Annotated in this window: 107 protein-coding genes, 1 tRNA gene, 1 other RNA gene and 2 pseudogenes; 77 read left to right on the top strand and 34 right to left on the bottom strand. The window is 65.1% G+C overall.

Going from position 1 to position 114325, the window contains the following annotated elements; genetic code table 11:
• Positions 1-88: 88 nt before the first annotated feature.
• A complete protein-coding gene (locus BJ122_RS09450; RefSeq protein WP_245407674.1) occupies positions 89-643 on the bottom strand; it encodes a hypothetical protein in 555 nt (184 codons plus the stop codon).
• Between the two features lie 555 nt (positions 644-1198).
• On the opposite strand from BJ122_RS09450, the gene BJ122_RS09445 reads away from it, so the two are divergent.
• From BJ122_RS09445 to BJ122_RS09410, 8 genes are all read left to right on the top strand, one after another.
• Positions 1199-1585 carry an AtpZ/AtpI family protein gene (locus BJ122_RS09445; RefSeq protein WP_110780798.1) on the top strand — a complete coding sequence of 129 codons (387 nt, stop codon included), beginning with the start codon at positions 1199-1201 and terminating at the stop codon, positions 1583-1585.
• A gap of 68 nt (positions 1586-1653) precedes the next feature.
• Positions 1654-2397, top strand: coding sequence for a F0F1 ATP synthase subunit A (locus BJ122_RS09440; RefSeq protein ID WP_027279317.1), 744 nt, complete (start codon positions 1654-1656; stop codon positions 2395-2397).
• Positions 2398-2437: 40 nt separating this feature from the next.
• Positions 2438-2665: a F0F1 ATP synthase subunit C gene (locus tag BJ122_RS09435; protein ID WP_009796340.1), complete on the top strand. Its 228-nt coding sequence runs from the start codon at positions 2438-2440 to the stop codon at positions 2663-2665.
• Between the two features lie 53 nt (positions 2666-2718).
• Entirely contained in the window at positions 2719-3276 is a 558-nt protein-coding gene (locus BJ122_RS09430; protein WP_027279318.1) for a F0F1 ATP synthase subunit B family protein, read from the top strand.
• 8 nt (positions 3277-3284) lie between these two features.
• Entirely contained in the window at positions 3285-3776 is a 492-nt protein-coding gene (locus BJ122_RS09425; RefSeq protein WP_110780836.1) for a F0F1 ATP synthase subunit B family protein, read from the top strand.
• Between the two features lie 294 nt (positions 3777-4070).
• Positions 4071-4231: non-coding RNA, 6S RNA (gene ssrS, locus BJ122_RS09420), on the top strand.
• A 94-nt stretch (positions 4232-4325) separates the two neighbouring features.
• Entirely contained in the window at positions 4326-4913 is a 588-nt protein-coding gene (locus BJ122_RS09415; protein WP_110780797.1) for a 5-formyltetrahydrofolate cyclo-ligase, read from the top strand.
• A 1-nt stretch (position 4914) separates the two neighbouring features.
• Positions 4915-5739, top strand: coding sequence for a TIGR00282 family metallophosphoesterase (locus BJ122_RS09410; protein WP_110780796.1), 825 nt, complete (start codon positions 4915-4917; stop codon positions 5737-5739).
• Between the two features lie 306 nt (positions 5740-6045).
• Here BJ122_RS09410 and BJ122_RS09405 read toward each other — a convergent pair whose 3' ends face one another.
• Together BJ122_RS09405 and BJ122_RS09400 are read right to left on the bottom strand one after the other, a co-directional pair.
• Positions 6046-7872 (bottom strand): B12-binding domain-containing radical SAM protein, encoded by a 1827-nt coding sequence (locus tag BJ122_RS09405; protein ID WP_110780795.1) that lies wholly within the window; start codon positions 7870-7872, stop codon positions 6046-6048.
• A gap of 364 nt (positions 7873-8236) precedes the next feature.
• A complete protein-coding gene (locus BJ122_RS09400; RefSeq protein WP_110780794.1) occupies positions 8237-10006 on the bottom strand; it encodes a methyl-accepting chemotaxis protein in 1770 nt (589 codons plus the stop codon).
• Positions 10007-10195: 189 nt separating this feature from the next.
• On the opposite strand from BJ122_RS09400, the gene BJ122_RS09395 reads away from it, so the two are divergent.
• The 6 genes from BJ122_RS09395 (at position 10196) to ybgC (ending at position 14736) form a co-directional block, all read left to right on the top strand.
• Positions 10196-10939: a YebC/PmpR family DNA-binding transcriptional regulator gene (locus tag BJ122_RS09395; protein WP_103011592.1), complete on the top strand. Its 744-nt coding sequence runs from the start codon at positions 10196-10198 to the stop codon at positions 10937-10939.
• 60 nt (positions 10940-10999) lie between these two features.
• The gene (gene ruvC / locus BJ122_RS09390; protein ID WP_027279325.1) at positions 11000-11524 is read left to right on the top strand and encodes a crossover junction endodeoxyribonuclease RuvC; all 525 of its coding nucleotides are present in this window, start codon (positions 11000-11002) and stop codon (positions 11522-11524) included.
• A gap of 385 nt (positions 11525-11909) precedes the next feature.
• Complete coding sequence (gene ruvA, locus BJ122_RS09385; protein WP_110780793.1) at positions 11910-12533, top strand: Holliday junction branch migration protein RuvA; 624 nt, start codon at positions 11910-11912, stop codon at positions 12531-12533.
• The gene (locus BJ122_RS09380) at positions 12530-12955 is read left to right on the top strand and encodes a cytidine deaminase (RefSeq protein WP_110780792.1); all 426 of its coding nucleotides are present in this window, start codon (positions 12530-12532) and stop codon (positions 12953-12955) included. The genes ruvA and BJ122_RS09380 overlap by 4 nt, the downstream gene beginning before the upstream one ends.
• 241 nt (positions 12956-13196) lie before the next feature.
• Entirely contained in the window at positions 13197-14243 is a 1047-nt protein-coding gene (gene ruvB, locus BJ122_RS09375) for a Holliday junction branch migration DNA helicase RuvB (protein ID WP_110780791.1), read from the top strand.
• Positions 14244-14292: 49 nt separating this feature from the next.
• On the top strand, positions 14293-14736 hold the full coding sequence (gene ybgC / locus BJ122_RS09370; protein ID WP_103011588.1) for a tol-pal system-associated acyl-CoA thioesterase: 444 nt from the start codon (positions 14293-14295) through the stop codon (positions 14734-14736).
• 24 nt (positions 14737-14760) lie between these two features.
• Here the strand turns inward: ybgC and BJ122_RS09365 are convergent, their stop codons facing one another.
• The 11 genes from BJ122_RS09365 to coxB all read right to left on the bottom strand — a co-directional run bounded on the left by BJ122_RS09365 (position 14761) and on the right by coxB (position 25084).
• Positions 14761-15432 (bottom strand): hypothetical protein, encoded by a 672-nt coding sequence (locus BJ122_RS09365; RefSeq protein WP_181418915.1) that lies wholly within the window; start codon positions 15430-15432, stop codon positions 14761-14763.
• A gap of 110 nt (positions 15433-15542) precedes the next feature.
• On the bottom strand, positions 15543-16130 hold the full coding sequence (locus BJ122_RS09360) for a GNAT family N-acetyltransferase (RefSeq protein WP_027279331.1): 588 nt from the start codon (positions 16128-16130) through the stop codon (positions 15543-15545).
• Between the two features lie 47 nt (positions 16131-16177).
• Positions 16178-17467 carry a M16 family metallopeptidase gene (locus BJ122_RS09355; protein WP_110780790.1) on the bottom strand — a complete coding sequence of 430 codons (1290 nt, stop codon included), beginning with the start codon at positions 17465-17467 and terminating at the stop codon, positions 16178-16180.
• Positions 17464-18882 (bottom strand): threonine synthase, encoded by a 1419-nt coding sequence (gene thrC / locus BJ122_RS09350; RefSeq protein ID WP_110780835.1) that lies wholly within the window; start codon positions 18880-18882, stop codon positions 17464-17466. The genes BJ122_RS09355 and thrC overlap by 4 nt, the downstream gene beginning before the upstream one ends.
• 104 nt (positions 18883-18986) lie before the next feature.
• Complete coding sequence (locus BJ122_RS09345) at positions 18987-19772, bottom strand: SURF1 family protein (protein WP_430694769.1); 786 nt, start codon at positions 19770-19772, stop codon at positions 18987-18989.
• Between the two features lie 13 nt (positions 19773-19785).
• Complete coding sequence (locus BJ122_RS09340) at positions 19786-20640, bottom strand: cytochrome c oxidase subunit 3 (RefSeq protein ID WP_110780788.1); 855 nt, start codon at positions 20638-20640, stop codon at positions 19786-19788.
• 58 nt (positions 20641-20698) lie between these two features.
• Entirely contained in the window at positions 20699-21319 is a 621-nt protein-coding gene (locus BJ122_RS09335; RefSeq protein ID WP_110780787.1) for a cytochrome c oxidase assembly protein, read from the bottom strand.
• A gap of 21 nt (positions 21320-21340) precedes the next feature.
• Complete coding sequence (locus BJ122_RS09330; protein WP_103011584.1) at positions 21341-21514, bottom strand: CoxF protein; 174 nt, start codon at positions 21512-21514, stop codon at positions 21341-21343.
• Positions 21515-21533: 19 nt separating this feature from the next.
• Positions 21534-22472, bottom strand: a complete 939-nt coding sequence (locus BJ122_RS09325; RefSeq protein ID WP_110780786.1) for a heme o synthase — start codon at positions 22470-22472, stop codon at positions 21534-21536.
• Positions 22473-22541: 69 nt separating this feature from the next.
• A complete protein-coding gene (gene ctaD / locus BJ122_RS09320) occupies positions 22542-24164 on the bottom strand; it encodes a cytochrome c oxidase subunit I (RefSeq protein ID WP_110780785.1) in 1623 nt (540 codons plus the stop codon).
• A 59-nt stretch (positions 24165-24223) separates the two neighbouring features.
• Positions 24224-25084 (bottom strand): cytochrome c oxidase subunit II, encoded by an 861-nt coding sequence (gene coxB / locus BJ122_RS09315; protein WP_110780784.1) that lies wholly within the window; start codon positions 25082-25084, stop codon positions 24224-24226.
• Between the two features lie 479 nt (positions 25085-25563).
• Here coxB and BJ122_RS09310 point away from each other — a divergent pair, with 479 nt between their 5' ends.
• Positions 25564-26025 carry an invasion associated locus B family protein gene (locus BJ122_RS09310; protein WP_245407679.1) on the top strand — a complete coding sequence of 154 codons (462 nt, stop codon included), beginning with the start codon at positions 25564-25566 and terminating at the stop codon, positions 26023-26025.
• A 242-nt stretch (positions 26026-26267) separates the two neighbouring features.
• Positions 26268-27689 (top strand): metalloprotease TldD, encoded by a 1422-nt coding sequence (gene tldD / locus BJ122_RS09305; RefSeq protein WP_110780783.1) that lies wholly within the window; start codon positions 26268-26270, stop codon positions 27687-27689.
• 446 nt (positions 27690-28135) lie between these two features.
• On the opposite strand, the gene BJ122_RS09300 is transcribed toward tldD, so the two are convergent.
• Together BJ122_RS09300 and BJ122_RS09295 are read right to left on the bottom strand one after the other, a co-directional pair.
• Entirely contained in the window at positions 28136-28738 is a 603-nt protein-coding gene (locus BJ122_RS09300; RefSeq protein WP_027279343.1) for a UbiX family flavin prenyltransferase, read from the bottom strand.
• On the bottom strand, positions 28735-30255 hold the full coding sequence (locus tag BJ122_RS09295; protein WP_110780782.1) for a UbiD family decarboxylase: 1521 nt from the start codon (positions 30253-30255) through the stop codon (positions 28735-28737). The genes BJ122_RS09300 and BJ122_RS09295 overlap by 4 nt, the downstream gene beginning before the upstream one ends.
• 110 nt (positions 30256-30365) lie before the next feature.
• On the opposite strand from BJ122_RS09295, the gene ubiT reads away from it, so the two are divergent.
• From ubiT to BJ122_RS09280, 3 genes are read left to right on the top strand one after another with little or no spacing between them, the layout of a single operon-like run.
• Positions 30366-30908 carry a ubiquinone anaerobic biosynthesis accessory factor UbiT gene (gene ubiT / locus BJ122_RS09290; RefSeq protein WP_027279345.1) on the top strand — a complete coding sequence of 181 codons (543 nt, stop codon included), beginning with the start codon at positions 30366-30368 and terminating at the stop codon, positions 30906-30908.
• 3 nt (positions 30909-30911) lie between these two features.
• The gene (ubiU, locus tag BJ122_RS09285; protein WP_110780781.1) at positions 30912-31889 is read left to right on the top strand and encodes a ubiquinone anaerobic biosynthesis protein UbiU; all 978 of its coding nucleotides are present in this window, start codon (positions 30912-30914) and stop codon (positions 31887-31889) included.
• A gap of 52 nt (positions 31890-31941) precedes the next feature.
• Positions 31942-32862, top strand: coding sequence for a U32 family peptidase (locus tag BJ122_RS09280; RefSeq protein WP_110780780.1), 921 nt, complete (start codon positions 31942-31944; stop codon positions 32860-32862).
• A gap of 218 nt (positions 32863-33080) precedes the next feature.
• On the opposite strand, the gene BJ122_RS09275 is transcribed toward BJ122_RS09280, so the two are convergent.
• The 4 genes from BJ122_RS09275 to BJ122_RS09260 all read right to left on the bottom strand — a co-directional run bounded on the left by BJ122_RS09275 (position 33081) and on the right by BJ122_RS09260 (position 35725).
• A complete protein-coding gene (locus tag BJ122_RS09275; protein WP_110780779.1) occupies positions 33081-34283 on the bottom strand; it encodes a multidrug effflux MFS transporter in 1203 nt (400 codons plus the stop codon).
• 107 nt (positions 34284-34390) lie between these two features.
• Complete coding sequence (locus tag BJ122_RS09270; protein ID WP_027279349.1) at positions 34391-34792, bottom strand: VOC family protein; 402 nt, start codon at positions 34790-34792, stop codon at positions 34391-34393.
• Between the two features lie 235 nt (positions 34793-35027).
• Positions 35028-35411 carry a cell division protein ZapA gene (locus BJ122_RS09265; protein ID WP_027279351.1) on the bottom strand — a complete coding sequence of 128 codons (384 nt, stop codon included), beginning with the start codon at positions 35409-35411 and terminating at the stop codon, positions 35028-35030.
• Positions 35408-35725 (bottom strand): DUF4164 domain-containing protein, encoded by a 318-nt coding sequence (locus BJ122_RS09260; RefSeq protein WP_110780778.1) that lies wholly within the window; start codon positions 35723-35725, stop codon positions 35408-35410. The genes BJ122_RS09265 and BJ122_RS09260 overlap by 4 nt, the downstream gene beginning before the upstream one ends.
• A 197-nt stretch (positions 35726-35922) precedes the next feature.
• Between BJ122_RS09260 and BJ122_RS19445 the strand changes: the two genes are divergently transcribed.
• The 9 genes and pseudogenes from BJ122_RS19445 (at position 35923) to BJ122_RS09220 (ending at position 43231) form a co-directional block, all read left to right on the top strand.
• Positions 35923-36066 (top strand): hypothetical protein, encoded by a 144-nt coding sequence (locus tag BJ122_RS19445; protein WP_210205445.1) that lies wholly within the window; start codon positions 35923-35925, stop codon positions 36064-36066.
• A gap of 2 nt (positions 36067-36068) precedes the next feature.
• Positions 36069-36308: a hypothetical protein gene (locus BJ122_RS19000; RefSeq protein ID WP_146227174.1), complete on the top strand. Its 240-nt coding sequence runs from the start codon at positions 36069-36071 to the stop codon at positions 36306-36308.
• 3 nt (positions 36309-36311) lie between these two features.
• A pseudogene (locus tag BJ122_RS09250) lies at positions 36312-36659 on the top strand (transketolase-like TK C-terminal-containing protein); the annotation flags it as partial.
• Positions 36660-36789: 130 nt separating this feature from the next.
• Positions 36790-37797, top strand: coding sequence for a type I glyceraldehyde-3-phosphate dehydrogenase (gene gap, locus BJ122_RS09245; protein ID WP_110780776.1), 1008 nt, complete (start codon positions 36790-36792; stop codon positions 37795-37797).
• Positions 37798-37965: 168 nt separating this feature from the next.
• Entirely contained in the window at positions 37966-39159 is a 1194-nt protein-coding gene (locus tag BJ122_RS09240) for a phosphoglycerate kinase (protein WP_110780775.1), read from the top strand.
• Between the two features lie 272 nt (positions 39160-39431).
• A complete protein-coding gene (locus BJ122_RS09235; protein WP_110780774.1) occupies positions 39432-40457 on the top strand; it encodes a class I fructose-bisphosphate aldolase in 1026 nt (341 codons plus the stop codon).
• A gap of 6 nt (positions 40458-40463) precedes the next feature.
• Positions 40464-41156 (top strand): thiamine phosphate synthase, encoded by a 693-nt coding sequence (locus BJ122_RS09230; protein WP_110780773.1) that lies wholly within the window; start codon positions 40464-40466, stop codon positions 41154-41156.
• Complete coding sequence (locus tag BJ122_RS09225) at positions 41153-42349, top strand: tetratricopeptide repeat protein (RefSeq protein WP_110780772.1); 1197 nt, start codon at positions 41153-41155, stop codon at positions 42347-42349. Before BJ122_RS09230 ends, BJ122_RS09225 begins: the two co-directional genes overlap by 4 nt.
• 93 nt (positions 42350-42442) lie before the next feature.
• Complete coding sequence (locus BJ122_RS09220; protein ID WP_110780771.1) at positions 42443-43231, top strand: inositol monophosphatase family protein; 789 nt, start codon at positions 42443-42445, stop codon at positions 43229-43231.
• A gap of 357 nt (positions 43232-43588) precedes the next feature.
• Here BJ122_RS09220 and BJ122_RS09215 read toward each other — a convergent pair whose 3' ends face one another.
• Positions 43589-44377 carry an SDR family NAD(P)-dependent oxidoreductase gene (locus BJ122_RS09215; protein ID WP_110780770.1) on the bottom strand — a complete coding sequence of 263 codons (789 nt, stop codon included), beginning with the start codon at positions 44375-44377 and terminating at the stop codon, positions 43589-43591.
• Between the two features lie 231 nt (positions 44378-44608).
• Complete coding sequence (locus tag BJ122_RS19440) at positions 44609-44836, bottom strand: hypothetical protein (protein ID WP_103011566.1); 228 nt, start codon at positions 44834-44836, stop codon at positions 44609-44611.
• 232 nt (positions 44837-45068) lie between these two features.
• Between BJ122_RS19440 and BJ122_RS09205 the strand changes: the two genes are divergently transcribed.
• The 19 genes from BJ122_RS09205 to BJ122_RS09115 all read left to right on the top strand — a co-directional run bounded on the left by BJ122_RS09205 (position 45069) and on the right by BJ122_RS09115 (position 66873).
• On the top strand, positions 45069-45482 hold the full coding sequence (locus tag BJ122_RS09205; RefSeq protein WP_110780769.1) for a YciI family protein: 414 nt from the start codon (positions 45069-45071) through the stop codon (positions 45480-45482).
• 94 nt (positions 45483-45576) lie between these two features.
• Positions 45577-46278: a TetR/AcrR family transcriptional regulator gene (locus tag BJ122_RS09200; RefSeq protein WP_110780768.1), complete on the top strand. Its 702-nt coding sequence runs from the start codon at positions 45577-45579 to the stop codon at positions 46276-46278.
• 205 nt (positions 46279-46483) lie between these two features.
• A complete protein-coding gene (locus tag BJ122_RS09195) occupies positions 46484-46954 on the top strand; it encodes a DUF2852 domain-containing protein (protein ID WP_110780767.1) in 471 nt (156 codons plus the stop codon).
• Between the two features lie 383 nt (positions 46955-47337).
• A complete protein-coding gene (tolQ, locus tag BJ122_RS09190) occupies positions 47338-48051 on the top strand; it encodes a protein TolQ (protein WP_027279364.1) in 714 nt (237 codons plus the stop codon).
• Positions 48052-48084: 33 nt separating this feature from the next.
• Positions 48085-48534, top strand: a complete 450-nt coding sequence (gene tolR, locus BJ122_RS09185; RefSeq protein ID WP_027279365.1) for a protein TolR — start codon at positions 48085-48087, stop codon at positions 48532-48534.
• A 7-nt stretch (positions 48535-48541) separates the two neighbouring features.
• On the top strand, positions 48542-49486 hold the full coding sequence (locus BJ122_RS09180; protein ID WP_110780766.1) for a protein TolA: 945 nt from the start codon (positions 48542-48544) through the stop codon (positions 49484-49486).
• Positions 49487-49523: 37 nt separating this feature from the next.
• Complete coding sequence (gene tolB / locus BJ122_RS09175) at positions 49524-50867, top strand: Tol-Pal system beta propeller repeat protein TolB (protein WP_110780834.1); 1344 nt, start codon at positions 49524-49526, stop codon at positions 50865-50867.
• 152 nt (positions 50868-51019) lie between these two features.
• On the top strand, positions 51020-53356 hold the full coding sequence (locus BJ122_RS09170) for a putative bifunctional diguanylate cyclase/phosphodiesterase (protein WP_110780765.1): 2337 nt from the start codon (positions 51020-51022) through the stop codon (positions 53354-53356).
• Between the two features lie 112 nt (positions 53357-53468).
• Entirely contained in the window at positions 53469-54221 is a 753-nt protein-coding gene (locus tag BJ122_RS09165; RefSeq protein WP_430694768.1) for an N-acyl amino acid synthase FeeM domain-containing protein, read from the top strand.
• Positions 54222-54424: 203 nt separating this feature from the next.
• Positions 54425-54931, top strand: a complete 507-nt coding sequence (gene pal, locus BJ122_RS09160; protein WP_110780764.1) for a peptidoglycan-associated lipoprotein Pal — start codon at positions 54425-54427, stop codon at positions 54929-54931.
• 138 nt (positions 54932-55069) lie between these two features.
• Positions 55070-56095, top strand: a complete 1026-nt coding sequence (gene ybgF / locus BJ122_RS09155) for a tol-pal system protein YbgF (RefSeq protein ID WP_110780763.1) — start codon at positions 55070-55072, stop codon at positions 56093-56095.
• Positions 56096-56135: 40 nt separating this feature from the next.
• On the top strand, positions 56136-57197 hold the full coding sequence (gene tilS, locus BJ122_RS09150; protein ID WP_110780762.1) for a tRNA lysidine(34) synthetase TilS: 1062 nt from the start codon (positions 56136-56138) through the stop codon (positions 57195-57197).
• Positions 57198-57383: 186 nt separating this feature from the next.
• Positions 57384-59300: an ATP-dependent zinc metalloprotease FtsH gene (gene ftsH / locus BJ122_RS09145; RefSeq protein ID WP_110780761.1), complete on the top strand. Its 1917-nt coding sequence runs from the start codon at positions 57384-57386 to the stop codon at positions 59298-59300.
• A gap of 316 nt (positions 59301-59616) precedes the next feature.
• Positions 59617-60291 (top strand): TetR/AcrR family transcriptional regulator, encoded by a 675-nt coding sequence (locus tag BJ122_RS09140; protein WP_110780760.1) that lies wholly within the window; start codon positions 59617-59619, stop codon positions 60289-60291.
• A gap of 41 nt (positions 60292-60332) precedes the next feature.
• Positions 60333-61826: an FAD-linked oxidase C-terminal domain-containing protein gene (locus tag BJ122_RS09135; RefSeq protein WP_110780759.1), complete on the top strand. Its 1494-nt coding sequence runs from the start codon at positions 60333-60335 to the stop codon at positions 61824-61826.
• A 360-nt stretch (positions 61827-62186) separates the two neighbouring features.
• Positions 62187-63428 carry an FAD-binding protein gene (locus BJ122_RS09130; protein WP_110780758.1) on the top strand — a complete coding sequence of 414 codons (1242 nt, stop codon included), beginning with the start codon at positions 62187-62189 and terminating at the stop codon, positions 63426-63428.
• A complete protein-coding gene (gene glcF / locus BJ122_RS09125; protein WP_110780757.1) occupies positions 63425-64741 on the top strand; it encodes a glycolate oxidase subunit GlcF in 1317 nt (438 codons plus the stop codon). Before BJ122_RS09130 ends, glcF begins: the two co-directional genes overlap by 4 nt.
• Positions 64742-64818: 77 nt before the next feature.
• Complete coding sequence (locus BJ122_RS19250; protein ID WP_181418913.1) at positions 64819-65424, top strand: histone; 606 nt, start codon at positions 64819-64821, stop codon at positions 65422-65424.
• Positions 65425-65886: 462 nt separating this feature from the next.
• Positions 65887-66873: a TorF family putative porin gene (locus BJ122_RS09115; RefSeq protein ID WP_110780756.1), complete on the top strand. Its 987-nt coding sequence runs from the start codon at positions 65887-65889 to the stop codon at positions 66871-66873.
• Positions 66874-67054: 181 nt separating this feature from the next.
• Here BJ122_RS09115 and BJ122_RS09110 read toward each other — a convergent pair whose 3' ends face one another.
• On the bottom strand, positions 67055-68809 hold the full coding sequence (locus tag BJ122_RS09110) for an ABC transporter ATP-binding protein/permease (RefSeq protein WP_245407672.1): 1755 nt from the start codon (positions 68807-68809) through the stop codon (positions 67055-67057).
• A 236-nt stretch (positions 68810-69045) separates the two neighbouring features.
• On the opposite strand from BJ122_RS09110, the gene BJ122_RS09105 reads away from it, so the two are divergent.
• A complete protein-coding gene (locus BJ122_RS09105; protein WP_103011550.1) occupies positions 69046-69447 on the top strand; it encodes an META domain-containing protein in 402 nt (133 codons plus the stop codon).
• Here BJ122_RS09105 and BJ122_RS09100 read toward each other — a convergent pair.
• Positions 69421-70044 (bottom strand): TetR/AcrR family transcriptional regulator, encoded by a 624-nt coding sequence (locus tag BJ122_RS09100; RefSeq protein ID WP_103011549.1) that lies wholly within the window; start codon positions 70042-70044, stop codon positions 69421-69423. The genes BJ122_RS09105 and BJ122_RS09100 overlap by 27 nt on opposite strands.
• Positions 70045-70192: 148 nt before the next feature.
• Between BJ122_RS09100 and BJ122_RS09095 the strand changes: the two genes are divergently transcribed.
• From BJ122_RS09095 to BJ122_RS09065, 7 genes are all read left to right on the top strand, one after another.
• A complete protein-coding gene (locus BJ122_RS09095) occupies positions 70193-71260 on the top strand; it encodes an HlyD family secretion protein (protein WP_110780754.1) in 1068 nt (355 codons plus the stop codon).
• Positions 71257-74046, top strand: coding sequence for a ribosome-associated ATPase/putative transporter RbbA (rbbA, locus tag BJ122_RS09090; RefSeq protein ID WP_110780753.1), 2790 nt, complete (start codon positions 71257-71259; stop codon positions 74044-74046). Before BJ122_RS09095 ends, rbbA begins: the two co-directional genes overlap by 4 nt.
• Before the next feature lie 3 nt (positions 74047-74049).
• Positions 74050-75162: an ABC transporter permease gene (locus BJ122_RS09085; RefSeq protein ID WP_110780752.1), complete on the top strand. Its 1113-nt coding sequence runs from the start codon at positions 74050-74052 to the stop codon at positions 75160-75162.
• Between the two features lie 198 nt (positions 75163-75360).
• Positions 75361-75882, top strand: a complete 522-nt coding sequence (locus BJ122_RS09080; protein WP_110780832.1) for a PAS domain-containing protein — start codon at positions 75361-75363, stop codon at positions 75880-75882.
• Positions 75857-77179: a methyl-accepting chemotaxis protein gene (locus tag BJ122_RS09075; RefSeq protein WP_110780751.1), complete on the top strand. Its 1323-nt coding sequence runs from the start codon at positions 75857-75859 to the stop codon at positions 77177-77179. The genes BJ122_RS09080 and BJ122_RS09075 overlap by 26 nt, the downstream gene beginning before the upstream one ends.
• Before the next feature lie 200 nt (positions 77180-77379).
• On the top strand, positions 77380-77937 hold the full coding sequence (locus tag BJ122_RS09070) for a cytochrome b (RefSeq protein ID WP_110780750.1): 558 nt from the start codon (positions 77380-77382) through the stop codon (positions 77935-77937).
• 320 nt (positions 77938-78257) lie between these two features.
• Positions 78258-79154 (top strand): CHAD domain-containing protein, encoded by an 897-nt coding sequence (locus BJ122_RS09065; RefSeq protein WP_181418912.1) that lies wholly within the window; start codon positions 78258-78260, stop codon positions 79152-79154.
• A gap of 62 nt (positions 79155-79216) precedes the next feature.
• Here BJ122_RS09065 and BJ122_RS09060 read toward each other — a convergent pair whose 3' ends face one another.
• Positions 79217-79420 (bottom strand): YgaP family membrane protein, encoded by a 204-nt coding sequence (locus BJ122_RS09060; RefSeq protein WP_110780748.1) that lies wholly within the window; start codon positions 79418-79420, stop codon positions 79217-79219.
• 101 nt (positions 79421-79521) lie between these two features.
• Here BJ122_RS09060 and BJ122_RS09055 point away from each other — a divergent pair, with 101 nt between their 5' ends.
• From BJ122_RS09055 to epsC, 12 genes are all read left to right on the top strand, one after another.
• Positions 79522-79827 (top strand): ArsR/SmtB family transcription factor, encoded by a 306-nt coding sequence (locus BJ122_RS09055; RefSeq protein WP_181418911.1) that lies wholly within the window; start codon positions 79522-79524, stop codon positions 79825-79827.
• Positions 79828-79844: 17 nt separating this feature from the next.
• Positions 79845-80822 carry an efflux RND transporter periplasmic adaptor subunit gene (locus BJ122_RS09050; RefSeq protein WP_245407671.1) on the top strand — a complete coding sequence of 326 codons (978 nt, stop codon included), beginning with the start codon at positions 79845-79847 and terminating at the stop codon, positions 80820-80822.
• Positions 80819-84055, top strand: coding sequence for an efflux RND transporter permease subunit (locus tag BJ122_RS09045; RefSeq protein WP_110780747.1), 3237 nt, complete (start codon positions 80819-80821; stop codon positions 84053-84055). The genes BJ122_RS09050 and BJ122_RS09045 overlap by 4 nt, the downstream gene beginning before the upstream one ends.
• Before the next feature lie 739 nt (positions 84056-84794).
• Entirely contained in the window at positions 84795-84884 is a 90-nt protein-coding gene (gene kdpF / locus BJ122_RS09040) for a K(+)-transporting ATPase subunit F (protein ID WP_037268452.1), read from the top strand.
• Positions 84885-84893: 9 nt separating this feature from the next.
• Positions 84894-86597 carry a potassium-transporting ATPase subunit KdpA gene (gene kdpA / locus BJ122_RS09035; RefSeq protein ID WP_110780746.1) on the top strand — a complete coding sequence of 568 codons (1704 nt, stop codon included), beginning with the start codon at positions 84894-84896 and terminating at the stop codon, positions 86595-86597.
• 24 nt (positions 86598-86621) lie between these two features.
• Complete coding sequence (kdpB, locus tag BJ122_RS09030; RefSeq protein WP_110780745.1) at positions 86622-88688, top strand: potassium-transporting ATPase subunit KdpB; 2067 nt, start codon at positions 86622-86624, stop codon at positions 88686-88688.
• 12 nt (positions 88689-88700) lie between these two features.
• Entirely contained in the window at positions 88701-89303 is a 603-nt protein-coding gene (locus BJ122_RS09025; RefSeq protein ID WP_110780744.1) for a K(+)-transporting ATPase subunit C, read from the top strand.
• A 16-nt stretch (positions 89304-89319) separates the two neighbouring features.
• Positions 89320-92007 (top strand): sensor histidine kinase, encoded by a 2688-nt coding sequence (locus BJ122_RS09020; RefSeq protein WP_110780743.1) that lies wholly within the window; start codon positions 89320-89322, stop codon positions 92005-92007.
• Complete coding sequence (locus BJ122_RS09015; protein ID WP_110780742.1) at positions 92004-92705, top strand: winged helix-turn-helix domain-containing protein; 702 nt, start codon at positions 92004-92006, stop codon at positions 92703-92705. The genes BJ122_RS09020 and BJ122_RS09015 overlap by 4 nt, the downstream gene beginning before the upstream one ends.
• A gap of 530 nt (positions 92706-93235) precedes the next feature.
• Positions 93236-94180 (top strand): family 2A encapsulin nanocompartment shell protein, encoded by a 945-nt coding sequence (locus tag BJ122_RS09010; RefSeq protein ID WP_110780741.1) that lies wholly within the window; start codon positions 93236-93238, stop codon positions 94178-94180.
• A complete protein-coding gene (locus BJ122_RS09005) occupies positions 94167-96185 on the top strand; it encodes a family 2A encapsulin nanocompartment cargo protein cysteine desulfurase (RefSeq protein ID WP_110780740.1) in 2019 nt (672 codons plus the stop codon). Before BJ122_RS09010 ends, BJ122_RS09005 begins: the two co-directional genes overlap by 14 nt.
• Before the next feature lie 2 nt (positions 96186-96187).
• Entirely contained in the window at positions 96188-97138 is a 951-nt protein-coding gene (epsC, locus tag BJ122_RS09000; RefSeq protein ID WP_110780739.1) for a serine O-acetyltransferase EpsC, read from the top strand.
• A gap of 136 nt (positions 97139-97274) precedes the next feature.
• Here the strand turns inward: epsC and BJ122_RS08995 are convergent.
• Positions 97275-97351 (bottom strand) — tRNA-Arg (locus tag BJ122_RS08995).
• A 336-nt stretch (positions 97352-97687) separates the two neighbouring features.
• A complete protein-coding gene (locus BJ122_RS18995; protein WP_146227172.1) occupies positions 97688-97870 on the bottom strand; it encodes a hypothetical protein in 183 nt (60 codons plus the stop codon).
• 252 nt (positions 97871-98122) lie between these two features.
• Between BJ122_RS18995 and BJ122_RS08990 the strand changes: the two genes are divergently transcribed.
• The gene (locus BJ122_RS08990) at positions 98123-98368 is read left to right on the top strand and encodes a hypothetical protein (RefSeq protein WP_037268455.1); all 246 of its coding nucleotides are present in this window, start codon (positions 98123-98125) and stop codon (positions 98366-98368) included.
• Between the two features lie 34 nt (positions 98369-98402).
• Here the strand turns inward: BJ122_RS08990 and BJ122_RS08985 are convergent, their stop codons facing one another.
• Positions 98403-99752, bottom strand: a complete 1350-nt coding sequence (locus BJ122_RS08985; RefSeq protein WP_110780738.1) for a glycoside hydrolase 5 family protein — start codon at positions 99750-99752, stop codon at positions 98403-98405.
• A 239-nt stretch (positions 99753-99991) separates the two neighbouring features.
• On the opposite strand from BJ122_RS08985, the gene glk reads away from it, so the two are divergent.
• Positions 99992-100960, top strand: coding sequence for a glucokinase (glk, locus tag BJ122_RS08980; protein WP_110780737.1), 969 nt, complete (start codon positions 99992-99994; stop codon positions 100958-100960).
• 39 nt (positions 100961-100999) lie between these two features.
• Here the strand turns inward: glk and xseA are convergent, their stop codons facing one another.
• The gene (xseA, locus tag BJ122_RS08975; protein WP_110780736.1) at positions 101000-102622 is read right to left on the bottom strand and encodes an exodeoxyribonuclease VII large subunit; all 1623 of its coding nucleotides are present in this window, start codon (positions 102620-102622) and stop codon (positions 101000-101002) included.
• 114 nt (positions 102623-102736) lie between these two features.
• Complete coding sequence (locus BJ122_RS08970) at positions 102737-103207, bottom strand: SRPBCC family protein (RefSeq protein WP_027279404.1); 471 nt, start codon at positions 103205-103207, stop codon at positions 102737-102739.
• A 209-nt stretch (positions 103208-103416) separates the two neighbouring features.
• Between BJ122_RS08970 and purD the strand changes: the two genes are divergently transcribed.
• The gene (purD, locus tag BJ122_RS08965; protein ID WP_110780735.1) at positions 103417-104697 is read left to right on the top strand and encodes a phosphoribosylamine--glycine ligase; all 1281 of its coding nucleotides are present in this window, start codon (positions 103417-103419) and stop codon (positions 104695-104697) included.
• Positions 104698-105268: 571 nt separating this feature from the next.
• On the opposite strand, the gene BJ122_RS08960 is transcribed toward purD, so the two are convergent.
• The gene (locus BJ122_RS08960; RefSeq protein ID WP_110780734.1) at positions 105269-106780 is read right to left on the bottom strand and encodes an AMP-binding protein; all 1512 of its coding nucleotides are present in this window, start codon (positions 106778-106780) and stop codon (positions 105269-105271) included.
• 164 nt (positions 106781-106944) lie between these two features.
• Between BJ122_RS08960 and BJ122_RS08955 the strand changes: the two genes are divergently transcribed.
• The 5 genes from BJ122_RS08955 (at position 106945) to BJ122_RS08935 (ending at position 110820) form a co-directional block, all read left to right on the top strand.
• Entirely contained in the window at positions 106945-108090 is a 1146-nt protein-coding gene (locus tag BJ122_RS08955; RefSeq protein WP_110780733.1) for a hypothetical protein, read from the top strand.
• Between the two features lie 10 nt (positions 108091-108100).
• On the top strand, positions 108101-108697 hold the full coding sequence (locus BJ122_RS08950) for a YtxH domain-containing protein (RefSeq protein ID WP_110780732.1): 597 nt from the start codon (positions 108101-108103) through the stop codon (positions 108695-108697).
• Positions 108698-108699: 2 nt separating this feature from the next.
• Positions 108700-109101 (top strand): phage holin family protein, encoded by a 402-nt coding sequence (locus BJ122_RS08945; RefSeq protein WP_027279407.1) that lies wholly within the window; start codon positions 108700-108702, stop codon positions 109099-109101.
• Positions 109098-109796 carry a hypothetical protein gene (locus BJ122_RS08940; RefSeq protein WP_110780731.1) on the top strand — a complete coding sequence of 233 codons (699 nt, stop codon included), beginning with the start codon at positions 109098-109100 and terminating at the stop codon, positions 109794-109796. Before BJ122_RS08945 ends, BJ122_RS08940 begins: the two co-directional genes overlap by 4 nt.
• A 100-nt stretch (positions 109797-109896) precedes the next feature.
• Positions 109897-110820, top strand: a complete 924-nt coding sequence (locus BJ122_RS08935; protein WP_245407670.1) for a YihY/virulence factor BrkB family protein — start codon at positions 109897-109899, stop codon at positions 110818-110820.
• On the opposite strand, the gene BJ122_RS08930 is transcribed toward BJ122_RS08935, so the two are convergent.
• Positions 110798-111577 (bottom strand): SDR family NAD(P)-dependent oxidoreductase, encoded by a 780-nt coding sequence (locus BJ122_RS08930; RefSeq protein ID WP_110780730.1) that lies wholly within the window; start codon positions 111575-111577, stop codon positions 110798-110800. The genes BJ122_RS08935 and BJ122_RS08930 overlap by 23 nt on opposite strands.
• On the bottom strand, positions 111574-112215 hold the full coding sequence (gene pdxH, locus BJ122_RS08925) for a pyridoxamine 5'-phosphate oxidase (RefSeq protein WP_110780729.1): 642 nt from the start codon (positions 112213-112215) through the stop codon (positions 111574-111576). The genes BJ122_RS08930 and pdxH overlap by 4 nt, the downstream gene beginning before the upstream one ends.
• A gap of 15 nt (positions 112216-112230) precedes the next feature.
• On the opposite strand from pdxH, the gene BJ122_RS08920 reads away from it, so the two are divergent.
• Entirely contained in the window at positions 112231-112737 is a 507-nt protein-coding gene (locus tag BJ122_RS08920; RefSeq protein ID WP_245407669.1) for an RT0821/Lpp0805 family surface protein, read from the top strand.
• Positions 112738-112864: 127 nt separating this feature from the next.
• Complete coding sequence (locus BJ122_RS08915) at positions 112865-113818, top strand: DnaJ C-terminal domain-containing protein (RefSeq protein ID WP_110780728.1); 954 nt, start codon at positions 112865-112867, stop codon at positions 113816-113818.
• A gap of 331 nt (positions 113819-114149) precedes the next feature.
• On the opposite strand, the pseudogene BJ122_RS19590 reads toward BJ122_RS08915, so the two are convergent.
• Positions 114150-114325, bottom strand: a pseudogene (locus BJ122_RS19590) (IS481 family transposase); the annotation flags it as partial.

Below are 114325 nucleotides of genomic sequence, written 5' to 3'. Positions count from 1 at the left end.
TTGAAAGCGCTGCCGGATCAGAGACGTGGATGGCCGGGACGAGCCCGGCCATGACGCGCGGCGAGGTTGGTATCAATTGCTCTTGGCCTTAAATCTTGTCGCCGCTGGTGTCCTTTTGCAGCCGGCCGGCGATATCGACCAGCTTGCGCCAAGCCTGCTCGACATAGGCCATCCACTTATCGATCTCGCGGTCGCTCGGCAGCGGGATTTCCAGCTTGCGCTCGCCGTCGGTCGATTTGATCTCCGGCTTGCGCAGCGAATCGCCCTTGGGCAGCGCCTCGTCGGTCTTGCCGGTGGCCGGGCCGTCGCGGTTGGCGAGCTGCAATTTCAGCGCTTCATTGGCCTTGCGCAATTCGTCGGCCTCGCGCTGCAGTGCCTGGTGTTCCGCTTTCAGCCTGTCGAGGTCGCCGGTCAGGCGGCCGATCTCGGCATCGAGCGCGGCGCGCTCGTCAGGCATGGTCTGGCAGGTCCAGCCCTGGCCCTTGTCGGAACAGATCGACGCCGTGCCGCTGCGGCTGTCGAGTCGCAGGAACCCGTCGCCGCGCGACTCCAGCGTGTAGCGGCCGTTTTCGGTATCGGGGGCCGAATGGCCGAGCGAACTGGCGGTCAGCGCCAGCAGCACGGCGGCGGCCGCCAGTGTCATTTTTTCTGTGGGCAGCCGTCGAAACGCTGCGTTGTTCATCATCTTCATCCGATTCTGTGTGCGCTCAGCGCATAACTCCCAATCTAGGCGCTGATCGGGAGGAAGAAAGGCAGTAGGCGGCAACTCCGCCAATTCAATTCAAAATTGTCGTTTTTTGGTCGCGATGGCCGGCCTGGGGCGCTGCGCGAAGGTGCGGCGCGGCCTGTTCGTGCTGTGATCCGAGACACTTACGGCGAGAACGGGGCACGACCGCCCAGGTGTTTGCCCAAGCTCGGTATGGGGCTCCCGCCGGGCCTGGGGCAGGGGCCTGAGCAGCGGCGGGCGGCACCGGCCGCGAAGCTGCAAGGCGCGTGCAATCGCATCCTTGTGTTGCGGCGCGACGATCGGTCCGCGCCGGGTTTTGGATTTTCGCAATAGTACCAAGCAAATCAAGCGCATAGGCTCTGGCCCTGAAATCTTGACTTGGGTGGGCACCGTCAGTATGGTCCGCGCGGTTTTCAAGGGTGAACGGGGCGTTACTTCCATCGTCCTCCGCACATTTCGGGTCTCGTTATCATGACGGACGACACGGGCCGCGGCGGTGAGCGCAAGAACGGAAGTGCCGACAGTCCAACGCCCGAGGAAACTGCGCTTTCCGCAAGGCTCGGAAGTCTTGAGCAACGATTGTCCGCTCGTCGCGACACTCGTACCGCTCAAGCTGACCAACCCGGCAATGAAGGTGGAGACGGTGCGGCCAGGGCTTCGGCCATGGCGCGCGGTTTCCGGCTTTCATCGGAGCTGGTCGCGGGTGTTGCTGTTGGAGCGGTGATTGGCTGGGGGATCGACCAATTGCTGTCGACCTCGCCTTGGGGGCTCATCGTGTTCTTTATGCTCGGCTTTGCGGCCGGCGTGCTGAACGTGGTGCGGTCTGCTGGCGTCGTCCCGGACAAAAAGCCGCGCTGACAACGCGAATTCGAGACGATTGATGTCACAGCGCCGGCCTCGCCGGTGGACCGAGAGATACCGCGCGGATGATCGATCCGATTCACCAGTTTAATATCGAGAAGATCTTCACCATCGCCAATATCGGCGGTTATGAGATCGCGTTCACCAACTCCACCGCCTACATGCTGTTGTCGGTGGCGCTGATTTCGCTGCTGATGCTCGGCGCGGGTCGCAAGCTGGTGCCCGGCCGCTTTCAGTCGCTGGCTGAACTGTCCTACGAATTCGTAGCCAATACCGTCCGCTCCAGTGCTGGTGCGGAAGGCATGAAGTTCTTCCCGCTGGTGTTCTCGCTGTTCATGTTCATCTGCGTTTCGAACATGATCGGCATCATTCCTTACACCTTCACGGTTTCGAGCCACATCATCGTCACCGCTGCGCTTGCGCTGTTGGTGTTCTTCACGGTGCTGGTCTACGGCTTCTATAAGAACGGTCTGAAGTTCTTTAAGCTGTTCGTGCCCTCCGGCATTCCGGTCGTGATCCTGCCGCTCGTCGTGCTGATCGAGATCATCTCGTTCCTGTCGCGCCCGATCTCTCACAGCGTTCGTCTGTTTGCCAACATGCTGGCGGGTCACATCACGCTAAAAGTGTTCGCGAGCTTCGTCACCATGCTCGGCGCCATGGGCGTCGCTGGCTGGGCCGGCGCGGTGCTGCCGCTCAGCCTGACCGTGGCGCTGACGGCCCTGGAACTTCTGGTCGCGTTCCTGCAGGCCTACGTCTTCACTATCCTCACCTGCATCTACATCAACGATGCGATTCACCCGGGTCACTGAAGCCCGGTCTCTACCGCAAACCCCTAAAGGAGCTGGTTTCATGGATCCGATTGCCGCGAAGTACATTGGCGCTGGTATTGCCTGCATTGGCATGGGCGGCGCTGGCGCCGGCGTGGGCATCATCTTCGGTAACTACCTTGCCGCCGCGGTGCGCAATCCGTCGGCCGCCCAGGGCCAGTTCGGCAACCTGATTTTCGGCTTCGCCGTGACCGAAGCGCTCGGCATCTTCTCGCTGCTGATCGCGCTGCTGCTGCTGTTCGCCCTCTAAGCTATTAGCGGTGGAGGCCGTCAGGGCCTCTATCGTTCGGACAGGAGTATCCCGTGGCTCAAGGTCTTGGCGACGCAAAGGGCACCACTGCCCACACCGAAGCCGATGCGGCGCATGGACGCGCGTTTCCGCCGTTCCAGAAAGAGACGTTCGCGTCTCAGCTTGTGTCGCTGCTGATCGCCTTCGTGGCGCTGTATCTGATCGTGTCGAAGATTGCGCTGCCCAAGGTGGGCGGCACCATCGAAGCACGCCAGAAGCGTATCGAGGACGATTTCGCCGAGGCACAGAAGCTCAAGGGCCAGTCCGACGAGGCCCTGAAGGCTTACGAAACGGCCCTGGCGCAGGCTCGCGCCAAGGCTCAGGCGATCGGCGCCGAAACCCGTGAGCGTCTCAACGCCGCGGCCGACGCCGAACGCAAGGCTCTTGAAGAGCGGCTTGCGGTCAAGCTCGCGGAGGCGGAGAAAACCATCGCCGCCACCCGCGAATCTGCGATGAGCAACGTCCAAGGCATTGCCACCGACGCTGCCGCCGCGATCGTGCAGCAGCTGGCGGGCCTGTCGCCCGACAGCAAGGCGGTCGGTAACGCCGTCTCAGCTTCGTTGAAGGGGTGATGGCGATGATGCACCTGTTGTCCCAACCGGAAACCTGGGTCGCCGTCTCCTTCGTCATCTTGATGGCGCTGTTCGTCTATTTTGGCGTGCACCGCACGGTGCTCACGGCGCTCGACAATCGGCGCGACCGGATTCAGGCCGAACTCGATGAGGCGCGTCGCCTCAAAGAAGAAGCCGCGAAGCTGCTCGCCGACTACAAGGCGCGCGCTGGCAGCGCCGAACGCGAAGCCGAGGCGATCATCTCCAGTGCCAAGGAAGAGGCCGAACGGATCGCGGCCGAAGCCAAGGCCAAACTGGAAGACTTCGTCGCCCGTCGCACCAAGTCTGCCGAGGCCAAGATCGCAATGGCCGAAGCGCAGGCGATGGCCGATGTGCGTGCGGCTGCGGCCAATGCCGCCGTTGCCGCGGCCTCGACGATCCTGTCGCAGTCGGTGAAAGGCTCCGTCGCCGACGATCTGATCGGCAAGGGTATCGCCGAGGTTCGCTCCAAGCTGAACTGAGCAAGCCGCATCTGAACTGATTAAAGCCGGTGCTCACGCGCCGGCTTTTTTCGTTGTGGTGATACCAACGGCGATTGATACCAACCTATCCGCACGTCATGGCCGGGCTCGTCCCGGCCATCCACATCCCTGATCTTGCTACGATTTTAAGACGTGGATACCCGCGACAAGCGCGGGTATGACGGTCATTGATACGACCCGATGGTATGAGATAGCGTTTTCATTCCGGGAAAACGGCGCAGCATGCTACCCGCCGGGCTGGCGAACAGCGCGCGCGCCGACTACATTGGCTGGGCGAGGCTGCGGTGCGCGTCAGGGGTCATACATCCCCGGGGCCTTATCGATCCTTCAGGGAACTGTCCCTGGCCGGGTCCGTGGACCCGGTCATATGGTGCCCACCTACTTTCGTAGGGAACTCCGGGATCGAGCACCCCAACGGCAACTGTGGCTTCGCACTTTTTCTGGCCAGCGCAAGCAACGCTTCACGCAAAGCGCAGTTGCGGAAAACCCCGGCTTTCAGAGCGCGGCGACCGCAGATTATAACCGCGCATGTCGTTGCGCCCCCCGAGCCTGCCCAAACCCGTATTGCGCGCTGCCGCCTTGGCGCGCCGCGACGCGCTCAGCGCCGCGGAACGCAGCGCCGCGGCGCAGGCGGTGGCGGCGCGGCCGTTTCCAATTGACTTTGCTCCTGGCACCGTGATTGCGGGCTACGCGCCGGTGCGCAGCGAGTTCGATCCGCGGCCGTTGCTGCGCGCCCTCACGGAATGCGGCGCCCGCGCGGCGCTGCCGGTGATCGTCGGCCGCGACCAGCCGCTGGTGTTCCGCGCCTGGGACACCACCGCGCCGCTGGCGCGTGGGCCGCTCGGCATTCCCGAGCCTGGGCCTGACCAGCCGGAACTGGTGCCCGATATCGTGCTGGTGCCGCTCGCGGCCTTCGATCGGCTCGGCCACCGGATCGGTTATGGTGGCGGTTATTACGATCGTAGCCTTGCGCAACTGCGGGCGGGCGGAGATCGTCTGGCGATCGGCATCGCTTTCGCGGTGCAGGAAATCCCGGCGATTCCGGCGTTGGCGCACGACGTACCGCTCGATCTTGTGTTAACGGAAACCGAAACGATCGACCTCCGGAGAGTGTGAGTTGCGGATCCTGTTTATCGGCGATGTGGTCGGAAAATCCGGGCGGACGGCGGTGGCCGACCATCTGCCAGGCGCGATCCGCGACTGGAAGCTCGATTTGGTCGTGGTCAATGGCGAGAATGCCGCCGGCGGCTTTGGCATTACCGAGAACATCTATCACGAGCTGGTCGATGCCGGTGCCGATGCGGTCACGCTCGGCAACCACGCCTGGAATCAGAAAGAAGCGCTGGTGTTCATCGAGCGCGCGCCGCGGCTGATCCGGCCGCTGAATTTCCCGCGCTACACGCCGGGGCGCGGCGCGGCGATGATCGAGGCCAAGAACGGTGCCCGCGCGCTGGTGATCAACGTCATGGGCCGGGTGTTCATGGAGCCGCTCAACGATCCGTTCAGCGCGATCGAGCGTGAGTTGGAAGCCTGTCCGCTCGGCGAGGCGGCCGACGCCATCGTCATCGATTTCCACGGCGAGGCGTCGAGCGAAAAGCAGGGCATGGCGTTTTTCTGCGATGGCCGCGCCAGCATGGTGATCGGCACCCACACCCATGTGCCGACCGCTGATCATCAGATTCTGTCCGGCGGCACCGCCTATATGACCGATGCCGGCATGACCGGTGATTATGATTCGGTGATCGGCATGCAGAAGGACGAACCGCTGCGCCGTTTCACCACCGGGATTCCGTCCGGCCGGTTCGAGCCGGCCAATGGCGCTGCCACGCTGAGCGGCGTTGCGGTGGAGACCGATCCGGCGAGCGGCCTCGCGCGCAAGATCGCGCCGGTGCGGATCGGCGGCCGCCTGCAGCCGGCGCTGCCGGAGTTTTGGCTGAGCTAGCGGCGAGCGTCCGGGGCTGATCGAGGCAGGCGCGATTGCGTCGGATGATCTCATCGCACCGGCGTCGATGAGATTCCGTGCGTCATGGCCGGGCTCGTCCCGGCCATCTACGAGTTTAATCCTTCACAGGCTCAAAGACGTGGATGCCCGCGACAAGCGCGGGCATGACGCTTCTTTGATCTGCAATCTACGCGGGGGGAGGGAGTGCGCGAGTGCCGTGACCGCTTCGACGAAAGAGCGCGTTGCTTCTCGAAAAGAAAGCCGGGATCGCTCCCGGCCCTGATGTCTTGATGATCAGCGCGGCGGTTACGCCACCGATTTCACCGTGGTCAGTTCCTTGACCTTGCGCAGATGATCGACCGTGGCTTGCGCATCGGCGCTATGGTTGAACAGCTCCAGTTTCTCGACGTCGTGCTCATCGACCGGGGTGATGGCCGTATCGCGATAGGCGAGCCGGTTCGGGTCGTTGCGCACCTCGCGGCGCAGCGCGTCGATCCACATCCAGTGCCGGACGTTGCGATAAAGCTTGATCGCGACCTCGACCGCGAGCGCCGGATAGAATTGCCAGGCCGGCACGATCGGCAGTGACGAGCGCCGATCGGTACGGCGCTTGATGCGGATGATGCCGCCCTGCAGCGGATGCACCTTCTCGATCTTCACCATCGAAGAGAACAGGAAGATCATCGACGCCAGCCGCGAGATGCCGCCGCCGGTCGCCGCCGCGCGGCGCAAAATCCGCTCGACATGCTCGCGGGAGTAATACAGGTCCCACACCGAGCGATAGACCTGTTCCCACTCCGCGCGGCTCATCTTCGGATGGGTGGTGACGACGTGTTCGAGGTCGTAGCGGTTCAGGTCGGCATCCATCGGTTCGCCGAGCTTGACCTTGGTCTGGTGATCTTCCGAGCCCGGCAGCGGCGTCAGGCAGAAGAACTCCAGAATGTCGAGCGGCAGCTCCTCCTGAATGATCGCGATGTCGTCCGCGATGCTCTGCGGCGTGTCGTGCGGGAAGCCGAGAATGTAGCCGGCATAGGTCAGCACGCCGGCGTTCTTCCAGGCCAGCAGCATCTGCCGATATTCGGTGATCTTGTTCTGGCGCTTATTGGCGGCGGCGAGGCTTTGCGGATTGATACTCTCCAGCCCGAGGAACACGCGCACCACGCCGGCGGCCTTGGCTTTGTCGATGAAGCCATCGATCTTGTGGCACAGCGTATCAACCTGAATCACCAGCTTGATGTCGCGGCCTCCGCTCTGTGCGATCTCGGCGCGCAATTTGGCGAGCCGGTCCAAAATCGCTTCCCAGTCCTTGTTGCGGGCAAAATTGTCATCGGTCATGAAGAACCAGAACACGCCCTGTTTCAGGTTCTCGCGCACCAGCCGTTCCACGTCGTCGGCGCTGCGGCCGCGCGACTTGCGGCCCTGCACATTGATGATGGTGCAGAACGAGCATTGATAGGGACAGCCGCGCCCGGCGTCGAACGAGGTTTGCAGCTGATAGGTGCGCTTCAGGAATTGCTTGGGCAGCAGCGGCGAGGGCGCGCCTTCCAGCGACGGTAGATCGTGCAGATAATTATAGAGTGGCTTCAGCTCGCCGCGCGCGGCGTCGCGCAGCAGGTCATCGCAGCGTCCTTCCAATTCGCCGGCATAGAGCGTGATGCCGAGATCGAGCGCCTGCTGCATGTCCGCTTGAATGCCGGGCAGCATCGCCATGCAGCCCGAGACATGGAAGCCGCCGATCGCGACCGACACGCCAGCGGCGCGCAGCGGCCGCGCGATATCGATGGCGCGCGGGAACTGATTGGATTGCACGCCGACCAGGAACACCAGGCCGAAATTATTATGGGCCGCGAACCGTGCGATGATCTCGTCGGTCTTGATGCGGGTGTTGATTTCATCGGCCGCGGTGATGTCGATCGCAACCTCGGCGCCGATCGCGGCGCGCTGCCGGGAGTCGTCGACCAGGCTATACACCGTCGCCAGCGAGTTCGACGGAATGAATGACCGGACCCATTGGATCACATAGCCGTCGTCGTCATAATGCGACGGCTTGATCAGCGCGACCTGAAAGCGTTTGCTGGCTTGTCCCTTGGTCGTCGTTACCGAAGATGGCGACGATTTAATCGTTGCGGCCACCCGAGCCTCCTACAGAATTGATTAGTTTCCAAATGCCGCGCACTCATCATGGCGCGCTCTTTCGCGTTCTGTGTCGCGTTGGCGGTCGTAGGTTCGACCTGGGCCGCGGTGCGGCGTGAAATAGGCTTGATCAAAAAAGCGCGCCGGCCCGGCTGCGATCAGCAGCGAGGTCAGAACGGAGAGCCAAAGTAGTTCAATAAAGTTGCGAATGGATCGCGTGAGTACCCCAGGCGTCCGATCGCGGCGAATTGTTGTCTGTCCGACGGGCCGGGGCAAGTACCCATTGGTCACGGCCGCACAAAATCGTGCGGATTGTTGGAGGTAGTTAGATGGCCGGTTGGTAGCGCGCCGCGCGCGCTACCACCTACAGCTTGTACGCTGTGCGGAAGCCGCCCCAATGCCGGCCACGCACCGCGACCGGCACGTCGATCTCGCGCATCATCACGGTGACGCCCTTGCCCATGTCGCGCGCATAGCTCTGGATCAGATAGCAGCGGGTATTGCGGCCGGCCGCGAGCCCGGCGGCATCGTTGAAGATGCGGCGGTTGCGGCTATTGGCCATGTTCCACGCTTCGTCGCCGGGCCGCTGCGGCTGCGAATAGATGCGGTTGTGCACCGGCAGATAGCCGTTGCGATCGATCATCACGCAAAACACCATGCGCGGGTCTTTGGCCAAAAAAGCTTCCTGGAATGCCGGCAGCGTGCGGTCGGCCCAATCGAGCGCCTTGGTGCGAAACTGCTTGGGATTAGTGCCGGGGATCTCGACGTAGTTCTCGTCGAACAGATCATCGATGCTGATCGCGCCAGAGGTCACAGCCTGCTCGAACATCCGGTTGAGTTCTCTGCCGGCTTCCATGGCGCGGGTCACGAATTCGATGTTCTCGTCGTGCAGCGCCCACAATTTGTCTTCGATGCGCTCGCGGGTCTCGATGTCGAGGGCCGCGAACCGGGCCTTGGTGCCGGTGGCGCCGTGCTCATCGACGCGAATGGTACATTCGCCGACGCCCTCGAGCTGCGCCTTCATGGCGTCGCCGCGCGGCAAGGACGCCGCCTGCGGGCCGACGATCAATAGGCCGTCGATCGAGATTTCGTAGACCTGAGCGGTGACGCGCCCGCTCGGCCGCTCGATCTCGATGCCGAGATGGCAGGGCAGCCGCTCGCGATTGCGGTTCTCGCCGCGCTGGCCCTGGCCGAGCAACACCGCGGTGCGCGACTTCAGTTTTTCCGTCAACACCGTGACGTTCTGGCCGGCTGTGGCGACTTCCTCGCCATGGGCTTCGGCCTCATGGGTGGCGGTCGAGATTTCGGCGGTGCTGTTGCCGACCGACGCGATGAATTGTGAGGTGGTGGCGACGTTGTCCGCCATGTCGGCGGTGGTGCGGTTCTGTTCGGCGACCGCGCCATTGACGTTGTCGAACACCGGGCGGATCGCTTCGATCGACGCGGTGATGCGATGCACGGCATCGACGGAACTCGCGGCGTCGCGCTGCAATGCCTCGATCTTCTTGCGGATCTCCTCGGTCGCTTCCTGGGTCTGCACCGCCAGCGCTTTCACCTCGGTCGCCACCACCGCAAAGCCGCGGCCGGCAGCGCCGGCGCGCGCCGCTTCGATGGTGGAATTGAGGGCGAGCAGCGTGGTCTGCCGGGCAATCTGCGAGATCAGATTGACGACATTGCCGATCGCGGCGGAAGACTCGCGCAGGCGATCGACATTCTGGCTGGCGTCATTGGCGGCGGCGCTGGCCTGGTCGGCGAGGTCGCTGGCCTGCCGCACCTGGGCGGCGATGCCTTCGGCCGAATGGGTGAATTTGTCGGCGGTCTGCGAAAAGCTGGTCGCGGTGCTGTGCGCGGCGCTGGTCTGTCCGGTCAGCGCGTCGGAACGTTCGCGGATCGCGTGCAGCGTGGCGGCGGTCGATTGCGCGCCGTTGGCGACGGCATTGGCGGCGCGTTCCAGCTGCCGGATCAGGCCGCCGAGTTCGGTTTCCAGCAGTTCGAGGATCTCGTGCGAATTGTCGCGACCATTGTCGTGGGGGCTGTCGTGCGGCGCCAGCGGCGGGGCAGCGGCAGCAGGCAGCGGCTCGGGGAGCCTCGGAGAAGCCGGAATCGATTGCCTGCGAAAGAGACCCAACACCATGGCATTTCCGTCCCGCCCTGCGAAATTCCGGAAAGGCTGGCATCTCCAGGTGAATTCACGGTTAAGATTCCGCCACCCAACAGCCGCAGATTGCGTTGCCGGTCTTTATCTTTCGGTCATCCGGCTTTTGATTTTGCGGCTGTCACAGAATATAAGGCCGCGCCAGCCCGCCTTTTTTAAGAGAGATTCATGGCCGGACATTCGCAATTCAAGAACATCATGCACCGCAAGGGTCGGCAAGACGCTCAGCGGTCGAAAATTTTCAGCAAGCTGGCGCGCGAAATTACCGTGGCCGCCAAGCTCGGTACGCCTGATCCTGCGATGAACCCGCGGCTGCGCGCTGCGGTGCTCGCCGCCCGGGCGGAAAATATGCCTAAGGACAACATCGAGCGCGCCATCAAGAAGGCGATCGGTGGCGACAGCGAGAACTATGACGAAATCCGTTACGAGGGTTACGGCCCCGGCGGCGTCGCGGTGATCGTCGAAGCGCTGACCGACAATCGCAATCGCGCCGCGTCCGATATCCGCTCCTACTTCACCAAGTCCGGCGGCAATCTTGGCGAAACCGGCTCGGTGTCGTTCATGTTCGACCGGCTCGGCGTGATCGAATACGACGCCAGCGTCGCTTCCGCTGACGATATGCTCGACGCGGCGATCGAGGCGGGTGCTGACGACGTGCAGTCGAACGACGCTGGTCACGAGGTCTATGCCTCGCAGGACACGTTCCGCGAAGTCGCCAAGGCGCTGGAAGCCAAGTTCGGCGAAGCGCGCAAGGCGGCGCTGACCTGGAAGCCGCAAAACACCGTGTCGGTCGACGACGAAATCGGTGAGAAGCTGCTGAAGTTGATGGACCTGCTCAACGACCACGACGATGTGCAGAACGTCTATGCCAACTTCGAGGTTTCGGACGCGCTGTTGGCGAAGATGGGCTAACGCCGGGAAAAGCTCCGGCGTTTCTGTTTCGTTCACGTCTGTATGGCGTTATCTTGCGGCATGAGCCAGCCGCCGATTCGTCATTCTGTCCGCATTATCGGGATCGATCCGGGCCTCCGCCGTACCGGCTGGGGCGTGATCGACAGTGAGGGTAATCGGCTGTCATTCGTCGGCTGCGGCTCGGTCGAGCCGCCCGACACCCTGCCGCTGGCGGAGCGGCTGCTCGCGATCCATCACGGGCTCGCCAAGGTGCTCGCCGAATTCATCCCCGCGGAAGCCGCGGTGGAACAGACTTTTGTCAACAAAGACGGCGCGGCGACGCTCAAGCTCGGCCAAGCGCGCGGCGTCGCGATGCTGGCGCCGGCGATGGCCGGGCTGTCGGTCGCCGAATACGCGCCGAACCAGGTCAAGAAGACCGTGGTCGGCGCCGGCCATGCCGACAAGACGCAAATCAAGATGATGCTGAAAATCCTGCTGCCGAAGGCCAATCCGCGCTCGGCGGACGCCGCCGACGCACTCGCCATTGCCATCACCCACGCCCATCATCGCGGCGCCAGCGAGCGGCTCAAGGCGGTGGGCGCATGAGCGGCGCGAGCAGAGCTCTTGTCCCTCCCCCTTGTGGGGAGGGTGGCCGGCCGACAGGCCGGACGGGTGGGGGTGACAGAGGCGCCGTGCTCGCGGCCCCCCACCCCCGACCCCTCCCCGCGAGGGGGAGGGGAGCAGAACGGGCGCGGCCGATAGGCCGGACGGGTGGGGGTGACAGAGGCGCCGTGCTCGCGGCCCCCCACCCCCGACCCCTCCCCGCGAGGGGGAGGGGAGCAGAACGGGCGCGGCTGGCAGGCCGGACGGGTGGGGGTGACAGGGGCACCGTGCTCGCGACCCCCCACCCCCGACCGCTCCCAGCAAGGGGCAGGGGAGCAACGACGCCTCGCTGCGTAGCGACGACAATTCTGATCTCCGGAACGCGCGCATGATCGGCAAGCTGAAGGGCATCATCGATTCCTACGGCGAGGACTATGTGATCCTCGACGTGCAGGGCGTCGGCTATCAGGTGCACTGCGCCAGCCGCACCTTGCAGGCGCTGCCGTCGGCCGGCGGCGCTGCGACGTTGTCGATCGAGACCTATGTGCGCGAGGACCAGATCAAGCTGTTCGGGTTCCGCAGCGATCTCGAGCGCGAATGGTTCCGGCTGTTGCAGACCGTGCAAGGCGTCGGCGCCAAAGTGGCGCTGGCGGTGCTGTCGACACTGCCGCCCGCCGATCTCGCCAACGCGATTGCGCTGCGCGACAAGGCCGCGGTGGCGCGCACGCCCGGCGTCGGGCCGAAAGTGGCGGAGCGCATCGTTTCCGAGCTGAAGGACAAGGCGCCTGCGATGGCGATGGGCGGCATCGATCCGGCGGTGGCGCAGCTATCCGGCGCGATCGAGGAGCGCAGCGCGCCGCAGCCGGTCGCCGATGCGATCTCGGCGCTGCTCAATCTCGGTTATGGTCAGCCGCAGGCGGCCGCCGCGATCGCCGCCGCCGCGCGCCAGGCCGGCGAGGGCGCCGCCACCGCGCAACTGATCAAGCTCGGGCTAAAGGAGCTGTCGAAGTGAGTCTGACCGATGCCGATCGCGTATTGATCGACGAGGCGAGCGCCGCCATTGCGCGGCGCTATCGCAATGACTGGCAGGAGGTTGGCGCGGCGCTGTTGACCCGCACCGGCCGGCGCTATGTCGCGGTCAATCTCGACGCTTATCTCGGGCGGATGGCGGTGTGTGCCGAAGCGGTGGCGCTCGGCCAGGTGATCACTGAGCTGGGCGATGCCGGCATCGACACCATCGTTGCAGTCCGGCATCCGAAGCCGCATGAAACGGACCGCGAGATCCGGGTGGTGTCGCCATGCGGCGCCTGCCGCGAGCTGATCTGGGATTATGATCGTCAGGCCCGCGTGCTGGTGCCCGGCCCCGAGGGCGTGGTCGCGGTGACCATCAGCGAGCTGCTGCCCAACAAATACAGCCGGGAGCGGGTGTTGTGAGCGGATCGAGCGGATTGACGCCGCCCCAAGCCCCGCGAACTCCCTCCCCCTTGCGGGGAGGGTTGGGGTGGGGGTCCACAACGGGAGCCTTGCCTCGGAGCACCCCCACCCCCGCCCCCTCCCCGCAAGGGGGAGGGGAGAACAGCGCGCCTTGCTCCCTCACCCGCCTGCGCTTTGCGCGGGCACCCTCTCCCGGAAGGGGAGAGGGCAGAAGCCGCACCCCTCATGCTATCCTCGCGCCATGACTGAGCCGTCCCGCATCGTTTCGCCGGAGCGCCGCGTTGATGACGTCGGCGACACCGCGCTGCGGCCGCAATCGCTGTCCGATTTCGTCGGACAGCAGCAGGCGCGCGCCAATCTGCAAATCTTCATCGACGCCGCGCGCAAGCGCCAGGAGGCACTCGATCACGTGCTGTTCGTCGGCCCGCCCGGCCTTGGCAAAACCACGCTGGCGCAGATCGTGGCCCGCGAACTTGGCGTCGGTTTTCGCGCGACCTCGGGGCCGGTGATCGCCAAGGCCGGCGATCTCGCCGCGCTACTCACCAATCTCGAAGAACGCGACGTGCTGTTCATCGACGAGATTCATCGCCTCAGTCCTGCGGTCGAAGAGGTGCTGTATCCGGCGATGGAGGATTTTCAGCTCGATCTGATCATCGGCGAAGGGCCGGCGGCGCGTTCGGTGAAGATCGATCTGGCCAAATTCACGCTGGTCGGTGCCACCACACGCGCAGGGCTGCTGACCAACCCGCTGCGCGATCGGTTCGGCATTCCGGTGCGGCTGAACTTCTACACCATCGAGGAGCTGGAAGGCATCGTCAGCCGCGGTGCGCGCGTGCTCGGCGTCGGCATCACGCCCGATGGCGCCAATGAAATCGCACGGCGCGCGCGCGGTACGCCGCGCATCGCCGGCCGGCTGCTGCGCCGGGTGCGCGATTTTGCTTCTGCCGCCGATGCCGACGCGATCGACCGCAAGATCGCCGATCACGCGCTCAGCGCGCTCGAGGTCGACGCCGCCGGGCTCGATGCCATGGACCGGCGCTATCTGAGCGCGATCGCGCTCAATTATGGCGGCGGCCCGGTGGGGGTCGAGACCATGGCGGCGGCGCTGTCCGAGCCGCGCGACGCCATCGAGGACATCATCGAGCCGTTCCTGATCCAGTGCGGCTATCTGCAGCGCACCCCGCGCGGGCGGCTGCTGACCTCCCACGCTTTCCGCCATCTCGGCCTTGCCGAGCCCACGCGCGACACCGCGCAATTCGGTCTGTTCAGCGGCGATGAGGATGAGTGACCGCAGCCCGCCGCTGCCGATGTGACCAAGATCAGCAGGTAATGAGCCCATGAACTCTCTTGACGGCGCCATTCGCGACGGACTGCATCACATGCAGGTCCGGGTCTATTACGAGGACACCGATTTTTCGGGCATCGTCTATCACGCCAATTATCTGCGGTTCATGGAGCGCGGCCGCACCAATTATCTGCGGCTGCTCGGCGCCGAGCAGGGCGCGCTGTTTGCCGAAGCCGAAAGCGAAGCGCCGGGCTTTGCGTTCGTGGTGCGCGCGATGCAGCTTGATTTTCTCAAATCGGCGAAGATGGACGACGTGCTCGACATCATCACCCGGCCGATCGAGGTACGCGGCGCCTCGATCACCATGCATCAGGAAGTGCGGCGCGGCGATGAGCTGTTGATGGACGCCAAGGTCAAGGTGGCGTTCGTGGCCGGCGGCCGCGCCCGGCCGATTCCAAAATCGCTGCGAGTGGCGATGGCCGCGGACGTGGCCTGAGCCATCATCCGCGGTCATGTGTGGTTACTTCGAGCGGCCCTTGCGCGGCTCGGGCTTCAGCGCCAGCGGGTCGAAGCCGATATAGAACACGTAGTAATCATTGGCGTTGCCCGGCGGCACTGGATAGACCACGTCCTCGATCACCAGCGTAAACGGCTCATTGCCGTCGGGCGTCATCGCCACATTGGTGCGATAGGCCTGGGTGAACACCGTTTTCGGCTGCACGCCCTCATGCACCACCGCGACACGCAGCGGCACGTCGACGCTGGTCGGCGCGCCGGCCGGTCCGGCGATCACCCGGCCCTGAATGCCGATCTTGGCCTTGATCTGGCCGTCGCTGAGCGTGCAGCTACGCGCCATGCGCGAGATCGTGGCCTGGTAGCGCAGGTCGCTGCCGGCCGCCGGCTTATTCGGCAAGCCAACGGCGTAAGTCGAGGCGCCGGAGCGCACCGTCACTTCCGGGCAGGTCAGGTCGGTGTCCTGCGGCGGCGCCGCTGTGGCGCCGCCTTCCTGGCTTGGCGCGGGCGCCGGGTCGTCGCCGCCAAACAGGCTCTTGAATCGATCGGTGATGGATTGTGCGGAAGCCGGCGTCGCCAGCAGCATGGCCGCAAGGCTCAACGCGATCGCGGGGCGCAACCCAAAAACCCGCCGCCCGGGAGTTGCCTGGGCAACGACAGTCAGACGCTCATCAAGCATTCAAATCCTCGGTGTCCCATCCAAGTGTTTCGACCAAATGTTGGCTGGCGGGACTATAACAAAGCCAAAGCGGCCAACCAAAGGCGTCGGCCGCCAGCCAACAGCCGGAATCAGCCGCGGAAATCCTCGTTCAACAGCCCGAACAGCAGATGATCCTGCCAGACGCCGTTGATGCAGAGGTATTTGCGCGCCAGACCTTCGCGGCTGAAGCCGCATTTTTCCAGGACGCGGATCGACGCGGCATTGCTGGGGATGCAGGCCGCCTCGACCCGGTGCAGGCTGAGCTCGCCAAACAGCGTCGGCAGCAAGACGTGCAGCGCCGCCGTCATGACACCCTGCCGCGCATAGGGCTGGCCGACCCAATAGCCGATGGTGCCAGCCTGCACGATGCCGCGCCGGACATTGGCGACGGTGATGCCGCCAACCAGCAGGTCGTCGGCCTCGCGAAACACCAGGAACGGATAGGCGCGGTCGCTGGCGATGTCCTCGGCATAGCGCCGCAGCCGGCGCCGATAGCCGGTGCGGGTCAGATCGTCAGACGGCCAGATCGGTTCCCACGGGGTCAGGAACGCCCGGCTCTGGTCGCGTAGCTGCGCCCATTGCGGGAAATCGGCCATTTGCGGCGGTCGTAGCAGCAGTCCGTGGCCGCGCGGCGTCAATGTCGCCGGGCCGGTGGTCGGCATGCGAAACAACGCCACGATCGAACCTCCAGATGCCGAACGTCAGAACCTGAGCTGCGAGTGGATCAGTGGTAGCTGGTCTGGGACTTTGCGCGCGTCAATCCTTCCGCAAAAGCGGCCGCGGTGTCCAGACCCTGGCCGCTGCCGAGCGCCGCCACGGCGGGCCGGCTGCGCGCCAGCAAGGCCCGCGCCGCCTTGCTGGCCGATTCGACGCTGACCGCATCGATACGCGCGATCAGCTCCGGAACCGGGATCGGCCGGCCATAGACCAGCACGTGGCGCGCCAATTGCTCGACGCGCGAGCTGCAGCTCTCCAGCGCCATCAATAGCCCGGCCTTCATCTGGGCCTTGGCGCGTGCGATTTCGGCCTCGGTCAGGGTATCGACCGCCTCGCCGATCACATCGACGATCACCTCCATCATTTCCGGGGCGTCGGCGGGATCGGTGCCGGTGTACAGCCCGAAAAAGCCGGTATCGCTATAGGGCGCGTGGAAAGTGTAGATCGAGTAGCACAGCCCGCGCTTCTCGCGCACTTCCTGGAACAGCCGCGAGGACATGCCGCCGCCGATCGTGTTGGTGAACACCTGCAGGCTAAACAGCGACGGATCGAGCTGCGGCAACCCTTCCAGCGCCAGCGTCAGATGGGCTTGTTCGAGATCGCGATGCACCACCTTGACGCCGCCAGCGCCAAACAGCGCCGGCTGCGGCTTCGGCGCCGGGGCGCCGTTGAACGAGGCAAAGCGCTGGCTCACTTCCTCGACCACCTGCTGGTGGTTGACGGCGCCGGCCGCGGCTACCACCATGTCCGGCCCGCGATAATGGGTCGAGAGATAGCCGCGCAGCGTGTCGCGGGTAAAACCCTTCAGCGTCTGCGGCGTGCCGAGCAATGAGCGGCCCATCGGCTGCTCCGGGTAGCACAGCTCATTGAGATAATCGAACACCACATCGTCCGGCGTGTCCTGCGACGCGCCGATTTCCTGGACGATCACGCTCTTTTCGCGCTCCAGCTCCTCCGGCTCAAACGAAGGATGGGCGAGAATGTCGGACAGCACGTCGAGCGCCAGCGGCACGTCGGCCTTCAGCACGCGGGCATAGTAAGCGGTGGTCTCGGTCGAGGTCGCGGCGTTGAGATCGCCGCCGACCGCCTCGATCGTTTCGACGATCTCGCGCGAGCTGCGGGTCGCGGTGCCCTTGAACGCCATATGTTCGAGCAGATGCGAGATGCCGTGTTCGTCCGGCTTCTCGTCGCGGCCACCAACGCCGGCCCACACGCCGAGCGCCGCGGTTTCCAGATGGGGCATCTGGTCGGTGACGACGGTGAGGCCGGTGGGAAGCTTGGTGATTTCGACGCTCATTGCGCGGCCCCTTGTTTCACCACGCGGCTCACGGCGAGCACGTAGCTTTCAATTGCTGCCTGATCACAGGCCATGGTCTTGATCTGCTCGGGCTTGGTCATCAGGCCGTCGAGCCATGACGGCAAGCCGGGCCGGACGCCGCACGCGGCCTCAACGGCATCCGGGAATTTGGCGGCATGCGCGGTCGATAGCACCACATTGGGCACGGTCGGCTCGGCCAGTTCGTGATCAGACACCGCGAGCGCCACCGCGGTGTGCGGATCGACCAGCTCGCCGGCTTCGCGCCAGGCGGTGCGGATCGCCGCGGCGGTCTCTTCCTCATCGGCGCGGCCGGCATCGAATTCGCTGCGGATCGCGGCCAGCACGGCATCGGGCAGCACATAGCGGCCGGACTGCTTGAGCGAGGCCATCAGCCCGCGCACCAGCGAGGCGTCGCGGCCAGAGGCTTCGAACAACAGCCGCTCGAAATTCGATGAGATCTGAATGTCCATCGACGGCGAGGTGGTGGCGTGCACTTCGCGCACTTCATGGATGCCGGTGCTGAGCGTGCGCGCCAGGATGTCGTTGACATTGGAGGCGATGCGCAGCCGGCGCACCGGCAGCCCCATGCGCTTGGCGACATAGCCGGCGAAGATGTCGCCGAAATTGCCGGTCGGCACGGTGAAATCGACCTCGCGCTGCGGCGCGCCGAGCGCGACCGCCGAGGTGAAGTAGTACACCACCTGGGCGATGATGCGCGCCCAGTTGATCGAGTTGACGCCGGCCAGCGCCACCTCGTCGCGGAATGCGTGGTGATTGAACATGCCTTTGACGATCGCCTGGCAATCGTCAAACGTGCCCTGCAGCGCCAGCGCGTGCACATTGCTGGCCGCGGTGGTGGTCATCATGCGGCGCTGCACGTCGGAAATCCGGCCGTCCGGGAACAGCACCACGAGATCGACATTGCCGCGCCCGGCAAACGCTTCGACCGCGGCGCCGCCGGTGTCGCCCGAGGTGGCGACCACGATGGTGATGCGCTGCTGGCGCTTGGCGAGCACATGGTCCATCAGCCGCGCCAAGAGCTGCATCGCCACGTCCTTGAACGCCAGCGTCGGGCCGTGGAACAGTTCCAGCGTGAACTGGCTGGGGCTGACCTGGTTGAGCGGCACCACGGCCGGATGGCGGAAGCTGGCATAGGCCTCATTGGCCATGGCGCCGAGCTCGGCATCGGAGATCTCTCCGTGCACGAACGGACGGATCACCTCGACAGCCACCTCCCAATAGGGACGGCCGAAAAACGATGCGATGGTGTCGGCTGACAGCTGCGGCCAGGTCTCCGGCACATAGAGCCCGCCGTCGCGGGCAAGGCCGGTCAGCATGACATCGCAGAAACCGAGCTTGGGGGCCTCGCCCCTGGTCGAAATATAGTGCGGCAACACGTCCTCCAAAGGCGTGCGCTTTGCGGCAAGCCCTTGATATTAAGATAAAATTATCTTCCCGCGGGGGGATTTAGCGGCACCATAGCCGCTCCCTGAACGCTTCACAAGGAAACGGAGCGCCGCTTGATGCTGCGGCGATCACGGAGTTGCCCATAGAGCCAGGCCGCAAAGACCAGGCTCACCGCCGCCGCCAGCCCGAACCAGGTGATGGCGTATTGCAGGTGCTGATCGCGCAGCCGCACGGTCAGCGGTCCGGGCCGGGGGGCGTCGCTCGCCAGCTGCGGCGCTTCGAGGTCGATATAGAACGGCGCCGCGCTGTCCCAGCCGAGCGCCGCGGCGATCGCAGTGAGGTCGCGCGCAAACCATAGCCGCTTGGCGGGATCGGGGGCGGCGATCAACAGCGTGCTGCGCTCCGGGAAGCGCAGATAGCCGACCAACTGCACGGCACCGGCATCGCGCAGCCGCTGCACCGCGCGGTCCTGCACGGCGCGGTCGATCGCCGGGTTGGCGAGGAAGCCGGCATTGACCACCAGCTCGCTGCCGTCGCGCAGCCGCACCGGCAACAGCGCAAAGGTGCCGGGCGAGGTGACGTCGGCGCGGATCGCCGAGCCCGCGCTGTAAATCATGGCGTCGGGCGCGTCAGTGAAGCGAGCGGAGAAGGTGACGCGCCGGAATTCGTCGCGCGCCGGGCTGAGATCGGCCCAGTCAGAAGGTGGCGGCAGCGGCATTGGCGCGGCGGCGAGCCGTTCGGTCAACGCCGCGATCAGCGCCTGCTTGGCGACGCGGCGCTGCAATTGCCAGGCGCCGAGCGCCAGCAGCACCGCCACCATCACCAGCGCGATCAATGCCAGACCAGCGATGCCGCGCGCTGAGGCGGGCTGGTGCACGGTCACGGCCTGGTCAGGAGCCACCGGCGATCGCCGCGCCGCCATTGCCCCAGACATAGATCGACACGAACAGGAACAGCCAGACCACATCGACAAAGTGCCAGTACCAAGCGGCGAACTCGAAGCCGAGATGCTGTTTGGGCGTAAAATGCCCGGCCTGGGCGCGCACCAGGCACACTGCCAGAAACACCGTGCCGACCATCACGTGGAAGCCGTGAAACCCGGTCGCCATGAAGAAGGTGGCACCATAGACATTGCCGGCGAATGAAAACGCCGCGTGGCTGTATTCGTAGATCTGCACGCAGGTGAACACCAGGCCGAGCGCGATGGTGCTGATCAGCCCCCATTTCAGGCCGCTGCGGTCGCCATGCAGCAGCGCGTGATGCGCCCAGGTGACGGTGGTGCCCGAGGTCAGCAGGATCAGCGTATTGAGCAGCGGCAGGTGCCAGGGATCGAAAGTCTCGATGCCCTTGGGCGGCCAGACGCCGCCGAACAGCGCAGTGCGCGCGGCATGCACCGGATCGGCGGGAAACAGCGCGGCATTGAAGAACGCCCAGAACCAGGCGACGAAGAACATCACCTCGGAGGCGATGAACAGGATCATGCCGTAGCGGTGGCTGAGCTGCACCACGCGGGTATGGTCGCCCTGGTGCTCGGCTTCGTCGACCACGTCGCTCCACCACGCCGCCATGGTGTACAGCACGCCGACTGCGCCGGCGCCGAACACATAGCCGGCGCCCGGGAACATCTGGTGCATCCAGCCGATCGCGCCGATCGCCATCACGAAAGCCGAGAACGAGCCGACGATCGGCCACGGGCTCGGAGCGACCAGATGATAGTCGTGGTGCTTGCCGTGTACGCCAGCCATGACATCCTCCCTAAGCGGCGCCGTTTCGCCGCCGTGGCATTCTCTCAACGACGCGCCGCTACAGCGCGCCTTGATCCTTCTTGCTGTCGCCTGCGACCTGCGGACGGGTTTCGCCGCGCACCGGATAGAACGTGTAGGACAGCGTGATGGTGTTGAGCGTATCGGCGTCGCGGTCGCGGGCGATCGCCGGGTCGATATAGAACACCACCGGCATCGCGCGGCTCTCGCCCGGCCCCAGCGTCTGCTCGGTGAAGCAGAAGCAATTGATCTTCTGGAAATAGCTGCCGACCGTCAGCGGCGCGACATTGTAGGCCGCCAGCCCCGCGCTGTACTGATTGCTGCGGTTGGTGGCGTGATAATAGACCGTGGTCACCTGGCCGATCGCCAGTTCGATCTCATTGTGCTCGGGCCGCAGCGTCCAGGGCAGGCCGTTGACATTAGCATCGAACCGCACCGCGATGTGACGCGACAGCGGAGCCGTGCGCGGTGCTTCGCGCGCGACCTGGGTGGTGCCGTTATAGCCGGTGACGCGGCAGAACCAATTGTAGAACGGCACGGCCGCGAACGAGGCGCCGACCATCAGCGCCACCACCAGCCCGCACACTGCCGCGACCGCGCTGTCGCGGCCGAGCCGGCGCTGCGGGTGGGGCGGATCTGGGCTTGGCAATGGCGCGTGCATGGCTCGTGCTCCTTTGCGCGTCTAAATTGGCCGCACCAGCACCGCCGGGCCCTTCACCAGCGTCACCGCGAAGAACAGCAGCGCCAGCAGGGCCAGCACCAAGGCAATGGCGATCGAGCGCGCGCGCCGCGATTGCTGCTGCGCCGGCGTGAGCACGATGCCATCGGTGAGGCGTTCGGTCGGAGGTTCGGTCATGGCAGCTCTCCTGATGACGCTACAGCGCGATTGGCAGCCGCGCCGCCAGCTCGCCGAGCAGCAACGCGGCAAACAGCGCGAACAGATAGACAATCGAGAAGCGGAACAAACGGCGTGCGGCGCGCAGCGCAGCGGCGCCTGTTCTCTGGCGATAAACCTGTGCCGCCAGCGCTAGCATCACCGCGCCGAGCACCAGTGCCGAGAGGCCATAGGCGGCGCCGAAATAGCCGAGCGGCCACGGCGCCACCGCGACCGCGACCAGCACGACGCTGTACAGCAGGATTTGCAGCCGTGCCGCGTCAGAGCCTGCGACCACCGGCAGCATCGGCACGCCGGCGCTGGCGTAATCACCGCGTCGGAACAGTGCCAGCGCCCAGAAATGCGGCGGGGTCCAGAAAAAGATGATGGCGAATAGGATCAGCGGTTCGATCGCCAGCGAGCCGGTGACCGCGCTCCACGCCACCACCGGCGGCAAAGCGCCGGCGGTGCCGCCGATCACGATGTTCTGCGCGGTGCGCCGTTTCAGCCAGATCGTGTAGATCACCACGTAAAAAAAGATCGTGAATGCCAGCAGGCCGGCTGCGATCCAGTTCACCAGAATGCCGAGCGTGATCACCGAGAACAACGCCAGCGTGATGCCAAAGGTCAGCGCTTCGGGCCTGGTGATGCGGCCGCGCGGAATGGGGCGGCCCGCGGTGCGGGTCATCTTGGCGTCGAGATCGGCCTCGTACCACATGTTGAGCGCGCCGGCGGCGCCGGCACCGGCCGCGATGCATAACAGCGCGGTGATCGCCAGCACCGGATGAAAATCGCCGGGCGCCAGCACCAGGCCGACGAAGGCCGTGAACAGCACCAGCGACATCACCCGCGGCTTGGTCAGTGCGATGTAATCACGCGGCAGCGCTTCGGAAATGCGCGGCGGTGGCAGTTCGAGCACCCGGCTTTCGATCAGCGACACGTGACCCTCCCTGATATTTTTTGTGGCCGGCCTCGCGATCGCCTGCGGGCCGGCTCAGATCGCGCGCAATCAGCGCACGCGCGGCAGCACCTCGAACTGGTGGAACGGCGGCGGCGACGACAGCGTCCATTCCAGCGTGGTGGCGCCGGCGCCCCATGGATTGTCGCCGGCCTTTTTCTTTTGGATGAACGCCAGCGCCATGCCGGCCAAAAACACCAGCACCGCAAAACCGGAGATGTAGGAGCCGATCGACGACACCAGATTCCAGCCGGCAAAGGCGTCTGGATAATCGACATAGCGGCGCGGCATGCCCGACAGACCGAGGAAGTGCTGCGGGAAGAACACCAGATTGACGCCGATGAAGGTCAGCCAGAAATGGGTCTTGGCGATGCCCTCGTGATACATGTAGCCGGTGATCTTCGGGAACCAGTAGTACCAGCCGGCGAAGATCGCGAACACCGCGCCGAGCGACAGCACGTAGTGGAAATGCGCCACCACGTAATAGGTGTCGTGCAGCACGCGGTCGACGCCGGCATTGGCCAGCACCACGCCGGTGACGCCGCCGATCGTGAACAGGAAGATGAAGCCGACCGCCCACAGCATCGGTGCGCGAAACTCGATCGAGCCGCCCCACATGGTCGCGATCCAGGAGAACACTTTGACGCCGGTCGGCACCGCGATCACCATGGTGGCGGCCACGAAATAGGCCTGGGTCGCGCTCGACATGCCGACCGTGTACATGTGATGGGCCCACACCACGAAGCCGATCACCCCGATCGCCACCATCGCATAGGCCATGCCGAGATAGCCGAACACCGGCTTTTTGGAGAAGGTCGCGACGATCTGGCTGACCATGCCAAAGCCCGGCAGGATCAGGATGTACACTTCCGGGTGGCCGAAGAACCAGAACAGATGCTGGAACAGCACCGGATCGCCGCCGCCTTCCGGCGCGAAGAAGGTGGTACCGAAATTACGGTCGGTGAGCAGCATGGTGATCGCGCCGGCCAGCACCGGCAGCGACAGCAATAGCAGGAACACCGTGACCAGCATCGACCACACGAATAGCGGCATCTTGTGCAGCGTCATGCCGGGCGCGCGCATGTTGAAAATCGTGGTGATGAAATTGATGGCGCCGAGGATCGAGGACGCACCGGCTAGATGCAGCGACAGGATCGCGAAATCGACCGCGGGTCCGGGATGTCCTGAGGTCGAGAGCGGCGGATACATGGTCCAGCCGGCGCCGACCCCGGTCGATCCGGATTCGCCTTCGACAAAGGCCGAGATCAGCAGCAGCGCGAAGGCGAACGGCAGCAACCAGAACGAGATGTTGTTGAGCCGCGGAAACGCCATGTCGGGCGCGCCAATCATCAAGGGCACGAACCAATTGCCGAAGCCGCCGATCATCGCCGGCATCACCATGAAAAAGATCATGATCAGGCCGTGCGAGGTCACGAACACGTTGTAGCTGCTGCCCGAGGCGAAGATCTGCACGCCCGGATACATCAGCTCGATCCGGATCGCGATCGACATCGCGGCGCCGATGATCCCCGCGATGATCGCGAAGATCAGATACATGGTGCCGATGTCCTTGTGGTTGGTCGAATAGAGATAGCGCCGCCAGCCGGTCGGATGGGGATCGGAGGGGGTGTCGATCGGTTCGCTATGCGCGACCCTTGCAGCTTCCATCACCATGACCAGGTCCTGCTCTGCAATCGCTGCACTGTTCGGCCGCTGGGGCCGGCGCGCGCGGATCAGCGCGTGCTGGTTGCCGTCGAGGCCACCGTGCTGTTGCCCGGCGCCGCTGCGACCTGCTTCTTCCAGGCGGCGTATTCGTCCTCGGAGACCACGCGCACCACCACCGGCATGAATGCGTGGTCCTTGCCGCACAGCTCCGAGCACTGGCCGTAATAGCGGCCTTCCTTGGTGGCCTTGAACCAAGTCTCGTTGAGCCGTCCGGGAATGGCATCGACCTTGATGCCGAATGACGGCACCGCGAATGAGTGGATCACGTCATTGGAGGTGACCTGCACCCGCACCACCCGGTTCACCGGCACCACCACTTCGTTATCGACCGCCAGCAGCCGCGGCGGCGTCGGGGTGATTTTGGCGCGCTCCTCGTCGGTGAGCATGATCGAGGTGAAGTCGATGTTGTCGTCCGGATAGGAGAAGTTCCAGTTCCACTGATTGCCGGTGACCTTGATGGTGAGATCGGCCTTCGGCACGTCGAGCTGCTGGAACAACAGCCGGAACGACGGCACCGCGATCGCGACCAGGATCAGCACCGGGATCAGCGTCCAGGCCACTTCGACCAGGGTGTTGTGGGTGGTGCGCGAGGGCACTGGATGATTTTTGGCGTTGAAACGCATCACCACCACCACCAGCAACGCCAGCACGAACAGCGTGATGCCGGTGATCAGCCACAGCAGGAAATTGTGGAACCAAGTGACGTTGTCCATCACCGGCGTGGCGGATTCCTGCAGCTTGATTTCCCAGGGCGAGGGCTGGCCGAGCCCGGCTTCGGCAGCGCTGCTGCCGAGTGCGATCGCCGCGATCGCAACAGCGATGATCCGGCCAATCGATAGGCGCTTGTTCCGGCGCAGCGAGATCATCATGCCGCCGCCTCCCTTTTGTTGTTCAGCCCGTTTGCTACGGGTCTTGTTTCAAGTGGTCTTGGCAACGTATCGCGTCAGTTTTGATCGACTTTGCGTTGCAATCGCAATTTCAAATCATAATTCGGACCCAGTCGCAATGTGAGACGGCGGTCATTGGCTGATGGTCCGCCATGCAATCGGGCTTGGAACAAATTGGTCCTGGAACAAATGTCGCGGCGCGCGAATGGTTCCAACAGCGATCGATGCGCCGCGCTTGACAGAACTGGTGCTGGCGTTACGCCTCATGGCAACCGTTGTGCCGGCGCGCTGGCGCGGCGGGCCATCCGCCGGCTTGCCGTCACGGCGCCGTCGTTGCCGTAGCAGTCCATTGACCGGATCGCCGTCCCATGAGATCGAGCCTGATGGGCCTTTCGAATCATTCGCATACCGCCGCCCAGCCGCGGCGCCGCCACCTCGCCGCGTTCGCGGCCGTCCTTGCCATGTTTGTTGGGGCTGCGGGCGCTGCCCATGCCCAGGGCGCGGTGCGCTCGGTGCATGGCGATTGGCAGATCCGCTGCGACACGCCGCCCGGCGCGCAAGCCGAGCAATGCGCGCTGATCCAGAGCGTGGTGGCCGAGGATCGCTCCAACGCCGGCCTGACCGTCATCATCCTGAAAACCGCCGATCAGAAGAGCAAGCTGATGCGCGTGGTGGCGCCGCTCGGCGTGCTGCTGCCATCCGGGCTTGGGCTCAAACTCGACAACGCCGATGTCGGCCGCGCCGGCTTCGTGCGCTGCCTGCCCAATGGCTGCGTCGCCGAGGTGGTGATGGACGACAAGCTGCTCGGCCAGCTGCGCGGCGCCAAGACCGCGACCTTCATCATCTTCGAGACCCCCGAAGAAGGCATCGGCTTTCCGCTCAGCCTGAACGGGCTCGGCGAAGGCTACGACAAGCTGCCGTAGCACGCGCAAGTCGCGGTCCTGCTCGGCGGCAGGGCTCCTGACTGATCGCCCTTCCAATCGATGCCGACATCGCCAAGCTGTGCCCCAGCCCTTCACGGCAACACGCACGGCCGCGCATGATCGCGTCAATGCCCGGGGCAAACCCGGGCCCACGGTCGGCTGCGTGCGGGTTCCTGACACCCCCTCGCAGAACGTTGGCAGAGTGCCTATCTTGGGGGCCAAATCACAATGGAACAGCGCTCATGACCTCACCCTCCGCCTCCCTGCTCGACCGCGCCCAACTCGACCGCGATGCGGTGCGTTCTGAAATCGCGCGGGGGCTGTCCGGGGCCGATGATGGCGAGCTGTTTTTGGAATATCGCCAGACCGAGGCGCTGAATTTCGACAATGGCCGGCTCAAGCAGGCGACCTACGACACCGCGCAGGGTTTTGGGCTGCGCGCGGTCAAGGACGACGCGGTCGGCTATGCCCACGCCTCCGAATTGTCGCTGCCAGCCTTGAGCCGCGCCGCCGACACGGTGGCGGCGGTGCGCGGCGGCTATAGCGGCCATTTTGCCGCGGCGCCGGCGCGCAGCAATGTCCGGCTCTATGGCGAGGACAATCCGCTCGAGGCGCCGGGCTTTGAGGCCAAGGTCAAGCTGCTCGCCGAGATCGACGCCTATGTGCGCGCCAAGGACCCGCGGGTGCGGCAGGTGTCGGTGTCGCTCGGCGCCTCCTGGCAGGTGGTGGAGATCATGCGCCCCGATGGCGAGAGCTATCGCGACGTGCGCCCCTTGGTGCGGGTCAACGTCTCGGTGGTGGCCGGGCAGGGCGACCGGCAGGAAAGCGGCAGCAAGGGTTATGGCGGCCGCGAGGGCTATGCCCGCTTCATCGAGACCAAGGCTTGGCGTGAAGCCGCCGATGGCGCGATCCGCGAGGCGCTGATCAATCTGGAAGCGGTGCCGGCGCCGGCCGGCGAGATGGACGTGGTGCTCGGCCCGGGCTGGCCGGGCGTGATGCTGCATGAAGCGGTCGGCCATGGCCTTGAGGGCGATTTCAACCGCAAGCAGACCTCGGCCTTTGCCGGTCTGCTCGGCCAGCAGGTGGCGGCCAAGGGCGTCACCGTGGTCGATGACGGCGCCATCGCGGCGCGGCGCGGCTCGCTGTCGATCGATGACGAGGGCACGCCGACCAGCCGCACCGTGCTGATCGAGGACGGCATTCTGGTCGGCTATATGCAGGACCGGCAGAACGCCCGGCTGATGAATATGGCGCCGACCGGCAATGGCCGCCGCGAAAGCTACGCGCATCTGCCGATGCCGCGCATGACCAACACCTACATGCCGGCCGGCAATCGCGACCCGGCGGAAATCATCGCCGCGGTCAAGAACGGCATCTATGCCGCCAATTTCGGCGGCGGTCAGGTCGACATCACCTCCGGCAAATACGTGTTCCAGTGCACCGAGGCCTATCGGATCGAGAATGGCAAGATCGGCGCGCCGCTCAAGGGCGCGATGCTGATCGGCAACGGCCCGACCGATCTGCATCGCATCTCGATGGTCGGCAACGATCTGCAGCTCGATTCCGGGGTCGGCACCTGCGGCAAGAACGGCCAGGGCGTGCCGGTCGGCGTCGGCCAGCCGACGCTGCTGATGGAGCGCATCACCATCGGCGGCACGGGTTAGAGCTTTTTCGGTTCTGATGGAATCAGAACCGAAGCTCTAACCTGATGTTCTGACGCGTTTTCTTGACGCGAACCGGGCTCCACTTCGCTCGAAAACGCTATCGTTAGCTCAGCCATTCCAGCCATCGACGTCATGCCCGCGCTCGCCGCGGGCATTGTCGTCGTGGCAGCTGTGCGGAAGCCAAGACGTAGATGGCCGGGACGAAGCCCGGCCATGACGTGCTGAGAGGCTCGTTGCAATCGCCAGTGACATTTGTCGTCACCAGGTCAGTCCTATCAACGAGTCATTCCGGGGCGCACGCAGCGCCGCTGCGGGCGAACCCGGAAACTCGCTGCCACTGAAGAGAGATTCCGGGTCTGCGCCGCTGCGCGTCGCATCCCGGAATGACAAAGGGAGAGGCCGATGCGGCGCGCCGAGAAGCAGCCCCGTTGCTCGCGCCAATCAGCTCACGGCCGCGGGCAGGTCGGCGGCGTGTCGTCGCTCCATTCCGGCGGCGGCACGCTGAGATCGTCAGCGCCCAAAAGGCCGATCGCGCGCATCGCCATGTGCTCGATCATTTCCGATAGCGATTGCGGGCGCAGATAGAACGCCGGCGCCAGCGGCGCGACGATGCCGCCATATTCGGTGACCTGCGCCATCGAGCGGATATGGCCGAGATGCAGCGGGCTCTCGCGCAGCATCAACACCAGCTTGCGCCGCTCCTTGAGCTGCACGTCGGCGGCGCGGGTCAGCAGCGTGTCGAGATTGCCGCTGGCGATCGCCGACAGCGAGCGGATCGAGCACGGCGCGATGATCATGCCGAGCGCGCGGAACGAGCCCGAGGCGATGCAGGCGCCGACGTCGTCAATGTGATGATAGCGATGCGACAGCGCCGCGGCCCGCGCCAGCGCGCCGTCGCCGACCTCGTGGCGGATGGTGCGTTCGGCGGCGCGGGTGGCGACCAGATGAATCTCGCAGGCATCACGCGCCGCGAGCAGTTCGACAATACGGATACCGACCGCGGCCCCCGAGGCGCCGCTGATACCGACGATAACGCGGGGGGTATTCACGGTCTGGCCTTTCGTGCCGGCGCCGGCATGGTCAGGCCGAGCGATGACCACATCGCATCGACCCGCTTCACCACCGCCTCATCCATCTTCAGCACCTCGCCCCATTCGCGCGAGGTTTCAGTGCCGATCTTGTTGGTGGCGTCGATGCCGAGCTTGCCGCCCAGCCCCGATTTCGGCGAGGCGAAATCGAGATAATCGATCGGTGTATCGCTGATCGACACCATGTCGCGCGAGGTGTCGCAGCGGGTCGAGACCGCCCACATCACGTCGGCCCAGTCGCGGACATTGATGTCCTCGTCGACGATGATCAAAAGCTTGGTGTAGCTGAACTGCGGCAGCATCGACCACAGCCCCATCATCAAGCGGCGCGCCTGGCCGGGATAGCGCTTCTTGATCGCGGCGATCGCGATCCGGTACGAGCACGCCTCCGGCGGCAGCCACAGATCGACGATCTCCGGAAACTGCTTCTGCGCCACCGGCAAGAAGACCTCGTTGAGCGCTTCGCCGAGCCGCGAGGGTTCATCCGGCGGCCGCCCGGTATAGGTCGACAGATAGACCGGGTCCTTGCGCATTGTGATCGCGGTGACCTTCATCACCGGGAATTGCTCGACCGAGTTGTAATAGCCGGTGTGGTCGCCATAGGGCCCTTCGGCGGCGGTCTCGGTGGCCGACACCATGCCCTCGATCACGATCTCGGCGTCGGCCGGCACCTGCAACGGCACGCTGACGCATTGGGTCATCAGGGGCCGTTCGCCGCGCAACAGCCCGGAGAATTTGATTTCGGACAGGTCTTCCGGCAGCGGCAGCACCGCCGACAGAATCATCGCCGGATCGGCGCCGATCGCGATCGCGACCGGCATGTCGCGGCCCTGCTTCTGCCATTGATGGAAATGCTTGGCGCCGCCGCGATGCGCCAGCCAGCGCATGATCACGCGGTCGCGGCCCAGCACCTGGATGCGATAGACCCCGACATTGTCGGCGCCATCTTCCGGCGGCCGGGTGAACACCAAGGGCCAGGTGATCAGCGGCGCCGGCTCGCCCGACCACGGCACCTGCACCGGCAATTGCCCCAGATCGATGTCGTCGCCCTGCAGGACCACGCCATGCACCGGCGCGCCCTTGGCGGCCTTGGGCCGCATCGACAGCGCGGCGCGCGCCAGCGGCAATTTGCTGAGGGCGTCGGCGAATGATTGCGGCGGGGTGGGCGCGCGCAATTCGGCGAGCGTCTCGCCAAGGCTGCGCAATTGCTCGGGCGCGATGCCAAAGCCCCAGGCGATCCGCTCGACCGTGCCGAACAGATTGACCAGAATCGGCATCGCCGACAGCTGGCCATCAGCCTTGATCGGCTGCTCGAACAGCAGCGCAGGGCCGCGCTCGGCCAGCACCCGGCGGTGGATTTCTGTGATCTCATGCACCACGGAGACCGGACGGCGGATTCGCACGAGCTGGCCGCGGGATTCCAGGTACCCCATGAACGCGCGCAGGTCCGGAAACGGCGGTTTGACGCGGTTCAGCATTGTTTCTCCGTAACAGGGTATTTGGTCATCATGGGTATCCGTCACTGTCTTTGATCCCGCGCAAAGAACTCTACGCCCGGAATGGTATCGACGCCCCTAAAGGGTGGCCCATGTCGGTATCCAATTCTTCCGTCACTAGGATGCCAGTGCCGCTTGCGCTGGCTGCGCGTGTATTGCCGTTGTTGCCGTTGCAGGTGTTACTGAACATTTGCCTCGGCGAAATTCGTTCGCGGCATCCTCGCATTTTCGATCGTCTCGGTTCCAACACCGGCAAGCGGTACGGCCTTGAGCCGACCGATCTGCCGATCGCATTCGTGCTGGAGCCGCGGCGCATGAATCCCCGCATCACTGTGGTGCGCTCGTTGCCGTCGAATCTTGATGCCCGCATCGCCGGGCCGCTGTCGGCGCTGATCGGCATGACCGACGGCTCCTATGACGGCGACGCGCTGTTCTTCTCGCGCGATATCCATGTCGACGGCGACATGGAGGCGGTGGTCGCGTTGCGTAACGCGATCGACGACTCCCGTGTTGATTTCCTTTCAGAATCCGTGCTCTGGCTCGGACCGCTAGCAGCTCCGATTGAGCGGATCCTGCGCAGCATCGTCGGCTCCCCATCTGCCCGTGAGGAGATGGGTGTCGGACGTGGAGGATAATTCATGGAATTGATCTGTCCGGCGGGAACCCCGTCGGCTCTGCGCGACGCGGTCGCGGCCGGCGCCGATGCGGTTTATTGCGGCTTTGCCGATGAAACCAACGCCCGCAACTTCCCGGGGCTGAATTTCAGCCGCTCGGAAATGGCGGAATCGATCGCGCACGCCCATCAGGCGGGCGTTAAGGTGCTGGTTGCAATCAACACTTTTGCGCGCGCCGGATCGGTCGGTCTGTGGCATAGCGCGGTGGACGACGCCGTCGATGCCGGCGCCGATGCCGTGATCGTCGCCGACGTCGGCGTGATGGATTACGTGGCGCGCACCCATCCGCAGCAGCGTCTGCACATCTCGGTGCAGGCCGCCGCCGCCAATCCGGACGCGATTCGCTTTTATGTCGATCGCTTCAATGCCAAGCGCGTGGTGCTGCCGCGCGTGCTCAGCGTTCCTGAGATCGCTGCGATCGGCAAGGAAGTGAACTGCGAGACCGAAGTGTTCATTTTCGGCGGTCTGTGCGTGATGGAAGAAGGGCGCTGCTCGCTGTCGTCCTATGCCACCGGCAAGTCGCCGAACATGGACGGCGTGTGCTCGCCGGCGAGCCACATCCAGTATCGCGAAGAGAACGGCATGCTGGTGTCGCGGCTCGGCGAATTCACCATCAACAAGTTTGCCGCCGGTGAGGCCGCCGCCTATCCGACGCTGTGCAAGGGCCGCTACCAGACCTCGGAAGGCTGCGGCTATCTGTTCGAGGACCCGACCAGCCTCGACGCCACCACCATGCTGCCCGAGCTGAAGAATGCCGGCGTTTGCGCGCTGAAGATCGAAGGCCGGCAGCGTGGCCGCGCCTATATCGAGCGCGTGGTGCGCACCTTCCGCCAGGCGCTGCGCGCGCTCGACGCGGGCCAGCCGATCCCGACCGACGAATTGCGCGGTCTGAGCGAGGGCCAGTCGACCACGACGGGCGCCTACAAGAAAACCTGGCGTTGATGCCGGCGATCATCCGATCGGCATCTGATCGCAACAGACAACGGGGCGGCGTATGAAGCTCACTCTTGGACCAGTGCTGTACAACTGGAAGCCCGAGGAATGGCGCGATTTCTATTTCCGGATCGCCGATGAAGCGCCGATCGACAGCGTCGTGGTGGGCGAGGTGGTGTGCTCCAAGCGCGCCCCCTTCCTCGCCGACCACATGCCGGCGGTGATCGAGCGGCTCGCCGCTGCCGGCAAAGAGGTGGTGCTCGGCTCCCTGATGCTGATGTCGCTGGCGCGCGAGCGCAATGCGATGGCGGAACTGGCCGCCGACAACAGCTTCATGATGGAAGTGAACGATCTGTCGTGCCTCGGCATGATCGGCGACCGGCCGCATGCGATTGGTCCGTTCGTGAACATCTATAACGAAGCGACCGCGACCTATTTCGCCTCGCACGGCGCCAAGCGCATCTGCCTGCCGCCGGAGCTGCCGATGACCGCGATCCGCGCGATCGCCGGCGCGCTGCCGGATGTCACCATCGAGGTGTTCGGCTTCGGCCGTGCGCCGCTGGCGATCTCCGCGCGCTGCTATCACGCCCGGCTCAACAAGCTCAGCAAGGACAATTGCAAGTTCGTGTGCGAGCAGGACCCGGACGGGCTGGCGGTGATGACGCTCGACAACGAGCCGTTCCTGGCGATGAACGGCGTGCAGACGCTGTCCTATGCCTGCACCAGCGTGATCAACGAGATTGGCGAGCTCGCCAAGGCCGGCGTGCGTTCGCTGCGGTTGTCGCCGCAGCAATGCGACATGGTCGCGGTGGCCAAGCTGTATCGCGACGTGATCGACGGCAAGAAGACTCCGGCGGAAGCCTCCGCGGCGCTGACCGGCCTTTATTCGGTGCCGGTTGCCAACGGCTTCCTCTATGCCAAGCCGGGCTCGACCTTCGTCACCAACGTCGCCGAAGCGCAGCGCACCGCCCGCGCGATGTAACGCGCCAGGGCTATACCATCGGGTCATACCAATGACCGTCATGCCCGCGCTTGTCGCGGGCATCCACGTCTTGAAGACGCCGAAAGATCAAAGACGTCATGGCCGGGACGAGCCCGGCCATGACGTGCGGAGTAGTTAGTATCAATCGCCGTCGGTATTACACTCTCGTCTTTCTGCAAACATCAACGCGCCGCTCAGCCCCCGAGCGGCGCGTTTTGCTATTCGGCCGGCAGCGGCGCCGGCGCGCGGCGCGGCAGCGCGATCAAGGCAATGGTCGCAGCGCCGAGCGCGCACAGCGCGATCGCACTCACCATCGGCAACGCGCTGCCATCCACGAACTGGCTGAGCACGCCGATCACCGCGCCGCCGACCATCATCTGCACCGTGCCGCTCAGCGCCGACACGCTGCCGGCGATCGGGCCGTGCTCGTCGAGCAGCATCACCATGATCGGCGGCAGCGTCAGCCCGAGGCAGGCGAAGATCGCAAACAGCATCGCCATCAGCGCCATCAGGTCATCGAGCCCGGCCAAGGTCAGCGCCAGCAGTGTCAGTGCCAGGCTGGCGTAAAGCGCCATGCCGAGCCGCATGACGCGCGGGATGCCGAGCCGCGCGCCAAGCGGCGCCGAGCATTGCGAGCCGGCGATGAAGCCGATCGCATTGAGCGCGAACGCCAGGCTGTAGTGCAGCGGCGTCAGCCCAAAATGCTCGATGTACACGAATGAGGAATTGGCCAGGAACGCAAAGAAGCTGGCCATGCCGAGCCCGCCGACCAGCGACAGCGCCCAGAAGCGGCGCTCGCTCAGCACTTGCGCAAATGTGCCTTTGACGCGGCGCAGCCCGCCGCTGAGCCGCTGCGCGGGCGGCCTGGTTTCCGGCAGCAGCGTCGCCACCAGCACCATGGCGAGCAGCGCCGCCACCGTCATCGCCACGAACACCGCGCGCCAGCCGAGCGGCACGATCAACGCGCTGCCGAGAAGCGGCGCAAAGATCGGCGACACGCTGAACACTAGCATCACCAGCCCCATCAGCCGGGTCGCGGCGATGCCGGTGTGCAGGTCGCGCACCACCGCGCGCGGGATCACCGTCACCGCCGCGGCGCCGATGCCCTGCAGCAGCCGGCAGCCGATCAGCCAGCCGATATCGGGCGAAAGGCTGCAGCCGAGCGCGCCGAGCGCGAATAATGCGAGGCCGAAATAAAGCGGCGGCTTGCGGCCCCACGCATCGGAGGCCGGGCCATAGACGATCTGGCAGACGCCGAAGGCGAGGAAATAGGCGGTCAGCGACCACTGGGTCGCGGCTGCCGAGGCGTGCAGATCGCCGGCGATCGCGGGCAGCGCCGGCAGATACATGTCGATCGCGAACGGGCCGATCGCCGACAGCAGCCCGAGCACCACGGCGTTTTTGACAAAACTCGACGGCATCGCCCCGCCCTCCGCTGATCGACAACGCGGGAACCTGCGAAGGCTTCCTCGCTGCGGAACAGGCCGGGGAACAAGCGGGCAGGGCGGGCGTGATTAGAGCGGGGCCGTCACTCGCAATTGATCATCCACGGGATGCCGAACCGATCGACGCACATGCCAAAGCGGCGCGCCCAAAACGTCTTGTCGATCGGCATGGTGATCTCGCCGCCATCAGCGAGCGCGGCGAACACCCGATCGGCTTTCGCCGGGTCCTCGACCTGCAGCGACACCGCAAATCCAGCCGGCGGCTTGGCGGTGCCGGGCGGGGCATCGGCGGCCATCAGCACCTCGCCATCGATCGAGAGCTGCGCATGCATGACCTTGCTGGCCCATTCCGGCGGCACGTGGTCGGCGGCCGGGCTGCCCTGGTAGCGCGCCATCATGTCGACTTTGCCGCCCAGTGCGCGGACGTAATAGTTGAAGGCTTCCTCGCAATTGCCGTTGTAGAGCAGATAGGGATTGACCTGCATGTTCGATCCTTCGTTGTGCGCTGGCCGTAAGGTCATCGTGCGCTTCGCCAGTCTTTCGCATGCCGCAAAGCAGCGAAGCATTCGATCGCCGAGGCGGCGCGTTTCATCAATCGGAGTAGTGACCTGATGTTCCAGCGTTGACCGCGGCTTCTTGAGGAGCCTTCCTGCAAGATCACTGAATGTCCCGACGCAAGGCGTCCAATGGCCCCGCTCTCCGTTCTTGCCGCGACGTTGCTCAGCCGATCGCGATGCCGCCGCCGATGGTGCGGTTCAGCACCTGGGTGGTCTTTTCGATCCGTTCGGCAGCCGAATTGAGTGCGGCGACCACTGCGCTTTCCACCACCTTGGCGGCGGCGCCGCCTTCGATCAGCGCGGCGCGCTCATGTTGCAGTGCCTCGATCCGGTCGCGGGCGTCGAACAATTCGTCCGAGACGGTGAGCGCCGCCATCACCACCAGCCGGGCATCGCCGATCTCGCCGAACCGATCGCGCAGCCTTGCAATGCGCGCGGCAAGATCGTCGGCGAGCTGAATCAGCCGGGTTTCCTGCCCCTCTTCGCAGGCCATCCGGTACTGACGGCCGTTGATGGTGACATTGACGTGGCTGTTGGCTCCGCTCATGCGCGTTCGTCCTCCGGCTTCAGCACGGTGCGCAGACTGCCGATCGCGGCGTCCAGCTTGGCGGCGATTTCGCGATTGGCGCGCTCCAGATTGCGGGTGCGTACCAGCGAGGTGTCGAGTTCATCGGCCAGCCGCGAGCGATCGACGCCGAGCGCGTGAATCCGCGAGGCCAGCTCGTCCTCGTCGCGATCGGCTTCGCTACGCCGTTCCGCCGCGCCTTCCAGCGCGTCGAGCGCCGCCATCAGCCGCCGCGTCGCGGCCTCGATCTCGGAGGACATCGATAGAGCCAAGGAACCGGGACGACGGTCAGTCATTGGTGGCGCGGGCCTTCTCTCGCAGCCCGGCAGCTGCGCCGGGCAAGCCTTTGACTTGCAAACGTATGTGGCGCGGAAGGCAAGCGCAACGTCATGACTCAACTATACACGACAAAGCGGAGCCCGCGCCCGACCCGCGCCGATCAGCAGAAGCCGATGCGAGATGGAACAGCGGTGCCGAATACCTGTCCGCGACCATGGCCAATGCGATTCGCGCGCAGGCGGAGCGATGGCTCGGCGCGGAATTTTGCGGCGCGATCGTTGATCACTACTCCTGCGTGGCCTGCGCCGACGGCGACCTGATGAAAGGCGTCCAGTCCCGCGATGATCGCGCCCATTGACGATGAGGGTATTACCATCGCCAGCGCCGCTGGCGCTGACCGACTTTGGTGATCAGCTGGCGCGGTTCCGGGGCCATGGCTGGAATGGATTGGCGATCGCTGCCCGCCATCAGCAAGTGATCGCGGCGGCGATGGCTGAAACCAAGGCGGCGGCGCATGGTGAGCCGCTCGGCGCGGCGCCGATCGCCGACGCCTCCCATCGCTGCGCTCGCGACGGTTGCGAATTAATCGCAACAGCGTGACCCGCGCAGGTCACGCTGTTTGCCTCAGGCTCGGAGCTGATGATTGCGGTCGCCGCGCAGCGGCTGCGGGCGGAGCGCGACATTTCGACCCGGGTAGAGTCGGTGCCGTCGCTCGATCTGCTGCTGGCGCAGCCGGCCAGCGTCCGCGCGGCGATCATCGGCGCGGCGCCGGTGACAATCGCGGTGGAAGCCGCGGTGCGGTTCGGCTGGGATGCCGTGATCGGACCGGACGGCGGATTTGTCGGTATGCACAGTTTTGGTGCGAGCGCCCCGGCGCGCCACCTTTTCCGCCATTTTGGCCTCACTGCGGAGGCGGTAGCGGCCGCAGCGCGCGCCAAGCTCGCGGGCTGATCAGCCCGAGCGGTTCAGGAAAGTAACCCTCTCCACGATGACGCATTGCATCGTGCCGCCATTCAGGGCAAGACACTGCCCAATCTTACACCTTCCATTAACTTGACGTGAGCGCTTGAGGAGAAAGTGAATGGCAGTTCGGGTTGCGATCAACGGATTTGGCCGCATTGGCCGCAATGTGCTGCGTGCCATCTATGAGGCCGGCCGCAACGACATTGAGGTGGTGGCGATCAACGATCTCGGCCCGGTCGAGACCAACGCCCACCTGCTGCGCTTTGACTCGGTTCATGGGCGGTTTCCGGGTACCGTGACGGTCGACGGCGACTCGATCGACCTTGGCAAGGGCAAGATCAAGGTGACGGCCGTGCGCGACCCCTCGACGCTGCCCTGGAAGGAGCTCGGCGTCGACGTGGCATTGGAATGCACCGGCATTTTCACCGCCCGTGACAAGGCGGCGGCCCATCTGACCGCTGGTGCCAAGCGCGTGCTGGTTTCGGCGCCCGCGGACGGCGCCGATGCCACCATCGTCTATGGCGTCAACCACACCTCGCTGACCAAGGACCACCTGGTGGTCTCGAACGGTTCCTGCACCACCAACTGTCTGGCGCCGGTCGCCAAGGTGCTGAACGACACCGTCGGCATCGAAACCGGCTTCATGACCACCATTCACTCCTACACCGGCGACCAGCCGACCCTCGATACCCTGCACAAGGATCTGTATCGCGGTCGTGCCGCGGCGATGTCGATGATCCCGACCTCGACCGGCGCCGCCAAGGCGATCGGCCTGGTGCTGCCGGAACTGAAGGGCAAGCTCGACGGCGTCGCGATCCGCGTGCCGACCCCGAACGTCTCGGTGATCGACCTCAAGATCATCGCCAAGAAGGCCACCACCAAGGAAGAGATCAACGAGGCGATCAAGCGCGCCGCCGCCCAGGAGCTGAAGGGCATCCTCGGCGTCACTGACGCGCCGAATGTGTCGATCGACTTCAACCACGATCCGCACTCCTCGACCTTCCACCTCGACCAGACCAAGGTGCAGAACGGCACGCTGGTGCGGGTGATGTCCTGGTACGACAATGAATGGGGCTTCTCGAACCGCATGGCGGATACCGCCGTGGCGATCGGCAAGCTGATCTAACCTCTGGTGCCTCAAGGCCGGAGCAGCCCCGCGCTGCCCCGGCCGAGGGGTGATTGTTGTGAGGCGTCACGCCCGTCGTGGCGCCTTATCGTAATTCACAGTCCATCCCGTTCCGGCACGTCGTCCGGCCGATCCCCAAGCTTTCCCGCGCGTGAGTTGAGAGATCCGATGACCAAGACCTTTCGCACCCTTGATGACGCCGACCTGAAGGGCAAGCGCGTGCTGCTGCGCGTCGACCTCAACGTTCCCATGGACAAGGGCGTCGTCACCGACGACACCCGCCTCGAACGCATCATGCCGACCATCACCGAGATTTCGGACAAGGGCGGCAAGGTGATCCTGCTGGCTCATTTCGGCCGGCCGAAGGGACCCGATCCGAAGGACTCGCTGAAGCCGATCGCGGCGGCGCTGTCGGGCGTGATCAAGCGTCCGGTCGCTTTCGCCGAGGATTGCATCGGCGAGGTCGCGGCAGCGGCGATCGCGGCGATGAAGGACGGCGACGTGCTGTGCCTGGAAAATACCCGCTTCCACAAGGGCGAGGAAAAGAACGATCCGGCGTTTGTCGAGGAACTCGCCAAGCTCGGCGACCTGTGGGTCAATGACGCGTTCTCGGCGGCGCATCGCGCGCACGCTTCGACCGAAGGCGTCGGTCACAAGCTGCCGGCCTATGCCGGCCGCACCATGCAGGCGGAAATCGACGCGCTCAACAAGGCCCTCGAAGCGCCGAAGCGTCCGGTGATCGCGATCGTCGGCGGCGCCAAGGTCTCGACCAAGATCGACCTTTTGGAAAACCTCGTGACCAAGGTGCAGGCGCTGGTGATCGGTGGCGGCATGGCCAACACCTTCCTGCACGCGCAGGGCGTCGGCGTCGGCAAGTCGCTGTGCGAGAAGGACCTGGCCCCGACCGCGCGTCGCATTTTGGAGAAGGCGGAAGCCGCCAATTGCGCGATCATCCTGCCGGTCGACGCCACCGTGGCGTTCCACTTCGAAGCCAATGCCCCGGCCTTCGCCTATGGGCTCGATGCGATCCCGGCCGACGGCATGATTCTCGACGTCGGCCCGCGCTCGATCGAGCGTATCAATGCCGCGATCGACGATGCCGCGACGCTGGTCTGGAACGGCCCGGTCGGCGCGTTCGAGTTGACCCCGTTCGACAAGGGCACCGTGACCGCCGCCAAGCACGCTGCGGCACGCACCAAGGCCGGCAAGCTGATTTCGGTGGCGGGCGGCGGCGACACCGTCGCGGCGCTGAACCAGGCCGGCGTGGCCGAGCAGTTCACCTACATCTCGACCGCGGGCGGTGCGTTCCTGGAATGGATGGAAGGCAAGCCGCTGCCGGGCGTCGAGGTTCTCAAGATCTGATCCGCCGCCAATTCTGATCCGCCGCCAAGGCGGTTCGCACAAGAATCAAGAACGGCCGGCCGGCGGTGATGCCGCTTGGTGCGGCCGTTTTTCTGTTGTCTGGCGGGTCGCCAGCGGGCGCTGGTTGCCACGCGCTCGGCCTGCCGGCGTCACCCTCGTCCCGAAGTGATGGGCTGCCACCCGCCACAGCGCGTTGAACCGCGGTTGGCGGTGTGTTTGGTTTTGGCAGGACTGCCGCCATTCAACCACATAGCAGCCTTAGGGAGCCTCCGATGAAACTGGCCGAACTTCACGCGATCGCCCAGGCCATGGTGCAACCGGGCAAGGGCATTCTCGCCGCGGATGAATCCGCAGGAACCATCAAGAAGCGTTTTGACGCCATTGGCGTCGCTTCCACCGAGCAGTCGCGCCGCGACTATCGCGAGATGCTGTTCCGCAGCGAAGCTGCGATGCAGGGCTGCATCTCCGGCGTGATCCTGTACGACGAAACGATCTGGCAGGATGCCGCCGACGGCACGCCGCTGATCAAGCTGATCGAGCAGGCTGGCAGCATTCCCGGCATCAAGGTCGATGAGGGCACGCAGCCGCTGCCGTCCTGTCCGGGCGAGACCATCACCATCGGCCTCGACCGGCTCGCCGAGCGCTTGGCGCGCTATTACCAGCGCGGCGCGCGCTTTGCCAAATGGCGCGCGGTGATCGACATCGGCGATGGCATTCCGAGCTATGCCGCGATTCACACCAACGCCCATGCGCTGGCGCGCTATGCCGCGCTGTGCCAGGCGGCGCAGATCGTGCCGATCGTGGAACCGGAAGTCTTGATGGATGGCGGCCACGATATCGATCGCTGCTATGAGGTGACCGAATTCGTGCTCAAGGAAACCTTCCAGGAACTATATTATCAGAAAGTGGCGCTGGAAGGCATGATCCTGAAGCCGAACATGGCGGTTGCCGGCAAGAAGGCCGCCAAGCCGGCCGGGATCGCCGAAGTGGCGGAGAAGACCGTGAAATTGTTGAAGGCTTGCGTCCCGGCAGCGGTGCCGGGAATTGCGTTCCTGTCTGGTGGCCAGTCCGATCAGGACGCCACCGCCCATCTCGATGCGATGAACAAGATCGGTGGGCTGCCGTGGCATCTGACCTTCTCCTATGGCCGCGCGCTGCAGGCCGCGCCGCAGAAGGCGTGGGCCGGCCAGGCGGCCAATGTCGCCGCCGGTCAGGCCGCTTTTTCGCATCGCGCGCGCATGAATGCGCTGGCCAGCCGCGGCCAATGGGATGCGGCGCTCGAGAGCAAGGCTGCTTGACCGACCATGGCTGCCAAACCGCTTCCGCCGCCGCCCGCACCCCGGCTCTATCTCGCCACGCCGCAGATCGATGATCCGGCGCCGCTGGCGGCGGCTTTGCCCGCTGTACTCGCCGCTCAGGATGTCGCCGCGCTGCTGCTGCGGCTGGCGCCGTCTGATCCGCGCAGCCTGATCACCCGCGCCAAGGCGATCGCGCCCGCGGTGCAGAAGGCCGGCGTCGCGCTGCTGCTCGATGGCGAGCCCGAATTGGTGGCGCGCTCAGGGGCCGACGGCGCCCATCTTCACGGCATCGCCGCGCTCAAGGAGTTTGCCGACAAGCTGCAGCCGGACCGGATCGCCGGGGTCGGCGGTCTGCGCACCCGGCACGACGCCATGCTCGCCGGCGAAATCGGCGCCGATTACGTGCTGTTCGGCGAGCCGGAGCGCGAAGGTCAGCGCCCGGCCTCGGATGCGATCGCCGAGCGGCTGCAATGGTGGGTCGAGCTGTTCGAGCCGCCTTGCGTCGGCTACGCGCTGTCGTTTGAAGAGGCCGAGGAATTTGCCGCTGCTGGCGCCGATTTCGTGCTGGTCGGCGATCTGATCTGGAATGATGCCCGCGGTCCGGCCGCGGCGCTCGCGGATGCCGCCGCGGCGATCGCCCGCGGCTATCAGGCTGTGTTGGCCGCTCACGCCGCCGCCAGCGGAGCAGCCCCGCAATGACGGTGCGCGCCGCGCTGCGGGTTATGGCGTTTCTGGGGGCGGCGTTGCCGGCTCCCTATGCGGCCGCGCAGCTGTCGCTGTCGCCGCCGGCGCCGATCCCCGCTGCTCCCGACAACCGTCCGGCTCCGCCCGCGGCCCGTCCGGCGCCACCCGCGCCGCCGCCGCGCGCCACGCCGCCGCAGGCGCAGCCGAGGCCGGCCGCGCCGCAGCCGGCACCCAAGGCGGAAACCCGTCCGGCGCCGAAGCCTGCGGCCAAGCCCGCGGACAGCGCCGCCAAGCCCGATGCGTCCAAGAAGCCTGCGGCAGCACCCGCCGCCGCGCCGCCGGCCAATACCGCCGCGGCGCCGTCCGAGGATGGCAGTGCCGACTTGGTCTATGGCGCCTATCAGCGCGGCCACTACAAGACCGCGCTCGACCTCGCCACCAAGCGCGCCCAGGAGTACGGCGACCCCAAGGCGATGACCATGCTGGGCGAGCTCTATTCCAACGGGCTCGGCATCAAACGCGACTTCCCCAAGGCGGTGGAGTGGTACACCCGCGCCGCGGAAGCCGGCGACCGCGAGGCAATGTTCGCGCTCGGCATGATGCGGCTGGCCGGTCGCGGCGGTCTGCCCAGCCGCGCCGAGGGTGCCCGCTGGCTGGCGTCGTCCGCCAAGCTCGGCAATCCCAAGGCGGCCTATAACCTCGCTTTGCTGTATCTCGACGGCCAGACCTTTCCGCAGGACGTCAAGCGCGCCGCCGAGCTGTTGCGGCTCGCTGCCGACGCCGGCAATGCCGAGGCGCAATACGCGCTGGCGACCTTCTACAAGGAGGGCACCGGGGTCGAGAAAAACGTCGAGCAGGCGGTGCGGCTGCTGCAGGCCGCGGCGGTGTCCGGCAATGTCGATGCCGAGGTCGAATATGCGATCGCGCTGTTTAATGGCACCGGCACGCCTAAGAACGAAGTCGCCGCGGTGGCGCTGCTGCGCAAGGCGGCCCGGCAGAATAACGCCATCGCCCAGAACCGGCTGGCCCGGGTGCTGGTCACCGGGCAGGGCGCGCCGATCGACCGGATCGAGGGCCTGAAATGGCATGTGGTCGCCAAAACCGCCGGAAAAGGCGACCTGATGCTCGATGAAGCGCTGGCGCAATTGTCGCCGGAGGAGCGGGCCCAGGTCGACGAGGCGTCGCGCAAATGGCTCGGCACCAAATGAACCGCCCTTGACGCCGCTGCCCTGGCAGGGCAATCCCCACCCCTTCCTTTAATCCAGACACAGACCTGCCCCCCAGGTCATTTCGGACCGATCATGCTGCAATCCGCCCTCATTAACGTCATGGTCAAGGCCGCGCGCCGCGCCGGACGGAGCCTCGCGCGCGACCTCGGCGAGATCGAGCACCTGCAAGTGTCGTTGAAAGGTCCCGCCGATTTCGTCAGCAAGGCCGATAAGCGCGCCGAACAGATGCTGTTCGAGGATCTGACCAAGGCGCGGCCCGGCTATGGCTTCTACGGCGAGGAGTTCGGGCGGCGCGAGGGTACCGACAAGAGTCACACCTGGATCGTCGATCCGCTCGACGGCACCACCAATTTCCTGCACGGCATCCCGCAATTTGCGATCTCGATCGCCCTGCAGCGCGAAGACACCATCATTGCCGCGGTGATCTACAACCCCGCCAATGACGAGCTGTACACCGCCGAGCGCGGCAAGGGCGCGTTCATGAACGATCAGCGCTTGCGCGTCGCCGGCCGCCGTCAGCTCCATGACTGCGTGATCGCCTGCGGCCTGCCGCATATCGGCCGTGGCAATTTTACGCTGGCGCTCAAGGAAATGGCGGTGCTGCAGCCCAAGGTCGCCGGCTTCCGCCGTTTTGGCGCGGCTTCGCTCGATCTGGCGCAAGTGGCTTCTGGCCGGTTCGACGGTTATTGGGAGCGCAATCTGTCGGCCTGGGATATCGCGGCCGGCATCCTGATGGTGCGCGAAGCGGGCGGTACCGTGTCCGAGATCGACGGCGGCGACCTGCTCACCACCGGCAATGTGGTGTGCGGCAACGAATACGTGCACGACGAACTGACGCGGCTGCTGCGCCCGCTGAAGTAATCGCGGCGCGACGCCTGCGCACACGACGTTATCAACCTGTCATGCCCGCGCTTGCCGCGGGCATTTTCGTTTTGGAAGCAGTGCAGGGGTAGCCTCTTATCCCTCCCCCTTGTGGGGAGGGTGGACGGCCCGATGTCAATCGGGCCGGACGGGTGGGGGTATCCGGCAAACGGATAGAGTCAGCGAAGGTGTTGCGCGCTGACCATCGAGTTGAATTTATCGGTGCAGCGCGCAAGGCCCCCCACCCCGGCGCTTCGCGCCGACCCTCCCCACCGCTACGCGGGGGGAGGGAGGGGACGCTGCTCACGATCGTCTCTCCCGAGCTTTGTTTCCAGCAAGCCCGAAAGAACTTTTGGACTAAGTCGCGCGGGTCTTGCCGCGCAGGGTCGGCAGGCCGATGCCGGCGGCATCGAAGCCGCCATCGACCGCCAGCACCTGGCCGGTGATGTAGCTCGACTGATCCGAGCACAGGAAATAGATGGCGTCGGCGAGCTCGCGCTCCAGCCCGTAGCGGTTGAGCGGAATGGCGTCGTGATAATCGGCGCGGATCGCCGGCGAATGCACCTCTTTGGCCATCGCGGTGTCGACCGGGCCGGGCGCCACCGCATTGACGCGAATCCCGACCTCGCCCAGCTCCGCCGCGCATTGTTTGGTAAAATGCGCCAGCGCCGCTTTGCTGGAGCCATAGGCGGCGCGCAGCGTCGAGGCGCGCAGTGACGAGATCGAGGTGACGTTGACGATGGCGCCGCCGCCGTGCTGCTGCATCAAGGGCACCGCCGCGGTGGTGCAGATGAACGGGCCGGTGACGTTCACCGCCATGATGCGCGCCCATTCCTCGTCGCTGGTCTCCATCAGCGGCTTGAAGATCGCGATGCCGGCATTGTTGACCAGCGCGTCGAGCCGGCCGAAATGCGCCGCGGCGCGCGCGATGTCGGCGCGGACTTCCACGGCATCGGTGACGTCGCAATGCAGCGCCAGCGTCGCCTCGGGCCGGTCAAGCGTCGCCATCGCCTCTGCCAAGGTTTCGTTGTTGCAGTCGAGCAGCGCCACCCGCCAGCCCTCATTGAGGAAACGTTGTGCCGCCGCAAAACCGATGCCGCGTGCTGCGCCGGTGACCACGGCGACCTTGTTAGCGCTGCTGTTCATCTGCGTCCCCTTATTGACTCCGCATCGTCACTATAGCCTGTCCCGGCGCAGGCTCGCGCGGCTTTTGTGCGACGCAGCAGCGCAGCCAAAAGACGATGCGCGTTGTCATCGCGCTGCAATTTTCATGAATGCGAGATCGGCGTTCGGTCGATTCGGCGGCCCGGTTGCCGCGCCCGTCATCGGTGCCTTGCTATCAAGGCGCGCTGCTTGAGATTGCTGTGAGCGCCTTGGCTATCGGACGTAGAACGCCATTGCTGCCACGACCAGCATGGCTGCGAGCGCCAGCGCTTGCAGCATCATGTCGCCGACCATGCGCCTGGAGAGGTCTTTCATCGCAGCCCCCGTTTCGTCCGCAGCGGTGCTGTGGCGCGGATCGCGCCACAGCAGGATCGCTACAAGGCTCGCATCGCTACAAGCCACGTATCGCACAACAAGCACATGGAGGGCTGCGCGTGGCATTGGCTTCAAGAAGCCTGCCGACAGCAAATCTGCGCGATGAACTGCGTGAGCGCCTGCGTCCCCATGATGAGCACGCCGGTTTTATTCCCCAACGGCGGAACTCATCAGCGAAGCGTGGCCAGCCAATGCGGCGGGAGTTTGTCAGCAGTTGTCATCGCGCCGCGCTGCATCCGTTGCGGGCGTACTGCGTTAGTGCTGTGGCGCGGGGCACCATCAGGCAACGGAGAGCGCGATGCGTTTCATGGTGATTGTCAAAGCCAGTGCCGACAGCGAAGCGGGCGTGATGCCGACCACCGAGCTGTTGACTGCGATGGGGCGGTTCAATGAAGAGATGGTGCGGGCCGGCGTGATGGTCGCCGGCGAAGGATTGCAGCCGAGCAGCAAAGGCGCGCGCGTGCACTTTAGCGAGGCTGAGCCCAAAGTGACGCGCGGACCGTTTTCCGATCCGCAATCGCTGATCGCTGGTTTCTGGCTGATCGAGGTCGGCTCGCTTGATGAGGCGATTAGCTGGATGAAGCGCGCGCCATTTCCCAGCGGCGATGCCATCGAGATCCGCCAAGTGTTTTCCGCCGAGGATTTTGGCGAGGCACTGACCCCCGAACTGCGCGAACAGGAACAGCGGCTGCGCGCCGGCCTGTCGTCCTGATTGGGGCCAGCGGCGCCGAGAGCAGGCGGAGCGGGCGCGCGCCACTGCGCGCGGGCCGTGACCTTTGCGCGCAGCTCATGTAAAAGCCCTTCACATGAGCTGGCGCAAGGAACAGAGCCGCGCTGAGCGCGGCTACCATCACGGCAATTTGAAAGAGGCGTTGCTGCAGGCGGCACTCGGCTTGATCGCCGAGAAGGGGCCGGGCGGCTTCACCTTTGCCGATGCCGCGCGCATGGCCGGCGTCAGCCCGGCCGCGCCTTACCGGCATTTTCGCGATCGCGACGAATTGTTGTCGAGCATCGCGCAGCGCGGTTTTGAGCAGTTCGAGGCGGAGCTGGCTGCGGCCTGGGATGATGGCCGTCCTGACACCAACTCGGCGTTCCAGCGGGTCGGCAAGGCCTATCTGGCGTTCGCGCGCCGCGAACCGGCGTACTACTCGGCGATGTTCGAATCCGGCGTGCCGATCGATCGCAATCCGCTGCTGATGGCGGCGTCGGAACGCGCTTTCAATGTGATCCGCGCCGCAGCCGAGCGGCTGGTGGCACTGACCCCGCCCGGCGTGCCGCGGCCGCCGGCGCTGATGATGGCGCTGCACATCTGGTCGATGGCGCATGGCATCGCCTCGCTGTTCAGCCGCGGCGACGGCGCCCGCCGCAAATTGCCGATGGCGCCGGAAGAACTGCTGGAGGCTGGCGTGCTGATTTATCTGCGCGGCCTTGGCTTCCCGGCCGGGTCGTCCGAGCCGAAAGCGCCAGAGCCGAAGCCGGCCGGCCCATGGGGCGCGCCGCGCCCGTAACCGCCTTACGCGCGCTGTTTTCAAAACGCCAGATCATAAGCTCGCGCTGATCGGGTCTCAGTCCGTCGGAACCGACAAGCGCCAGCGCCCGTTCCCTTGATTGCCGCGAATTAATCTTGGCCGCGCTTGACAAATGGCAGGACAGGTTTAGCTATGTAAATGTTATTTACATTCACACGGCATGGTGCCGTTCAAGGAGAGGGAAATGGCTAACGCCGCAGATCTCAATCGATGGGGCGGTTCGGCTGGCGATGATCGCAATTGGTCGATGTCGCGGACGCCTTGGCATCCCGGCTGGATCGCGCTGACCGTGCTGGGCTTCATCATCTGGTGGCCGATCGGCCTTGCACTTCTCTTCTTCACGCTCGGGAGCAGAAAAATGGGTTGCTGGGATCAGGGCCGCTTCACCTCCAAGATGGACCGCATGCAATCGAAGATGGACCGGATGCGCAGCCGGATGGAGCAGAGCGGTTTCGGCTTCGGCCCGCCCTCCAGCGGCAACCGCGCGTTCGATGAATATCGCGAGCAGACGCTGCGCCGGCTCGAGGAGGAGCAGGTTGAGTTCAAGAACTTCCTGGAGCGGCTGCGCCACGCCAAGGACAAGGAAGAGTTCGACCTGTTCATGGCCCAGCACCGCACCAATCCGGCGTCCAATGACAGCAAGCCGCAGGGCTAAGCGCGCGGCCGCCTGACCACGCCATCTGACCACGCCAAACGCCACAATTTGGCTCCAAGCCGCCCGGTTGCCCTGCAGCCGGGCGGTGTCGTTTGTGCCTACTTTGTCGGCGCCTGCCCCCGCAACACCACATGGCGCCTGCGACTTTTCGAACCCTCGCCAGTTTGGTAACCCAACCTTAACCAAGATTAGCGTTTGGTTAGAAGCGTCGGGAAGCGCCGCCAGCCCTCGTTTTGACACGTTGGCAGGGGATGCACTCTACGGCTTCGGCCGGGCTCCCCATGCGACAGATCAGGCTTTGGCGCCGGTGCATTCGCCCCGCTGGCCCGCCGCCCGCGGAACCGCGGCCGCCGATGTGAACTTGCGTGAAAGGACAATCGATAATGAACCCGGCCGAGGTGACTCAGTCAGCAATGCCGCTGGTATCAGCCGACGTTTCACTCATTGCGCTGTTCTGGCAGGCCCACTGGGTCGTCAAAGCGGTGATGCTTGGACTGCTGGCGTGTTCGGTCTGGGTCTGGGCGATCGCGATCGACAAGATTCTGCTCTACTCGCGCACCAAGCGCGCCATGGATCGCTTCGAGCAGGCGTTCTGGTCGGGCGAATCGATCGATGAGCTGTATCGGGCGTTGGCCTCCAAGCCGACCCATTCGATGGCGGCCTGCTTTGTGGCGGCGATGCGCGAGTGGAAGCGTTCGTTTGAGAGCCAGGCGCGCTCGGTCGCCGGCCTGCAGATGCGCATCGAAAAAGTGATGAACGTCTCGATCGCGCGCGAGATCGACCGGCTGGAACGGCGGCTGCTCGTGCTGGCCACGGTCGGCTCGGCTGGCCCGTTCGTCGGCCTGTTCGGCACGGTCTGGGGCATCATGTCGAGCTTCCAGTCGATCGCCGCGTCGAAGAATACCTCGCTGGCGGTGGTGGCGCCGGGTATCGCCGAGGCGCTGTTTGCCACCGCGATCGGCCTTATCGCCGCCATTCCGGCCACTATTTTCTATAACAAGTTCACCTCCGAGGTGAATCGCCAGGCGCAGCGGCTCGAAGGATTTGCCGATGAGTTTTCAGCGATCCTGTCGCGCCAGATCGACGAACGTGGCTGAGGAACGGGTTTTGCGCGCGAGGGACTGTCGATCATGGCGATGAGCATGGCAGGTGGCGGTGGAGGCGGCGGCCGGCGTGGGCGCCGCCGCGCGCATGTGATGGCCGAAATCAACGTGACGCCGATGGTCGACGTCATGCTGGTGCTGCTGATCATCTTTATGGTGGCCGCGCCGATGCTGACGGTCGGGGTGCCGCTCGATCTGCCACAGACCCAGGCCAAGAGCCTCGATCAGGACAAAAATCCGCTGACTTTGTCTGTCAACGTCAAGGGTCAGGTGTTTTTGAACGACACCGAGATCGCGGTCGACGAACTGGTGCCGAAGCTGAAGGCGGTGACCGAAGCCCGGAGCGGGCTCGATGAGCGCATCTTCGTGCGCGGCGACAAGAAGGTCGACTACGGTACGGTGATGAAGGTGATGGGACGGTTGTCCGCGGCTGGCTTCCGCCGCGTCGCGCTGGTGACCGAGGGCGATCAGGGATAATCAGTCGGTGAAAGTCGACAAGACACTGATGGCGTCGATTGCCCTGCACGTGTTCGTGATCGGGTACGGCATCGTGTCTTTCTCGGCGCGCTCGCTGGAAGCGCCGCCGCCGGAATCGATGCCGATCGATATCATCTCGGCCGATCAGCTCTCAAAACTCACCGCTGGTACCAAATCGGGCGAAAAGGACAAGCCGAAGCCGCTGGTCGAGAAGGTCGCCGAAGCCAAGCCGGTGGAAGACACCGTCGGCAAGATTTCCGAAAAGCAGCCGGTTGAGACTTCCGTGGCTCCGACCCCGCCGCCGAAGCCGGTTGAAAAGCCGGTCGAGAAGAAGCCCGATCCGCCAAAGCCGGTCGCCGAAGAAAAGCCGAAGAACGAGCCGAAACAGGTCGAGAAGAAGCCGGACCCGCCCAAGGTCGATCCGATCGCCGAGGCTTTGAAGAAGGACGACAGCAAGAAGCCGACGCCGAAGCCGGAAGCCAAGGCCGCGCCGCCGCAGCCGCCCAAGCCGAAGCAGGAGCGGGTGTTCGACCAGTCCAAGATCGCGGCGCTGCTCGACAAGCGCGATCCGACCCGGCAGGCCGCGACCGGCTCGGAGCTCAACGCCCAAAATCGGCTTGGCAGTCCGCGCGGCACCGCCGCGACGCTGTCGCAGTCCGAGCTCGACGCGCTGCGCGCCCGCCTGACCCAGCTCTGGAATGTGCAGGCCGGCACCGAGCGCCCCGAGGAGCTGATCGTCGATATCCGCATCCGCCTGACCCCGGATCGCCGCTTGGCGGCGCCGCCGGAAATCGTGTCGCGCGGCTCCTCGCCGCGCTATCAGGCCGCTGCCGACGCTGCGATGCGCGCGGTGTTGCAGGGCCAGCCCTATGAGATGCTGCGGGCCGAGTCCTACGATCAGTGGAAAGACATGATCGTGACCTTCGACCCGCGCCAAATGTTCCGCAGCTAATTCCTTTGCCCTGTTGAATGAGCCCGCAATGACCGTGATGTCGTCCCGTTCCTCTGTGCTGCCGCTGAGCCGTCGCCAAGCCTTGATCGGCGGTGCGGGCGCCGCCGCGAGCCTGTTGCTGCCCACGGCGCTGGCCGCGCAGACCCGCCTGCAGATCACCGAAGGCACGGTGGCGCCGATGCCGATCGCGCTGCCGAACTTTGTCGCCGGCACGCCGTCCGATGGCGAGGTCGGCGCCGGCGTCGCGCAGGTGATCACCAACAATCTGAAGCGCAGCGGGCTATTCGCGCCGATCGATCAGGCCGCCTATATCGAGCGCATCAGCAATATCGACGTGTCGCCGCAATTTGCCAGCTGGAAGGCCATCAATGCTCAAGCGCTGGTCACCGGACGCATGACCAGGCAGTCCGACGGCCGCCTCAAGGCCGAATTCCGGCTGTGGGACGTCGCCTCCGGCCAGCAGCTCACCGGCCAGCAATATTTCACCTCGCCGGAATATTGGCGCCGGATTGCGCATATCATCTCCGATCAGATCTATGAGCGGCTGACGGGCGAAAAGGGCTATTTTGATAGCCGCGTGGTGTTCATCGACGAATCCGGCTCCAAGGAACGTCGCGTCAAGCGACTCGCCCTGATGGATCAGGACGGCGCCAATGTGCGCTATCTCAGCCGCGGCAATGACCTCGTGCTGACGCCGCGCTTTTCGCCGACCACCCAAGAGATCACCTATATGGAGTTCGGGCACGGCGATCCGCGAGTCTATCTGTACAACATCGAAACCGGGCAGCGCGAAATCGTCGGCAATTTCCCGGGCATGTCGTTTGCGCCGCGGTTTTCGCCGGATGGGCAGCGGATCATCATGAGCCTGCAGCAGGGCGGCAACTCCAATCTGTTTGTGATGGATCTGCGCTCGCGCTCGACCACTCGCCTGACCGATACGCCGGCGATCGACACCTCGCCGTCCTATTCGCCCGATGGCAGCCGGATCTGTTTTGAGTCCGATCGTGGCGGCAAGCCGCAGATCTATGTGATGTCGGCCAGCGGCGGCGGCGCGCAACGCATCTCGTTTGGCGAAGGCAACTACTCGACGCCGGTATGGTCGCCGCGCGGCGACTACATCGCCTTCACCAAGCAGGGCGGCGGTCAGTTCTCGATCGGCATCATGAAGCCCGATGGCTCCGGCGAACGGCTGCTGACCTCCGGCTATCACAACGAAGGCCCGACCTTCGCGCCGAACGGCCGCGTGCTGATGTTCTTCCGCGAGCCGGGCGGCAGCGCCGGCCCGTCGCTGTACACGGTCGACATCTCCGGCCGTAACGAACAGCGCGTCCCAACCCCGGGCTTTGCCTCCGATCCCGCCTGGTCGCCGCTGCTGTCGTGAGCGGTAAATAGCTGAAGCCACTTCAATGAGATCGCCCGATGAGGCGATCTCATTCTCGGAGTCGCGGTTCCCGCAAGACCGCGGTAACCATATTCCCTCAGAGTAATTTCACAGGCGCTCGGTATTACCTGTAAATAAGGACAGGGGTGCCGATGCAGACTGCCCATCCCGCAGATAGCATTGATCGATTGTCGCCCACGATTTACGCGGGCATGGTGGATTCGCTTTTTCTCAATCCACTGCCGATGGTGCTGGGTGCCCTGAGCCCGGCGATCGCCGCGGCGGTGATCGGTGCGGTCACCGATGATGTGGTGATTTGGCTGTGCGTGTTGCCGTTTCTGGCGCTGGGCGGCGTCCGCGCCTTTCAGATGTATCGCTACAAGCAGCGGCCGGGTCCGCTGACCGGCGACGAAGCCGTTCTATGGGAAAACAAGTATCGGTTGGCGGCGATCGGCTACAGCCTCGCTTTGGGTGCCTGGAGCGTGGTGGTGCTGCTGCGCACCGATGATGCCGCCGCCCATATGCTGTGCGTGACCACGGTGGTCGCCTACATGTCCGCCGGCGTCGCCCGCACCTTCGGCCGGCCGCGGATCTTCCAGTTGCAGATGCTGGTCGGCTGCGGCCCGCTGGTGATCACGTTGATCTATGTCGGCGGCACGTTCCATATCGCGGTGGCGCTGCTGAGCGCGGTGTTCTTCGCGGCCACCCGGCAGCTCACATCCAGCCTGCAGCGCATCTATTTCAACGCCTGGATCGCGCGCGAGCGTGAAGCGGCGCTCGCCAATCAGTTCGATACCGCGCTCAATAACATGCCGCATGGGCTGTGCATGTTCGGCGGTGAGGAGGTGCGGCTTGAGGTGATGAACAGCCGGTTTGCGCAAATGATGCGGCTGCCGTCTGACTTCATGCATCGCGGCGCCAGCGCGGCCGACATCATCAACGCCTGTGTGACCGCCGGCACGATCTCGGCGGCGAGCGGACGCTTGATCGTTTCGGAGATCGACAACGCGCTCGCTGGCGAGGTCATCACGGTCGATTCGGAAACCACCGACGCCCACGCTTATTCCTGGACCTTCCAGCCGATGAAGGGCGGCGGCACGGTGGTGCTGGTCGAAGACATCACCGAGCGGCGCAGCGCCGAAGCGCGCATCATTCGCCTCGCGCGCTATGACGAACTGACCGGCCTGCCGAACCGCGGCAATTTCCGCGACGAGATCGAGCGGCTGTTGACCATCGCCCAGGTGCGCGGCGACATGCGGCCGTCGGCGCTGCTGTTTGTCGATCTCGACCAGTTTAAACAGGTCAATGACACGCTCGGTCATCCGAGCGGCGATCGCCTGTTGTGCGAGGTCGCCGATCGCCTGCAGGCACTGCTGCGCCAGGAAGATCTGGTCGCCCGTTTCGGCGGCGACGAGTTCGTGGTGTTCCAGCAGCATATCGACACCCACGAGGATGCCGCCGTGCTGGCGCGGCGCATCGTCGATCGGCTCAGCGAGCGCTACGTCATCGAACATCATGTAGTTGAGATCGGCGCCAGCGTCGGCATCGCCGTCACTGCGCCCGGCATCAAAGCCGACGTGTTGCTGAAAAATGCCGACATGGCGCTGTTCCATGCCAAGGCCGATGGCCGCGGCACCTATTGCTTCTTCCGCGACGAGATGGCGCGCTCGGTGGAAGCGCGCCGGATTCTCGAGCTCGATCTGCGTCGCGCTTTGGCCAATGACGAGTTCGAGCTGTATTACCAGCCGCTGGTCAATCTCAAGACCGGCCGGATCACCACCTGCGAGGCACTGCTGCGCTGGAATCATCCGATGCGTGGCACGGTGTCGCCGATCGACATCATTCCGGTCGCTGAAGAGATGGGCCTGATCGTGGATCTCGGCCGCTGGATTCTACGCCGCGCCTGTATGGAATGCATGCGCTGGCCCGATGGCGTCAGCGTGGCGGTCAATTTCTCGTCGCAGCAATTCCATCAGCGCGATGTCATCGACGAGGTGCATTACGCGCTGCAAGCGTCGGGGCTGCCGGCCGAGCGGCTGGAGATCGAAATCACCGAATCCTCGCTGATGCGCAACACCCAGTGGACGCTGGACGCGCTGCAGCAGCTGCGGAGTGCCGGGGTGCGCATTGCGCTCGACGATTTCGGCACCGGCTATTCCAGCCTCAGCTATCTGCACAATTTCCCGCTGCAGAAGGTCAAGATCGATCGGTCGTTCCTGGTCGGCATCGAGACACACCGGCCGCTGACGCTGCTGCGCGGCGTCGCGCGGCTCAGTGCCGAACTTGGCATGTCGGTGGTGGTGGAAGGGGTCGAGACCAATGAGCAACTCGAGTTGATCGGCGCTGACGGCACGGTCACGGAAGCGCAGGGCTATCTGTTCAGCCGTCCGGTCCCTGCCAGCCGGATTCGTGAACTGCTGACGGCTTCACACGCCCGCCGCCAGGACGACGGCAAGAGCCGGCTGTTGCCGCTACGCTCGATCGCGTAGCGCGGCGCTCTGGCGCGCCACTGGCGTTAACCCTGAATCGACTCAATCTTTGCGCGAGTATTAACCAAGTGTTAATTTCGTCCCGCAGGGAAGTTGAGCGTGGGGTGGCCAGGTGGGCTCGCTTGAACGGATCGACCAGGAGCAGGCAGCCTTGGGGCGACACGGCAGCCTGCTGGCGCGTGTCGAATATCGGCTCGTCGAAAGCCCGGAAGACCGCGAGGCCATCTATCGGCTGCGTTATCGCGCTTATCTGAGAGAAGGTATGGTCGATCCAGACCCGGTGGGGCTGGTCTTTGATCGCTACGATCAGTTGCCGAATTCCTGGATCGTCGCGCTCTATTTCGATGGCGTGCTGACAAGTTCGCTGCGCATCACCGTTGCATCACGAGATGAACCCGATTGTCCGTCGATGGATGTGTTCGCCGATCTGCTGCGGCCGCTATTGGCCAAAGGCGTGGTGATCGTCGATCCGACGCGCTTTGTCGCCGATCCCGATGTGCTGCGGCTCCCTGAACTGCCTTATCTGACGCTGCGACTTGCCAATCTCGCTTGCGAACATTTTGGCGCGCAGCTCGGGCTGGCGTCGGTGCGCACCGAGCATCAGGCGTTCTATCGCCGGGTGTTCATGACCGCGATGGCGCCGCCGCGCCAATATCCCGGTTTGAAAAAGCCGATCGGTCTGATGGGCATCGATTTTCCGGCGCTGCGCGAGCGCATCTACACCCGCTATCCGTTCTTGCGCTCAAGCAAGGCCGAGCAGCGACAGGTGTTCACGCGCGCGGCGCAGCGCCATGCCCCGTTGTTGCAGCCGGTGCTGCCGGGCGAGCAACGCGCACCCACCGTCTCCAGGCTGTTGCGCGGCTGAGCCGCGTTATCCATGCCGCGGGGTGGTGCGATCCACCATCGCGCCACATTTACCCGGCATTAACCATCACGTCTGCTTTCCGCGACCTCCTGGCATTCGATCGATCCTGGCAACACTCTGTCAAGGTTGACGGAACGTTCGCTTAACCATCGGCCTGTAGACCGGAAGCCAGTCGGACGAAACGTGAGCGTGGAGGCTCCGGAATGAACCAGCAAATGCGAATCCGCCAGGGATTGAAGCTGGCCGCAGTGTTGGCTGTGGCGTTGTCCCTGGGGGCTTGCGCGAACAAAAACCCGCTCGGCGGCGGCAATGGCGCCGATGGCTCTCTGGCCGGTGCCGCTGTGCCGGGCAGCCAACAGGATTTCGTGGTCAATGTCGGCGACCGCGTGTTCTTTGAAAGCGATCAGACCGATCTGTCGCCGCAGGCGATGGCCACGCTCGATAAGCAGGCGCAGTGGTTGCAGATGTACAACCGCTATTCCTTTACCATCGAGGGCCACGCTGACGAGCGCGGCACCCGCGAATACAACATCGCGCTCGGCGCGCGCCGCGCCCAATCGGTGCGCAGCTATCTGGCGTCGCGCGGTATCGAGACCGCACGGATGCGCACCATTTCGTACGGCAAGGAACGCCCGGTCGCGGTCTGCAACGACATCTCGTGCTGGTCACAGAATCGTCGTGCCGTCACGGTGCTGAACGCCGGCTCCTGATCGCGACCAACGTGACATTGCGAAGCCGGCGCTGCAGTGGCGCCGGCTTTTTCATGCGTGGCGCCCGACACATTTTTGGCGTAGTCCAACCTGCAATCTCGGTCGCGCCGCGTATCCGCAGCTAACCAGCAGGCAGCCATGTCATTGAGAACACCTTTGAAGGCCGGTGGCGTCGCCCTTGCCGCAGCGCTCCTCGCCTGTGCGCCGGCTTTGGCGCAAGATCAGGACTACGAAGTCGACCCGGAAATCAGAATCCAGCAGCTGGAACAGAAGCTGCGGGTGCTGACCGGGCAGAATGAAGAATTGCAGTTCCGCAATCGCCGGCTGGAGGATCAGCTCAAGGCGTTACAGGCCGGCGGTGCCGCGCCGGGCCAGCCGGCCGCGGCGCAGGCCATGCCGCCCGCCGCACCGGCGGCGCCCGCGGGCTATCCGCCAGCAGCGCCGAGCGCGGCTGCGCCCTATGGCGGCGCGCCGCAAGCCGCGCCCGCCCGGCCGCAATACGGCCAGCAGCCAGCGCCGATCGCCCAAGATCGAGTGGCCGCGCCCGCGGTGGTGCAGCCGGCGGCACCGGCTCCCACCGGTCGCTCGCGCGGCGATGCGTTCGATCCCAATCAGAATCCGAATGCGCCCGGCGTGCCGCGCGCGCTTGGCGGCGGGCAGATGCCGATGCCGTCCGATGCCTCCGGCGCGCCGGTTGGACGCGCCGCGGCGCCAATCGACCTCAACGCACCGCGCGGCGGCGCGCCTGCGGCCTCGGCTTTGCCGACCGCACCGCCGACCCAGTCGCCCAAGGACGAGTTCGACCTCGGCATCGGCTATATGCAGCGCAAGGACTATGCGCTCGCGGAAGAGACGATGCGCTCCTTCACCCAAAAATACCCGAGCGACCGGATGACCGGCGACGCGCAATATTGGCTTGGCGAGAGCTATTATCAGCGCCAGCGCTATCGCGAGGCTGCCGAGGCGTTTTTGGGCGTCACCACCAAATATGAAAGCTCGGCCAAGGCGCCCGACGCGCTGCTGCGGCTCGGCCAGTCGCTGGCGGCGCTCAAGGAAAAGGAAGCGGCCTGCGCCGCGCTCGGCGAAGTGGCGCGCAAATATCCGCGCGCTTCAAGCAGCGTGAAACAGGCGGTCGATCGCGAACAGAAGCGGGTGAAGTGCTGATCTTCGCCGCTTGAGCTGAGGGCTGCCGGGGCCACCGATCATGCGGGATCACCAGCCACAGCCGGTCTCGTTGCAACAGGCGAGGCGGCTGTTTGCCCCCTGGCTCGACGCGCCGGCAATCGTGCTGGCGGTGTCGGGCGGTCCCGATTCGGTGGCGATGATGTGGCTGGCGGCGCGCTGGCGCCGCGCCCTGAAACGCGGGCCGGCGCTGCATGTCGTCACCGTCGATCACCGCTTGCGGCCCGCTTCGGCGCAGGAGGCCCGCGCGGTGAAGAAGCTCGCCGGTGAACTTGGGCTGCCTCATCGCACGCTGCGCTGGACCGATGACAAGCCGTCGAGCGGCGTGCCGGCCGCTGCGCGCGAGGCGCGCTATGCGCTGCTCGCCAAGGCGGCGCGGCGCGCCGGCGCCAGCCATGTCTTTACCGCCCATACCAGGGACGATCAGGCGGAAACGGTGTTGATGCGGCTGTCGCGCGGCAGCGGCATCACGGGATTGTGTGCAATGGCGCCGCAGACCGAGCGCGACGGCATCATGCTGGCGCGGCCGCTGCTCGAGATCGCCAAGGCCGATCTGATCGCGACCTTGGATAAGGCGGCGATCGATTTCGCGGTCGATCCCAGCAACAGCGATCCGCGCTTCACCCGGCCGCGGCTGCGGCGGCTGATGGTGGAACTGGCCGAGGAGGGTTGCGACGCACCCAATCTGGCGCGGCTGGCGCAGCGGCTGCGCCGCGCCGATCAGGCCTTGCAGCTGATGGCGGAGGGGGCCGAACGCTTCCTGGCGCTGACCGGCGCCGATCCGCGCGATCGCCGCGGCGGCTGGGATGCGCAGGGTTTTGCGGCATTACCGGCCGAAATCCAGCTCCGGCTGCTGCTGCGCTGGCTGGACCGGGTCGGGATCGAGGGCCCGGCGGAACTCGGCAAGGCCGAGGCGCTGCTGGCGGAACTGACCGAGGCGATCGCCGCCAGCGGCAAGCCGGGCGCGCCCCGGATGCGCCGAACCCTGGCCGGGGCGCTGGTGACGCTGGACCGGGGCCGGCTGCGGGTCGAACCGGCGCCGCCGCGCCGGCAGAGCGGCCGCGGCGGTTGCACCACCTCTTAACCACCCCGGCAGCCGCACCATGATTTGCGCTGCGAACACGGCGTGATGCGTTAAATAGTCTTGGACCGTTCCCTTGGCAGCGGCCAGCAGCACACCTAGATTGTCATTTGCGAACCCAAGGATATCCCTCGCAGGTCAGAGACCGGAGGGAGTGGCCACGATCCGCGCGGCCGAGAAGGAAGATCGATGAACGCCAATCTGCGCAATTTCGCCCTTTGGGTCATTATTGTCTTGCTGCTGCTGGCGCTGTTCACGCTCTTTCAGAATCCCGGGCAACGCGTAGCATCGCAGGAAATCTCGTTTTCACAGTTGCTGAGCGAGGTTGATCAGAACCACGTTCGCGATGTCGTGATCCAGGGCAACGAGATCCGGGGCACCTACACCAACGGCACCAGCTTCCAGACCTATGCGCCGAACGACCCGTCGCTGGTGTCGCGGCTCTATAATGGCAAGGTCTCGATCACGGCGAAGCCGCCGGGCGAGAACGTGCCGTGGATCGTGTCGCTGCTGGTGTCGTGGCTGCCGTTCATCGCGCTGATCGGCGTCTGGATTTTCCTGTCGCGGCAGATGCAGGGCGGCGCCGGCAAGGCGATGGGCTTTGGCAAGTCGCGCGCCAAGATGCTGACCGAAGCGCATGGCCGCGTCACCTTTGAGGACGTCGCGGGCGTCGACGAAGCCAAGCAGGACCTGCAGGAGATCGTGGAATTCCTGCGCGACCCGGGCAAGTTCCAGCGGCTCGGCGGCCGGATTCCGCGCGGCGTGCTGCTGGTCGGCCCGCCCGGCACCGGTAAGACGCTGATCGCCCGTGCGGTCGCCGGCGAAGCCAACGTGCCGTTCTTCACGATTTCGGGTTCGGACTTCGTCGAAATGTTCGTCGGCGTCGGCGCCAGCCGCGTGCGCGACATGTTTGAGCAGGCCAAGAAGAATGCGCCGTGCATCATCTTCATCGACGAAATCGACGCGGTCGGCCGTCATCGCGGCGCCGGCCTCGGCGGTGGCAATGACGAGCGCGAGCAGACCCTCAACCAGCTCCTGGTCGAGATGGACGGCTTCGAGGCCAATGAGGGCGTGATCCTGATCGCGGCCACCAACCGGCCCGACGTGCTCGACCCGGCGTTGCTGCGTCCCGGCCGGTTCGACCGCCAGGTGGTGGTGCCGAATCCGGACGTGGTCGGCCGCGAGCAGATCCTGAAGGTGCATGTCCGCAAGGTGCCGCTGGCGCCGGATATCAACCTGAAGACCATCGCGCGCGGCACCCCGGGCTTCTCGGGCGCCGACCTGATGAACCTGGTCAACGAAGCGGCGCTGATGGCGGCCCGGCGCAACAAGCGCATGGTCACCCAGACCGAGTTCGAAGACGCCAAGGACAAGGTGATGATGGGCGCCGAGCGCAAGTCGCTGGTGATGACCGAGGAAGAGAAGATGCTGACGGCCTATCACGAGGGTGGTCACGCCATCGTCGGCCTCAACGTCCCGGCTTCCGATCCGATCCACAAGGCCACCATCATTCCGCGCGGCCGTGCGCTCGGCATGGTGATGCAGCTGCCGGAACGCGACAAGCTGTCGATGTCGCTCGAGCAGATGACCTCGCGTCTCGCCATCATGATGGGCGGCCGCGTCGCCGAAGAACTGGTGTTCGGTCGGCAGAAGGTCACCTCGGGCGCCGCTTCCGACATCGAGCAGGCCACCCGGCTGGCCCGCATGATGGTCACCCGTTGGGGCCTGTCGGAGGAACTCGGCACGGTGTCCTACGGCGAGAACCAGGACGAGGTGTTCCTCGGCATGTCGGTGTCGCGCACCCAGAACGCGTCGGAAGCGACCGTTCAGAAGATCGATGCCGAGATCAAGCGTCTGGTCGAGGACGGGTACAACGAGGCGACCCGCATTCTCACCGAGAAGCGCGATCATCTCGAAGCCTTGGCCAAGGGTCTGCTCGAGTTCGAAACCCTGACCGGCGATGAGATTACCGACATCATCAACGGCAAGAAGCCGAATCGGGAATCGGTGCTTGAGCCGGCTGGGCCGCGCACCTCGGCGGTGCCGCCGGCAGGCAAGCCGCGGCCGCGCCCGGATACGGGCCTGGAACCGCAGCCGCAGGCCTAACGTCATCTCAAACCCCGCCGGTTTCGGCGGGGTTTTCTTTTGGGCCGTGCCGCGCGCAGTTGGTAGCAAGGCCGCGACGTCGCTGATCAACGTAGCGGCAGCAATGCCCTCCTGCTCAATTTCGCCGCAGTACGCAGCGGCGTCTCGGTTGTCACGCGGTTCTGCGGTAACGAGGACTTGTCAGCAGCCCTGAATAGGTGTTCAGCTCTTTCCCAGACATGAGTGAACGGCGAAGCGCAACTTCAGTCAGCTCACTCCAATCGAGAGAATAGCCGCCCGGATTGCCCAGGCAGGCCGATGGGATGAGGCAGCGCCAATGGTCTATCGGCGAACGCAACAGGTGGTGAAACGCCTCGCAGCGCGGCGCCAGGCGATTCTGGCCGCCGCCCGCGAAGCCGCCGCGGAAGGCGGCATGGCCGCCGTTCAGATCGCGCCGGTCGCCCAGCGTGCCCATGTCGCCGCCGGCACCGTCTATCGCTACTTCCCCTCCAAAGCCGATCTGATTGCCGAACTGATCGCGGAAGTGACCCGCGTCGAATTGCAGGCGATCCGCCGCGCCGCCGATGCCGCGCCCGGACCGTCCTCGGCGCTGGCCGCCGCGGTCACCACCGTCGCCGTCCATGTGCTGTCACACCGCAAACTGGCGTGGGGCATTTTGGCCGAGCCGGTCGATGTCGATGTCAGTGCCTCGCGGCTGGCGAGCCGCCGCGAAATCGCCGGGGAGCTCGAACTGCGGATCGCGGCCGCGGTGCGCGCCGGCCACCTGCCGGCGCAGGACACCGCGCTCGCCGCCACCGCTCTGCTCGGCGCGCTGCATGAGGCCTTGGTCGGGCCGCTCGCCACCGATGATCTCAACGATCCGGCGCGGATGCGCGATGCCGTGCAGACCGTGACGTTGCTGGCGCTGCGCGCGGTCGGGGTGATGGATGCGCGCGCCCGCGGTCTTGTGGTGCAGGCGGTGATGCCAGCGCGAACTTTGCTCGGAGCCTGAACGACGGTAGTCTCGGACCCGCAAGCTGCAGGAGACGTCCGATGACCATCCAGATGCCGGAGCCCGATGTCAGCGTGTTGGCGCGGCGCGATGAGATCATCGCGGCGCTGCGCGAGATCGTGCCGGGCGAGGGCGTGATCTCCAGCGCCGCCGAAATGGTGCCCTATGAGTCGGACGGGCTGATGGCTTATCGCCAGCCGCCGATGGTGGTGGTGCTGCCGAGCACCACCAAACAAGTCTCCCAGGTTCTGAAATACTGTCACGCCAATGGCATCCGCGTGGTGCCGCGCGGCGCCGGCACGTCGCTGTCGGGCGGCGCGCTGCCGCTCGCTGATGGCGTGCTGCTCGGGCTCGGCAAGTTCAAGCGGATTCGCGAGATCGATTTCGATAACCGCGCGGTGGTGGTCGAGCCCGGCGTCACCAATCTGGCGATCACCCAGGCGGTCGAACATGCCGGCTTCTACTATGCGCCCGATCCGTCGTCGCAGATCGCCTGCACGATCGGCGGCAACATCGCGGAAAATTCCGGCGGCGTGCATTGCCTGAAATACGGCATGACCACCAACAACGTGCTCGGCTGCGAGATCGTGCTGATCACCGGCGAGATCATCAAGATCGGCGGCAAATGCACCGAAAGCGCCGGCTATGACCTGATGGGCGTCATCACTGGCTCAGAGGGCCTGCTCGGCGTGGTCACCGAAGTGACGGTGCGAATTCTGCGCAAGCCGGAAACCGCGCGCGCGCTGATGGTCGGCTTTACCGAGATCGAGGCCGCCGGACGCTGCGTCGCGGAGATCATCGGCGCCGGCATCATTCCGGGCGGCATGGAGATGATGGACAAGCCGGCGATCCACGCCGCCGAAGCTTTTGTCCATGCCGGCTATCCGCTCGACGTCGAGGCGCTGCTGATCATCGAGCTTGATGGCCCTGGCGTTGAAGTCGATGAGCTGATCGCGCGCGTCGAGACGATCGCACAACGCTGCGGCTCGACCACCTGCCAGATTTCGACCTCTGAGCAGCAGCGGCTGTTGTTCTGGGCCGGCCGCAAGGCGGCGTTTCCCGCGGTCGGCCGGATTTCGCCGGACTATCTGTGCATGGACGGCACCATTCCGCGCGGCAAATTGCCGGAAGCGTTGGCGCGCATCCGGCAACTCTCGGAAAAATATCAGCTCGGTGTCGCCAATGTGTTCCACGCCGGCGACGGCAATCTGCATCCGCTGATTTTGTATGATGCCAATAAGCCCGGCGAGACCGATCGCGCCGAGGCGTTCGGCGCCGATATTTTGCGGGTCTGCGTCGAGCTTGGCGGCGTGCTGACCGGCGAGCACGGCGTCGGCATCGAAAAACGCGATTTGATGCCGGAGATGTTCTCCGAGATCGATCTCATGCAGCAGCAGCGGCTGAAATGCGCGTTCGATGCCGATGGCTTGCTCAACCCCGGCAAAGTGTTTCCGACGCTGCATCGCTGCGCCGAACTCGGCCGCCTGCATGTGCGCGGCGGCAAGCTGCCATTCGCCGATATTTCGAGGTTTTGAGGTGATCGGTCCCGCGTGTAGCAAACCCGGGCACGCCCTTGTCCCTCCCCCTTGTGGGGAGGGTGGCCCGGCGCAGCGTAGCGCAGCCGGGTCGGGTGGGGGATTGGCTCGGAGCTCGCGTTATCCGCACCCCGGCCTCCGCTTCGCTCGGCCGACCCTCCCCGCAAGGGGGAGGGAGGCAACCTCTGCCTCGGCCGGTAATAGTTTGTCTGTCGTACGAAGCACACCTTTCAACGTCATTGCGAGCGCAGCGAAGCCATCCAGCACCGAGCACGAAGCTGGATGGCGTGGTCGCTCCGCTCCTCGCCATGACGGTGAACGATTGGCTCACCGATCTGATTTGAAGGACGATGTTCGCACGTGGATACGCTGAAACCGCGCGACGCGCAGGATGTGGAACAGGCGGTGGCCGCGGCGATTGCCGCCGAGCAGCCGCTGGAGATCGTTGGGCTTGGCTCGAAGCGCGCCATCGGCCAGCCGATGGCCACCAATGCACTGCTTGACCTGTCGGCGCTCAATGCCGTGGTCAATTACGAGCCGAACGAGCTGATCATCACCGTGCAGGCCGGCGCGCCGCTCGAGGACGTGCTGTCGCTGATCGACTCCCGCAATCAGCAATTGGCGTTCGAGCCGATTGATAGCTCGGCGCTGCTCGGCACGGCGGCGCAGCGCGGCAGCATCGGCGGCATGATCGCCTCGGGCCTCGCCGGGCCGCGCCGCATCAAGGCCGGCGCCGCGCGCGATCATCTGCTCGGTGCCGAGGCGGTGTCGGGCTTTGGCGAGCTGTTCAAGACCGGCGGCAAGGTGGTCAAGAACGTCACCGGCTACGACCTGTGCAAGCTGCTCGCCGGCTCCTGGGGCACGCTGGCGGTGATGACCGAGGTGACGCTTAAGGTGATGCCCAAGCCCGAGGCCGAGCGCACGCTGCTGCTGCGCGGCCTGGACGATGTCGCGGCCGGCAGGGCGATGACCGCGGCGCTCGGCTCGCCCTATGACGTCTCGGGCGCGGCGCATCTGCCGGGATCGGCGCTGCGCGGCGCCGGCGGGGCGCTCGGCGCAATCGGCAAGCCCGAGCAGTCCATGACCCTGCTGCGCCTGGAAGGCACCGCCACCTCGGCGGCGCATCGCGCCGGCTCGCTGGCGCACTTGCTGGCCGGCTATGGCGCGGCCGAACTGTTGGAAGATACCAGCTCAGCGGCGGCCTGGGCCGAGATCCGCGATGTGATCCCGTTCGCGGCCGATGGCCCGCGCGCGCTGTGGCCGATCTGGCGGATCGTCTGCCCACCGGCGGTGGGCGGCGCGTTCGGTCAGGCGCTGGCGCGCGACAGCCAGGGCGAGGTGATCTATGACTGGGGCGGCGGCTTGATCTGGGCGGCGCTGCCGCCGGTCGTCGATGCCAATGCCGGCGTGCTGAGGAAGCGCGTCGAGGCGATCGGCGGCCACGCCATGCTGATCCGCGCACCCGAGCACACCCGCAGCGCGGTCGACGTGTTTCACCCGCAGCCCGCTGGCGTGGCCGCGCTCAATGCCCGGGTCAAGCAGTCGTTCGATCCCAAGCACATCCTCAATCGCGGCCGCATGGTGCGCGGAACGGCGTCATGAAAACCGAATTCACTCCCGCTCAGCTTGCTGATCCCGCCATCGCCGAGGCCGACAAGATCCTGCGCGCCTGCGTGCATTGCGGGTTCTGTACCGCCACTTGTCCGACCTATGTACTGCTCGGCGACGAACTCGATAGCCCGCGCGGCCGCATCTACCTGATCAAGGAGATGCTGGAAAAGGACGCGCCGCCGACCGCCGAGGTGGTGAAGCATATCGATCGCTGCCTGTCGTGCCTGGCGTGCATGACCACCTGTCCGTCTGGCGTCAACTACATGCACCTGGTCGATATGGCGCGGGCGCGGATCGAGGCGCAGTACCAGCGGCCGTTGCCGGACCGCGCCTTGCGCGCGGCGCTCGCCTGGCTGATGCCGAAGCCGCATCTGTTCAGGCTCGGCATGGTGATCGGGCGCTGGGTGCGGCCGCTGCTGCAGCTGGTGCCGACGCCGCGGCCGAAAGGCGGTACGCCGGCGCTGCTGAGCCGCATCAAGGCGATGCTGGCGCTGGCGCCGCGCCAGCTGCCGCCGCCGGGGCCGGCGCTCGGCAGCGTGTTTCCGGCGATCGGGCCCAAGCGCGGCCGGGTGGCGCTGCTGCATGGCTGCGCGCAGCAGGTGCTGGCACCGCGCATCAATGGTGCGGCGATCAATCTGTTGACCCGCCATGGCATCGAGGTGGTGCTGGTCGCCGAGGAGCAGTGCTGCGGGGCGCTGATCCATCATCTCGGCCGCGATGAGGAAACGCTGCGCTACGCGCGCGCCAACATCACGGCGTGGATGAAGGAAGCCGATCGCGGCGGGCTCGACGCCATTGTAGTGACCACGTCAGGTTGCGGAACTGTCATCAAAGACTATGGCTACCTGCTGCGCGATGACCCGGCGTTCGCCGCGCCGGCTGCGAAGATATCGGCGATGGCCAAGGATATCAGCGAATATATCGGAGGCCTGGAGTTGCAGGTCGCCGGCACGCGCGGTGATCTTGTGATCGCGTATCACGCGGCGTGCTCACTGCAGCACGGGCAGAAAATCACCCAGCTTCCCAAAGAATTGCTTTCCAAGTCCGGGTTCGTGGTGAAAGATGTGCCCGAGAGTCATTTGTGTTGCGGATCGGCAGGCACCTATAACTTTCTCCAGCCTGAAATCGCCGGCAAACTACGCGATCGCAAGGTCGCCAATCTTGCCAGCGTTAAGCCGGATATGATTGCTGCCGGCAATATCGGCTGCATGGTGCAGATTGCCAGCGGAACGTCGGTCCCTGTCGTGCACACGATTGAACTTCTCGATTGGGCGACGGGTGGTCCCCGTCCAGGGGTGGAATGAAGCTCCGGTCCGGACCATGCTGACCGCGATAGGTTGGTCGCCTGATGTCTCGTGATCAGATCGATAGGAGGACCACGATGGCGAAGGACAAGGGCAAGAAGGACAAATCGTCCAAGGATAAATCGTCCAAGGACAAGAAGGATAAGAAAGACAAGAAGGCCAAAAAGGCCAAGCGCGAGTTGCTGGCCAAGAAGGGCGCGAAGAAGTCCGACAAGGCCGGCAAGAAGGGCGCTAAGAAGGCTGCGAAGACGCCCGCCAAGAAGGTAACCGCCAAGAAGACCGCCAAGAAGAGCGTGAAGACGGCCAAGAAGGCGACGACGAAGGCTGCAAAAAAGGCCACCAAGAAAGCGGCAAAAAAGTCCGCGAAGAAAGCGGTCCGCAAGGCCAAAGCCAGCAAACCCCGCAAGGCCAAGACCTCCGTGAGCGAAGTCACGGTTGCCGCTGAACAGCCGAGCGTGGCGAAGAAGGCGGTCCGGAAAGCCAAAGCGGTGGAAGCGCCGCCGATCGCCGCCGAGCTGAAAAAACCGCGCAAGCCGCGGGCACGCAAGGCGGCTGCACCGCCGCCGGCCTTGCCGGATTGGCTGACGGCCGAGCCCGAACCCGCTGTCGATGAGTCCCCGCTCGCCTTCGAGGACGACACAGTGCGGGTCGCCAGCGGCGATAGTGGCGACGAGATGCCGTAACGCGCCGGCTGTTTTCCGTGACGCGGAAGGCGTCGCGGATGACGGCGTTGATCAAGCAGGCCGTAGCTCACGCTGCGGCCTGCTTTGCTTTCTGGTAGCGTCGGTTGTGATTTGATCCGAACCAGCAGCTCTGCAGTGCACTGTTACCGCCAAAGCACGGAAGTGATTCGCGGTCGCCGACCCTGCTAACTGCCTCTGCGGGAGTGTGGCAGCCAAACCGCACAGCGCTCAGCGCCGAGTAGTGTTGCGAGGACAAGCCGCCAATTTTGTTGCGCCGCTGCAACATTGGCTAACAACCGAATGCGGTCTGCCCCATTTTGCTCAAAAAGTCGGCAGCTGCTTTTCTTTTTCGCTTCAAACTATCCGGAACCCGCAGCAGATTGCTGCCGTATTGAGTTGCGGGCAGTCGATTGTCGGCTTACGGCGCCGGGATCACACCGTTGTTTAGTGATGGGGAAAACCATGAATAAGACCATTCTCTCAGTCGCAGCGGTGCTGGCGATCGGCGCGGGCTCTGCCTCGGCTGCCGACCTTCCCGCGAAGGTTTATACCAAGGCTCCGGTGCTGGCGCCGGCCTTCAATCCCTGGGACATCGCGTTCGGGACCTCGATCTCGAGCGAGTACCTGTTCCGCGGCATTTCGCAGTCGAACCAGAAGCCCTCGGTGTCCGGCTACTTTGAGCCGCGCTACAACGTCACCAAGGACCTGCAGCTGTACGTCGGCGTGTCGGGCTCGAGCATCTCGTTTGCCAACCGCGCGGCGATGGAACTCGATGTCTACGGCGGTATCCGCCCGACCTTCGGTGCCCTTGCCTTCGACTTCGGTATCTGGGGCTACCTGTATCCGGGTGGGCAGTGCATCGGCGGCTGCCCGGGTGCGGATGTTATCGCCAACGGCAACTTCATGAAGAAGGACGTCAGCTTCTACGAAGGCTACGGCAAGGTGAACTGGACTGTGAACGACATGTTCGCGGTCGGTCTCAACGAGTTCTACACGCCGAGCTTCCTGAACAGCGGCGCCTGGGGTAACTACACCTCGATTACCGGCAAGTTCACCGCGCCGAGCTCGATCTTCGGCTCCAGCGATGTCGGCATGTATGTGTCGGGTGAGTTCGGCCGGCAGTGGCTCGGAACCTCGGATGCGTTCTACGGTACCACCATTGCCAGCCCGACCGGCGGCGGACCGTTCCCGAACGGCATCAAGTACAAGGACTACAATACTTGGAATCTGGGCGTTGGATTCACCTACAAGGTGTTCGCGCTGGATCTGCGTTACACCGACACCGACCTGTCTAAGGCGGACTGCAATGCCTTCACCAGCGACTTCACTGCCGGCTTCAGCGCTGACTACTCGTCGATCAATCCGGGTGGTTATGGCTCCAAGTGGTGCGGTTCGCGCTTCACCGCCAAGCTGTCGGCGGACGTGACGCTGCAGAACAACATCAAGTAAGCCGTTCTCCTCAGGACGACTTGGAAAGGGTGGCGGAGTGATCCGCCGCCCTTTCTTGTTATTTGGTCAGTGACCCGTCATGCCCGCGCTTGTCGCGGGTATCCACGTCTCGAAATCGCTGCAAGATCAAAGACGTAGATGGCCGGGACGAGCCCGGCCATGACGTGCGGAGTGGTTGGTATCAATTGCTGTTGGTAAAAGCCGGTTCGCCGACCGGATCGCGCAGCGCAAAACGATCGCCGTCGCGTTCCATGACGATCTTGCGGCTGTGCATGGCGGTCAGTGTCGAGCGGTGGCCGATCGAGATCAGCGTGGTGCCGGGCAGCCGCTCTTGCAGCAATTGGTACATGGCCGCCTCCGATGGCTCGTCGAGCGAGGCGGTCGCTTCATCCAGAAACAGGAAATCGGGCCGGTGCAGCAGAGCGCGCGCGATGCCGAGCCGCTGCTGTTCGCCGAGCGACAGCATCCGATTCCAGTGGCCATGCTCGGTCGGCCGTTCCGCTAGCGCCGGCAATCCAACCGCGCTGATCGCGGCCGCGATCTGGTCGGGCGGGAAAGTGCCGGCCGCGGCCGGATAGCTGACCGCGATGTCGAGCGCCCCGACCGGGAAATATGGCCGCTGCGGCAGCATCATCATGGTGGCGCCGGCCGGCACCTCGATCTTGCCGGCGCCGAATGGCCAGATGCCGGCAATGCTACGAAACAGCGTGGACTTGCCCGCGCCTGACGGGCCGGTGATCAGCGTGCTGTCGGCGCTCCGCAGTTGCAGCCGATCGACCGCGAGCAGCGGCTTGTGGTCGGGCAGGTCGATGGTGAGGCCGTGCAACGCAATGCCGTCGCGCCCGCCGCTGCCGAGCTGAATGAGATCGGGGCGTGCGCTCAAGCCGGCGGCCTGGTCGATGGCGGTTTCAAAGCCGGCGAGCCGCGCCACCACCGCCTGCCATTCCGCCAAGGTCCGGTAGGCGGTGACGAAGAACGACAGCGCTTCCTGCACGCTGCCGAATGCCGAGGCGGTCTGCATCATGCCGCCGAGCTGCACTTTTTGCGCAAAATAGGCGGGGGCCACCAGGATGTAGGGGAAGATGATCGCCGCCTGCGAATAGCTGGCGGTGAACGCGGTCAGCTTCTTGGTGCGGCTCATGATCTGAAGCCAGTTGCTGACCACGTGGCGGAAGCGTTCGCCAAGCCGTTCGCGCTCGGCCGGTTCGCCGTGCAGCAGCGCGATCTGTTCGGCATTCTCCCGGGCGCGCACCAGATTGAAGCGGAAATCCGCTTCAAAGCGCTGCTGCTTGAAATTGAGATCGACCAGCGGCCGGCCGATCAGATGGGTGAGCAGCGTGCCGAGGATCGCGTAGACCAGCGCGCCCCACACCAGATAGCCGGGGATGTCGTAATCCTGGCCGAACAGATGCAGCGGCGCGGCCTCGGACAGGCCCCACAGGATCACCACGAACGAGGCTAGCGACACGACCGAGCCGAGCAGCCCGACGCCGAGCGCCAAAGTGCGCTCGACAAATAGCTGGGTGTCTTCAGCGATGCGTTGATCGGGATTGTCGGCGGCGTCGCCGAGCAATTGCATCTGGTAGTGGCGCGCCTGATGCAGCCATTCGCCGAGATAGCGCTCGATCATGAAGCGGCGCCAGCGGATCTGCAGCCATTGATTGAGATAGAGCTGATAGACTTTGAGCGCGATATAGATCGCGGCCAGCACGCAGAAGTAACCGATCTGATAGGTGAAGACGTCGAGATTGCGCTCCTGCAGCGCGTTGTAGAAGGTGTTGTTCCAGCGATTGAACAGCACCAGCAGCCCGACCACCGCCAGCTCGATGGCAATCACCGCCGACAGCAGCCCCCAGGCCATCAGCTTGTCGTCGGAGCGGAAATAGGGCGCGGCGATCCGGCCGACGGCCGCCAGTGTTATGCCGATCTTTTTCACGGGATCGAGGTCTCCACGGTGTTGCAGAATTGGCGAGACAAATAGGGCGTTGCGCCGGTTCCGGCGAGCTTCCGATCTTGCTGCGCGCATAAGCAAGCAGCACGGCTGCTACTCGCAATTTTGTGAGCGGCTGGTCCGGTTGCGGGTGGCGTGTTCGCCGCCTGGGTGCCGGTCGCTAGCCAACCCCGGCTTCGGCGGCTAGAACGCGGCTTCGTGACAAGTCTAGAGGATCGAACATGCTGCGCGCCTGGTTTCGTCATATCACTGTTGTCGCTGTGATCGGGATGGCGTTCATCCCCGTGGCGCGGGCGCAGAGCTTTCCATTCGGTCTTGAAATGACGCTCGATGTCGCGCCGATGCCGGGATCGAAGCGGATTCCGACGCTGGAAATCGGCGATGACGGTGAAGTGCTGGTCGAGCTGTGGTGCAAGGGCGGCAAGGGCCGCATCTCGATTGCTGGCGACAGCGTGGTGTTCATCCCCGGTGCGATCGCCGATCGCGGCTGTCCGCCGGCCAAGGTCGAGGCCGATGATGCGCTGCTCAGCGCCCTGACCAACGCCACCAATTGGAGCCGGCAGGGCGATTTCATCACTTTTAGCGGCGCGCAGCCGCTACGCTTCCGCCTCAACACCAATTGAGGCAGGCGTCGCCGCCACTTGCGGCTCTTGCGGCTTGGCCGCGCAGAGCGAGGCGACCTGCTCCGCCAGCATCTGCTGCAAGGCTGCCCTGTCGGCATCGCACAGCGGCGCGACGCCGAGCACGCTGCGCAAAATCCCAACCCCGAGCAGCAGCGACGCGATCAGCGAGGCCGGGGTCTGCGAACTCATTTCCAGCTTGTTGGCCAAAGGCGTGATGAAATTGCGGACCACCACCTCGCGCAGCACGCTGGCCGCTTCCGGGCTGGACAGCGAATGCACCACAATGTCGAGCGGCGCGATTTCATCGGCGTCGCGCACCGGGTCGCGCGCCAGCACGTGATTTGTCAGATCGGTGGCGAGATCGGCCTTGGCGCCGGCAAAAAATCGCTCCGGCTGCAGCGAGGCTTCAACCGCCGCCGCGAACAGTCTTTCCTTCGAACCGAAGCTGCGATGCACATAGGCCACATCAATGCCCACATCAGCGGCGATGTCCCGTAGGCCCGTGGCTTCGTAGGAATGCCGTGAGAAACGCGCAATGGCGGCGTTCAGGATGCGGTCACGGGTTGTGATTTTCACGGGTGCGGATTCACGTTGCATCGGTGGTGGCCGTTATTGTTGTCATCATCCATAATTGAAGACTATTCTAAGAACAGGTCAACAACTGTTGATATAAGTCAAGGTAGTCTAGGGTTTCGATGCGTAGTCGTGAAGTCTTCCGTTGCCTAGGCTGTTGAGAGAAGCGTCGATGACGAAGGATTGGAAGCGCTGGCTGCTCATTGCCAGCGTGGCGATTGCAGCCGGAGGTTATGCCGGCTGGGTGAAATTCGGCACGGCGTCGCTGCCTTCCGGCATCGCCAGCGGTAACGGCCGGATCGAGGCTACCGAAATCGACGTCTCGACCAAAGCGCCCGGCCGGATTCGTGAAATCCTTGTCAAAGAGGGCGACTATGTGACCGCCGGCCAAGTGCTGGCGCGCATGGACACCGATCAGCTCGAAGCGCAGCGCCGCCAGGCTGAGGCGCAGCTGCGCCGCGCCACCATCAGCGTCGAGACCGCCAAGAGCCTGGTCGCGCAGCGCGAGGCAGAGCGGACCGCGGCGGTGGCGGTGATCGCGCAGCGTGAAGCGCAGCTCGATTCCCTGCATCGCAAGCTGGTGCGCGCCGAAACGCTGATCAAGACCAGCGCGGTGTCGCAGCAGGTGCTGGATGACGACCGCGCCAATGAACAGGGCGCGCAGGCCGCGGTCGCCGCGGCGAAGGCGCAGCTCGCGGCCACCGAGGCCGCGATCAGCGCCGCCAATGCGGCGGTGATCGATGCCGCCGCCGCGGTCGATGCGGCGAAGGCGGCGATCGAGAGCATCACCGTTGAGATCAACGACAGCACGCTGAAATCGCCGCGCGATGGCCGCGTGCAATATCGTGTGGCGCAGCCGGGCGAAGTGCTCGCCGCCGGCGGCCGGGTGCTCAATCTGGTCGATCTCGGCGACGTTTACATGACGTTCTTCCTGCCAACCACCCAGGCCGGGCAGGTGGCGCTCGGGGCGCCGGTGCGGCTGGTGCTGGACGCCGTTCCCCAATACGTGATCCCGGCCAAAGTGACCTTTGTCGCCGATGTCGCGCAGTTCACGCCCAAGACGGTCGAGACCGAGGAGGAGCGGCTCAAGCTGATGTTCCGGATCAAGGCGCACATTCCGCACGAGTTGCTGCGCAAATACATCCAGCGCGTCAAAACCGGGCTGCCGGGCATGGCCTATGTCCAGCTTGATCCCAAGGTCGATTGGCCCGCCAGCCTGCACGGAAAACTCGTGCAATGACCCCGATGCCGGGCGGTGCGTCGGCGAAGCCGGTGGTCCGGCTCGGCGGCGTCGGGCTGCGCTATGGCGCCACGGTCGCGCTCGACGGCATTTCGCTCGACATTCCCGCCGACCGCATGATCGGTCTGATCGGGCCGGACGGCGTCGGCAAATCCTCGCTGCTGTCCTTGATCGCCGGTGCGCGCGCCGTGCAGCAGGGTCAGATCGAGGTGCTGGGCGGCGATATCGTCGATTTCCGCCATCGCCGCCGGGTGTGCCCGCGGATCGCCTACATGCCGCAGGGGCTCGGCAAGAATCTCTATCCGACGCTGTCGGTGTTCGAGAATGTCGATTTCTTCGGCCGGCTGTTCGGCCATTCCAAGCGCGAGCGCGAGGCGCGCATCGCCGAGCTGTTGAAAAGCACCGGCCTTGATCCGTTTGCGGATCGGCCGGCCGGCAAATTGTCGGGCGGCATGAAGCAGAAGCTCGGCCTGTGCTGCGCGCTGATTCACGATCCCGACCTGCTGATCCTGGACGAGCCGACCACCGGCGTCGATCCGTTGTCGCGCCGGCAGTTCTGGGAGCTGATCGACAGCATTCGCGCCTCGCGCCGGGGCATGAGCGTGATCGTCGCCACCGCCTATATGGAAGAGGCGGCGCGCTTCGATTGGCTGGTGGCGATGAATGCCGGCAAGGTGCTGGCCACCGGCACGCCGGATCAGCTGCTGCAGCAGACCGGCGCCAACAATCTCGATGCGGCCTTCATTGCGCTGCTGCCGGAGGAAGAACGCCGCGGCCATGCCGAAGTGGTGATTCCGCCGCGGCCGGCCATGGTCCGCAGCGAACCGGCGATCGAAGCCGAACATCTCACCATGCGCTTCGACAGCTTCACCGCGGTCGATAACGTCTCGTTCCGGATCGAGCGCGGCGAAATCTTTGGCTTCCTCGGCTCCAATGGCTGCGGCAAGACCACCACCATGAAGATGCTCACCGGCCTGTTGGCGGCGAGCGAAGGCAAGGCCAAGCTGTTCGGCGGCGAGGTCGATCCGCGCGACATGGCGATCCGGCGCCGCGTCGGCTACATGTCGCAGGCGTTCTCGCTGTATAGCGAGCTGACGGTGCGCCAAAATCTCGATCTGCACGCCCGGCTGTTCCAGATGGCGCCGCAGGCGATTCCGGCCCGCATCGTCGAGATGTCGCAGCGCTTCGATCTGGTCGAGGTGATGGACGAATTGCCGGACGCGCTGCCGCTCGGCATCCGGCAGCGGCTGTCGCTGGCGGTGGCGATGATCCACTCGCCCGACATTCTGATCCTGGACGAGCCGACCTCCGGCGTTGATCCGGTGGCGCGCGACGGCTTTTGGCAGATCCTGTCCGACCTGTCGCGCAAGGACAATGTCACGATCTTCGTCTCGACCCACTTCATGAATGAGGCGGAGCGTTGCGACCGCATCTCGCTGATGCATGCCGGCAAGGTGCTGATCAGCGACAGCCCGGACAAGATCATCGCCTCGCGCAGCGCGGCCTCGCTGGAAGACGCCTTCATCGCCTATCTGGAAGAAGCGATCGGCGAAACCGCGGCGCCGAGCCCGGCGCCCAGCGCGGCGCCTGTTGCCGCAGCAGCCCCCGCGCCGGTGGCGGCCGCGCCGCGGCGAGGCTGGGTTGCGGCGCTGCGGCGCTGGTTCGATCCGCGGCGGATGTTTGCCTATACGCGGCGCGAGGCGCTCGAGCTGCGCCGCGACCCGATCCGCGCCGCGATGGCGATGCTCGGCAGCGTGGTGCTGATGTTCGTGCTCGGCTACGGCATCAATCTCGACGTCGAAAAGCTGTCGTTCGCCGCGCTCGACCGCGACGACACCGGCATCAGCCGCGATTACATTTTGCAGATTGCCGGCTCGCGCTATTTTTCGGAAAAGGCGCCGATCACCGACTACGCCGATCTCGACCGGCGAATGCGCAGCGGCGAGCTGACGCTGGCGATCGAGATTCCGCCCGGGTTTGGTCGCGACGTATCGCGCGGCCAAAAGGTCGAAATCGGCGCCTGGATCGACGGCGCCATGCCGGCGCGGGCCGAGACCACCCGCGGCTATGTGCAGGCCATGCATCTCAGCTGGCTGACCCAGAAGGCGCGCGAGATCTATGGCGACGCCGCGGCGGTCGGCAAATTCCAGATCGCGATGCGCTATCGCTACAATCCCGGCGTCAAGAGCTTGGTGGCGATGGCACCGGCGGTGATTCCGCTGTTGCTGCTGATGATCCCGGCAATGCTCGCCGTGCTCAGCGTGGTGCGCGAAAAAGAACTCGGCTCGATCATCAATTTCTATGCGACGCCCACCACACGGCTGGAATTCTTGGTCGGCAAGCAGTTGCCCTATATCGCCTTGGCGATGCTGAACGCGGTGCTGCTGACCGCATTCGCGATCGTGGTGTTCCAGGTGCCGTTCACCGGCAGCTTTATCGCCTTCACCTGCGGCGCGCTGCTCTATGTCGCGATCGCCACCGCGATCGGCCTTGTGCTGTCGACCTTCATGAAAAGCCAGATCGCGGCGATCTTCGGCACCGCGCTGATCACGCTGATCCCGGCGATCCAGTTCTCCGGCCTGATCGATCCGGTGTCGTCGCTGCAGGGCTTTGGTGCCTTGATCGGCCAAGTGTACCCGACGACCTATTTCGTCAACATCACCCGCGGCGCGTTCTCCAAGGCGCTCGGCCTGTCCGACATGTGGTCGTCATTCGTGCCGCTGTTGATCACCGCGCCGCTGCTGGTGGTGCTCGGCACCGTGCTTTTGAAAAAGCAGGCGAGGTGAGCCATGCGCCTGGCCAACATCCTGCAACTCGGCATCAAGGAGCTGCGCGGCCTGCTGCGCGATCCGATGCTGATCGCGCTGATCATCTATGCCTTCACCGGCTCGATCTATGTCGGCTCCAAGGCGATCCCGGAATCCTTGAACCATGCGGCGATCTCGATCGTCGATGAAGACCGCTCGCCGGTGTCCTCGCGGCTCGTGACCGCGTTCACGCCGCCCTATTTCTCGGTGCCCAAGCTGATCTCGCAGCACGAGATGGACCGGCGCATGGACGCGGGCATGGACACGTTCGCGATCGACATTCCGCCGCAGTTTCAGCGCGATCTGCTCGCCGGCAAGTCGCCGACCATCCAGCTCAACATCGACGCCACCCGCATGACCCAGGCGTTCACCGGCGGCGGCTATGTGCAATCGATCGTCACCAGTGAACTGAACGAGTTTCTGAGCCGGCACCGCGCGGCCACCAGCGTTCCGGTCGAACTGGCGCTGCGGGTGCGGTTCAACGCGCAGATCAACAAGGGCTGGTTCGGCGCCATCAACGAGCTGATCACCGCCATCACCATGCTGTCGATCATCCTGACCGGTGCCGCACTGATCCGCGAACGCGAGCACGGCACCATCGAGCATCTGTTGGTGATGCCGGTGACCCCGCTCGAAATCATGGTCAGCAAGATCTGGTCGATGGGGCTGGTGGTGCTGGTCGCCTCGGCGATTTCGCTGCTGTTCGTGGTCGAGGGCGTGCTGGCGGTGCCGATCCAGGGCTCGATGGCGCTGTTCCTGTTCGGCGTGGTGCTGCATCTGTTTGCCACCACCTGCATGGGCATTTTCCTCGCGACCGTCGCCGGCACCATGCCGCAATTCGGCTTGCTGCTGATGCTGACGCTGCTGCCGCTGCAGGCGCTGTCGGGCGGGCTGACGCCGCGCGAGAGCATGCCGCAGATCATTCAGGACATCATGCTGCTGGCGCCCAACACCCATTTCGTGTCGATGGCGCAATCGATCCTATTCCGCGGTGCTGGCCTTGATGTGGTGTGGCCGCAATTGCTGGCGCTGCTGGCGATCGGCTCGGTGCTGTTCGTGTTCTCGCTCGGGCGCTTCCGCCGCTTCCTGCGTTGACCGCGTGGCCTGGTTCGGCGCGAAACATTTCAAAAAAATGCAATTCTAGGTAGTTGCTCAAATGTCGGCTCAATTGCTGTCATTTGATTAGTTGCCGTCCGGGAAAAACCCGACCGCAAAGACTTTGGCGCCTTCCGTTTTTATTAAGACAAGTTGTCGTAAAACTACGGGGTCCTTCGCTAGTTGGAATGGCGCCAGATGTCATCATCGATCAAGCCGACGAGTGTCGAACGGTTGTTCGACACTGACGACATCATTGTATCGAAAACCGATTTGAAAGGGCGGATCACCTACGCCAACCCGGTGTTCTGCCGCATTGCAGGGTATGACGAAGATGAGCTGCTCGGTCAGCCGCACAGCATCATCCGTCATCCCGACATGCCGCGCTGCGTGTTCAAGCTGCTGTGGGATACGCTTGAAGCGCGCCGCGAGATTTTCGCCTACGTCAAGAACATGGCGAGGAATGGCGACTTCTACTGGGTATTCGCCCATGTGACGCCGTCCTACGGCGCTTCCGGTGAGGTGGTTGGCTATCACTCCAATCGCCGGGTGCCGGACCGTCGTGTGCTGGCTGCGATCGAGCCGCTTTATGCCGAACTGCTGCGGGAAGAGCAGTCGCATCGCAACGGCAAGGATGCGCTGGCCGCAGGATATCGCCGCCTTTTGGATTTCGTGACAACAAAGAACATGAGCTATGACGAGCTTATCTTCGCTCTCTAAGATCGGTATCGGTTTGGCGATCGCCGCCGCGGGCGTGGTGCTCGCCGCCGGCTCTGCGCTGGCGGGGATCTTCAATCTGCAGATCGTCGCGCTGGTTGCCGCGCTGGCCGGCCTGGGCCTCGCCTTGTCCGGCCTGTTGCGGCTGAACGCGGCACTCGCCGAGGTCACGACGGTCTGTGCTAGGCTGTCCAAAGGGGATTTTGAAGCGCGCCTGCAAGGCTGCCGCGAGCACGGCAAGTTCGGCCTGATGCGCGAGTCGTTCAACGACATGATCGACCGCTGCGACGCCTTCGTGCGCGAGGCCGGCGCCGCGATGGCCGCAGTGCGCGACAACAAGTACTATCGCCACATCCTGCCGCAGGGTTTGCACGGTTCGCTGCGCATCGCGAGCCAGACCATGAACGAGGCGATGCAGGTGATCGAACGCCGCGTCGCCGCTTTCAACGCTAACACCGATCGGTTCGAGGGCGCGATCAGCGAAGTGATCGAAACCGTGTCGTCGGCCTCGGGCAATATGGGCACCACCGCCGGCAGCCTCGGCCGCGGCGCCACCGCAACGCGCGAGCGCGCCAATGCGGTGTCGGCTGCGTCGCATCAGGCTGCCGCCAATATGGAGACGGTGGCCGCCGCGACGGCTGAACTGTCCGGCGCCGCTCATGAGATTTCCCAAAATGTCAGCCGGTCGGCGCAGATCGCGCGCGATGCGGTCGAGCAGGTCGAGCAGGCACGGCAGACCGTCGGCAGCCTGAACACGGCCACCGACCGGATCGGTTCGATTGTCGAACTGATCGAGGAGATCGCCTCGCAGACCAATCTGCTGGCGCTCAATGCGACCATCGAAGCGGCGCGCGCCGGCGAGGCGGGGCGTGGCTTCTCGGTGGTCGCGCAGGAAGTGAAGTCGCTGGCCGCGCAGACCGCGCGCGCCACCCAGGATATCGTGGTCAGCATCAACGAAGTGCAGACCACCACCAAAGCGGCGGTCGATGCCATCTCGATGATCGGCGGCGCGATCGGTCAGGTCGATGAGATCACCCAGCGGGTGGCCGAGGGCGTGCAGGCACAAACGCTGGCGACCGGCGAAGTGGCGCGCAACATCGAGCAGGCCTTTGCCGGCATCCGCGAGATCTCCGGCAATATCCAGGCGGTCAGTGCCGACGCCGGCGAGACCGAGCAGCACGCCGAGACCACGCTACGCGCCTCGGGCACGCTCGCGGAACAATCGACCTCGCTCGGCGAAGCGGTGCGCGAATTCCTGCGCTCGCTACGTCAGGGACCACGCGCCGAGCGCGCGGCGTAATCGCCGCGCCACCGAGTGCCCGCTAATCGTTTGCATTATCGCGGCGATTGCCGCGGCTGAACGACGCACAGCTTGCAAGCTACGCGCGAAATCGCGCTATTCGGATTAACTCCGAGTAATGTGCAACTATCGGGTCATGACTCGATCGCAGCTCCGTGGCATAGACTGCCGGGGGCCCTCAGAAACTTCAGGAAAAAAGCATGACGACAACCGATTCCACCGCCAGTAGCTCGGGCAACTACGACAGCGTCGCGATTGCACTGCATTGGATCATTGCGCTGTTCATCATCGCGCTGGTGACCAGTGCGCAGATCGCCAGCGGCATGGAAGGTCCGCAGCGTGGCGCGATCTTGGGGTGGCATAAGGCCGGCGGCGTGATCGTGCTGTGCTTGGTGCTGCTGCGTTCGCTGTGGCGTATCACTCACCCGGCGCCCGAGCCGATCAAGACCTCGCCCGGACTCGACTTGATCGCCAATGTGGTGCACCGCGTGTTCTATCTGCTGCTGTTGGCGATGCCGATCTCCGGTATTCTGATGTCGTTCTACTTCGGTCGCGGCATCGACCTGCTCGGCATCCCGCCGCTGCTCGAGAAGAACGTCGAACTCGCCAAGACCTTCGGCGCTGCTCACGGCATGATCATGAATGCCATTATGGCGCTGGTGCTGGTGCACGTGTCGGCCGCGCTGTGGCATCACTACGGCCGCCGCGACGGTACGCTGGCCCGCATGGTGCCGTGGCTGCGCCGCTCGGCGAACTAAGTACCACTGGCCATTGGGCCGTGTTCTGGCCGCGCGTCATGCATGTGACGCGCGGCCTTTTCGTTTGCGGCGCTGCAATCAGCGCCCTCGTCACAAAACTGTCATACGTCATTCAGGTTGTTTGCTTTCTTGAAAGCAACCACATTGCGATGCTAGAAATTCGGCGCACACAGCAAGGCTAGGCGTCGCGTTGTAGACGCCGTGGTTGGACGTTGATGGTCAGATCCACCAACAGCGCCGTTCGACAGGATGCGGCGCCCGCAGTCTCCGAGCGTCAGCAAAGCCGCGTTGCCAAACGCGCCGCTGCAGCGAAGCCTGCGGTGAAATCGGAACCGATCGAGCTGCCGCAAGACATCGATAGCAGCACCGCGTTTCAACTGATCGCGGCATCGATCTTCCGGCAGGTGGGCGCCAATGAGGGCGCGGTGCGCTCCGCCAATCCACAAGGCGTGCATCAGATGCGCATCGGCTTGCGCCGCATGCGCGCGGCGATCTCGGTGTTTGCGCAACTGGTCGATGATCCCGAAACCACCCGGCTCAAGCAGGAGCTGCGCTGGCTCACCGGCCGGCTCGGCCCGGCGCGCGATCTGCATCTGCTGGCGCTGCGGCTAAGGCGCGCGCGCGGCGCGGCGCCCGAGCGGCAGAAGCGGCTGCAGGTGGTGGAGACGATGCGCAATGAAGCGCTCGCCACCGCGATCGCCGCGCTGGCCACGGATCGCTACCGCAAGCTGCAAACCGACGTTTGGGCTTGGATCGAGGCGGGGGATTGGCTGGGCGGCGCCGCGCGCCGCCAAGTGCCGCGCCGGGCGCGGGATTTCGCCGATGCCGTGCTGGCCAAGCGGGCCCGCAAGATCGCGCGCCGCGCCCGTGAGCTCGAGGCGCTCGACGTCGAAGGCCGCCATCAGCTCAGAATCGCGGCCAAGAAGCTGTACTACGCGATGGGCTTTTTCGAGTCGCTCTATGACGGCCGCAAATCGCGCGAGCGGATGGCGGACTATCAGCGCAAGGTGAAGGAGCTGCTCGATCACCTCGGCGCGCTCAACGATCTTGCCGTGCAGCAACAGCTGACCGGATCGCTGACGCCGGTGGTCCGGCAGTCCGACGGCCTGGCGGTGATCGCGCCGTCACGCCATGAACGCACCAAGACCGAGCGGCTGCTGAAATCGGCCGGGCGCGCCGGCCGGGAGCTGGCCGACGCGAAATCGTTCTGGGATTAGCGCCGTGCGGGCTCCGATCGGATCGGAGCCGCCGGGCGCGATCACCTCCCCCGGCGCTTCCGTCAGCGGAACGCGTGGCCGGGGGCGATGCCGAGCTTCTTGAACACCATCGCCGCCGGGCAGAACCCGGTGAACGCCGCCTGGATCATGTTCAGGCCGGCAAAGGCCGGCAGCAGGTACCAATAGGGGCTCACCAGCCAGCCAAGCGTCAGGCCGGTCAGGATCACCACACCGGCAAAGGCGAGCACGGCTTTGTCGAGATTCATGCGAGTTCCTCCAAACTGTTTCCGGGCACGATTGCCCTGTCGTCTTGACGCTATATTCGAATATCCGTATATACGCAACTATGAAAACAAAAGCTGAATTGATGGAAGCTGCCGCCGACCAGGCCAGCGAATTGCTGAAAGCGCTGTCAAACCGGCATCGGCTGATGATCGTGTGCCAGCTGCTCGACGGCGAGCGCTCGGTCGGCCAGATGGCGGAGGCGCTCGGCTTGCGGGACTCCACGGTGTCCCAGCATCTCGCTTTGCTGCGCAAGGATGGCCTGGTTGCCTGCCGGCGCGACGCGCAGACCATCTTCTATTCGATCGCGAGCGGACCCGCGCGCGAGGTGCTGAGCACGCTTTACAAGGTGTTCTGCCCCGAGGCGCCAACGACATCCAACGAGGCATGACAGTGATGCGGCACAGAATGACATTCGGACTCACCGCCATGATGATGGTCGCGGCGACCAGCGCGCAGGCTGAGAGCGTCACCGTCGCGCAGCGCTCGGTGGCCGATGAAAAGGCGGTGTTCGCCACGGTGGAGAGCACCAGCGTGGTGCCGGCCCGCAGCCGGATCGGCGGCACCATCATCGACCTCGACGTGCGCGAGGGCGACGCGGTCACGCAAGGGCAGCGCATCGCCACCGTCGCCGACGACAAGCTGGCGCTGCAATTGAAGTCACTCGATGCGCAGATCCGCGCGCTGCAGGCGCAGGCCAGCCAGGCGCAGATCGACTTCACCCGCGTCGAAGGGCTGGTCGAGCGCGGCACGCTGCCGCGCGTCAAGCTCGACGAGGTACGCACCGCGCTGAACGTCGCCGAAAACGGCCTGCGCGCGAAAACCGCCGAACGGGCGGTGATCCAGCAGCAGACCGAGGAAGGTCAGGTGCTGGCGCCGGCCGCCGGCCGGGTGCTGCGCCGGCAGGCGGTCGCGGGTTCGGTAGTGCTGCCCGGCGATCCGGTGGTGATGATCGCCCAGCAGGATTTCAAGCTGCGGCTGCGCGTGCCGGAGCGCCACGCCCGTTTCCTGAAAGCCGGCGACGGCATTCGCATCGACGGCGAAGCCTTTGCCGATGGCAAAATGCGCACCGGCACCGTCGATCTGGTCTATCCGCAGATCGAGGACGGCCGCGTGATCGCCGACGCCCGGTTCGACAATCCGCGCGAATATTTTGTCGGCGATCGGCTGCGCGTTTGGATTTCCGGCGGCGACCGCACCAGCTTCGTGGTGCCGGCTTCCTATGTGCTGACCCGGTTCGGCATCGACTATGTGCAGCTCAAGCGCAATGGCACGATCGCCAATGTGCCGGTGCAGCGCGGTCGGCCGCTGCCGAGCGCTGAGCAACCCGATGGCATCGAAATCCTGTCCGGTGTGCGCGCCGGCGACGAGCTGGTGCGGCCGTGAAACTTGGATTGTCTGGAAAACTGACCCGCGCCACCATCGGCTCGCCGATGACGCCGCTGTTCCTGCTGGCGGCGCTCGCGGTCGGCTTGATGGCTCTGGTGCTGATCCCGCGCGAAGAAGAACCGCAGATCAGCGTGCCGATGGTCGATATTCGCGTCAACGCCGACGGTCTGCGCGGCCCCGACGCGGTTGAACTGGTGACCAAGCCGCTGGAGACGATCGTCAAATCGATCGACGGCGTCGAGCACGTCTATAGCCAGACCGAGGACGACCGCGTGCTGGTGACGGCGCGCTTCCTGGTCGGCACCACTGCCGAGGACGCGATCTTGCGCGTGCACGAAAAGGTGCGCGCCAATTACGATCGGATTCCGGTCGGCATCCCCGAGCCGCTGATCATCGGCCGCGGTATCAATGACGTCGCGGTCACGGTGCTGACGCTGTCGCCGCGCCCCGAGGTCGCCGAGCGCTGGACCGACAAGGATCTGTTCGAGCTTGCCGACAAGCTGCGCTCCGAACTGATGAAGGTCGATAGTATCGGCCTGACCTATATCGCCGGCGGCGCCGCGCAGCAGATCCGCGTCGAGCCCGACACCGAAAAGCTGTCGCTGTTCGGCGTCACGTTGCAGCAACTCGTTGCCAAGGTGAAGGACGCCAACCGCTCGTTCCTGGCCGGGCCGGTGCGTGATGCCGGCACGGTGCGCAGCGTGTCGGCGGGGCAGACCCTGTCCGGCATTCCCGATATCGGCATGCTGCTGATCACCACGCGCGATGGCCGCCCGGTCTATGTCAAGGACGTGGCTTCGGTGGTGATCGGTCCCAACACGGTCGAGCGCCGGGTCTGGAACGAAGCGCCGGACGCCAACGGCCAGTGGCAGCGCGTGCCCGCGGTGAGCGTGGCGCTCGCCAAGCGCGCCGGTGCCAACGCCGTGGTGGTGGCCGAGGAGATCGCGCAGCGCCTCGACACCCTGAAGGCCCGGCTGATCCCGGCCGACGTTCAGGTTACGGTGACGCGCGACTATGGCGATACCGCCAACGAAAAAGCCAACGAACTGCTGCTGCATCTTGGCATCGCCACCCTTTCGATCGTGGTGCTGATTGCGGTGGCGATCGGCTGGCGCGAAGCGCTGGTGACCTTGGTGGTGATCCCCACCACGATTCTGCTGACGCTGTTTGCCGCCAATTTGATGGGCTACACCATCAACCGCGTCAGCCTGTTCGCGCTGATCTTCTCGATCGGCATCTTGGTCGACGACGCGATCGTGGTGGTGGAGAACATCGCGCGGCACTGGGCGATGCGCGACGGCCGGCCGCGTGAACAGGCCACCATCGAAGCGGTCGCCGAAGTCGGCAACCCGACCGTGGTCGCGACGCTGACGGTGGTGGCGGCACTGCTGCCGATGCTGTTCGTGTCCGGCTTGATGGGGCCGTATATGGCGCCGATCCCGGCCAATGCCTCGGCGGCGATGGTGTTCTCGTTTTTCGTCGCCATGGTGGTGGCGCCGTGGCTGATGGTGCGGCTGGCGCCCAAGCGTCTGGTGATGACCGGCGGTCACGACGATCATGGCGGCCATGACGAAGGCCGGCTCGGCCGGCTGTATCGGCGGTTCGCAACGCCGATCGTCGCCAGCCGCCGCTCCGCCTGGCTGTTCCTGATCGGCGTCGGTCTCGCCACGCTGGCATCGATGGTGCTGTTCGCCACCAAGTCGGTGACCGTCAAGCTGCTGCCGTTCGACAATAAGAGCGAGATCGCGGTGGTGGTCGATCTGCCCGAGGGCGCCAGCCTGGAAGACACCGAGCGCGTGCTGCTCGGTGCCGCCAACATCGCGCGCGGTCTGCCGGAAGCGCGTTCGATCCAGACCTATGCGGGCACGCCGGCGCCGTTCAATTTCAACGGCCTGGTGCGGCACTATTATCTGCGTGAACGTCCGGAGCTGGGCGAGCTGCAGGTCAATCTCGCGCCGCGTGGTGATCGCAAGCGCGCCAGCCACGACATCGCGCTCGATCTGCGTCAGCAGCTCAAGGGGCTGCAGGCGCCGGCCGGCACCAGCATCAAGGTGGTCGAGGTGCCGCCGGGACCGCCGGTGCTGGCGACGCTGCTCGCGGAAATCTACGGTCCGGACGCCGCCACGCGCCGTGCCGTCACCCAGGAGGTCAAGAAGATCTTCGGCAAGGTGCCGTTCATCGTCGATATCGATGACTCGATCGGCGAGCAGCGGCCGCGGCTGCGGCTGGTGATCGACCAGGACAGTCTGGAATTCTTCGGCGTCGAACAGCGCGATGTCTATGACACCATCCAGACGCTGTTCAGCGGCGTGCCGGTCGGCTACTCGCACCGCGGCGAAGATCGCAATCCGATCGAAATCGTGGTGCGGTTGCCCAAGAGCGGCCTGACCTGGAACGAAGCCTTGGCGGCGACGCCGGTGCCGGCCAACACCGTGCCGGGCAGCAAGACCGTGGTCGAGCTTGGCCAAGTGGTGAAGGCGGTGCGCGAAGATGGCTCGCCGCTGATCTTCCGGCGCGACGGCCGCTTCACCGACATGGTGATGGCCGAACTCGCCGGACGGTTCGAGGCGCCGCTCTATGGCATGCTGGAAGTCGGCAAGCTGATCGACGCCCATGATTGGGGCAATCTGCCGAAGCCGACCATCAGCATGTACGGTCAGCCCAAGGACGAGTCCAAGCCGTCGCTGCTATGGGACGGCGAATGGGAGATCACTTATGTCACGTTCCGCGACATGGGGGCGGCGTTCGGCGCGGCGATCCTCGGCATCTATGTGCTGGTGGTGGCGCAGTTCGGCAGCTTCCGGCTGCCGCTGGTGGTGCTGACGCCGATCCCGCTGACGCTGATCGGCATCCTGCTCGGCCACTGGCTGTTCGGCGCGCCGTTCTCGGCGCCGTCGATGATCGGCTTCATCGCGCTCGCCGGCATCATCGTGCGCAACTCGATCCTGCTGGTCGATTTCATCCGCCATTCCGGCGGCGAAGGAAAATCGCTGCGCGAGACCGTGCTCGATGCCGGCGCGATCCGGTTCAAGCCGATTCTGCTCACCGCACTGGCGGCGATGATCGGTGCGGCGACGATTTTGCTCGATCCAATCTTCCAGGGTCTGGCGATCTCGCTGCTGTTCGGCCTCGCGTCATCGACCTTGCTGACCGTGCTGGTGATCCCGGCGATCTATATCGCGCTGCGCGGTGACCGTCCGGCAGCGACGCCGAGCAGCACCACGACTTAACTGAACCGGCTTCAACTCCGGTCTAGCCACAAGGGCCGCGGCCTCGTCATCAAGGTCGCGGCCTTTGCTTTTGCAGATCAGCTCTCAATGATGGGCTGCAACTGTCGGTGCGAACGTTCGTCGTTGCAGTGTTGATACCACTCCGCACGTCATGGCCGGGCTCGTGCCGGCCATCGACGCCTTTGATCTTGTGGCGATTTCAAGACGTGGATGCCTTGCGACAAGCGCGGGCATGACGGCCATTGGTACCAGCCGATGGTCGTGCGACCGTTGCGTAATGCAGCGCGCTGTTGGTTCGGTGATCGTGACGCGCTGTGACACTATGACCGAGCTTGGCATTGCGTGGCCGCGTTGCCTTTCGGCTGCGCGGTCGCATGATGAGATTCAGCACTCCATCAACATCCGAGTGCTGATGAGTATGGTGAATTGCGGTCGCTACCCAATGCCGTCGCAAGAACGCGGCTTCGTGATCTCTCGGCGATAAAATCGACGTTCTACCAAGCGGATAGCGCTGTTGGCGACCGGCCTTCGCGAGCCGGCGTCCGGCATCTTTATGCGGCCCTTATGCGGCCGATCATAAATCCGCATCGCTTCCTTATGAAGCCAGTCTTACCAGCATTCGGATTCGACCCTTTTGGAGGCTTCGATGCTCGATCTCTTCATGCTTGGTCTTGGCCTTGGTCTGTTCGTCGCGACCATTGGCTACACCTATGTCTGCGAACGCTTTTGAGGTGATGCCATGTCTTTCGACCTTGCGCTCGCGGCGGCGGTAGCCGGCGCGCTGCTCGGCTACCTCGTCTATGCGCTGCTGCGCCCCGAGAAATTCTAGGAATGCGTGATGAATCTCTATGATTGGCTGCAAATCGCAGCATTCTGCACCGTGCTGGTGGCGCTGACGCCGCTGCTCGGTGCCTATCTCACGCGCGTGTTTGATGGTCAGCGCACTTGGCTTTCGCCTGTGCTGCGGCCGATCGAAATCGTGCTGTACCGCGTCGCCGGCGTTGATCAAAAACAGGAACAGCATTGGGTGTCGTACACCATTGCGCTGCTGCTGTTTCATGTCGCGGGCTTTCTGTTCCTGTATCTGCTGCTACGCCTGCAAGCGCTGCTGCCGCTCAATCCGGCGGGGCAGGGGCCTGTTGCGGCTGATCTGACGTTCAACACCACGATGTCGTTTCTGACCAATACCAATTGGCAGAACTATGGCGGCGAATCGACGATGTCGTATCTGTCGCAGATGCTCGGCCTCACGGTGCAGAACTATCTGTCGGCGGCGAGCGGCATTGCGATCTCGCTGGCGCTGGTTCGCGGCTTCGCCCGTGCATCCTCGCATACGGTCGGCAATTTCTGGGTCGATGTCACCCGCGCCACGCTCTATGTGCTGATGCCGATCTGCGTGCTGCTGGCGCTGTTCTTCGTCTGGCAGGGCATGCCGCAGACTTTGAACCCGTACGTCGAAGCGACCACCCTGGAAGGCGCCAAGCAGACCATTGCGGTCGGCCCGGTGGCGTCGCAGATCGCGATCAAGTTGCTCGGCACCAATGGCGGCGGCTTCTTCAACGCCAACGCCTCCCATCCGCTCGAGAATCCGACCGCTCTGTCGAACAATATGCAGATGCTGGCGATCCTGATGATCGGCGCGGCACTCACCAATGTGTTCGGCCGCATGGTCGGCAATCAGCGCCAGGGCTATGCGATCTTCGCGGCGATGGGCGTGCTGTTCCTGGCGGGCGTTGTGGTCTGCTACGGGGCGGAATCCTACGGCACCCAGACGTTGCAATCGCTCGGCCTGAGCGGCGGCAACATGGAAGGCAAGGAAGTCCGGTTCGGCATCGTCGGCTCGGCGTTGTTTGCGGTGGTCACCACCGCGGCGTCGTGCGGCGCGGTCAACTCGATGCACGACTCTTTCACCGCGCTCGGCGGCATGATTCCGCTGATCAATATGCAGCTCGGCGAGATCGTGATCGGCGGCGTCGGTGCCGGCCTGTACGGCATGCTGCTGTTCGTGATCCTCACCATTTTCCTGGCCGGCCTGATGGTTGGGCGCACCCCGGAATATGTCGGCAAGAAGATCGAAGCGCGCGAAGTCAAAATGGCGATGCTCGCCATTCTGGTGCTGCCGCTGATGATTTTGGGCTGGACCGCCATTGCGGTGGTCTATCCGCCGGCAGTGGCGTCGATCGCCAATCCGGGCCCGCATGGCTTTAGCGAGGTGCTGTACGCCTTCACGTCGCAGACCGCCAATAATGGCTCGGCCTTTGCGGGGCTCACTGGCAACACGCCGTTCTACAACGTGGCTGGTGGCATCGCGATGTTCGTCGGCCGGTTCTGGATGATCGTGCCGGCGATGGCGATTGCCGGCTCGCTGGCCGCCAAGAAATCCGTGCCGGCTTCCAGTGGCACGTTCCCGACCACCGGCGCGCTGTTCGTCGGCTTGTTGGTCGGCGTGATCCTGATCGTCGGGGGCCTCACTTTCTTCCCGGCGCTCGCAGTCGGTCCGATCGTCGAGCATCTGGCGATGCTCGCAGGCGATCTGTTCTAGCGGTTACGATTGGAGCCAAAAACAATGGACGTTTCCAAACTGCGCAAGCGGATGCCGGTGACGACGCTGCTCGATCCGTTGATCGTGCTGCCGGCGATCGGCCAGGCTTTCGTCAAGCTGAACCCGCGCACCCTGGTCAAGAATCCGGTGATGTTCGTGCTCGAGGTGGTCACGGTGCTGACCTCGGTGCTGCTGATCCGCGATCTGATCAATGGCCGCGATGATCTGTGGTTTGAAGTGCAGATCGTGGTCTGGCTGTGGTTCACGGTGCTGTTCGCCAATTTTGCCGAAGCGATCGCGGAAGGTCGCGGCAAGGCGCAGGCCGACGCGCTGCGCCAGACCCGCACCGGCACCGTGGCCAAGCGGCTGCTGATGAATGACAATCAGCAGCTTTATGAAGCGGTGCCGGCCGAGCAGCTGCAAAGCGGCGATCTGGTGGTGTGCGAAGCCGGCGATGTCATCCCGGGCGACGGCGAAGTGATCGAAGGCATCGCCTCGGTCAACGAAGCCGCGGTCACGGGTGAATCAGCCCCGGTCATTCGTGAATCCGGTGGTGACCGCTCGGCGGTGACCGGCGGCACCACGGTGATCTCGGACCGGATCGTGGTGAAGATCACCTCGTCGCCCGGCTCGTCGTTCCTTGATCGCATGATCCGGCTGGTGGAGGGCGCCGAGCGGCAGAAGACGCCGAACGAGATCGCGCTCAACATCCTGCTGGTCGGGCTGTCGATCATCTTCGTGATCGCGACCGCGACCATTCCGAGCTTTGCTGCCTATGCCGGCGGCACCATCTCGGTGATCGTGCTGGTGGCGTTGTTCGTGACCTTGATCCCGACCACGATCGGCGCGCTGCTGTCGGCGATTGGCATTGCCGGCATGGATCGGCTGGTGCGCTTCAACGTGCTGTCGATGTCCGGCCGTGCGGTCGAGGCCGCGGGCGATATCGACACGCTGCTGCTCGACAAGACCGGCACCATCACCTTCGGTAACCGCCTCGCCACCGAGATCATCCCGGTGCCGGGCATCACCGAATTTGAAGCGGCAACCGCGGCGCTGCTGGCCAGCGAGGCCGACGAGACCGCGGAAGGCCGCTCGATCGTGGTGCTGGTGAAGCGTAAATTCGGAGTGATCAATCCGCCCTCCGATCAGGCGCGGCCGATTCCGTTCAGCGCCATGACCCGGCTGTCAGGCGTCGATCTCGACGGCCGCAAGCTGCGCAAGGGCGCGGTGGAATCGATCCTGAAATTCGTGCGCAGCGAAGGCAATAACGACGCCGAGCCGTCCGCATTCCGGGTCGCGGTCGAGCGCATCTCGCGCTCGGGCGGCACGCCGCTGGCGCTCGCCGATGGCGGCCGTCTGCTCGGCGTGATCCACCTCAAGGATGTGGTCAAGCCGGACGTCAAGGAACGGTTCGCCGCGCTGCGCCGCATGGGCATCAAGACCGTGATGATCACCGGCGACAATCCGGTCACCGCGGCCTCGATCGCCTCGGAAGCCGGCGTCGATGACTTCATCGCCCAGGCCACGCCCGAGGACAAGCTGCGCTATATCCGCAGCGAGCAGGCCCAGGGCCGGCTGATCGCGATGTGCGGCGACGGCACCAATGACGCACCGGCGCTGGCGCAGGCCGACGTTGGTGTGGCGATGCAGACCGGCACCCAGGCGGCGCGCGAGGCCGGCAACATGGTCGATCTTGATTCCGATCCGACCAAGCTGATCGAAGTGGTGGAGATCGGCAAGCAATTGCTGATGACGCGCGGCGCGCTGACCACCTTCTCGATCGCCAACGACGTCGCGAAATATTTCGCGATCATCCCGGCAATGTTTGTGGCGTTCTACCCGCAGCTCGATGCGCTCAACATCATGGGTCTGCAGACGCCGCAAAGCGCGATCCTGTCGGCGATCATCTTCAACGCGCTGATCATCATCGCGCTGATTCCGCTGGCGCTGAAGGGCGTCACCTATCGGCCGATCGGTGCCGCTGCGCTGCTGCGCCGCAACCTGTTGATCTATGGCCTGGGCGGCATCGTGCTGCCGTTCGCCGGCATCAAGTTGATCGACCTTGCGGTCAACGCGCTGCATCTTGTGTAAGGACTCTTTGTGATGTTGAAACAAATTCGTCCCGCGATCGTGTCGTTCACGATCCTCGCCGCCATCACCGGGCTCGGCTATCCGCTGGCCATCACCGGCATCGCGCAGCTGGTGATGCCGGAAGAGGCCAATGGCAGCTTGATCAAGCAGAACGGCCAGGTGATCGGCTCGGAACTGGTGGGGCAGGCCTTCACACAGGACAAGTACTTCCATGGTCGCCTCTCGGCGACCACGGGGCCTGATCCGCAGGATTCCAGCAAGTCGGTGGCATCGCCCTACAATGCCGCCAATTCGATGGGCTCCAATCTCGGGCCGACCAGCGCGGCCTTGAAGGATCGGCTGACCGCCGATGTCGCTGCTGCCAAGAAGGAAAATCCGTCGGCCGAAGTGCCGGTCGATCTGGTGACGACGTCCAGCAGCGGCCTTGATCCGCATATCTCGCCGGACAGTGCGCTGTTCCAGGTGCCGCGTGTCGCCAAGGCCCGCGGCATCGACGAGGCCAAGCTCCGCGACCTGGTGCAAAGCCAAATCGAGGATCGCGACTTGGGAATTTTTGGCGAGCGGCGCGTCAATGTACTGAAACTCAACCTGGCTCTCGATAGGATGGGGTCCTAAAGAGAGCGGAGAGAGGATGTCGAACTCCTCGGATACGGTGCGGGCGTCGCCAGATGCGTTGCTGGCGATGGCCCGCAAGGAAGGCCGCGGTCGGCTGAAGATCTTTCTTGGCGCCGCTCCTGGCGTCGGCAAGACCTTTGCGATGCTGAACGCGGCGCATAGCGAAAAGGCCAGCGGCCGCGATGTGGTCGCTGGCCTGATCGAAACGCACGGCCGCAAGGAAACCGAGCAACTGCTCGCCGACCTCGAAGTGCTGCCGCGGCATCGGATCGTGTACCGCAATCAGATGATGCGGGAATTCGATATCGACGCCGCGCTGGCGCGGCGGCCGAGCCTGCTGCTGGTCGATGAATATGCCCACACCAACGTGCCGGGCTCGCGCCATCCCAAGCGCTGGCAGGACATCGACGAACTGCTGGCGGCGGGCATCGATGTCTGGACCACGCTCAACATCCAGCACCTCGAAAGCCTCAACGATGTGGTGCTGCGCATCAGCAAGGTGCGGGTGCGCGAGACCGTGCCCGACAAGGTGTTCGATCTCGCTGACGAAATCGTGCTGGTCGATCTGCCGCCCGATGAGCTGCTGAAGCGGCTCGCCGAAGGCAAGGTCTATGTTCAGGACACCGCGGCGCGCGCGGTCGAGCATTTCTTCAAGCCGCATAATCTGACCGCGCTGCGCGAATTGGCGCTGCGACGCGCCGCCGAGCGCGTCGATGCCGCGCTGGTCGAGCGTATGCAGGCGCAGGCGATCGAAGGGCCCTGGGCGGCCGGCGAGCGCATTCTGGCTTGCATCGGCCCCGATCCGGCCTCGCCCGGCGTGGTGCGCTCCGCCAAGCGGCTCGCCGATCTGATGGATGCGCCGTGGTTTGCCGTGACCGTGGAGCGGCCGGGCTCCAATCATGATCCGCGCCGGCGCAAGTGCACCGATGACGCGATGAAGCTGGCGGAAAGCCTTGGTGCCGAGGTGCATACGCTGACCGGCACCGATTTCCCTGACGAATTGCTGCGCTTCGCACGCTTTGAGAACGTCACCCAGATCGTGATCGGCCGGCCGCATGGTAGCCTGCGGCAGTGGCTGCGGCTGTCGCTGCCACAGGAAATGGCGCGGCGCTCGCGCGATATCGCCGTGCATCTCGTGCCGCGCGGCGGCGATCATGCGCCATCGTTCAAGCTGTCGCTGGCGACGCGGCTCAATGCGTCGCCGCCCGCGCATTTTCTGTATGCCACGGTTGCGGTGGCCGGTGCAGTCCTTGCCGGCAATCTGGTGGCACAGGCGGTGGCGACCCCGAACCTGTCGATTGTGTTTTTGATGGCGGTGCTGTTCAGCGCCATCAAATCCGGTGTCGGCCCGGCGATCTATGCCTCGGTGCTGTCGTTCTTCGCCTACAACTACTTTTTCATTCCGCCGCTGCACACCTTCACGGTCGCCGAGCCCTATGAGCTGCTGGCGCTGCTGATGTATCTGGTGGTGGCGATCGTCAGCGCCACGCTCGCCGGCCGGCTGCGCGGCCAGGTGCGCGTGTCGGCCAATCGGGTGCGCGCGATGCGCCGGCTCTATGAGTTCAGCCGCCGGCTGTCGGGGCTCGCGACGCCGGAGACCATTGCGGAAGGCGCCGCCAGCGAGATCTGCGCCAGCCTGGCGCGGCCAGTGCTGGTGCTGCTGCCCTCGGGCGATGATCTCGCGCTCGCGGCGGCGTGGCCGCCCGATGACGCCCTGGACGAGGCGGCGATGACCGCGGCGCGCTGGGCGTTCAATCACAACGAGCCGGCTGGCACCGACACCGGCACGCTGCCGCTGCTGCCCTGGCTGTTTCTGCCGATCCGCACCGGCAACACCACCTATGGCGTGATCGGCGTCGGCCGCAACGACGAAGCGCCGTCGCTGGATTCCGAAGCGCGCACGCTGCTCGATACGCTGACGGAACAAACCGCGGCGGCGCTGGAGCGCTCCTCGCTGAGCCGCGAAATGATCCGGGCGCGCACCGCGACCGAAGCCGAACGGGTGCGCAACACGCTGCTGGCGTCGATCTCGCACGATTTCCGCACGCCGCTGTCGTCGATCCTGGGCTCAGCGACTAGCCTGCTCAGCTATGGCGACAAGATCGACGAGGCCGGCAAGCGCGATCTGCTCGGCAACATCCGGCAGGAGGCCGAAGGGCTCGATGAGATGGTGCGCAACCTGCTATCGATCACCCGTATCGAAGCCGGTGCCTTGGAGCTGCGCTGCGATTGGCTCGATCTGCGCGAGATCGTCGCGCGGGTGATCGGCGCCGAGCGGCGGCGCGGCGCGCGCCAGACCATGGATATCGCGCTGCCGGCGGAGCTGCCGCTGGTGCGCGCCGACGCTACGCTGGTCGAGCAGGCCATCGGCAATGTGGTCGCCAATGCGGTGATCCACACCGCGCCGAGCAGCCATGTCATCATCGATGCGGAGCTGACCCATGAGCTGGTCGAGCTGCGTATCAATGACGACGGTCCGGGAATCGCTGCCGACGATCTGCCGCGTTTGTTCGAGCGTTTTACCCGCTCGGCGAGCTCCGAAGGCAGCAGTTCCGATCGCGGCCAGGGCACCGGGCTCGGGCTTGCGATCGCCAAGGGCATCATGGAGGCGCATGGCGGCGCGATCCGCGCAGAAAGCCCGATTGCGAATGGCCGCGGCACGCGCTTCATCTTGAGCTTTCCGAGGGAGCATTCCGAATCATGAGCGCGAAACCGTGTGCCTTGGTGGTCGATGACGAGCCGGCAATCTTGCGGTTTCTTAAGCCGGCGCTGGAAGCCAACAACTACGACGTCAGCAGCGCTTCCACCGTGATCGAAGCCGTGAAGCGGATCGCCGCCGATGCGCCCGACATCGTGCTGCTCGATCTTGGCCTTGCCGATGGCGATGGCAAGGAGGTGATCCGTCAGGTGCGCGCCTGGTCGGACGTGCCGATCATCGTGCTGTCGGCACGCGAGCGTGAAATCGAAAAGATCGACTCGCTCGACCTCGGCGCCGATGACTACGTCAACAAGCCGTTCAATGTCGGTGAGTTGATGGCGCGCATGCGCGCGGCGATGCGTCATCGGTTGCAGCGCAAATCCGAGCCGGCGACGCTCGCGGTCGGCGGCATCGAGATCGATGCCGTGCGGCGCCGTGTTAGCCGCGACGGCGTCGAGCTGAAGCTGACGCCGAAGGAATATGAGCTGCTGGCGTTTCTGGTGCGCCATGCCGGCCGGGTGGTGACCCATCGCCAGATTCTGGCCGCGGTATGGGGACCGGCGCATACTTCCGACACCCAATATCTGCGGGTCTATATCGGTCAGCTGCGCCAGAAGATCGAGCCGCGTGCCGATGAGCCGCAGATCATTTTGACCGAGCCGGGGATTGGCTACCGGATCGGCGCGCCCGATGAGCTGAAGTAGCAGATCTTTCTGCTGGTGCCGTCAGCGCCGCGCCGCCACTGCGTCCGGGGTCGCGGAGCGCGGCGCTGGTGCATCCTGTCGCGATAGCCGCGGCGAGGATCGGACGCTGCTGTCTCATACCAACGAAAATTGATACCAACCCATCCGCATGTCATGGCCGGGCTCCGTCCCGGCCATCCACGTCTTTGATTTTGCGCCGCTTTCAAGACGTGGATGCCCGCGACAAGCGCGGGCATGACGAGTCAATGGTAGGAGCCGTTGGTCTCATTCGAAAGAATGAACACCTCCAAATAAGCAATCTCTTCTCCGGACGTCGCCGCGGGCGATATCGAAATTCTGCCGATCGCGCTGATCAGAGTGGCGATCAGTTGGATTTGCATGATGCGAGAAGAACGTACTCCAAAGCGGCGTACTTATAGAATGGAGTGCAGATAGACGCGCACTGCGAATCTTATCTAACCTTGGCCACAAGTTCCTCAGTAACGACGCATCGCTCCGCGCGATGGGCTCGTCGAAGAGAAAGAAACACAATGGCCGATGATACCGAGCTCCGCAGGACACTTGCGGAAGGCGCAGCGCGCCAACTTGCCAACGCGACCAAGACCCGCGCGCAATGGGGTGGCATTACCCCGCGCTGGCTGGTGCCGCTGCTGCAGTGGACGCCGGTGGAAGCTGGTATTTTCCGGCTCAATCGCGTCAAGGAAACCCGCGGCGCCACCGCGTCGTCATCGTTTGACGTCGAATGCAGCCCGCGCCGCGACCGCGATCCGGATTTGCCGGAGACCTTTGTTGATTATGACGAGCAGCCGCGCGAGTACTTCCTCAATGCGGTCACCACCGTGCTCGACGTGCAGACCCGCGTCTCCGACCTGTACAGCCATCCATTCGATCAGATTCAAGAACAGCTGCGGCTGTTGATCGAAAAGGTCAAGGAACGCCAGGAAAGCGAGCTGATCAACAATGCCGAATATGGCCTGCTCGCCAACACCGCGCCCTCGCAGCGTATCGTCACGCGCAAGGGGCCGCCGACCCCGGATGATCTCGACGAGCTGATTGCCAAGGTGTGGAAGGAGCCGGCGTTCTTCCTGGCCCATCCGCGCGCGATCGCCGCGTTCGGCCGCGAATGCACGCGCCGCGGCGTGCCGCCGCCGACCATCAACATGTTCGGCTCGCCGTTCCTCACCTGGCGCGGCCTGCCGCTGGTGCCATCCGACAAGGTGCCGTTCGATGAGCATGGCAAGACCAAGATCTTGCTGCTGCGCACCGGCGAGAAGAAGCAGGGTGTGGTCGGGCTGTTCCAGCCTGGCGTGCCGGGCGAAGTGGCGCCGAGCCTGTCGGTGCGCTTCATGGGCATCAACCGCAAGGCGATCGCTTCCTATCTGATCTCGCTGTACTGCTCGCTGGCGGTGCTGACGGAAGACGCGCTCGGCGTGCTCGAAGGCGTGGAAGTCGACAGGTATCATGAATATGCCTGATCCGACCGTGCCGTCGCCGGGCTCCGTGGCAGCTCCAAGCTCACTCGCGGCCGCGCCCGGCGCCGTCGCGGCGGCTCCAAGCTCGGTTGAGGGGCTGGCAGCGCTGGGCGATGTCGCCACGCTGGAGCAGGCCACGGCGGCCACCGCGGGCGCTCCCGATGTTGCGGCGATCGCGCGGCTCGCGAATGCGCTGTTCACCGCGCTGCCCGGCAGCGCGCCGCTCGAGCCCGGTGCGGCGCTTGGCTCCGCGCCGCTATTTGCAGCAGAGCCGCTGCTCAATGCCGTGCCCGGCACGCCGCCAGTGACGCCGCTGTATCGGCCGAACAACAATCCTGGCGCGTCGTCGCCGATACCGAGCGCCGGTGCCGCGCGGCCATCAGCGCCGATCTTTGCCGCTGATCCGCGCGCAACGCCGGACCCGGCCCTAACGCAGCCGGCGCGGTCGCCGCATGAACTGTCGGTGCCGCTGGTTGCCGTCCCCGCTGTGCCGCCGCCGGCAACCACGCCGGCGCGCATCCCTTCGTTTTTGAATGAGACCGATCTCGCCGCATTGCCCGATCGGTTGCAGGATCGCCGTGCGCTGGTGACGCCGGCCGAGAGCGCGTCAGCAGCGGCGGCTGCGCTCTATCAACCCGGAGCCGCCGGCGCGTTGTACTTCCTCGCCGACAACCCGGCCTTGGCGCGTTCAGCGCCGCGCGTTGAGACGTTCGATCTTGCAGGGCTCGCCAGCCAGCATCAGCCGCAGCTTGTGGCCGGCGATCCATCCGGGCTGCGGCCATTCGATGCCAATGTTTTTCGCCGTGACTTCCCGATTTTGCAGGAGACGGTGCACGGCCGGCCGCTGATCTGGCTTGATAACGGCGCCACCACGCACAAGCCGCAATGCGTGATCGACCGGCTGGTGCATTTTTACAGCCACGAGAATTCCAACATCCACCGCGCCGCGCATACGCTGGCGGCGCGTGCCACCGACGCTTATGAAGCGGCGCGCGACAAGGTGCGCGCCTTCATCAATGCGCCCTCGGTGCGCGACATCGTGTTCGTGCGCGGCGCCACCGAAGCGATCAATTTGGTGGCGCACGCCTGGGGCCGCCGCAATGTCGGCGAGGGCGACGAGATCATCGTCAGCGATCTTGAGCATCACGCCAACATCGTGCCGTGGCAGCAGCTCGCGGCCGATAAGGGCGCGCGGCTGCGCGTCGCGCCGGTCGATGATCACGGCCAGATCATTCTGGAAGACTACGAAAAGCTGCTCGGCCCGCGCACCAGGATCGTTGCGGTCACGCAGGTGTCGAATGCGCTCGGCACGGTGACGCCGATCGCGGATATCACCGCGCTGGCGCATCGCCACGGCGCCAAAGTGCTGGTCGATGGCGCGCAGGGCGTGTGCCATCTGCCGGTCGATGTGCAGGCGCTGGATGTCGATTTCTACGCGTTCTCCGGCCACAAGATGTTCGGCCCGACCGGGATCGGCGTGCTCTATGGCAAGGCCGATGTGCTGGAGGCGATGCCGCCCTGGCAGGGCGGCGGCAACATGATCGCCGACGTCACCTTTGAGCGCACGGTGTTTCAAGGGCCGCCGGAACGGTTCGAGGCTGGCACTGGCAACATTGCCGATGCGGTCGGGCTCGGCGCCGCGATCGATTATCTGAGCCGGATCGGCATGGCCAATATCGCCGCGCATGAGCACGAGCTGCTGGCCTATGGCACACAGGCGCTGCTCACCGTGCCAGGTCTGAAACTGATCGGCACCGCGCGCGACAAGGCCGGCATTCTGTCATTCGTGCTGGAAGGCTGCCGCAGCGAGGACGTCGGCAAGGCGCTCGATCGCGAAGGCATTGCGGTGCGTGCCGGCCATCATTGCGCGCAGCCGATCCTGCGCCGCTTCGGCGTCGAGAGCACGGTGCGGCCGTCGCTGGCGCTCTACAACACCACCAGCGATATCGATGCGCTGGTCGAGGCTTTGCATCGGCTGCGCGGCGGCCGTGCGCTGTACGGAGGCTGAGCATGCCCGTTCCAGCTGAAGCGCGACGGATCGTCCAGCCCGCATGGGATCTCAGCCAGATCGTTGCCGAGCTGGCGGGCTTGCGGGCGCTGTCGCAGCGCCGGCGCTATCGCGGCCGGCCGCTGCCGGAGCTGCCATCGCGCGAGGCGGTGACCGCGATTGTCGAGGCGCTGGTCGCGGTGCTGTATCCGCGCCATTTCGGTCCGGCTGCGCTTAGCGAAGACGCGATCGACCTGTTCATTGCCGATACGCTCGATCATGCGCTGCGGCGGCTGCGCCGCGAGGTGCTGCGCGAGTTGCGCTTTAACAATCTCGATGACGCGGCCAGGCTAAGTGAGCTCGAGCAACAGGCACTGGCGATTGTCGGCGAATTCGCGAGCGATCTGCCGCGGATTCGCGCGTTGCTCGACAGCGATATCCGCGCCGCGTTCGATGGCGATCCGGCGGCCAAGAGTCTCGATGAAGTGGTGTTCTGCTATCCCGGCATCGCCGCGATCATCCGTCATCGCATCGCGCACCGGCTGTATCGGCTCAACGTCACCATGCTGGCGCGGATCGTCGCCGAGCTGGCCCATGCGCACACCGGCATCGACATTCACCCGGGCGCGACCATCGGCGAAAGCTTCTTCATCGATCACGGCACCGGCGTGGTGATCGGCGAGACCGCGCGCATCGGCCGCCGCGTCCGGCTCTATCAGGCGGTGACGCTCGGCGCCAAACGGTTCGAGACCGATGACCAGGGCCGGATCGTGAAGGGCGGCGACCGCCATCCGATCATCGAAGATGATGTGGTGATTTATGCCGGCGCCACCGTGCTCGGCCGGATCACCATCGGCCGCGGCTCATCGATCGGCGGCGGCGTGTGGCTGACCCGCAGTGTGCCCGCCGACAGCATCATCACCCAAGCCAAAGCCAGGACCGGCGATACGTTCGACGATGGCGCGGGGATTTAGTGGCCCGGGAATCTGAACGGGAAACGCCAGGTTCTGAAGAAAGCTGACCGTGGCAACGCCAGGTTCTGATCGTGCGGAGATTTCGGAGAGTGAAACGCTCGCCGCGGCGCCACAGCACTGTCACGCGACAAAGCGCTGGCGCACCCGACACGATTCGAACGTGTGACCTTTGCCTTCGGAGGGCAACGCTCTATCCAGCTGAGCTACGGGTGCATTGCGGCTGATGTAGCCGATTGCGGCGGGTTCGGCAACGGCCATCAAGCGTACGAAGCGCCTTGCTGGGCAGCGTGGTCAGCGGCCTTGAAGCTGGAGCCGGGACAAGCTGGGGCTAGCGGGGCGGGCCAGGGAGGGGTGGGGGCAGAACGGGGCGGCCATTTCGGCCCGTCGCCGATCGAGGTCATCGCAGCTGCGCCACCGATGCCCAGGCTCGCGCCGTCAATGTTGATAGGCACACCCGTTGATAGGTCCCGTTGATAGGCAGACCCGCTGATAGGCAGGCTTGTTGATCGGCAGACTTGTTGGCAGACCCGGCGCCCAAGGCGGCCGCGGTCAGCGCTCCCGGGTCAGGACATGGGTACAGCAGGTGCAGCGGAACACCTCGACCCAAGGGCGGGCGATGATTTTGGGCAGTTCGCCGATGCAGGCCATCGGCGCCGCACAGAGCGGGCATTCCGGTGGCTCGGCGAGCGTATCGGAGGACAAAGTCGACATGGTGGTCTTCGCGGATGCCATCTGATCCGGTCCTGAACCTAACGCAGCAGTGTAAAGCCATTTGCGGCGAACAGAGGACAACTGTGCCGGCGCGATTCGGTTCAAATTCAGATTTGCAGCGCGTGCGGCGGCCGCCTCGCGTCAGCACCAGGCAGTGCGCCGCGTGCGATCTGGTGTAATTGCAACCCAAAGACGTCCCCGAAATTGCCGCGCTGTTGGCGCACTGCCGCCCGCAAGCTTGCGCTACAAGGCGGCGCGACAGGAGCGTGGCCATTGCCCTACAAGATCACTGCAGAACGCGACAACGAGACCATGCATAGCCAGCGATCCAGCGTCTGGATCGCGGTGGCCAAAGGACGGGTGTGGGCGAGCGAAGGCTGGCGCGTGGTCATCACCGACGACCACGGGCGGCCGTTCCGGCCCGAGCAATTTGACGAGCTGGCGGCGTTCCCGCGCACAAGCGAGCAGCCAAGCAATTCCGATCGCGGCAAAAAGGCGGCGCGGAAAGCCGCCGGCTGACGCGCGGCCCGGCGGGCCGCGCTTTCGCTTACGCTTACGCTTGCGCCGCCGAAGCGATCGCCGCGCCCTGGCCGTGCAGCCGCTCGGCGTCGGCGTTGACCTCGGTCATCGCCCCGGTCAATTCGGGATAGACCTCGTCCTCGATGGTCACCGTGCCGTAATTGCAGTCTTCGCCGTCAAAGCGCCCTTCGCGCGGCTGGTCGGCATGTTCGAACCAGTGATAGCCGACCACATTGGGATGCGACACCGCCGCGGTCGCGTAGCTGCGGAAGCAGGCAGCGCGCTCGGTCTGGGTCGGCACGCGCGGCCCGCCGCCCATGCTGTTCGGCAGCCCGACGTCGTCGCCGCGGAACGAAAACTCGGTGATGATGCAAGGTTTGCCGGTGGTGGCATAGGCTTCGATCAGCGGCGTCGGATCGGCGTGGTAACAGTTGAACGAGATCACATCGAGATGGCGCGCCGCGGCCGCCAGCACGCCATCATGCGGCAGCGCGCCGAACCGTGCGCCCAGCACCATGTGGTTGGGGTCAGCAGCCTTGATGGCGCCGACGCATAGCTCGAAATAGCGATCGGCGACCACGGCGGCAAACGCATCGCAATCGGCCGCGAACGCTTCGCGGCGGCGATCGAGCTTGTTGGCCCAGCTTTCCTCGGTGTTGTAGCGCGCGCCGGGCGCCAGCCGCGTGAACGGCGCTTCGATCTGTCCCAGCATATGCAGCGCGTCCCAGGAGCGCGCCGGCGTGCACCACACCGCGTTGAACTGTTCGAAATCGCGATAATGCTGCTGCAGAGCGGTGATCGCGGTCACCCGTCCCGGCCGACGCGGCGGAAAATTCAGGAATGTGGTCAGCAGTTCGTCATTGCCGCGCCAGTCCGGCGACCAATACAGCTCGTTGTCGATGAAGGTGCCGAGCAGCTGCGGCGCATTGCGGCGCGGCGTGCACAGCTCCTTGGCGCGCTGCCGGATGTGGCTTTCGAATTCATCATCGAACACATCGGGGAATCGCTGCCGGCGATGCAGCCAGAACGAGGCACCAAGATCGACAATCGGCGTCATCGCCAGCGGCGTGTCGCCGGCGCCGGCCACCACCTCATCGGACCAGCAGCCGATGGTGTTGAAATTCCAGCTCACCAGCCGATTGGCAGCCGCGGCGCGCCAATTGTTACGGCTGCCATATTTATCGAGGCACGCTTGCGCGTAAGGCACCTTGTCGGTGTTGCGGATGTTGTCGGGATCGAAGCGGACGTTGTTGACGCCTTTCGAGAGGAACAGACCGCCATCGGGATCAACCAGCCAATGGATGCCGTCGCGCTGGTCGACACGGAAGAAGCCGCTCGCTTCAAAACCTCGTTCGGCGAGGCCGCCCCACTTCGTACGTCGCAATTCGCCTTCTCCTTACGCGATGAGATGCATCCTGGGAGGCGTGCGCGTCAAATTCGTTGACATCTCTCAATCGCTTGTTGTGCCGGGCAGGGTATCGTAAAGCGACCGAGTAGGAAACGGACAGGGCCTCATTTGTTAGGTTCGTTCGGTCGTTCAATCGCTTTCTGATGATGGGATGATCTTGACCGCCCCACTAATGCCTTCATCTGTTCCATCCTCCCAGCGCTGTGCGGCGTAGAATGAACAAGCCCGTCGAACAAGCGGTGCTGCTCGCCGATATTGGCGGCACCAATGCGCGGTTTGCGCTGCTCTGTGGCGGCGTCATCACCGGCGTCGCCCGTTTGCGGGTCGCGAACTATCCCACGGTGCAGGCCGCGATCGCGGACTATCTGCGCGACCATAGCGGTGGCGTGTCCCCGCGTGCGGCGCTGCTGGCGGTGGCCGGCAATGTGCAGAACGGCCGCTGCGTCATGACCAATTCGCCATGGGTGATCGACGCCGCAGAGCTGCGCGCCGCCTTCGCGATTCCCCACATCGACGTCATCAATGATTTCGAGGCGGTGGCGTGGTCGCTGACGCGGATTCCCGACGCCAGCCTGCGCAAGGTCGGCGGCGGCGAGCCGATCGCCACCGCGCCGAAATTTGCGCTCGGCCCCGGCACCGGGCTCGGCATGGCCGGCAATGTGCCGACCAGCCATGGCCGCAGCATTCTCGATAGCGAAGGCGGCCATGCCACGCTCGCGGGCATCAATGCGCGTGAGGATGCGGTGATCGGCCTGCTGCGCGACAAGTATGGCCATGTCTCGGCGGAGCGGGCGCTGTCCGGCGGCGGGCTGGAGAATCTGTATGCTGCGCTGGCGACGCTCGACGGCAAGAAATTGCCGGCGCGCACGGCGTCGGAAATCACCAGCGCGGGCGTCGCCGGCCATTGTCCGACCTGCCGCGAGGCGCTCGATCTGTTCTGCGCGCTGCTCGGCAGCGTTGCCGGCAATCTCGCGCTGATCCTCGGCGCCAAGGGCGGCATCTATATCGCCGGCGGCATCGTGCATCACATCGCCGATCATCTGGCGCAGTCGCAGTTCCGGGAGCGGTTCGAGGACAAGGGCCGGTTTCGCGGCTATCTGCAGGCGATCCCGACCTGGCTGGTGCTGGCCAAGGACGTGGCGTTCATCGGTCTGCAGGAACTGGCAGAGCAGCGGCGTCTCTGAGGCTGGCGCGCGTAAGCGCCGGCCGCCGCTGATATCCCATCAAAACAGGCTGCCCTGATCGCTGGATTTCGCCGCGCGCTTGGCAGGGGCCGAGCGCACCGGCTTGGCCTGCGGCTCAGCCGTGGTCTGCGGCTGCACACCGCGCGCCGAAGGCTCGCCCTCGGCGATCGCGCCAATACGGCCATCGGCAAATTCCAGCATCAGCCGCGCGCCGGGCGCGATGCTGGCGGCGGTCGGCAGCGCCGCGCCGTTTTCATCGCGCACCAGCGCAAAGCCGCGCGCCAGCACGCCGCGATAGGACAGCGCGCCGAGCAATTGCCCGGCATGATGGATGCGGGCGCGCTGCTGCTGGATCGCGACCGTGAGCGCGCGGCGGCTGCGTTCCGACAGCCGCTGCAGCCGTTCCTGCTCGCGCGCCAGATGGTGGCGCCGCGCCTGCAGATTGGCGAGCGTTGCGGTTTGCAGCCGCGCCGCCAGCGCGTCAAAACGCTCGCGCCGTTGCCGCAGCGCCGTGCGGCCGCAGCGCGACAGCCGCTCGCCAGCGGCGTCGAGCCGATGGCCGGCCAGCGCCAGTTGGGCGCGCAGCACGTTCAAGGTCAGCCCGGCGCTCGCTTGCGCAAAGCGGCGCTGATGGGCGTGGCTGCTGGCGCGCAGCGCCCGCGGCAAGGCCGTGCTGGCATTGTCGAGCCGTTGCCGCGGCAGCGCCAGCAGATCGGCGGCGGCGGGCAGGGCACGCGCCGCGGCGCGCAGCTCGGTGCGGCGCCGTTCCTGGCCGCGCTGCCAGCACAGCATCATGCGGCGCGACAGCCCGGTGACCTCGACAAACAGCTCGGCGCGCACCGGCACTGCCATTTCAGCGGCGGCGGTTGGGGTCGGCGCGCGCTTGTCGGCGGCAAAATCGATCAGAGTGACGTCGGTCTCGTGGCCAACCGCCGCAATCAGCGGGATCATGCTCGCCGCCGCGGCGCGCACCACGATTTCCTCGTTGAACGACCACAGATCTTCCAGCGATCCGCCGCCGCGCGCCACGATCAACAGATCGGGGCGGGGAATCGCGCCATCCGGCGGCAGCGCGTTAAAACCGTCAATCGCGGCCGCCACCTGCTCGGCCGAGCCTTCGCCCTGCACCCGCACCGGCCACACCAGCACCCGGCGCGGAAAACGGTCGGCCAGCCGATGCAAAATGTCGCGGATCACCGCGCCCGTCGGCGAGGTCACCACGCCGATCACCTCGGGCAGATAGGGTAATAGCTGCTTGCGCGCGGCGTCGAACAGCCCTTCGGCGGCAAGCTTGGCCTTGCGCTCCTCCATCAGCGCCATCAGCGCGCCGACCCCGGCCGGCTCGAGCGCCTCGATCACGATCTGATATTTCGAGGAGCCGGGATAGGTGGTGAGCTTGCCGGTGGCGATCACCTCCAGCCCCTCCTGGGGCTTGAAGCGCATCCGGCCATGGACGCCCTTCCAGATCACCGCTTCGATCTTGGCGCCTTCGTCCTTGAGCGAAAAATAGCAGTGCCCGGAGGCATGCGGGCCGCGAAACCCGGTGATCTCGCCGCGCACCCGGACATGGCCATAGGCATCCTCGACCGTCCGCTTCAGGGCTGCGGACAGTTCGGTGACGGAGAATTCAGCGGTGTTGGTCAGGGCAGCGATTTTCGCCATCGATTCTCGATTCCGGCGTTCCGCCCCAAGGTAAAGCGCGCGGCCATGCTCGCCAATGGCTGCGATCGCCCCTCGCGGCGGAGGCGCGATCGCGGCGAGGCGGCAATTGGCCGATCAGGCCGGCTGAGACGAGGCTTCGGCGGCGTACAGATCGAGGAAGCTGCTCCAGCCGCCATCCATCGGCGCGCGCATGAAATGCGCGTTTTCACCGTAATTCTCCAGCAGCCGGTGCTCGAAATCGATCTGGGTGCGGTTCGGGCCGAGTTCCACAAAGCGCAGCTCGACCTCGGTGACGAGCTTGTCGTCATGCTTCCAGTTGCCGTCGATTTCCCAGGTCAGCACCAGCCGGTGCGGCGGCTCCCAGACCAGCACCCGGCCCCACACGCCCTCGGTGCCGTCGGCAGCGCGTTCAAACCAGCGGCCCCCGACTTTCGGCTCGATAATGGCGGTTTCGGCTGGCTTTTCGCCGATATGATGGGTGTCCAGCGGCCACCAAGTGCTGTGCTGCTCGGTGAAAACCCGGAACGCGCGCTCCGCAGTGGCATCCACCACGATCTGTTTGCGGATCGGCTCAATGCTGGTCATGGTGTCCTCTCAGTCGCCTGGCCCCTGCGGCGCCATCCTCAAGGCTGCCGGCCGGCAGGGGTACTGCTCTTGCACGTGCTTAAGTGCTTGCGCGTGGTTAAGTGAAGGTGTTGCCCGAGTCAAAACCTACGGATGGAGGGGTTCCGCAGGCTTGAGTGGGCCTGCCCGGGGCCCTAAACAGGCTGTCTTTTCATCACGGGGTATCTGCTGTGAAGGTTCTTCTGCTGGGTTCGGGTGGGCGTGAACACGCTTTGGCCTGGAAGATCGCGGCGTCGCCGCTGGTGACCAAGCTGTGGTGTGCTCCCGGCAATGCCGGCATCGCGGCCACCGCGGAATGCGTGGCGCTCGATCCCTGCGACATCGCGGCGGTGATCGCGTTCTGCCAGGCGAACGCCGTCGCGCTGGTGGTGGTCGGGCCGGAAGCGCCCTTGGTGATCGGCATCGTCGATGCGCTGAACGCGGCCGGCATCAAGGCATTCGGCCCGAGCCGGGAAGCGGCGCAGCTCGAAGGCTCCAAGAGTTTTACCAAGGCGATCTGCCGCGACCACAACATCCCGACCGCCGCCTACGGCCATTTCCGCGACCTTGCCGCCGCGAAAACCTATCTGCAGCAGCACGGCGCGCCGATCGTGATCAAGGCCGATGGCCTTGCGGCCGGCAAGGGTGTGGTGGTGGCGATGACCATGGCGGAAGCCGAGGCCGCGCTCGACATGATGTTCGAGGGCGGGTTCGGCGCTGCCGGCGCCGAAGTGGTGATCGAAGAATTTTTGAGCGGCGAGGAAGCCTCGTTCTTCGTGCTGTGCGACGGCGAGCACGCGCTGCCGCTGGCCGCGGCGCAGGACCATAAGCGGGTGTTCGACGGCGACCAGGGCCCGAACACCGGCGGCATGGGCGCTTATTCGCCGGCGCCGGTGATGAGTGATGCGGTCTGCGCGCAGGCGATGGACGAGATCATCAAGCCGACGCTGCGGGCGATGGCCGCGCGCGGCACGCCCTACAAAGGCGTGCTGTTCGCCGGGCTGATGATCACCGACAACGGCCCCAAGCTGATCGAATATAACTGCCGGTTCGGCGATCCGGAATGTCAGGTGCTGATGCGGCGACTGCAATCCGATCTGGTGCCGGCGCTGCTGGCGGCCTGCGACGGCCGGCTCGACCAGATTGCGCTGTCATGGGACCCGCAGCCGGCGCTGACCGTGGTGATGGCCGCCAAGGGCTATCCCGGCGACTATGCCAAGGGCACGCGGATCGAGGGCCTGGCGGACGCTGCTGCTACTCCCGGCGTCGAGATCTTCCACGCCGGCACCAAGGCCGATGGCGAGGCGATCCTCGCCAATGGCGGCCGGGTGCTCAACGTCACCGCCTCGGGCGCGACGGTGGCGGAAGCGCAGCGCCGCGCCTATCAGGCGGTCGATCGCCTGCGTTGGCCGGATGGTTTCTGCCGCCGCGATATCGGCTGGCGCGCCATCGAGCGCGAAAAGCAGGCGTAGTCGAAACTGGGCCTACAGCAGCCTTGAACTCGTAATGCCCGCGCTTGTCGCGGGCATTTTCTTGAAGGTGATGCAGCAAAAACGTGGATGGCCGGGACGAGTGTTCAGCCCGGCCATGACGGGTTGTTGGTCAATGCAAGTCGTCGCCGCGCATTTTCCCTCCCCCCGCGCAGCGGTGGGGAGGGTCGGCGCGTAGCGCCGGGGTGGGGGCTTTGCACCCACCCCACTGTGCAAGTTTCAATGATCGGCTACTCGCCGTCGTGGCCCCCCCACCCGACCGGCCTACGGCCGGCCACCCTCCCCGCAAGGGGGGAGGGATGGCGTGCGTTGCACCGCAAGTAACAGCATCGGCGATTGATACCAACCACTCCGCACGTCATGGCCGGGCTCGTTCCGGCCATCCACGTCTTTGAACTTACTCTGCTTTTAAGACGTGGATACCCGCGACAAGCGCGGGTATGACGCATCATTTGATGCGGATGCGGGGCGCCGCCGCCGCTGATGGCGGCCCGTTTTCATCAGACCCTCAAGCCAGCCATCAAACGCTAGCTAGCAAGCTAACTATCGAGTGCTAGCCCTGGCCGTGCGCGGCCTTGACCGCGGCGCGGTCGATCTCGCCCTTGGCGTTCTTGGGCAGCTCATCCACGAACACCACATGCTTCGGCTTCTTGTAGCGGGCGATCTGCGCGCCGACGAATTCCGCGATCTCGGCGCCGGTCACGCTGCCGCCATCGCGGCGCACGCACACCGCCTTGATCGCCTCGCTCCATTGCGGATCGGGCACGCCGATCACCACCACCGCGACAATGTCGGGATGCTGGCGGATCGCGTTCTCGACCTCGGCCGGATAGACGTTCTCGCCGCCGGTCTTGATCAGTTCCTTTTCCGGCGCGCGGCCCGCGTACCACAGAAAACCGTCGTCATCGAAGAAGCCCATGTCGCCAGTGTGGTGCCAACCGTTGCGGAAAGTATGCGCGGTGGCGGCGGCGTTGTTCCAATAGCCTTTGAACACGGTCGGCCCCCGCAGCACGATCTCGCCGGTCTGCTGCGCCGGCAGCGGCCGGTCGTCGCCATCGACCACGGCGAGCGTGCGCCAGAACAGCGGCCGGCCCGCTGATTTCGGCCGCTCGCGATAGGGTGAGAAGGTCGCGATCCCAGAAGTTTCCGACTGGCCATACAGCGCCCAGAACCGCGCCTGCGGATAGGCCGCTTCAAAGCGCTCGATGGTGTCTGGCGTATCAAGCCCGGTGACGGCGCGCAGGCTGGCGAGTTCGCCGCTTTGCGCCTGATCGAGCAGATTGCCGAGCATCGGCGCGAACTCCGCCAACAGCGTCGCTTTTTCGGCAGCGATATCGCGCGCGGCTTGCGCGGCGTCGAATTTGGCGGCGATCACGCTGGCGCCGCCGACCTGTTGCAGCGTCAGCATCAGGCCAAGTCCGGTGACATGAAACAGCGGCAGCGCGCCGTAATTGACGTCCTGTTCGCTCAGCGCCAGCGCCTGGATCAGCGGGCTTTGTCCGATCAGCAGATTGGCCTGCGACAGCAGCGCGCCGCGCGGTTTGCCGCCAACCGCGGCGGTGTGGATGATGACAAAGCCATCATCGGCCCGCACTGCAAGTTCGGATGGCAGCGCGTCAGCGCTATCAAGTTCGCTGAACGGCACGAACGGCGCGCCATGGCCGCCGATGCCGAAATAACGCCGCACTGACGACAGCGACGGCGCGATGCCCGCGATCAGTTGCTGATACTCGGCGCCGGCCACCACCAGCGACGGCGCGCCGTCGGCCAGTACGTAGCCGATCTCCTCGGCATTGAGACGGAAGTTGACGGGCAGCAGGATCGCGCCGGTGATCGCCACCGCGCCGATCAGTTCGACCATTTCCGGACAATTCTGCGCCAGGATGGCGACACGGTCGCCCGGCTTGATGCCCTCGCGCAACAGGCCGGCGGCGATCCGCTCGGCCCGGTTCAGATAGTCTTGATGCGTCAAGCGGCGGTCCTGGAACACGAAAGCGGTCCGCTCCGGATAGAGCGCGGCGTTACGGCGATACACATCGGCGAAGGTAAATTCGTTCAGGGCCATGAGCGATCCGTTCCACTTTAGGGAACGCCACTATCCGAAGCGAAACCGCTTTGGTCCAGAGGCTTTTTTGATCGCGCGCGCGGCCGATAAGCCCGATCGCGCCCGGAACATCGGCGGTGCTGCTGAGTTCATTGCTCGCATTTTCACCGCATGGAGAGCCCGTCATGGCCCAGGCCGAGCTGCGATCGTTGGAAGAGATACGGCGTGACGCCGAGCGTGCCCGGGCTGGTCTTACCGAAACGGTCCAGCAATTGCGGACCTCGGTCGATAAGACCGCCGGTGATATCCGCGAGCGGATCGCGCCCGAGGCGATCAAGTCCGAAGTCTCCGGCTATCTGAAAAGCCGCGGCGAGGCGATGCTTGATAGCATCACCGAAGCGGTGCGCGCCAATCCGCTGCAGGCGGTGGCGATCGGCGCCAGCGTGGCGGTGCCGGCGCTGCGGGTGATCCGCGCCATTCCGGTGCCGATCCTGCTGGTTGGCGCCGGGCTGTATCTGGCTGGCACCAAGAAGGGCCAGGCGGTTGCGCGCCAGGCCAATGACATCACCCGGGACCTCGCCAGCGAGGCGGGTCGGCGCGCGCGCGAACTCGGCAGCGAGCTTTCGGAGGCCGCATCGGCAACGCGCGACTACGCGGCCGATCGCCTCGATGCGGTGAGCGGCGCGGTCGCCTCCGGCGCTTCGCAGCTACGCGATACGGCCGATGATTTGCAGCACCGCGCGGCGGGTGTTGGCGCCTCGATCTCCGCGAGCGTCCATGATTTACGCCAGCAGGCCGGCGATGCCGCCGAGCGGCTGTCCGCGCAGGGCGCTGCGGTTTCGGCGGAGGCGCGGCGCACGGCGCAGCAGACGGCAGCCACTATCGGCGATGGCGTCGCGGCCACCGCGTCGCGCGTTCGCGAAACGGCTGAACAGGTTGCAGAGGCGGGCCTCGCCTCGGCTGGGCGTGCCCGCGAGCGCACCGTTGAGTTCGGGCACCGTGCGTCGGAGTCGATCGAGCAGGCCGGCCGCAACCTGGCGCAAACGGCGGCGCGCAATCCGCTGCTGGTCGCTGGGCTCGGCGTCGTGATCGGCGGGCTGATCGCAAGTTCGCTGCCGCGCAGCCGGATCGAACAGCAATGGGTCGGGCCCGCGGCCCGCGATGTCGCCGAAGGGGCACGCGATCTCTTTGAACGAACCAAGGACGCCGGCGTTCAAGCTTTCGAGCAAGCGACCGAGCCGCAGCGGTCGCAGCCGCATGATCAGCACGGCAGGGCGGATCAGCAGCGCGCCGCGACGACCGAGACGCCGCCGTTCAACAAACAAGGATGAGGAGACGACCATGGCAGAGATCAACAAGGGCAGCGTGTCCGGAACCAGCGCCGGTGGCACGCGCGGCACCAAGACCCTGCGCGGCGCGTCCGAAGAAGTGGTCGGTGAGGCGCGCGAGTTCCGCGACAAGATCAGCGACACCGTCGCCGGTGCCAGCTCGGGGATGCGGCAGCAGGCCGCCGAGTTCACCGATGCCGCCAAGGATGTCGCCTCCCAGGCTGGCGAGCGCGTCAAGGAGCAATTGTCGGATCAGGCCGGCGCCGGCGCGGACTATGTCGATAATATCGCCGATACCATGCGCCGTGCCGCGCGCGAATTCGATGCCGAGCTGCCGATCGCGGCGACCATGATCCGCCGCGCCGCCTCGAAGGTGGAAAGCCTGTCCGACACCGTGCGCGGCGGCGATCTGCAAGACCTGATCTCCGGCGCGCAACGCTTCGCGCGGGCGCAGCCAGCGGCGTTTTTCGGCATCGCGGTGCTGGCGGGATTTGGTGCGGTGCGTTTCCTGAAGAGTACCGCGGCCAATGACGGTCATCATGTCGGGTCGACGCAAAGCGAGGGCGGCAGCCACGCTCAATATCGGGCCGGCGAAATGCGAGGCGCATGACCATGACCACGATCCATGATCGCAATGATCGCTCGATCCCGGAGCTGGTCAGCGAGGCCTTCAATCAGCTCAGCAAGCTGGTCAGCAACGAGATCGCGCTGGCGAAGGCCGAGACCACCGAGAAGGTGGCGCAGGCCGGCCGCTCGGTGATGCTGATCGGGGTCGGCGTCGCCATCCTGATGCCGGCGCTGGTGGTGCTGCTGCTATCGGCGGCCGCCCGGCTTTCGGAAATCGGCTTCCTGCCGTCGGTCGCTTATTTGATGACTGGCGGCGGCGCCGGGCTGATTGCGCTGGCGCTGATCGGCTTTGGCGTCAGCCGCTTGTCGGGCAATGCGCTCAAGCCGGCGCAAACCATCGAGCAATTGCAGCGCGACAGGATCGCGACCAAGGAGATGATGCGATGATGAAGTCCAGCAATGGCCATAGCAGCGCCGATTTTCTCCGCGATCTCGGCGATGCGGCGCGGCGTAACCCGGTGTCGACCGCGCTGATCGGCATAGGCGTGCTGTGGCTGATCACCGGCGGCAAGCCGGTCAGCACCGCGTCGCATCTTGCCAAGCGCGGCTACGATCACTTGCCGGACGCGGCGCGCGACACCATGCAGCAGGGCGCTTCTGCGGCTCAGCAGGGCGCGGCGGCGCTTGGCCAGCGCGTGGTCGAGGCGGCGAAAAGCACCGAAGACATGATGATGCAGGCCTCCACCTCGCTGCGCGACACCTCATCCTCGGCACGCGATCGGCTGTCGCGGGTCAGCGGCGAAGTGTCCGGCGCGGTCACCGACATGTCGGCGCGCAGCTCGGAGCTGTTCGGCGTGGCGCGTGAGCGTCTGACCCACATGATGGACGAACAGCCGCTGCTGCTCGGCGCAATCGGCGCTGCGATCGGGGCCGGTATCGCGGCGTCCTTGCCGGCGACCCGGCTTGAAGGCGCGTATTTCGGCGAAGCGGCTGACGATTTCAAAGCCAAGGCGGCGTCTTTTGCCGGACAGCAGGTCGACCGGGTGCAGAGCGCGGCCGAACAGGCGGTGGCAGCGGCGAGCGAAGCGGTGCGCGAGGGCCGTGGTCCGGCCGACGAAGCGCGTCCGCGCGCCCGGTCGTAATCAGAAACGCGCGTTATCAAACGCGTAAACGGAGCTCGCATGGCCGATCAGCCCGACGCGGCCGAGCAGATCATGATCACTCCAACAAGGGCGCGTGCTGGTGCCGAGCGGGCCGAGTGAACGGTGGCTGACGATCGGCCGGGATGTCGTGCGCGGCGCCGGCCAGCATCGTCTGTTGGCGATCGCGGCCGGCATCGTGTTCTACGCCATGCTGGCGCTGTTTCCGGCCATCACCGCGCTGGTGTCGAGCTACGCGCTGCTGGCGCAAGGCGACACCATCAATGACCATCTCGCTGCGCTCGCCGGCCTGTTACCCTCGGATGTGTTGTCGCTGATCCAGCGCCAGGTCGCGGCGGTGCTCGCCAATGGCGAGGCGCGGCTGAGCGTGGCGTTTCTATTCGGCCTGGGTCTGGCGCTGTGGAGCGCGGCCGGTGGCATGAAAGCCGTCATCGACTCGCTCAACGTGGTCTATGGCGAGGATGAACGGCGCGGCTTCATCAAGCTGAACGCGGTGGCGCTCGGGTTGACGCTCGCGGTGATCGCGCTGCTGCTGGCGGCGATCGGCCTGGTGGTGGCGGTGCCGGTGATCTTGAATCTGGTTGGGCTCGGTCAGTTCGCCGACCTGTTGCTGCGCTATGGCCGCTGGCCGCTGCTCGCGGCGCTGGTGGTGCTCGGGCTGGCGGTGCTGTACCGGTTCGCGCCCGATCATCGCGCGCCGCAATGGCGATGGATTTCCCCGGGCAGCGTGGCGGCCACGCTGGCCTGGATCGCAGGCTCGGTGCTGCTGTCCTATTACTTCGCCAATTTTGCCAATTACGATGCCACTTATGGCTCGCTCGGCGCCGCGATCGCGCTGATGATGTGGCTATGGATGAGCGCGATCGTGACGCTGCTCGGCGCCGAACTGAACGCGGCGATCGATAAACAGAGCGGCGCGGTGGCACCGCAGGCCGGCGGTGCGGCAGAGGCGACCGTCCCTCCGCGGAGGGACGGTGCTGTGATCAGACGTGCTGACCGCCGTTGATATGGATTTCGGCGCCGTTCACATAGGACGACGTTTCGGTGCACAGCACATAGATGATCTTGGCGACTTCATCCGGCGTGCCGAGCCGGCGCAGCGGGATTTGCTCCTCGACGATTTTCTCGGTGCCGGGCGACAGGATCGAGGTGTCGATCTCGCCGGGCGCGATCGAATTGACCCGCACCCCGACATGACCGAAATCGGCGGCCATTTCTCGGGTCAGCGCCGCAAGCGCCGCCTTCGAGGTGGCATAGGCCGCGCCCGCGAACGGATGGACGCGCGATCCGGCGATCGAGGTGACGTTGACCACCGAGCCCTTCGCGGCCTTCAGCTCTTCGATCAGGCCGCGCGCCATCAGGATCGGCGCGAAAAAGTTGACGCGAAACACCTGCTCCCAAGTGTCGAGCTCGGTGTCGATCGAGCCGAGCCGGGCGCCGCCGGCCGCCTTTGGCGAGATCGCGGCATTGTTGACCAGCGCATGTAGCGGGCCGCCCTGCAGCCTCTCGCGGATCTCGTCGATGCCGCGCAGCGTATCCTCGCGGTCGGCGAGGTCGATCTGGATGTGATCTTCCGGGCCGGCGCCCCACGGGCACTGCTCGGGGAACGGGTGACGCGAACAGGTGATCACCCGCCAGCCGGCGCTGGAGAACCGGATCACGGTGGCATGGCCGATGCCGCGGCTGGCGCCGGTCAAGATCATGGTCCGTCGCGGCTGGTTGCTGTCGAGTTGGGGGGGCCTCGGTCGTGCTTCGGGGCTCATGGATACAACCTTGTCTTGGTCCAGGGGGAGGCCGGGTCGGCCCGACGGAATTCGATGCGATCATGCAACCGGAACGGGCGGTCATGCCAGAACTCGATGCGCAGCGGTGTCACGCGCCAGCCGCTCCAGCCCGGCGGGCGCGGCACATTGCCGACCACATATTTGGCGGCGACCACCGCAATCGCCTGTTCGAAGGCAAAACGGCTTTCCAGCGGCTCGGATTGTTTGCTGGCCCAGGCGCCGATCTGCGCCTGCTTCGGCCGGGTGGCGAAATAGGCATCCGCTTCGGCTGCGGTCACCGGGCTCACCAGGCCGCGCACCCGAATCTGGCGGCGCAGCGATTTCCAATGAAACAGCAGCGCGGCTTTCGGGTTGGCGGCGAGTTCGCGGCCCTTCTGGCTGGCGAGGTGGCTGAAGAACACGAAGCCGTCGGCATCAAAGCCCTTCATCAGCACCATGCGGACGTCGGGCAGCCCGTCCTCGCCGACGGTCGCCAGCGCCATGCCGTTCGGATCGTTCGGTTCGCTTTTGGTCGCTTCCGCAAACCATTCTGCGAACAACGCAAACGGCTCCTCAGCGGCTGTGAAATCACCAGACGTTAACCCAATTGGGTGTTTCATTGAAGGCGCGTCGCTCATGCGAGGAGTTCCAGTTTGCTCGTCACCACGGTCAGGAGTGCGTTTAGGCCCGTTCTATATAGGGCACGGCAACGCATTGGCCTATCGGCGATCACGCCAAAGCTGGCGCTGATAACAGGCATTGTGGCGAGCCTGGGGGCGGGCGGTTGCAGCCTGTCGCGCACCGAGGACGCCTACGCCAAGCTGGATGCGCCCGATGTGACCAGCTCGATTGCGTCCGTCGCCCAGAGCTCCAATGGCGAGCCGACCGAGGCCGATCTGGCCTTTGCCCGCAACGCCGCCTCCGATGTGCTGACCAAAGGCAATGCCGATTCCAGCCAGCCTTGGGAGAATCCCAACACCGGCGCGCGTGGCTCGGTGACGCCGCTGGCCTCAACCTTCACCCAGGATGGCCGCCGCTGCCGTAATTTCCTGGCGAGCTATGTCCGCGAGCGCTCGGAGCGCTGGTTGCAGGGCGCGGCCTGCCGCACCGCGCAGGGCCGCTGGGAGATTCAGAGCCTGTCCACTTGGCGTAAGAGCTGAGGACAGCGCCCGAAGGCGGCGAATCCAGTTGCAAAAATGCCACGAAGCCCCCAGATGAAAGCCGCACAGGGGCGATCGCCCCTGCCCAACTTCCTCGACTCTGAATTCCTTGAAGGAGACGTGACGGATGCGCGACCCCTATGAGGTCCTGGGGGTGCCGCGGGATGCCAGCGCTGCCGCCATCAAGAGCGCCTATCGCAAGCTCGCCAAGAAGCACCACCCGGACGCCAACAAGAACGATCCGAAAGCTGCTGCGCGCTTTGCCGAGGTCAATTCAGCCAATGAGATCCTCGGCGACGAGGCCAAGCGTAAGCAATTTGATCGCGGCGAAATCGACGCCGAGGGCAAGCCACGCTTCCAGGGCTTCCCAGGGGGTGGCCGCGCGCGCGGCGGTGCTGGTGGCTTTGAGAATTTCAGCTTCCGCACCGGGCCGGGCGGCCCGGGCGCGGGCGGCTTTGGCGGCGGCGGCTTTGAAGACATTCTGAGCAGCATGTTCGGTGGCGCGGGCCGCGGTCCGCGCGGCGGCTTCGATTTCGAGACCGGCGGCATGGCGCCTGACCTCGATCTCAGCGTCTCGATGACGGTGTCGCTGGAGGAATCGGTCAAGGGCGTCGAGAAGCGCGTGCGGCTGCCATCCGGCAAGGAACTGAACGTCAAGATTCCGGCCGGCGTCAGCAGCGGCCAGCAGATCCGGCTGCGCGGCCAGGGCGAAAGCCCGCCCGGCCATCGGCCCGGCGACGTGCTGATCACCATCACGGTGGCGGCCCATCCGTTCTTCAAGGTCGACGGTGTCGATCTGCGGGTCGATTTGCCGCTGACGCTCTATGAAGCGGTGCTGGGCGCCAAGGTGCGGGTGCCGACGTTGACCGGCGCGATCGAATTGTCGATCCCGAAAAACACCTCGAGCGGCCGCATCTTCCGGCTGAAGGGCAAGGGCATTCCCAAGCCGGCCGGGGCGGCGGGCGATCTGTTCGTCACCACCCGGATCGTGCTGCCCGATGGTCACGACGCCGAACTGGAAGCGCTGATGCAGAAGTGGCGCGACCACCGGCCCTATCATCCGCGCAGCGATCTCGGCTGAGCCGCGAGCCTGCTTGAGACCAAGTGCGGCCTCGGCCGGGGGATCAGCGCGTCAACCCCGGCCAAGGCCGCTTGCGTCGACCGGCGGATCGAACGCAGCGCCATAAGGAGCCAGCACCTTTGCGCTTTTGCGGCGTGGCGGTGGTGCGCTCGGTGAAAATCGATGGCCGAATTTTGACTCGCGGCCGCTTGTGCGCCGCAGCTGACCGCTGCCTTTCATACCAACGGAAATTGATACCAACCCATCCGCACGTCATGGCCGGGCTTCGTCCCGGCCATCCACGTCTTTGATCTTGCAGCGCTTTCAAGACGTGGATGCCCGCGACAAGTGTTTAGCCCGGGGACATGTCGGACACCTGTTCGGGGACATCACTGACACTTTTGGGCGTGGTCAAGTCGATCGTTGCGACTGACCACGATCCGAAGAAGATTCCATAGCGACCGTCCTGGTCGAGCGGCCGCACGGCGAGGCGTTCACCGCGCAAGGCGCGTGGCACCTGCCAGAGGC

This window comes from Rhodopseudomonas faecalis (assembly GCF_003217325.1).
Classification (GTDB): domain Bacteria; phylum Pseudomonadota; class Alphaproteobacteria; order Rhizobiales; family Xanthobacteraceae; genus Rhodopseudomonas; species Rhodopseudomonas faecalis.
Note: the sequence above shows the minus strand (reverse complement) of the source record. Positions and strands in the feature narration are given on the sequence as shown.

Bases quoted from the DNA above. Each gene is read 5' to 3' on its own strand.
- BJ122_RS09450 (WP_245407674.1), bottom strand. From the start codon at position 643: ATGACACTGGCGGCCGCCGCCGTGCTGCTGGCGCTGACCGCCAGTTCG.
- BJ122_RS09445 (WP_110780798.1), top strand. From the start codon at position 1,199: ATGACGGACGACACGGGCCGCGGCGGTGAGCGCAAGAACGGAAGTGCC.
- BJ122_RS09440 (WP_027279317.1), top strand. From the start codon at position 1,654: ATGATCGATCCGATTCACCAGTTTAATATCGAGAAGATCTTCACCATC.
- BJ122_RS09435 (WP_009796340.1), top strand. From the start codon at position 2,438: ATGGATCCGATTGCCGCGAAGTACATTGGCGCTGGTATTGCCTGCATT.
- BJ122_RS09425 (WP_110780836.1), top strand. From the start codon at position 3,285: ATGCACCTGTTGTCCCAACCGGAAACCTGGGTCGCCGTCTCCTTCGTC.
- BJ122_RS09415 (WP_110780797.1), top strand. From the start codon at position 4,326: ATGTCGTTGCGCCCCCCGAGCCTGCCCAAACCCGTATTGCGCGCTGCC.
- BJ122_RS09400 (WP_110780794.1), bottom strand. From the start codon at position 10,006: ATGGTGTTGGGTCTCTTTCGCAGGCAATCGATTCCGGCTTCTCCGAGG.
- BJ122_RS09395 (WP_103011592.1), top strand. From the start codon at position 10,196: ATGGCCGGACATTCGCAATTCAAGAACATCATGCACCGCAAGGGTCGG.
- ruvC (WP_027279325.1), top strand. From the start codon at position 11,000: ATGAGCCAGCCGCCGATTCGTCATTCTGTCCGCATTATCGGGATCGAT.
- ruvA (WP_110780793.1), top strand. From the start codon at position 11,910: ATGATCGGCAAGCTGAAGGGCATCATCGATTCCTACGGCGAGGACTAT.
- ruvB (WP_110780791.1), top strand. From the start codon at position 13,197: ATGACTGAGCCGTCCCGCATCGTTTCGCCGGAGCGCCGCGTTGATGAC.
- ybgC (WP_103011588.1), top strand. From the start codon at position 14,293: ATGAACTCTCTTGACGGCGCCATTCGCGACGGACTGCATCACATGCAG.
- BJ122_RS09365 (WP_181418915.1), bottom strand. From the start codon at position 15,432: ATGCTTGATGAGCGTCTGACTGTCGTTGCCCAGGCAACTCCCGGGCGG.
- BJ122_RS09355 (WP_110780790.1), bottom strand. From the start codon at position 17,467: ATGAGCGTCGAAATCACCAAGCTTCCCACCGGCCTCACCGTCGTCACC.
- BJ122_RS09340 (WP_110780788.1), bottom strand. From the start codon at position 20,640: ATGGCTGGCGTACACGGCAAGCACCACGACTATCATCTGGTCGCTCCG.
- BJ122_RS09335 (WP_110780787.1), bottom strand. From the start codon at position 21,319: ATGCACGCGCCATTGCCAAGCCCAGATCCGCCCCACCCGCAGCGCCGG.
- BJ122_RS09330 (WP_103011584.1), bottom strand. From the start codon at position 21,514: ATGACCGAACCTCCGACCGAACGCCTCACCGATGGCATCGTGCTCACG.
- ctaD (WP_110780785.1), bottom strand. From the start codon at position 24,164: ATGGTGATGGAAGCTGCAAGGGTCGCGCATAGCGAACCGATCGACACC.
- coxB (WP_110780784.1), bottom strand. From the start codon at position 25,084: ATGATGATCTCGCTGCGCCGGAACAAGCGCCTATCGATTGGCCGGATC.
- BJ122_RS09310 (WP_245407679.1), top strand. From the start codon at position 25,564: ATGTTTGTTGGGGCTGCGGGCGCTGCCCATGCCCAGGGCGCGGTGCGC.
- tldD (WP_110780783.1), top strand. From the start codon at position 26,268: ATGACCTCACCCTCCGCCTCCCTGCTCGACCGCGCCCAACTCGACCGC.
- BJ122_RS09295 (WP_110780782.1), bottom strand. From the start codon at position 30,255: ATGCTGAACCGCGTCAAACCGCCGTTTCCGGACCTGCGCGCGTTCATG.
- ubiT (WP_027279345.1), top strand. From the start codon at position 30,366: ATGTCGGTATCCAATTCTTCCGTCACTAGGATGCCAGTGCCGCTTGCG.
- ubiU (WP_110780781.1), top strand. From the start codon at position 30,912: ATGGAATTGATCTGTCCGGCGGGAACCCCGTCGGCTCTGCGCGACGCG.
- BJ122_RS09280 (WP_110780780.1), top strand. From the start codon at position 31,942: ATGAAGCTCACTCTTGGACCAGTGCTGTACAACTGGAAGCCCGAGGAA.
- BJ122_RS09275 (WP_110780779.1), bottom strand. From the start codon at position 34,283: ATGCCGTCGAGTTTTGTCAAAAACGCCGTGGTGCTCGGGCTGCTGTCG.
- BJ122_RS09270 (WP_027279349.1), bottom strand. From the start codon at position 34,792: ATGCAGGTCAATCCCTATCTGCTCTACAACGGCAATTGCGAGGAAGCC.
- BJ122_RS09265 (WP_027279351.1), bottom strand. From the start codon at position 35,411: ATGAGCGGAGCCAACAGCCACGTCAATGTCACCATCAACGGCCGTCAG.
- BJ122_RS09260 (WP_110780778.1), bottom strand. From the start codon at position 35,725: ATGACTGACCGTCGTCCCGGTTCCTTGGCTCTATCGATGTCCTCCGAG.
- BJ122_RS19445 (WP_210205445.1), top strand. From the start codon at position 35,923: ATGGCCAATGCGATTCGCGCGCAGGCGGAGCGATGGCTCGGCGCGGAA.
- BJ122_RS19000 (WP_146227174.1), top strand. From the start codon at position 36,069: ATGAGGGTATTACCATCGCCAGCGCCGCTGGCGCTGACCGACTTTGGT.
- gap (WP_110780776.1), top strand. From the start codon at position 36,790: ATGGCAGTTCGGGTTGCGATCAACGGATTTGGCCGCATTGGCCGCAAT.
- BJ122_RS09240 (WP_110780775.1), top strand. From the start codon at position 37,966: ATGACCAAGACCTTTCGCACCCTTGATGACGCCGACCTGAAGGGCAAG.
- BJ122_RS09235 (WP_110780774.1), top strand. From the start codon at position 39,432: ATGAAACTGGCCGAACTTCACGCGATCGCCCAGGCCATGGTGCAACCG.
- BJ122_RS09230 (WP_110780773.1), top strand. From the start codon at position 40,464: ATGGCTGCCAAACCGCTTCCGCCGCCGCCCGCACCCCGGCTCTATCTC.
- BJ122_RS09225 (WP_110780772.1), top strand. From the start codon at position 41,153: ATGACGGTGCGCGCCGCGCTGCGGGTTATGGCGTTTCTGGGGGCGGCG.
- BJ122_RS09220 (WP_110780771.1), top strand. From the start codon at position 42,443: ATGCTGCAATCCGCCCTCATTAACGTCATGGTCAAGGCCGCGCGCCGC.
- BJ122_RS09215 (WP_110780770.1), bottom strand. From the start codon at position 44,377: ATGAACAGCAGCGCTAACAAGGTCGCCGTGGTCACCGGCGCAGCACGC.
- BJ122_RS19440 (WP_103011566.1), bottom strand. From the start codon at position 44,836: ATGCCACGCGCAGCCCTCCATGTGCTTGTTGTGCGATACGTGGCTTGT.
- BJ122_RS09205 (WP_110780769.1), top strand. From the start codon at position 45,069: ATGCGTTTCATGGTGATTGTCAAAGCCAGTGCCGACAGCGAAGCGGGC.
- BJ122_RS09200 (WP_110780768.1), top strand. From the start codon at position 45,577: ATGAGCTGGCGCAAGGAACAGAGCCGCGCTGAGCGCGGCTACCATCAC.
- BJ122_RS09195 (WP_110780767.1), top strand. From the start codon at position 46,484: ATGGCTAACGCCGCAGATCTCAATCGATGGGGCGGTTCGGCTGGCGAT.
- tolQ (WP_027279364.1), top strand. From the start codon at position 47,338: ATGAACCCGGCCGAGGTGACTCAGTCAGCAATGCCGCTGGTATCAGCC.
- tolR (WP_027279365.1), top strand. From the start codon at position 48,085: ATGGCGATGAGCATGGCAGGTGGCGGTGGAGGCGGCGGCCGGCGTGGG.
- tolB (WP_110780834.1), top strand. From the start codon at position 49,524: ATGTCGTCCCGTTCCTCTGTGCTGCCGCTGAGCCGTCGCCAAGCCTTG.
- BJ122_RS09170 (WP_110780765.1), top strand. From the start codon at position 51,020: ATGCAGACTGCCCATCCCGCAGATAGCATTGATCGATTGTCGCCCACG.
- pal (WP_110780764.1), top strand. From the start codon at position 54,425: ATGAACCAGCAAATGCGAATCCGCCAGGGATTGAAGCTGGCCGCAGTG.
- ybgF (WP_110780763.1), top strand. From the start codon at position 55,070: ATGTCATTGAGAACACCTTTGAAGGCCGGTGGCGTCGCCCTTGCCGCA.
- tilS (WP_110780762.1), top strand. From the start codon at position 56,136: ATGCGGGATCACCAGCCACAGCCGGTCTCGTTGCAACAGGCGAGGCGG.
- ftsH (WP_110780761.1), top strand. From the start codon at position 57,384: ATGAACGCCAATCTGCGCAATTTCGCCCTTTGGGTCATTATTGTCTTG.
- BJ122_RS09140 (WP_110780760.1), top strand. From the start codon at position 59,617: ATGGTCTATCGGCGAACGCAACAGGTGGTGAAACGCCTCGCAGCGCGG.
- BJ122_RS09135 (WP_110780759.1), top strand. From the start codon at position 60,333: ATGACCATCCAGATGCCGGAGCCCGATGTCAGCGTGTTGGCGCGGCGC.
- glcF (WP_110780757.1), top strand. From the start codon at position 63,425: ATGAAAACCGAATTCACTCCCGCTCAGCTTGCTGATCCCGCCATCGCC.
- BJ122_RS19250 (WP_181418913.1), top strand. From the start codon at position 64,819: ATGGCGAAGGACAAGGGCAAGAAGGACAAATCGTCCAAGGATAAATCG.
- BJ122_RS09115 (WP_110780756.1), top strand. From the start codon at position 65,887: ATGAATAAGACCATTCTCTCAGTCGCAGCGGTGCTGGCGATCGGCGCG.
- BJ122_RS09105 (WP_103011550.1), top strand. From the start codon at position 69,046: ATGCTGCGCGCCTGGTTTCGTCATATCACTGTTGTCGCTGTGATCGGG.
- BJ122_RS09100 (WP_103011549.1), bottom strand. From the start codon at position 70,044: ATGCAACGTGAATCCGCACCCGTGAAAATCACAACCCGTGACCGCATC.
- BJ122_RS09095 (WP_110780754.1), top strand. From the start codon at position 70,193: ATGACGAAGGATTGGAAGCGCTGGCTGCTCATTGCCAGCGTGGCGATT.
- rbbA (WP_110780753.1), top strand. From the start codon at position 71,257: ATGACCCCGATGCCGGGCGGTGCGTCGGCGAAGCCGGTGGTCCGGCTC.
- BJ122_RS09085 (WP_110780752.1), top strand. From the start codon at position 74,050: ATGCGCCTGGCCAACATCCTGCAACTCGGCATCAAGGAGCTGCGCGGC.
- BJ122_RS09080 (WP_110780832.1), top strand. From the start codon at position 75,361: ATGTCATCATCGATCAAGCCGACGAGTGTCGAACGGTTGTTCGACACT.
- BJ122_RS09075 (WP_110780751.1), top strand. From the start codon at position 75,857: ATGACGAGCTTATCTTCGCTCTCTAAGATCGGTATCGGTTTGGCGATC.
- BJ122_RS09070 (WP_110780750.1), top strand. From the start codon at position 77,380: ATGACGACAACCGATTCCACCGCCAGTAGCTCGGGCAACTACGACAGC.
- BJ122_RS09060 (WP_110780748.1), bottom strand. From the start codon at position 79,420: ATGAATCTCGACAAAGCCGTGCTCGCCTTTGCCGGTGTGGTGATCCTG.
- BJ122_RS09055 (WP_181418911.1), top strand. From the start codon at position 79,522: ATGGAAGCTGCCGCCGACCAGGCCAGCGAATTGCTGAAAGCGCTGTCA.
- BJ122_RS09050 (WP_245407671.1), top strand. From the start codon at position 79,845: ATGACATTCGGACTCACCGCCATGATGATGGTCGCGGCGACCAGCGCG.
- kdpF (WP_037268452.1), top strand. From the start codon at position 84,795: ATGTCTTTCGACCTTGCGCTCGCGGCGGCGGTAGCCGGCGCGCTGCTC.
- kdpA (WP_110780746.1), top strand. From the start codon at position 84,894: ATGAATCTCTATGATTGGCTGCAAATCGCAGCATTCTGCACCGTGCTG.
- kdpB (WP_110780745.1), top strand. From the start codon at position 86,622: ATGGACGTTTCCAAACTGCGCAAGCGGATGCCGGTGACGACGCTGCTC.
- BJ122_RS09025 (WP_110780744.1), top strand. From the start codon at position 88,701: ATGTTGAAACAAATTCGTCCCGCGATCGTGTCGTTCACGATCCTCGCC.
- BJ122_RS09020 (WP_110780743.1), top strand. From the start codon at position 89,320: ATGTCGAACTCCTCGGATACGGTGCGGGCGTCGCCAGATGCGTTGCTG.
- BJ122_RS09015 (WP_110780742.1), top strand. From the start codon at position 92,004: ATGAGCGCGAAACCGTGTGCCTTGGTGGTCGATGACGAGCCGGCAATC.
- BJ122_RS09010 (WP_110780741.1), top strand. From the start codon at position 93,236: ATGGCCGATGATACCGAGCTCCGCAGGACACTTGCGGAAGGCGCAGCG.
- BJ122_RS09005 (WP_110780740.1), top strand. From the start codon at position 94,167: ATGAATATGCCTGATCCGACCGTGCCGTCGCCGGGCTCCGTGGCAGCT.
- epsC (WP_110780739.1), top strand. From the start codon at position 96,188: ATGCCCGTTCCAGCTGAAGCGCGACGGATCGTCCAGCCCGCATGGGAT.
- BJ122_RS18995 (WP_146227172.1), bottom strand. From the start codon at position 97,870: ATGGCATCCGCGAAGACCACCATGTCGACTTTGTCCTCCGATACGCTC.
- glk (WP_110780737.1), top strand. From the start codon at position 99,992: ATGAACAAGCCCGTCGAACAAGCGGTGCTGCTCGCCGATATTGGCGGC.
- xseA (WP_110780736.1), bottom strand. From the start codon at position 102,622: ATGGCGAAAATCGCTGCCCTGACCAACACCGCTGAATTCTCCGTCACC.
- BJ122_RS08970 (WP_027279404.1), bottom strand. From the start codon at position 103,207: ATGACCAGCATTGAGCCGATCCGCAAACAGATCGTGGTGGATGCCACT.
- BJ122_RS08960 (WP_110780734.1), bottom strand. From the start codon at position 106,780: ATGGCCCTGAACGAATTTACCTTCGCCGATGTGTATCGCCGTAACGCC.
- BJ122_RS08955 (WP_110780733.1), top strand. From the start codon at position 106,945: ATGGCCCAGGCCGAGCTGCGATCGTTGGAAGAGATACGGCGTGACGCC.
- BJ122_RS08950 (WP_110780732.1), top strand. From the start codon at position 108,101: ATGGCAGAGATCAACAAGGGCAGCGTGTCCGGAACCAGCGCCGGTGGC.
- BJ122_RS08945 (WP_027279407.1), top strand. From the start codon at position 108,700: ATGACCACGATCCATGATCGCAATGATCGCTCGATCCCGGAGCTGGTC.
- BJ122_RS08940 (WP_110780731.1), top strand. From the start codon at position 109,098: ATGATGAAGTCCAGCAATGGCCATAGCAGCGCCGATTTTCTCCGCGAT.
- BJ122_RS08930 (WP_110780730.1), bottom strand. From the start codon at position 111,577: ATGAGCCCCGAAGCACGACCGAGGCCCCCCCAACTCGACAGCAACCAG.
- pdxH (WP_110780729.1), bottom strand. From the start codon at position 112,215: ATGAGCGACGCGCCTTCAATGAAACACCCAATTGGGTTAACGTCTGGT.
- BJ122_RS08915 (WP_110780728.1), top strand. From the start codon at position 112,865: ATGCGCGACCCCTATGAGGTCCTGGGGGTGCCGCGGGATGCCAGCGCT.